The organism is Jannaschia sp. R86511, from assembly GCF_042466345.1.
Classification (GTDB): Bacteria; Actinomycetota; Actinomycetes; order Actinomycetales; family JBBAYJ01; genus Aquipuribacter.
Window position 1 is genome coordinate 3720436 of record NZ_JAXHCD010000001.1, and the last position, 115343, is coordinate 3835778.

Genomic DNA, 115343 nt, shown 5'->3' on the forward strand with positions numbered 1-115343 from the left:
GCTCAGCGACTGCTTGAAGTAGCCGGTCTTGTAGAACAGGCCCACGCCGACGATCGGCACGCCCAGGTCGGAGGCCGACTTGAGGTGGTCGCCGGCCAGGATGCCGAGGCCGCCGGAGTACTGCGGCAGCGCGGCCGCGATGCCGAACTCCGGCGAGAAGTACGCCACGGCGGCGGGGACGTCCTGCTGGTGCTGGTACCAGCGGTCGCTCGTCAGGTACTCCTGCAGCTCGTCGGCCGCAGCCCGGACGCGGGCCACGACGGCCGGGTCGGCGGCCAGGGCCTCCAGCTCCTCGGGGCTCAGCATGCCCAGCAGACGGGCCGGCTCCGCCTGCGCCTCGGCCCACTTGGCGGCGTCGAGCGAGGCGAACAGCTCTCGCGTCGGCGCGTGCCAGGACCAGCGCAGGTTGAGGGCCAGGTCGCCCAGGGGGGCCAGGGACTCGGGCAGCACGGTGCGGACGGTGAACCGCCGGATTGCTCTCACGTGACGGGAGCGTAAGCGCTTACGTACCCCGGACGGAACCGCTGTCCCCCAGATGGGACCGGACGGGGGCTGCGGGCCCCCACGTCAGGCGGTGGCGTGGGTGAGGCAGACGGCGTGGCCGGCGCTGTAGTCGACCTCGATCTCGGCCGCGGTGCACTCCAGGCGGACGTTGTGCACGCAGCCGGACTCCTTGCAGGCGCCCACCGCCGCGGCGCCGGACTCCGTGCCGCCGCGCACGTCGGCGCCGAGGTACGTCTCGCAGGAGGCGGAGCCGCTGTTGCCGATGGTGATGGCGGCCGCGTGGCAGGTGTGCTCGCCGTTGTAGGCGCACGACGACGCCTCGCAGGAGTGGACGATGGGCAGTGCGGCACCGACGGGCATGGCTGGCTCCTTGGCTCGGGCTGGACGGTCGCCCGGGACGGCGAGCGCCGGTCTGTGGTCACGACCATAACCTCGGGCCGCCATTTACGGAACCCGACACGCATCACATCGTCGCAGGTCAGGACCGGGTTTAGCCGCTGTCGTGTTGCGTAATCAGGTGAGGTCAGGCAGCACTGACCGGCCCGGCACGACGGGCAGGGCGCCGTGGAAGTGCCGCAGGCTGCCGCCTCTCGGTACGGTCGTCGCGTGGTAGCCGACCGGACGTCCGCCCGCCCCTCCCCGTCGACCCCCGCGCCCGCGGCCCCCCCGACCGCCGCCGCACCCGGTGCCCCGTCGGCCGGACGGGCGACGCCGGCTCCGGTCGACCTCTCGGGCCGCCGCGCCGGACGCATCCCCGTGCTCGACGTCACGCCGCGGGTCGACGACGGCACCTGGCCCGCCCGCGCCGTGGTCGGCGAGGCCGTGCCCGTCCGCGCGACCGTGTTCCGCGAGGGGCACGACGCGCTGGCCGCCACCGCGGTCCTCACCGCCCCCGACGGCACCGAGAAGGCGCGGGTGGCGATGACCGAGATCGCCCCCGGCTCGGACCGCTACGGCGCCCACCTGGTGCCGGACGCCACAGGCGACTGGACCTTCCACGTCGAGGGCGCCTCCGACGTGTACGCCACGTGGGAGCACAACGCGACGGTCAAGATCGCCGCCGACGTCGACGTCGACGTCATGCTCGCCGAGGGCGTGCCGGTCCTGCGCCGCGCCGTCGAGCTCGCCCGCGCCGCGGGCGACACCGGAGCCGTCGACCTGCTCGAGGACGCCGTCACCGCGCTGCTGGACACGGCCCGCCCCGTCGGGGCGCGGCTGGCCCCCGCGGTGGGACCGGAGGTCGAGGCCGTGGTCCGGCGCCACCCGGTGCTGGACCTCGTCACGGCCTCCGCGCCGCTGCGGCTGCGGGTCGAGCGCGAGCGGGCCCTGTTCAGCGCCTGGTACGAGTTCTTCCCCCGCAGCGAGGGTGCCCGCTACGACGAGCAGGAGCGCCGCTGGGTGTCCGGCACGTTCCGCACGGCGGCCGAGCGGCTTCCGGCCGTCGCGGCGATGGGCTTCGACATCGTCTACATGCCGCCCATCCACCCCGTCGGCGAGGTCAACCGCAAGGGCCGCAACAACACCCTCGAGCCCGGTCCCGGCGACCCCGGCTCGCCCTGGGCCATCGGGTCCCGCCACGGCGGGCACGACGCCATCCACCCCGACCTGGGCGACGAGGACGACTTCGCGCACTTCGTGGCCCGGGCCAAGGACCTGGGGCTGGAGGTGGCGCTGGACTTCGCGCTGCAGGCGGCGCCGGACCACCCGTGGGCCACGACCCACCCGGAGTGGTTCACCACCCGCATCGACGGCACCATCGCCTACGCCGAGAACCCGCCCAAGAAGTACCAGGACATCTACCCGGTCAACTTCGACAACGACCCCGAGGGCATCTACGCGGAGTCGCTGCGCCTGCTCGAGCTGTGGATCAGCCGGGGCGTCACGGTGTTCCGGGTCGACAACCCCCACACCAAGCCGGTCGAGTTCTGGGAGTGGGTGATCGGCCGCGTCAACGAGGCCCACCCGGAGGTCATCTTCCTGGCCGAGGCGTTCACCCGGCCGCAGATGATGCGCACCCTGGGCAAGGTCGGCTTCCAGCAGTCGTACACGTACTTCACGTGGCGGACCTCGAAGGAGGAGCTGACGGAGTACGTCACGGAGCTGGCGACCGAGTCCGCGCACTACATGCGGCCGAGCTTCTGGCCCAGCACGCCCGACATCCTGCACGCGTTCCTGCAGTACGGCGGGCCCGCGGCGCACCGGCTGCGCGCCGTGCTCGCGGCCACGCTGGTGCCGAGCTGGGGGATCTACGCCGCCTACGAGCTGGGCGAGCACGTCGCCCGGCCCGGGGCCGAGGAGTACATCGACAACGAGAAGTTCGAGTACCGCCCGCGCGACTGGGCCGCCGCCGAGGCCGAGGGCCGCTCGCTGGCCCCGCTGCTGACGCGGCTGAACGAGATCCGCCGCTCCCACCCCTCGCTGCAGCGGCTGCGCGGCATCACGTTCCACCGCACGGACGACGACGCGGTCATCGCCTACTCGCGCCACGTCCCCGCCGAGCACTCCCCCACCGGTCGGGCCGACACCGTCCTGGTCGTGGTCAACCTGGACCCGCACTCCACGCACGAGACGATGGTCCACGTCGACAGCCGGGACCTGGGCCTGCCTGCGGACGCCGGCTACTCCGTGCACGACCTGCTCAGCGGGCAGACCTACGCCTGGGCCGGGTACAACTACGTGCGGCTCGACCCGTACGACGCCACGGCCCACGTGTTCGCCGTCCGCGCCCACTGACGCCTGCCCGGCACGACCCGCCCCGCGACACCCGCGCCACAGCTAGGAGAGCGACAACGTGCAGGGACTTCAGCTGTCCAGCCCCGGGCTGGACAACGACCCCAACTGGTACAAGAAGGCCGTCTTCTACGAGGTCCTGGTCCGGGCGTTCTCGGACTCCACCGGGTCCGGCTCGGGCGACTTCAGCGGCCTGATCGACAAGCTGGACTACATCCAGTGGCTCGGCGTGGACTGCCTGTGGCTGCCGCCGTTCTACGCCTCGCCGCTGCGCGACGGCGGGTACGACATCAGCGACTACTACGCCGTGCTGCCGGAGTTCGGCACGCTGCCGCAGTTCACCGAGCTGGTCTCCGCCGCGCACGCCCGGGGCATCCGCGTCGTGACCGACCTGGTGATGAACCACACCTCCGACGCGCACCCGTGGTTCCAGGCCTCGCGCAGCGACCCCGACGGGCCCTACGGCGACTTCTACGTCTGGAGCGACACCGACGACAAGTACGCCGACGCCCGCATCATCTTCGTCGACACCGAGACGTCCAACTGGACCTTCGACCCGGTGCGGCGGCAGTACTTCTGGCACCGGTTCTTCGGCCACCAGCCGGACCTGAACTTCGAGAACCCGGCCGTGCAGGACGCGATCATCGACGTCGTCCGGTTCTGGATGGACGCGGGCATCGACGGCTTCCGCCTGGACGCCGTGCCCTACCTGTTCGAGGAGGAGGGCACCAACTGCGAGAACCTCCCCCGGACGCACGACTTCCTGGCCAAGGTCCGCAAGGTCGTCGACACCGAGTACCCGGGCCGGATCCTGCTGGCCGAGGCCAACCAGTGGCCCGCCGAGGTCACGCCGTACTTCGGCGACGACGAGGCCCCCGAGTGCCACATGTGCTTCCACTTCCCCGTGATGCCGCGGCTGTACTACGCGCTGCGCGACGAGCGGGCGGGCTCGGTGCTGGACATCCTCGCCGACACCCCGCAGATCCCCGCGACCGGGCAGTGGGGCACGTTCCTGCGCAACCACGACGAGCTCACCCTGGAGATGGTGACCACGTCGGAGCGCGCCGCGATGTACGGCTGGTACGCCCCCGACCCGCGGATGCGCGCCAACGTCGGCATCCGGCGCCGGCTGGCCACGCTGCTGGACAACAGCCGCGCGGAGATCGAGCTGATCCACGCGCTGCTGCTGTCGATGCCGGGCAGCCCGTGCCTGTACTACGGCGACGAGATCGGGATGGGCGACAACATCTGGCTGGACGACCGCGACGGCGTCCGCACCCCGATGCAGTGGAACCCGGACCGCAACGCCGGCTTCTCCACCGTGGCCGACCCCGGCAAGCTCTACCTGCCGGTCGTGCAGTCGCTGACCAACCACTTCGGCGGGGTGAACGTCGAGGCCCAGCTGGCCCAGGGCTCGTCCCTGCTGCACTGGGTGCGCGGCATGCTCGCGCTGCGCAAGCGCCACCCGGTGTTCGGCCTCGGCTCGTTCGTCGCGCTGCCGCTGGTGGACCCGGGCACCGTCGTCACCGACAGCCCGGCCTGCGACAACGAGACCGTGCTGTCGTTCCTGCGGGTGCTCGACCACGACACCCCGGGCGGTGAGCACGAGGACCCCGAGACCGTGCTGGCGGTGCACAACCTGGCGTCCTCGCCGCAGGCGGTCACCCTCACGGTGCCCGGCCACGCCGGCGCCCGGGTGGTCGACCTGTTCGGCGGCAACGGCTTCCCCGACGTGGGGGCCGACGGGCGCATCACCCTGACGCTGGGCAGCCGCGACTTCTTCTGGCTGCGCCTCGTCGACCCGGTCGCCTCGTGAGCGGCGACGGCCTGACGGGCCTGCTGCACACCTGGATGCCCGCCCAGCGCTGGTACCCGGCCAAGGGCCGCGGTGTCGGCCTGCGCGACCTCGGCACCTACCCCTGGCCGGTGCCGGTGGGCCGCGCCGGACGCAGCGGCGGGCCGGCCGGTCCGGCGGGCGACGGGGACGTCCAGGTCGTGGTCCACGTCGTCGGGCTGGACTCCGGCGACCGTCTGGACGTCGTGCAGGTGCCGCTGACCTCTCGCTCGCAGCCGCTGGCGGGCGCCGAGCACGCGCTGCTGGGGACCCTGGAGGACGACGGCCGCACCCGGTGGGTCTACGACGGCCCGCACGACCCGGCCTACGTCGACGCGCTGCTGGCGTCGATGCGCGGTGCCGACGGCGCGGGCGCCCTCCGGCCGGGCTCGCCGTCGCGCGTGCTGCGGGGCGAGCAGTCCAACACCAGCATCATCGTGGAGCCCGACGACGGCGGGCCCGTCATCGTCAAGGTGTTCCGCACCCTGCACCCGGGCGCCAACCCCGACGTCGAGGTGCTGGCCGCCCTGACCCGGGTCGGCTGCCCGCACGTGCCGGGGCTGCGCGGCTGGCTCGAGGGGTCCTGGGCCGCGGCCGAGGGCGGGTCGGCATCCGTCCGGGGCCACCTGGCCGTGGCCGTGTACTTCCTGGCCGGCAGCGAGGACGCCTGGCGGGTGGCCCTGGCCGCCGTGGCCGCCGAGGCCCCGTTCGACGAGCAGGCCCGCGGGCTGGGGGCCGCCACGGCCCGGGTGCACCAGGACCTGGCTGCGGCCTTCGGCACCACGGTCGTCGACGAGGCGGGTCGCGCCCGGATGGTGCAGGCGCTGCGCGCCCGCGTCACCTGGGCCCGGGACGCCGTGCGCGAGCTGGACCCGCTGGCCGAGCGGCTCGACGCCCACGCCGCCGCCCTGGACGACCTGGCGGACCTGCCCGCCCTGCAGCGGGTCCACGGCGACCTGCACCTGGGCCAGGTGCTGCACGCCCCCGACCGGGGCTGGGTGCTGCTGGACTTCGAGGGTGAGCCGCTGCGACCGCTGGCCGAGCGCACCGTGCCAGACCTGGCCCTGCGCGACGTGGCGGGCATGCTGCGCTCGCTGGACTACGCCGCAGGCCACGACACCGTGAGCCGCGGCGACGGGGCTGACCGGACCCGGGCGACCGACGCGGGCCGTGACGGGACCGACGAGGGCCGTGAGGGGACCGACGAGGGCCGTGACGGCGCGGGCGGGGCCCAGGCGTGGGCCGCGGCGGCCCGGGCCGCGTTCTGCGAGGGCTACGGCGGCGTCAGCGGCCGCGACCCCCGCGACGACGCCGCCCTGCTGCGGGCGCTGGAGCTGGACAAGGCGCTGTACGAGGCCGTCTACGAGGCCCGCAACCGGCCGGAGTGGCTGCCGATCCCGTTGGGCGCCGTCACCCGCCTGCTGGGCTGACCCCGCCCCGAACCGGGCCCCTGACGCGGACCGGACCCGGACCCGGCCCGGGTCGCCCGGCCGGGCGCTCAGCGCACCCGACGGGCCGCAGCCGCCTCGGGCGCACCCAGGGCCTGCGGGTGCAGGATGCGGGCGAACGCCTCGACCCCGTCGACCAGCCGCGGGCCCGGCCGGACCACGAGGCCGTCGGCGTCCACCGCCCACACGGCCACGTCCGGCGCCCCGGCCGCGGCCAGCGCCCGCACCACCTCCTGCGCCTGCTCGACGGCGGCGTCCAGGTGGTAGCCGCAGGGGGCCACCAGCACCACGTCCGGCCGGGCCGCCACCACCTCGGCCCAGCCGGTCGTCACCGACCGGCCGCCGGGCGTGCCCAGCACCTCCAGGCCGCCGGCGGCGCCGACCAGGTCCGGCACCCAGTGACCGGCCGCGAACGGCGGGTCCACCCACTCCACGACGACCACCCGCGGCCGGTCCCGGCCGGCCACCGCGTCGGCGACCGCCCGCAGCCGGTCGCGCAGACCGGCCACCACCGCCTCGGCCCGCGCGGCCTCCCCCAGCGCCGCCCCGACGGTGAGGACCGTGTCCAGGACGTCGTCCAGCGAGGCCGGGTCCAGCGCCAGCACGTCCGCCGAGCAGCCCAGGTGGGCCAGGGCGTCGTCGACGACGTCGGAGGGCAGGGCGCAGACCCGGCACAGGTCCTGGGTCAGGACCAGGTCCGGGTCCAGGCCGCGCAGCGCCCCCTCGTGCAGCGTGTACAGGTCCTCGCCGGCCGCCGCCCGCGCCCGTACCTGGGCGTCGATCTCGCGCGGGGTGAGCCCCGTGGTGTCGCTGCCGCCGACCACCACCGCGTGGTCGCTGCGGGCCGCCGCCGGGTGGTCGCACTCGAACGTCACACCCACCAGCCGGTCCGCGGCCCCCAGGGCGTAGACGATCTCGGTGGCCGAGGGCAGCAGCGAGACCACTCGCTGCGGGCTGGGGGTGCTCACCCGGCCAGGGTAGGACGCCTCCGCGGATCATGAGAGGCGGCTCATCCGGACGCTGTACGGTCCGGCGCATGAGCCGCCTGCGCCCCCTGGCCACCGTCGCGGGGACCGTCCTGGTGGCCGCGACCGTCCTGGGCGCCTGCACCGCGTCGGACCCGGCCCCCGACCCCCCGTCGGACCCGGTGACCGGCCCGGAGCTGGTGGAGGGGATGCGGGACGGGGTGTGGCCGGTGGCCGACGTCGGCGACATCGAGTTCCGCCTGGCCCCGCGCGGCCTGGAGCTGGTGGCCATGCGACCGGCCCCGGGCTGGCAGGTCGTCGACGAGGAGGTGGGACCAGACGAGATCGAGATCGACCTGCGCTCCGGCGACGTCCGCACCACGGTCGAGGTCGGCTACCAGAGCGGGATCCTCGAGATCGAGGTGGACCAGCTCTTCGACCCCCCGCCGGCCGGGCCGCTCCGGCTCGGCGGGGCCGGTTCGGTCGACCTGGTCCAGGACGGCGAGGCGGTGCTCGTGGGTGACGTCGAGCTGGCCGACGGCTGGCGGGAGACCCAGCGCTCCGAGAACGCCGGGGACGCCGAGCTGGGCCTGCGCCGCAACCGCAGCGGGCTGGTGGAGACCTGGGAGGTCGACGCCCGGGTGGACGACGGCGGCCTGGAGGTGGCCACCGACTACGAGATCCAGGGCCTGGCCTCGCCGTAGCCCCGCCCGACCCGCCCGAGGGTTTGCGCCTGGTGATCTCCTCGGCAGGATGGGGGTCATGACAACCGACGAGACGGCCCTGCGCCCGAACGACGTGCCGCGGGACGTGCTCGCCGCCGTCGCCGCGGGCGCCCACCACGATCCCCACGGGGTCCTCGGTGCGCACGCAGGTCCCGACGGGGTGACCGTCCGCACGCTCAAGCCGTTCGCCCGCAGCGTCACGGTGCTGACCGAGGCCGGCCGCACCGACGCCCACCACGAGCACGACGGCATCTGGACGGCGCTGCTGCCGGGCGCCCAGGTCTCCGACTACCGCCTCGAGGTCGCCTACGACAGCAACGAGGGCCAGGCGGTCCACACCGTCGACGACCCCTACCGCTACCTGCCCAGCCTGGGCGAGATCGACCTGCACCTGATCGGCGAGGGCCGCCACGAGCAGCTGTGGACCGTCCTGGGCGCCCACGTGCGCAGCTACGAGGGCCCGCTCGGCCCCAGCGAGGGGACGAGCTTCTCCGTCTGGGCCCCCAACGCCCGTGCCGTCCGCCTGGTCAGCGACTTCAACTCCTGGAACGGGCGCACCCACTCGCTGCGCTCCCTGGGGGGCACCGGGGTCTGGGAGCTGTTCGTCCCCGGCCTGGGCGCCGGCACCCGCTACAAGTTCGAGCTGCTGGGCCGGGACGGGCACTGGCACCAGAAGGCCGACCCGATGGCCCGCCACACCGAGGTGCCCCCGTCCACCGCCTCCGTGGTCACGCAGTCCTCCTACTCCTGGGGCGACGAGCAGTGGCTGACCGAGCGTGCCTCCCGCGACGTGCACAACGGCCCGATGAGCGTCTACGAGGTGCACCTGGGCTCGTGGCGCCAGGGGCTCTCCTACCGACAGCTGGCCGAGGAGCTCGTGGCCTACGTGAAGGAGCTCAACTTCACCCACGTCGAGCTGCTGCCGGTCGCGGAGCACCCCTTCGGCGGGTCGTGGGGCTACCAGGTGACGGGCTACTACGCCCCGACCAGCCGGTTCGGCCACCCCGACGACTTCCGGCACCTGGTGGACCGGCTCCACCAGGCCGGGATCGGCGTGATCATGGACTGGGTGCCGGCCCACTTCCCCAAGGACTCCTTCGCGCTGGCCCGCTTCGACGGCGAGCCGCTGTACGAGCACTCCGACCCCCGCCGGGGCGAGCACCCGGAGTGGGGCACGCTCGTCTTCGACTACGGCCGCAGCGAGGTGCGCAACTTCCTCGTCGCCAACGCCCTGTACTGGCTGGAGGAGTTCCACGTCGACGGCCTGCGGGTCGACGCGGTGGCCTCGATGCTCTACCTGGACTACTCGCGCAAGGACGGCGAGTGGGAGCCCAACGTCCACGGCGGGCGCGAGAACCTCGAGGTCGTCGAGTTCCTCAAGGAGCTCAACGCGACCGCGTACAAGCGCGTCCCCGGCATCGTCACGATCGCCGAGGAGTCGACCGCCTACCCGGGCGTCACGCAGCCGACGCACCTGGGCGGGCTCGGCTTCGGCCTGAAGTGGAACATGGGCTGGATGCACGACTCGCTCGGCTACGTCGCCGAGGACCCGGTCAACCGGCAGTACCACCACCAGCAGATGACGTTCTCGCTGGTGTACGCGTTCAGCGAGAACTACGTGCTGCCCATCAGCCACGACGAGGTCGTGCACGGCAAGGGCTCGCTGCTGCGCAAGATGCCGGGCGACCGCTGGCAGCAGCTGGCCACCGTGCGGGCCTACCTGGGCTACATGTGGGCCCACCCGGGCAAGCAGCTGCTGTTCATGGGCAGCGAGCTCGGCCAGGAGGCCGAGTGGAGCGAGTCCCGGTCGCTGGACTGGTGGCTGCTGGACACCCCGTGGCACCGCGGGCTGCACGACATGGTGGGCCAGCTCAACCGGACCTACGTCGACAACCGGGCGCTGTGGGCGGACGACTTCGCCTCCTCGGGCTTCCAGTGGCTGGACGCCGACGACCACGGGCGGAACGTCTTCGCCTGGCTGCGCACGGCCGCGGGCAGCAAGCCCGTCGCGTGCATCACGAACTTCGCGGGCAACCCGCACGAGGAGTACCGGATCGGGCTGCCGCAGGCCGGCGCCTGGCGGGAGGTCCTCAACACCGACGCCGAGGAGTACGGCGGCTCCGGGGTCGGCAACCTGGGCCTGGTCACCGCGGACGACACGCCGTCGCACGGCCGCCCCGCCTCCGCCGTGCTCCGGGTGCCGCCGCTGGCCACGGTCTGGCTCACCCCGGCGGACTGACCCGCGCGACGGGACGACGAAGGGCCCGGGGGACTTCCCCCGGGCCCTTCGTCGTGCTTCGCCGTCCTGCGCTCAGAACAGCGCGTTGGCCAGCTTCACCCGGGCCTGGGCGACGCGCGGGTCGTCGCCGCCGACGACCTCGAACAGGTCGACCAACCGGGTCCGGACCCGGGCGCGGTCGTCGCCGCCGGTGACGCGCACCAGGTCGACGAGCCGGGCGAACGCGTCCTCCACGTGCCCGCCGAACAGGTCCCGGTCGGCCACGGCGAGGCCGGCGTCGACGTTGGTCGGGTCGTCGGCGGCCGCGGTGGCCAGCCCGGTCATGACGTCGGCCGGCAGGGCGTCGACCCGGCCGAACAGCTGGGCCTGGGCCAGGCCGGCCTTGGCGTCGGCGTCGGCGGGGTTCTCGTTGAGCGCCTGCGTGAAGGCCGTGACCGCGGCGTCGTAGTCACCGACCTCGAACGCCTGGGCCGCCGCGGCGTGCAGCGGGGGCAGCGGCGGCTCCTCGGGGGCGGCGGCGGCCTCGGGGTCGGCCTCACCCACGTCGACGGTGCCGCTGACCCCGTTCTGCGCGGCGACCTTGAGCAGCTCGTCGATGACCTGACGGGCCTGCGCCTCGGGGACGGCACCGGTGAACATGGGCACTGGCTGGCCCTTGATCAGGGCGACGACCATGGGGATGGACTGGGCCTGGAACGCCTGCGCGATGCGCGGGTTGGCGTCCACGTCGACCTTGGCCAGCACGAACCGGCCGGCGTACTCCACGGCCAGCTTCTCCAGCACCGGCGAGAGCTGCTTGCACGGCCCGCACCACTCCGCCCACAGGTCGACGACCACCGGGACGGTGAGCGACTGCTGCAGGACGGCGTCGAAGTCGGCCTCGGAGACGTCGACGACGACCCCGGTCGGGGCGGGCCCCCCGGTGGGGGCGGCGCCCGGCGGTGCGGCGGGGGCGGCGGGCCGCGCGAGGGCGGAAAGGTCGACGGCCCCACGCAGGCTGGGTCCGGGCATCGGCTGGGTCATGGTGCTGATCCTCTCGTCATGAAGCGTCGGCCGCCACGAGGCCCTCGCCGACCGCGACGAGCCGGATGGCACCCTGCTCCGCGGGCACCACGAAGGCGAGGGCCGCGAGCGACCGTGTGGACAACGTGCCGTCGGTCTCGTCGATTCCCGCGACGGCGGCCACCTCGGCGTCCGGGCGGAGCACCCCGGCCCCCGGCCGGGCCGTCATGGTCGTGGTGGACTCCACCGCCGTGACCGCCAGGACGTCGCCGTCCGCGCCCCGCACCGCGTACAGCAGGTCGCCGCCGGCGTACGCCTCGTGCGTGACCACGGTGGTCGCGACCGCGTCGACCGCCGCCCGCTCGGCCTCGGTGCGGGCCCGGACGGCGGACACGAACGGGTCGGGCTCGAACTCCGCCGCGGCCGGGCTGGCGTCGCCGTCGCTCAGCACGGACGCGTACCGCTCAGCCAGGTCCGCGAGCGCCAGGCGGAGCTCGTCCTCCTCCGACGGCTCGGCCGTGCCGTCGTCACCGGTCCCCTCGGGACCGGTCCCGTCGGCCAGCGCGTCCGCCCCCACCTCGACGGCCGGGAAGGTCGGCAGCCGCGCCCCGGGCAGCATCGTCATGCGGGCCCAGAGCCGGTAGGGCGAGCGCACGTCCTGGGCGTCGTACAGCTCCAGGACGGGCAGCGCGGCCGGGGACGTCGTCGACCCGGACGTCGTCGACCCGGACGTCGTCGACCCGGACGTCGCCCCCGACGTCGTCGTCCCGGCCGTCGTGGCTGCGGCCGTCGTCGGCCCGGTCAGCGCCCCGGCGTCCGGACTCGTCCCGGCGCCGGGCACGGTCACGGTGGCGAACCAGCGCGGCCAGCCCGCCACCTGGGGCGCGACCAGCACGGTGGCCGGCTCCGGGTCCGGGGCGAGCCCGCCGGGCTGCGCACCGTCCTGCGCCACCCGCAGCCGGGCGAACGCCTCGGCCGGGCCCAGGGCCCCGGCCGGGACCAGGTCGGGGTCGGCGGCCTCCCGGGCCGCCTGCAGCCGGGCAGCCACCTCGCTGCGCACCCGCTGCGCCTGCTCGGCCGTGACCACCGGCGCGGCGGCACCGGTCGCGGGCCGCCCCGCCGCCGGGTCGGCCGTCGGCAGCCCCGCGCAGCCGCTCAGCGCGAGCGCGAGCAGCACGGCGACCGCCGTTGACCGGCCCGGGGCCGCCCGGCCGGGCACGGCGACGGCCCGCGTCACGCTCGACCGGCCGGGTCGCGGGGCCGGGGTCGCGGCCGGGACCGCCGGGCCAGGCGGGCCCGGCGGGCGTTCAGCGCCACCAGCCAGGCCAGCCCCAGCGCCAGCAGCAGCACGCCGCCGAGCAGCAGCGGCCACGCCCCGGGGTGGGTCGCGGACCGCTCCCAGCGCAGGTCGACCGCGTCCGGCCCGGCCGTCACGACCACCAGGGCCTGGTCCGCGCGGGGCGCCTCCAGCCGCAGCCGGGGCGAGGCGCCGCTGACCTCCTGCTGCCACACGTCGGCGGCCTCGGGGTCGGCGGACGGGTCGAGGGTCCCGGGCTCGGCCCCGTCGACCGGCACGGCGCGCAGGGTGGTGGTCGACGCGACCCCGTCCACCCGGATGTGCGCCACCCCGGCGAGCCAGGCCGTCACGTCGGCCTGCCGGCCCACCCCGACGAACGCCTCGCCGCCCACCTGCACCTCCAGCGGCTCGCCGGTCAGGGCGGCCACACCGGGCCCCGTCGTCAGGACCGTGGCCGCCTGGGTGCGCCCGCCGACCTGCTGGTCGGGGGCCGCGAGGGTGAGCACGACGACGCCCACGACGGCGAGGACGAGCCCCAGCGCCGCCACCGCGGTGGGGACGACACGAGGCACCACGCCCGCGAGGATAGGGGCACAGCACCGGGGCGCCGGTCAGGCCGCACGGGGTGCCGCGGGTCGCCCCGCGCGGCGGGGCCCCGGCTCAGGGGGTCATGACCGGGCCGGCGCTCAGAACCGGGCCGGCTCGGTGTACTCGCCCCACTCCGCCCGCAGCGCGTCGCAGATCTCGCCCAGGGTGGCCTCGGCCCGGCAGGCCTCGAGCATGGCCGGCAGCATGTTCCGCCCCTCGCGCGCGGCCGCGAGCATGTCCGCCAGCGACGCCGTCACCCGGTCGTCGTGCCGCGCCGCCCGCCGGGCCTGCAGGGCGGCGACCTGGTCGGTCTCGACCTCGTGGCCGACCCGCAGGATCTCCAGCGGCGTGCTGACCGACTCGGTGTGGCAGTTGACGCCGACCACGCGCTTGTCGCCCTTCTCCAGGGCCACCTGGTAGGCGAAGGACGCGTCGGCGATCTCGGTCAGGAACCAGCCGTCCTCGATGCCCCGCAGCACGCCGGAGGTCATGGGGCCGATGTCGTGGCCCACCCGCCCCTCGGCGTCACGGTCGCGGCCGGTCTCGCCCATCGCCTCGATGGTGGCGAAGATGCGCTCCGCCTCCGCCTCCATCCGGTCGGTGAGCGCCTCGACGTACCAGGACCCGCCCAGGGGGTCGGCGACGTTGGCCACGCCCGTCTCCTCGGCCAGCACCTGCTGGGTGCGCAGCGCGATCTCGGCCGCCTGCTCGCTGGGCAGGGCGAGGGTCTCGTCCAGGGCGTTGGTGTGCAGGCTGTTGGTGCCGCCCAGCACGGCCGCCAGCGCCTCCACGGCCGTGCGGACCACGTTGTTGTACGGCTGCTGCGCGGTCAGCGACACCCCGGCGGTCTGGGTGTGGAAGCGCAGCCACTGGGCCTTGTCGGTCGTGGCGCCGTAGCGCTCCCGCAGCCAGCGGGCCCAGATCCGGCGGGCGGCCCGGAACTTGGCCACCTCCTCGAACAGGTCGATGTGCGCGTCGAAGAAGAACGACAGCCCCGGCGCGAACACGTCGACGTCCAGCCCGCGCGACAGCCCCAGCTCGACGTAGGCGAAGCCGTCGGCCAGCGTGAACGCGAGCTCCTGCGCGGCCGTGGAGCCGGCCTCGCGGATGTGGTAGCCGGACACCGAGACCGGCTTGAACCGCGGCACCTCGGCGGCGCAGTGCTCGAGCAGGTCGCCGATCAGGCGCAGGTGGGGGCCGGGGCCGAACAGCCACTCCTTCTGCGCGATGTACTCCTTGAAGATGTCCGTCTGCAGCGTGCCGTCCAGCACCCGGGTGTCCACCCCGGCCCGCTCGGCCGCGACCAGGTACATGCAGAAGACCGGCACGGCCGGCCCGGAGATCGTCATCGAGGTCGTGACCTGGTCCAGCGGGATGTCGCGGAACAGCACCTCCATGTCGGCCGCGGAGTCGACGGCCACGCCGCAGTGACCCACCTCACCCAGGCTGCGGGGGTCGTCGGAGTCGCGGCCCATCAGGGTCGGCATGTCGAAGGCCACGCTCAGCCCGCCGCCGCCCTGGGCCAGGATCTTCTTGTAGCGGTCGTTGGACTGCTCGGCGTTGCCGAAGCCGGCGAACTGCCGGATCGTCCAGGCCCGGCCGCGGTAGCCCGTCGGGTGCAGACCGCGGGTGAACGGGTACTCGCCGGGCCAGCCGATGCGCTCGTCGACCTCGCCCTCGGGCCCGTACACCGGCTCCACCGGCAGCCCCGACAGGGTGGTGAAGTCGGCGTCCCGGACCCGGCCCGCGGCCTCGGCCGCCTCGAACCGTGCCTGCCAGCGTGCGCGCGCGTCCATCGTGACCTCCCGTGCCGACGTCGGTGTCGGACTCGTCCCGGTGAAGCCTACGACGCGCCCGCGCCCGCCCGGGCCGGGGAACCGGCGCCCGTGCCGCTGCGTCCGATCGACGAGGCCGGGCGGTGCCCGGCCGGACGGACCAGCAGGAGGACGTCGTGGACCGAGGACAGGCGAACCCGCCGCAGCAGCAGCCCGACCCGGTCGCGTCCCGCGGCCCCCGCCGGTCCCGGCGACGTGCGGTCGCGCTCGGGGTGGGCGCGGCCCTGGTCGCGGGCGCCGGGGTGGTGGCGCTCGACCTGGGTCGGGCGCCGCAGGCCGCGGCGGAGGCGTCGCTGCAGCCGTTCGGCGGCTGCGACGAGCTCGTCGCCTGGTACCGGGAGGCCACCCTGCCGCACGTCACCGCCTACGGCCTCGGCGGCGGGGTCGTCACGTTCGCGGCGGCGGCGGAGGACGCGGGCGGGGCGGACGCGGGCGGGGCGGACGCGACCGTGGCCCGGGACGGTGCGGCCGCCACCGGCGGGGCGGTCGGGTCCTCGGGCACGGGGACCAACGTGCAGGAGGAGGGCGTCGACGAGCCCAGCCGGGTCAAGGTCGCCGACGGCGTGGCCTGGACCCTGTCCGGGACCCGCCTGGTGGCCGTCGACCTCCTCGACGGGACCGTGCTCGGCGAGGTGACCCTCGCCCCGGGGCCTGCGGCTGGCGGCGAGCCGGGTGCGACCGGTCTGCTCCCCCCGGAGAGGTACTTCAGCGAGCTGCTGCTGCTCCAGGACCGGGTCGTGGTGCTCGGCTCGGCCACGCTGCCGGCCGACGGGGCCGACGGGGCCGACGGGGACGCGGCCGGCTCCGCGCCGGGACCGGCCGACGCCGTGGACCTGCTGCCCTACCCGCAGCCGTGGGGTGCGGCCACGGCCACGGCCACCACCGTCGACGTCAGCGACCCGTCGGCGCCTGTGGTGGTGGACACCGTCGAGGTCGAGGGCGGCTACGTGTCCGCCCGGGCGGCCGGCGGTCACGTGCGGCTCGTCACCTCGGCCACGCCGGTGCTCCCGTTCGTGGACCCGTACCTCGTGCAGCAGGAGGCGTCGGACGACCGGACCGGCGACGACGCCGCGCAGTGGTCGGAGCCCGACGCCGGGACCGAGGCCGAGGCGCTGGCGCGCAACCAGCAGGTCGTCCGCGACGCCACGGCCTCGGACTGGCTGCCCGACCTGGTGACCCGCGACGAGTCGGGCCAGGTCCTGACCCGCGCGCCCGTCGGCTGCGCCGACGTCGCCCACCCCACGACCGAGGCGGGGTCCGGGACCCTGACGGTGCTGACCATCGACCCGGCGGCCGCCACCACCCTGACCGGCACGACGTCGGTGACCGCGGACGGGTCGTTCGTGTACGCCGCGCCCGACCGCCTGTACGTCGCGACGACGACGGGCGGCTGGCTGTGGGGCGCCGGACGGGACGGCGGGGCCGGGGAGGTGACCACGGAGCTGCACGGCTTCGACACCGGCCGGCCCGGACGGACCGACTACCTGGGATCGGGCCAGGTGGACGGCTGGCTGCTCGGCTCGTGGGCGCTGGACGCGCACAACGGCCACCTGCGAGTCGGGGTCACCTCGCGCCCGCCCCTGGACGGCACCGACGGCACCGAGGGCTCCGAGGGCTCCGGGTCCGTCGACGGGCTCACCCGACCGGCCCCGCCCACCGACACCAGCTCCAGCGTCGTGGTGCTGCGGGAGACCGCCGCCGGCCTCGAGCAGGTGGGCCGGGTCGACGGTCTGGGCCCCGGGGAGCAGATCCGCTCCCTGCGCTGGTTCGACGACCTCGCGGTGGTGGTGACGTTCGAGCAGACGGACCCGCTCTACACCGTCGACCTGGCCGACCCGACCTCGCCGCAGGTGCTGGGCGAGCTGAAGGTCCTCGGCTACTCGGGGTACCTGCACCCGGTCGGCGACGGGATGCTGCTCGGGCTGGGCCAGGACGGCACGGCGGTCGGCACCCTGACCGGCGCCAAGGTGGAGACCTACGACCTCACCGACCTCGCGGCCCCCACCGACGTCGACACCCTGACCTGGCCGGGGTCCTCCAGCGCGGCCGAGTGGGACAGCCGGCTGTTCGCCTACCTGCCCTCCAGCCGGACGGCCGTGCTCCCCCTGGACCGTGAGGTCTCGGGGACCTACCGCTCCGGCCTGGTCGCGGTCGCCGTCGGCGCCGACGGCTCGGTGTCGGAGTCGGGCAGCTGGTCCGGTCCCCAGGGCGGCTGGCTCGCCGGCCTGGCCACCACCGAGGACCGGGTGCTGCTCACCCACGAGAGCTGGCAGGTGGTGGACGGCACGGAGGCCGCCCGCACCGTGCTCACAGTGCTGGACGCCGACGGGCTGGCCACGCTGGCCGAGGTGGCTCTGGACTGACTGGCTCAGGCCAGGACGGTGCGCACCAGACGGCGGGTGCGCCAGACCTGGGCCAGGACGCCCACGCCGATGACCGCCAGGGCGAACCACGCGGCCAGCCGGACCGGGGTGGGCGGCTCGTTGAGCGCGACGGCCAGCACCCCCCAGCCGGCGGCGGCGGCGAACGGCCCGGCCGCCACCCTCAGCCGCAGGCTGACGTCCAGCACCACGGCCGCGGCCGCGACCAGGGCCACGATGCCGGCCCCCGAGGCCAGCGCCGTTCCCGTCGGTGCCCCCAGGTGCACCCCGGAGATGGCCACGTTGGCCACGGTCGCGATGGTGACCCAGCCCAGCAGCAACGACGCAGCCACCGTGGGCAGGACCCGGTCGACCCCGGTGGGCTCCGGGTCCTGCAGCCGCCCCAGGGCGAGCGCCGTCGCGGTGACCGTGACCAGGATCAGCCCGTTGGCCACGAGCAGCCAGACGCCCTCCTGCGGGAAGACCACCTCCCAGACCGCGTTGGCCCCGAACGCGACGGCCAGGGGCCAGCCGACCCGACGGTGCACCTGACGGCCGTGCTGGGCGGGCAGCGCCTGGTACACGGCGTAGGCCAGGCACAACGCGAAGATGACGCCCCAGATCGCGAACGCGTAGCCCGCCGGGGTCACGACCGTGGCGAAGGTGTCGGAGACCTCCGCGACGCTGCGGGCGCCGGGCAGCGCCGCACCCAGGGGGCTGCCGACGATCTGGGCGAGCGCCGCCACCGCGACCGCGACGACCCGGACCAGGTCGCTGCGGGCCGGAGGGCGGGTCGCGTCACCGGGGGGCGCGTCGTCGACGTCGGGAGCGGGCGCGGCGAGGGTGCCGTCATCGTGACCAGGCATGCCCGGCATCCTCCCCTGATCCGCCGCGTCCTGCCCGCGCGCCGCGGCGCGGGGCTCGGCCGAGGGGCTCAGCCGAGCTCGTCCAGGGCCGCCTCGAGCCGGTCCAGCTTGCCGGTCAGCTCACCGCTGCGCCCCGGCCGGACGTCGGCCTTGAGGACCAGCGACACGCGCGGCGCCTGCTCGGCCAGCACGTCGACGCAGGACTTGACCAGGGCCATGCACTCGTCCCACTCCCCCTCCACCGTGGTGAACATGGCGTCGGTCCGGTGGGGCAGCCCCGAGTCCCGGACCAGGCGCACCACCCGGGCCACCGCGGCCGAGACGGACCCGTCGGGGCCGGAGACGGACGGGGCGACGGAGAAGGCGACCAGCACGGACCCAGGCTAGCCAGCCGCGGGCAGGACCGAGGCCTCAGCCCTCGACCGCGGCCACCAGCCGGTCCGCGGCGCCGAACGGGTCCAGGGTGCCGCCGGCCACCTGCCCGGCCACGTCGTCGAGCAGGCCGCCGGAGCCCAGCTCGCCGAAGCGGCGACCCAGGTCCGCCAGGGCCAGCGCGCGGACCTCGACCGCCGCCCGGCGGCGGCGGACCACGTCGGCGCGGCCGTGGGCCGTGGACCACTCACGGTGCTGCTGCAGCGCCTCCAGCAGCTCGTCGACCTCGCCCCGGGCGGCCACGGTCCGCACCACCGACGGCCGCCAGTCGCCCGGCGCCCGGCCGTCGGCCCCGAGGGCGATCGACTGGCGCAGCTCGCGCACCGTGGCGTCGGCGCCGTCCCGGTCGGCCTTGTTGACGGCCAGGACGTCGGCCACCTCCAGGATGCCGGCCTTGGCCGCCTGCACCCCGTCGCCCATGCCCGGGGCCAGCAGCACGACGGTGGTGTCGGCCAGGCCGGCCACCTCGACCTCGCTCTGGCCGACGCCGACGGTCTCGACGACGACGACGTCCACCCCGGCCGCCTCCAGCACCCGCACCGCCTGCGGCGTGGTAGCAGCGAGCCCGCCCAGGTGGCCCCGCGAGGCCATCGAGCGGACGTACACGCCGTCGTCCAGGGCGTGGGCGCCCATCCGCACCCGGTCGCCCAGCAGCGCCCCGCCCGAGAACGGCGAGGACGGGTCCACCGCGAGCACGCCGACCCGGGAGCCCTGGGCCCGCAGCGCGGTGACCAGGGCGGACACGGTGGTGGACTTGCCCACCCCCGGGGGGCCGGTGAGCCCGAGCACCCAGGCCGTGGCCGGCGTCCCGTCGGCGAGCGCCCGGGCGACCTCGCGCAGCTGCGGCCCGCCGTCGGCCACCACCGACACCAGCCGGGCGACGGCCCGGTGCGAGCCCTGCCGGGCCGCGTCGAGCTCGGCCCCGACGTCCAGGCGACGACGCTGCCGGGCGCCGCCCGGCATCAGCCGCGGGGGACGCGCAGCAGCAGCGCGTCGCCCTGACCGCCGCCGCCGCACAGCGCCGCGGCACCCACCCCGCCCCCGCTGCGACGCAGCTCGAGGGCCAGGGTCAGGGCGAGCCGCGTGCCGGACATGCCGATCGGGTGGCCCAGCGCGATCGCCCCGCCGTTGACGTTGACCCGGGACTCGACCTGCTCCGGGCCCAGCCCCAGGTCGGCGACGCTGGCCAGCGCGACCACGGCGAACGCCTCGTTGATCTCGTAGCGGTCCAGGCCGGCCGGGTCGATCCCGGCCCGGGCGCAGGCGGCCCGGATCGCGGCCGAGGGCTGGGTCTGCAGCGTCGAGTCGGGTCCGGCGACCATGCCGGCCTCGCCCACCTCGGCCAGCCAGGGCAGCCCCCGGGACTCCACGAGGTCCTTGCGGGCCACCACCACCGCGGCCGCCCCGTCGGAGATCTGCGACGCGGAGCCGGCCGTCACGGTGCCGTCGGGCCGGAACGCCGGGCGCAGCCGGCCCAGCGACTCCACCGTCGTGCCGGCGCGGATGCCCTCGTCGGTCGCGACCGTGACCGGCTCGCCCTTGCGCTGCGGCACCTGGACCTCGACGACCTCGTCGGCGAAGCGGCCCTCCTCCCAGGCGAGCGCCGCGAGCCGGTGGGAGCGGGCGGCGAAGGCGTCCTGCTCCTCGCGACCGAACCGGTACCGGGCCGCCGTGGCCGCCTCGCCCGGCCCACCCGCCGTGCCCGTGGCCTCCGTCGGGTCGTTGGCGTCCTCGGTCAGCGCCCCCATCGCCTGGGCGGTGAACGTGTCCCGCAGGCCGTCGTAGGCCATGTGGTCCAGCAGGGCCACGTCGCCGAAGGTGTGCCCGGCCCGGCTGCCGGGCAGCAGGTGCGGGGCCTGGGACATCGACTCGGTGCCCCCGGCGACGACGACGTCGGCCAGCCCGGCCGTGATCATGGCGTCGGCCATCGTGACGGCGTTCAGCCCCGACAGGCAGACCTTGTTGACGGCCACGGCGGGCACCGACATCGGCAGCCCACCGGCCACGGCCGCCTGCCGGGCGGGGCTCTGCCCGACGCCGGCCTGCAGGACCTGCCCGATGACGGCCTGGTCGACCTCCTCGGGCGAGAAGCCGGAGCGTCGGAGCGCGGCCCGGATGGCGACCCCGGCCAGGACCGGGGCGGGCAGCGAGGACAACGAGCCCTGCAGGCGCCCCATGGGCGTGCGGGCACCGGCGACGATGACGGAGACCATGGCCACACGCTAACGCCCGCGGAAGGGCGCCGCCGTGGCGGGCGTCCTACGGTGGTGAGGTGCCCGAGGTCCCCGGTCCCGCCGACACCGCCGCCGCGGCCCTGGGCGGTGTCCCCGGCCTGGTCGGGGTGGACCACGTCGGGATCGCCGTGCCCGACCTGGACGCCGCGGTCGACTTCCACACCCGGGTGCTGGGCCTGCGGCTGACCCACCGCGAGACCAACCCCGACCAGCAGGTCGAGGAGGCGATGCTGGCCGGGCCGGACCAGCCCGCCGGGTCCGTGCAGGTCCAGCTGCTCGCCCCCACGGGGCCGACCTCGACCCTGGCCCGTTTCCTGGAGCGGTCAGGGCCGGGCCTGCAGCAGCTCGCGTACCGGGTGCTGGACGTCGAGGCCGCGGCGGCCCACCTGCGCGCGGCCGGGGTGAGGGTGCTGTACGAGCGGGCCCGGACGGGCACCGCGGGCAGCCTGGTCAACTTCGCCCACCCGAAGGACTGCGGCGGGGTGCTGGTCGAGCTCGTGCAGCCCGCCGCCGACCCACCGGCGGCGGTCGCGCCCCGCTAGGGTCGAACGCACGGCCCGTGCCGGACACGTGCACAGCAAGTGACGAGGAGCCTCACCGTGAGCGACATCAGCCCGAGCCAGTTCGCCGTGGTCATGCGCGGTTACGACCGGTCCCAGGTCGAGGCCCGGTTGGCCCAGCTGGAACGGTCCCTGAAGGAGGCTCGCTCGCGGGTCGAGGACCTCGACACCCGCTCCATGCAGCTGGCGGGCGAGCTGTCCGAGGCCCACCGGCAGCTGCGGGAGGCCGAGCGGCCGTCGTACTCCGGGCTGGGCTCGCGGATCGAGCAGCTGCTGCGCCTGGCGGAGGAGCAGTCCTCCGACATGGTCAACCAGGCCACCAACGACGCCGACGAGATGCGTGCCCAGGCCCGTCTGGAGATCACCGAGCTACGCGCGTCCGCCGAGAACGCCGTGGCCGAGACCCGGGCCACCGCCTCGCGCGAGTCCCAGGAGATGCTCGACCAGGCGCGCGACGAGGCCGGCGAGATCCTCGACGACGCCCGCCGCAAGGCCGACGACCTGGTCCAGGGCGCCGAGCGCCAGGCGGCCAAGCTCGTCTCCGCCGCCGAGCAGGAGGCCTCGGAGCGGCGGACGACCGCCGAGCGCGACGTGGCCCGGCTGCGGGCGACGGCCGACCGCGAGGCCACCGAGGTGCGCCTGGCCGGCAAGAAGGAGGCCGAGGACGCCCGCGTCGCCGCCAAGCAGGACGCCGACCGGATGCGGGCCGAGGCGGCCGCGCTGCTGGAGACCACGCGCGAGGACACCAACCAGGCCCGCTCGGACGCCGAGATGCAGATCGCCTCGGACCGCGAGGAGGCCGAGCGCGAGATCGCCGGCCGCCACGAGGCCGCCGTGCACCAGGCGCAGTCCATCGTCGGCGAGGCCGAGGGCCGGGCGAACGCGGCCGAGGCCCGGGCGGCCAAGGCGCTGGAGGCGGCGGAGACCACCCGGCGCAACGCCGACGAGCAGGCCAAGGCGCTGGTGGCCAACGCCCGGCGCAACGCCGACGAGGCGCTCGCCCAGGCCAGGATCCACGCCGAGCGGGTGCTGGGCGAGGCCAAGGCGGAGGCCGAGCGCTCCCGCGGCTCCGCCCAGCGCGAGGTCGACGACCTGACCCGGCAGCGCGAGTCCATCACGGAGCACCTCAACCAGCTGCGCAGCCTGCTCGGCGGCTCGGCGTCGCCCGCGCTCACCAAGGCCGTCGACCGGGGCGAGATCGAGGCCCCGGCGGACGCCTCCGCCGCCCCCCAGGCGGACCAGGCGGACCAGGCGGACCAGGCGGACAAGGCGGACGGGCCCGGGAACGGGGCCACGGCCGCCGGCGACGGGAGCAGCGACACCGCGGCCGACACCGACGACGTGGTGGACGGCGACGTGGTGGACGGCGACGTGGTCGAGGACGAGCCGGCGGGCACCGACGACGACGCGATCGACGTAACGGACCGCGCGACCGACGCCGCGAACGACGCCTCGGACGACGCCCCGAACGACGGGGACCGGGAGGCCGTGGCGGCGGAGCGGCGCCCCGACGCCTGAGGCGCAGCCGGGTCGTGACCGGTCGGAACGCCGCGTCCCGCCCCGTCCGGGTACCTACGGGCCTACCGTGGACGGCGTGAGCACCCGGACGTCGCGCGAGGCGGAGGACACCCAGCCCTCCCGCGCCCCCGACCCCGGTGACCACGGGTCGCGCGCGGACGACCCTGCCGCCCCGGACGCCCCGGACGCCCCGGACGGCAACGGCCCCCCGGACGGCGACGGCCCCCGGACCGCGGACCACGCGGACGACGGCCCGACGCGTGACCCGGGGACCACGGCCGAGCCGCTGCAGCCCGTGGTCGCCGTCGCGTCGGGGTCCCGGTCCTTCTCGCCCTTCGCCGTGGGGTTCGTCGGCGCCCTCGGGGTGCTGCTCGCCGTCGGCCTGGTGCAGGCGGTCGTGCAGGCCGGGCAGATCGTCACCCTCGTCTTCGCGGCCCTGTTCCTGGCCCTGAGCCTGGACCCGTTCGTCGTGTGGCTGGAGCGCAAGGGCCTCCCCCGCCCGGCCGCGGTGGGGCTGACCTTCGGGCTGCTGGTGGTGGCGGTGGGCGGGTTCGTCGCGGCCGTGGCCCCGCTGGTGGTGGCGGAGAGCTCCCAGCTGGTGCGGGTGTCACCGATCTACGTCGGCCGGATCGAGCAGAGCGACCTGGCGCAGACCCTCGACGCGCGCTTCGGCCTGTTCGAGCGGATCAACGCCGAGATCGAGAGCCGGCTCAACAGCAGCACCACCATCGACGCGCTGTTCGGCGGCGTGCTCGGCGCCGGCCGCGCCGTGGTGACGGGGGTGTTCAGCGTCCTGCTCGTGCTGATCCTCACCTTGTACTTCCTGGCCTCGCTCAAGACCATCACCGCCGGGGCCTACCGGCTGGTGCCGCGCAGCAGCCGCGAGCGGGTGCGCGAGATCGGCGAGGAGGCGCAGCGCCGGGTCGGCGGCTACGTGCTGGGCCAGCTGGCCGTCGCGACGTTGAACGGACTGCTGTCCTTCGTCGTCATGACGGTCCTGGACGTCCGCTACTCCGTCGCGCTCGCCTTCGCCGTCGGGGTGTTCGGGCTCATCCCGCTCGTCGGCGCCACCCTCGGCGCCATCCTCGCCTGCACCGTGGCCGCGCTGGGCGACCTGACCGACGGGGTCGTGCTGGCGGTGTGGTTCCTGGTCTACCAGCAGGTCGAGAACTACCTGATCCTGCCGCGGATCATGTCGCGCACGGTGGCCGTCCCGAGCACGCTGGCGGTGGTCGCGGCGCTGGTCGGGGGCTCCCTGCTGGGCCTGATCGGGGCGCTGGTGGCGATCCCGCTGGCCGCCACGGTCCTGCTGGTCGTGCAGCGCGTGGTGTACCCCCGCCAGGAGGCGGCCTAGCCACGCACCGGGGGACGAGTCACGACGAATAGTGCACACCGGACATCTGGGCTATACCTGCCTCGCGGGCTCCGACGGCGGGGCCTGCCGGACGTCGAGGAGCCCACCATGACCGTCGCCGCGACCACAGCGCCCCAGCCCGTCCGGAACCGACGGTGAGCCGCGTCGCCGAAGCGGTGGACCGCGGGCCCGGACCGCCGTCGACACGCCCCCGCGGCCCGCTGCAGGTCGCGGTCTGGGTGGCCGTCGCCGCAGTCGGCGGGCTGTCCTGGACCGTGCTGGCCGTGGCCCGCGGCGAGCAGGTGTCGGCGCTGTGGATCCTGTTCGCCGCGCTGGCGTCGTACGCGATCGCCTACCGGTTCTACTCGCGCTTCATCGCCTACCGGGTGCTCGTGCTGGACGACACGCGGGCGACCCCCGCGGAGCGGCTGGACAACGGCGTCGACTACGAGGTGACCGACCGGCGGGTGCTGTTCGGGCACCACTTCGCCGCCATCGCCGGCGCCGGCCCGCTGGTCGGTCCCGTGCTCGCGGCCCAGATGGGCTACCTGCCCGGCACGATCTGGATCGTCGTCGGCGTCATCTTCGCCGGTGCGGTCCAGGACATGGTGGTGCTGTTCTTCTCGATGCGGCGCAACGGCAAGAGCCTGGGCCAGATGGTGCGCGAGGAGATCGGCCCGGTCGGCGGGGTGGCCGCGCTGATCGCCGTGTTCGCCATCATGATCATCATCCTGGCCGTGCTGGCCCTCATCGTCGTCAACGCCCTGGCCGAGTCGCCGTGGGGCGTCTTCTCCATCGCGCTGACCATCCCGATCGCGCTGTTCATGGGCGTCTACCTGCGCATCATCCGCCCCGGCCGGGTGCTGGAGGCCACCGGCATCGGCGTCGTGCTGCTGCTGCTGGCCATCGTGGGCGGCGGCTACGTGGAGGCGTGGGGCCTGGGCGACGCGCTCACCCTGACGCCGGAGACCCTGGTCGTCGCGCTGGTGGTCTACGGCTTCGTGGCCTCGGTGCTGCCGGTGTGGATGCTGCTCACGCCGCGCGACTACCTGTCGACCTTCATGAAGATCGGCGTCATCGTGCTGCTGGCGGTGGCGTTGCTGCTGGCCCGCCCGGTGCTGGCCAACGAGGCCGTCACGTCCTTCGCCACCGAGGGCGACGGCCCGGTCTTCGCGGGATCGCTGTTCCCCTTCGTGTTCATCACGATCGCCTGCGGTGCGCTGTCGGGCTTCCACGCCCTGATCGCCTCGGGCACCACGCCCAAGCTGATCGCCAAGGAGCGCCAGGTCCGTCTGATCGGCTACGGCGGCATGCTGATGGAGTCCTTCGTCGCCATCAGCGCGCTGATCGCCGCCTCGGTCATCGACCAGGGGCTGTACTTCGCCATCAACTCCCCCGCCGGAGCCACGGGTGGCACCGCCGAGTCCGCGGCGGCGTTCGTGCAGGGCCTGGGCTTCTCCACCGACGCCGCGACCATCACGGCCGAGTCGGCCGCCGTCGAGGAGGACCTGGTCTCGCGCACCGGCGGCGCCCCGACGCTGGCGCTGGGCATCTCGCAGATCTTCGCCACCGCGTTCGGGGGCGGGCTGCAGGCGTTCTGGTACCACTTCGCGATCATGTTCGAGGCGCTGTTCATCCTCACCGCCGTGGACGCCGGCACCCGGGTGGGCCGGTTCATGCTGCAGGACACGATCGGCAACGTCTGGCCCCGCTTCGGCGACCTGTCCTGGCGGCCCGCCAACTACCTGGCCAGCGCCGCCGTGGTCGGGGCGTGGGGGTACTTCCTGTACGTGGGCGTCACCGACCCGCTCGGCGGGATCAACCAGCTGTTCCCGCTGTTCGGCATCGCCAACCAGCTGCTGGCCGCCATCGCGCTGACGCTGTGCGTGACGCTGATGATCAAGCACGGCAAGGCCCGCTGGGCCTGGGTGCCGGGCATCCCGCTGGTCTGGGACCTCGTGGTGACCATGACGGCCAGCTACCAGAAGGTGTTCTCCGACGTCCCGGCGATCGGCTACTTCGCCCAGCGCGCCCGCTACGCCGACGCGCTGGCCGAGGGCGAGCTGCTGGCCCCGGCGACCGACGTCGGGCAGATGGAGCAGGTGGTGTTCAACTCGACCGTCAACGGCGTGCTGCAGTCCGTGTTCGCGCTGCTGGTGCTCGTGGTCGTGGTCAACGCGGCTGTGGTCGTGGTCAGGGCGCTGCGGGCCGGGAGCCTGCCCACCACGGAGGTGCCCCACACACCCAGCGCCCTGGTCGAGCCGGCCGGGATGGTGCCCACGGCGCAGGAGCGGCGCGAGGCGGCCGAGCACCGGCAGGGCCTCACCGGGGCGCAGCAGTGACGGTCCTCGGGACGCGGCGGGCGACGCGGGCCCCGGTCGCGGGCCTGGCCCGGGCCTGGCGCGGTCTGGTCTGGTACCTGCGGACCGCCTCGGGCGAGACGCGCTGGGACGCCCACGTCGCGCGCTGCACGCGGGCGGGCCTGGACCCGGGGACGCGGCGGGCGTTCGAGCGCCGGCGTCAGGACGTGGCGGAGGCCACCCCCCAGGCGCGCTGCTGCTGAGCAGGCACGGACGGGCCGCTTCAGCGGTCCCGGCGCAGGACGACCAGGACGGCGCCGGACCCGTCGCGCAGCAGCAGCCGGTCCCCACCCGGGCCTGACGGGTCCGTGACCAGCTCGAAGCGGGCCACCCGGGCCAGCGCGTCGAGGTAGGCCGTCTCGAGGGCGTTGGCGGCCGGGGGCCCGGCCATGCGGGTGCTCAGCAGCGGCGACAGGCGCAGGTCGCCCTCCCCCGGCGCCTCGTACGTGCCCCGGAACCGGTTGACGCCGCCCGTGCCGGTCGCCAGCCCGCCGGCGAGCACCAGGGAGGGCACGGCCTCGGCACCCACGCCGCCCGGGGCGGCCCCGGTCTCGTCCCCCGCCCTCGCCCCGGCCCCGGCCCCGGGCTCCCCCAGCACGACCAGGGACCACTCCCCCTCGGGCGGGGTGGTCCCGGACTGGGTCACGGCACCCAGGCGGTCAGGTCGAGCTCCTGGAACTCGGCGACCTCCGGCAGCCAGCGCTCGCTGACGAACCGGACGTGGTCGGGGTGCTCGTCGTAGGCGCGGTAGGCCTGCTCGTCCGCGAACCGCATCGAGAACTGGAAGCGGTGGGGGCTCTTGGGGCTGACCTGCCGGTTGACGACGAAGCCCTGCACCCCGGGCACGGCCGAGAGCACGGCCCGGCCGTGGGCCAGGAACTCCTGCTCGGCCTCGGAGCCCTCGGGGTGCACGAGGCGGAAGCTGACGGTGTGCTCGATCACGGGGCGGTCCGTCCTGTCGTCGGTCCGGGGCGGACGGCCCCGGTCGGGTCGGGCCCGATCCTGCCAGCGACCGCCGCCGGGGACCTCAGCCGGCTCGCAGGGTGGTGGTGACCCGCTCGTAGGGCCCGTCCCACGTCGTCGGCAGCGGCCCGGCGCCCGGCACCACGGCCGCGACGACCTCGTCCAGCACGCGCTTGACGTGCTGCTCGCCCACCCACAGGTGCTTGGCCCCGTCGACGCCGACGACCCGGGCCTGCGGCACCGCGGCGAACCGCTCCCGGGCCTGCGGCGGCTGGAGGTAGTCGTCGTGCTCCGGCACCAGGGCCAGCACGTCACGGCCGTCGCGGGCCCAGAACGCGAGGTCGTCGTCGGTGGAGAAGCGCAGCGGCGGTGACAGCAGCACCAGGCGGCGCACGTGCGGGTCCCGCGCGTGCATCAGGGCCAGGTCGGTGCCGAAGGACCAGCCGAGCACGGTGACCTCGGGCAGCCCGGCGTCCTCGGCGAACGCGAGCGCGGCGGCGACGTCGTGCTGCTCGCCCCGGGCGGAGTCGAAGCTGCCCTCGCTGGTGCCGCGCGGGCTGCTGACCCCGCGCAGGTTGAACCGCAGCACCGCCGCACGAGCCAGCGCGGGCAGCCGGTAGGACGCCTTGAGCAGCACGTGGGAGTCCATGTAGCCGCCGTGGGTGGGTAGCGGGTGCAGGCACACCAGGGTCGCGACGGGGTCGGCCTCGGGGGGCAGGGCGAGCTCGCCGACCAGGCGCAGGCCGTCGGGGGTGTGCAGCTCGACGTCCTCGCGGCGCGCGGGCAGCCGCGTCGTGGGGCCGATCTCGACCGGACCGGTCCCCTCGCTGACGACGGTCCGGGTGCGGGGGGTGCTGGCGCTGCTCGACACGTCGGGCACGCTACCGGCGTCCGCACGGCCTCATGCCCCCGCGCCCCCCGTACGCCCATCGCCCGAGGCCCGAGGCCCGACACCCGAGGCCCGGGCGTGCTCAGCGGCCCGTGCGGGACCGGCGCTCCCAGCAGGCGGTGTGCCAGTGCCGGCGGGCGTCGGAGGCCTCGCCGCCCAGCAGGGGGCGCGAGTCGGGCCAGGCCACCACGTGCGGCGTCGCGGGCCGGATCCGGCCGAAGCACGACGGGCAGGTGTAGTCCTTGGTGCTGGTGGCCCCGCTGATGCGGCGGACCACCCAGGCCCCGTCGGCGTGGTTCTCGGTGACGTCGCCGCCCCCCAGGCCACCCAGGCCCAGGGGCCGGTCCTGGCCGGCGGCCCGCTGCCACTTGGACAGCCCGCGCGACGGTCGCCCACCGGGGCGTGAGGATCGGGCCATGCCCCCAGTGTCCCCGGTCCGGCGGGGCCCGCCGCACGCCCTAGGCTGCGGGCGTGCGGATGGTGGTCGCGAGGTGCGAGGTGACGTACTCGGGCCGGCTCGACGCCTACCTGCCCCCGGCGGCCCGGCTGCTGGTGCGCAAGGCGGACGGCTCGGTGCTGGTGCACTCCGACGGCGGGTCGTACAAGCCGCTGAACTGGATGTCGCCGCCCTGCACCACGACGGTCCAGGCGCCGGAGCCGACCGACCCCGCCGGTGCGGTCGAGGTGTGGCGGGTCCGGGCCAAGAAGGGCGACGACGAGCTGCGCGTGGTGATCCACGAGGTGCTGCACGAGCACGAGGTCGAGCTCGGCATCGACCCCGGCCTGGTCAAGGACGGCGTCGAGGCGCACCTGCAGACCCTGCTGGCCGCCCACACCGACACCTTCGGCGAGGGCTACCGCCTGGTCCGCCGCGAGCACATGACCCCGATCGGCCCGGTCGACCTGCTGCTGCGGGACGCCTCGGGGGCCCACGTGGCGGTCGAGGTCAAGCGGCGCGGCGAGATCGACGGGGTCGAGCAGCTGACCCGCTACCTGGACCTGATGAACCGCGACCCCATGCTGGCCCCGGTCCGCGGGGTCTTCGCGGCCCAGGAGATCAAGCCGCAGGCCCGGGTGCTGGCGACCGACCGCGGCATCGAGTGCCTGGTCGTGGACTACGTGTCGCTGTCGGGGCGGGACGACCCGACCGCGCGCCTGTTCTAGGGCCCGGTCGGCGCGGTCGGGGCCAGGTCGTCCAGCACCAGGCGCAAATCCCCGGCCAGGTCGTCCAGCAGGGTGCCGGGGCGCAGGTCGGCGGCACCGTCCTCACCGGCACCGTCCCCACCGGCACCGTCCTCAGCAGCACCGTCCTCACCGGCCCCCTCCCCCGCCGACACCCCGCACAGCCGGGCCAGGGCGAAGCCGTCCAGCGCGGCGAGCAGCACCCGCACCCGGCCGGTCTCCCGCCCCGCCCCCCGCAGCACCTGGGCGAGCAGGTCGCTGGCCCCCCGGTCGTAGCGCCGCAGCCGGGGGGCGAGCGCGGGCGCCTGGGCGGCCGAGGCCAGCGACGTCAGCAGGCTCCGCACCCGGTCAGGGTCCGGACCGGCCGGCGTCGGGTCCAGCCACACCCGCACCACGAGCCGGGCGAGCCCGTCGTCGTCCAGCCCGGCGGGGGCCCGGTCGACCAGGTCCCGGGCCGCCCGCAGGTAGCCGTCGTAGAGCCGCTCGGCCGCCGTGCGCACCAGGTCGTCGACCGTGTCGAAGTAGTAGGACACCGCGGCCAGCGGCACGCCCGCCTCGCCCGCCACCGAGCGGGCGCTCAGGGCCCCGGGCCCGTCCCGGCCCAGCAGCGCCGCGGCCGCGACCACCAGGGCCTCCCGGCGCTGCTCCCCCCGCGCGCTCACCGGCTGGTCAGCTGGAGTCCGACGACCCCGGCCACGACGAGGACGATGCTCAGCAGCCGGGCGACCCCGACCCCCTCACCCAGCCAGACCATGCCGACCACGGCGGTGCCGACCGCCCCGATCCCCACCCACACCGCGTAGGCGCTGCCCACGGGCAGGCTCCTCAGGGCCGTGCTCAGCAGGGTGAAGCTCAGGGCCGCGAACACCACGAACCCGATCGTCCAGCCCACCTGCCGGAACCCGTCGGACAGCTTCAACGAGATCGCGAACGCCGTCTCGAACAGCCCCGCCACGACCACCAGTGCCCAGGCCATCAGGCCCTCCTCATCTAGTACGTCCGTACCACTTGGTACGACCGTACCATCACGGGGCCGTGCGCAGCACCTCGTGGGCCAGGTCGACGTCACCGGGGAAGACCATCACCCGGGGCCCGGCCGTGGTGGGGGCAAGCGTCGCCCGGATGCCGTGGGTCAGCAGCCGCTGCCGCAGCAGCTCGGCCTCGACGAACGTGGCGGGGGCGGCCACGGCGGTGAGCAGGCCGTAGTCCTGCTCACCCCCGGGCCGGGCGGGACGCTCGACCAGCGAGCGCCCCCGTGTGAAGGTCCAGCGCAGCAGCAGGACCAGCACGAGCACCACGACCAGGGCCACGAGCGGGCCGAAGGCGAAGCTGTAGTTCTCCCACGAGGGCACGGCACCAGTGTGCGCCCCGGCCGCCCCGCGGGCACGGCACGGCGTCGCTCCCGGGCCGGGCGGGCGCCGGTCGCTGTGGCGGTCCCGCCGCAGCGACCTAGGCTGAGGCGGGTGGTCATCCTCTCGCGCATCTACACGAAGACCGGCGACGCCGGCACGACCGACCTGGGCGACATGTCGCGCACCTACAAGACGGATCCGCGCCTGGTCGCGTACGCCGACACCGACGAGGCCAACTGCGCCATCGGCGAGGCCCTGGCCGGCGCACCGCGGGCGGAGCTGGACGACGACGTCGCCGCCCTGCTGCTGCGGGTGCAGAACGACCTGTTCGACGTCGGCGCCGACCTGTGCACCCCGCTGCGCCCCAGCTACGAGTACCCCCCGCTGCGGGTCACCGCCGACTACGTGGCCGACCTCGAGGCGGCGATCGACACGTACAACGCCGACCTGCCCAAGCTGCGCTCGTTCGTGCTGCCGGGCGGCACCCTGGCCGCCGCCCGCCTGCACACGGCGCGCACCGTGGTCCGGCGCGCGGAGCGGTCCACCTGGGAGGCCGTCGAGCGCTACGGCGCCGAGGCCGTCGCGGCCGAGGACGGCCCCGGCGGCGTCAGCACCCTGACCGCGCAGTACCTCAACCGGCTGTCGGACCTGCTGTTCGTGCTGTCCCGCTACGCCAACCGCGAGGCCGGCGACGTGATGTGGGCCCCGGGCGGGGGCCGCCAGCAGCAACCGGGATGACCGGCCCGGGGTCCGGCGACGAGGTGGGGCTGGTCCACGGCCCCGCCGCCGACGCCGCGCTCCGGCTGGCCGCCGCCGAGCTGGGGGGCGACCTGGAGCGGTCCGCGCTGCGTTCGGTCGACCACCGTCCCGGTTCGGGTGCGACCGCCGTGCACGACGTGCTCGTCCGCCGCCCGGACGGCTCGGCCGTGCCGGCGGTGCTGGCCCTGACCACCGAGGTGGACTCGCTGGACGGGGCCACCGGCACGCTGGTGCTGGCCAGCGACGACGTCCGGCTGGGCGTGTGGGTGCTGCCGCACGACCCGGCCCTGCCGGGCCTGGTCCCCGCGATGGACACCGGGGCCGTCGCGGACCTGCTGAGCGACTGCGGCGTCCCCACCCGCCCGCAGGACGTGACGCTGGACCTGCGCGCCTACCGGCCCCGGCGAAGGGCGGTGGTGGAGGCGCGCGCCCACGGCGCCAGCGTCTTCCTCAAGGTGGTCCCGCCCCGGCACGCCCGGGGCCTGCACCGTCGCCACCGCGAGCTCACCGCGGCCGGGGTGGCCGCACCGCGCAGCCTCGGCACCGACCCGCGCGGCGTGGTCGTGCTGGAGCGGCTGGGCGGCGAGACCTGGCGCTCGACCATGCGGCAGGGCCTGCCGACCCCGGACGCGACCGAGCTGTGGGCGACGATGGACCGGCTGCCCGGCAGCCTGCTGCTGGCGCCGCGCCGGCCGTCGTGGTGCGAGCAGTCCTGGCACCACGTCGCGCTGCTCGGCGCGGCCCTGCCGTCGGCCGCGGACACCGTCCGGACCGTCGCGGCCGAGGCGGACGTGGCCGCCGAGGTCGCGCGGCTGCCGGTGGTACCGGTCCACGGCGACCTGTACGAGGCCCAGGTCATGGTGACCCGCGGCCGGCTGTCGGGCGTCCTGGACCTCGACACCGCCGGGCCCGGCCACCGGGTGGACGACGAGGCGTGCGTGCTGGCGCACCTGGCGCTGCTTCCGCTGGCGCACCCGGACGTGACCGACGCGTGCGCCGCCGAGCTGCACGAGCACCTGGCCGTGGCCACCAGCGAGCCCGAGCTGCTGTGGCGGCGGACCGCCCTGGTCCTGCTGACCCTGGCCACCGGCCCGGTCCGCAACCGGCGCCCGGGCTGGGAGCGCCGCACCCAGCAGTGGCTGGGACTGCCCCGGGTGATGCTGCAGCAGGCCCACCGCCGGCCGTGGACCCACGGACCCGACCTGCTGCCCCGGCTGCTGGCGGCCGTGGACGACTGACGGCTCCCGGCTGCCGGCTCCCGGCTGATCGCTGCGACTGGCGGCGGATGAGAGGCCGCTCATCGCCGTCTCCTCGTCCTCTCGTGGTCGGCGCCCACGATCGGGTCCTGACGAGAGGAGTGGACGATGGGCATCAGCAAGCCCTGGGTGGTGGCAGCGGCCGTCGGCTTCGGCGTGAGCGCCGCGGTCGGCACCACGGCGTTCGCGCTGGAGGACCAGGACGCACGGCTGGGCAGCGGCACGGTGGTGATCGGCACCGGCTCCGGCACCGGGCTCACCGCCGCCGGCCCGTCGCGCAGCCCTGTGTCGGTGGAGGGAGCGGGCGCCACGACGTCGGCCGCGCCGACCCGCACGGCGCTGGACCTGGGTGGGGACCGCGCCACGCCCGCCCCGGCGACCGACGCGGCCGCAGCCACGGTCGTCCCCGCCGCCGCGGACGCGGTCGAGGCGGCGCCCGCCCCGGGCCCGGCCCGCAGCAGCGGCGCGTCGTCGTCGAGCTCGCCGAGCTCGCCGGACTCGCCGGACCGGGCCGCGCCCGCGCCGGACAGCCCCGCCTCGCCGCCGAGCCCGGACACCCCCGACAGCCCGCCCAGCCCCGACACCCCCGCCTCGCCCCCCAGCCCGGACACCCCGGCCTCGCCGCCGAGCCCCGACACGCCCGACAGCCCGCCGAGCCCGCCGAGCCCGGACACCCCGGACTCGCCCCCCAGCCCGGACACCCCGGACAGCCCGGAGACCCCGGACAGCCCCGACTCCTCCGACGACTGACCCGACCGGCAGCGATCGGCCCCGACACCGAGGAGACCTCGTGAGCACCAGTAGACCGTGGGTGGTCGCCGCCGCCGTCGGCTTCGGCACCAGCGCCGTGGTCGGGGTGAGCGGCTTCGCCCTGGAGGACGCGGAACCGAGCCTCACTGACGCCTCGGTCGTGGTGGTCGGGTCCGACCCCGAGGCGACCGACGACGACCTCGCCAGCGCGGCCCGGGCCCCGGGGGTGACGGTGAGCCCGCGCGTCGGCCCGACGCCGGCTGCGACCAGCAGCCCCTCACCCAGCGCGTCGCCCACACCCAGCGCGTCGCCCTCGCCCCGGGCGACACCGCGGCCCGCACCGGCGGCCGTGCCCGCACCGGACAGCCCGGCCTCACCGGACACACCCGCCCCGGCGCCCGCCCGCGCCCCGGCCCCGGCCCCGGACAGCCCCGACACCCCGGCGGCCGCCCCGCGGCCCGCACCGGCCCCGGCTCCCGCGCCGGCGCCGGTGGACTCGCCCGACTCACCGCCGGACGCCCCCGACTCCCCCGAGGAGCCCGACTCGCCGGAGGAGGCCGAGTCGCCGGACTCACCGGACGACTGAGCCCGGGCCGGTCCCGGATCCTCAGGCGACGTTGACGCCGCGCCCGGGCGGGCCGGACTCCACCCACAGCACCAGGGCCGCGGCGGACGTGGCCGGCACGGCCAGCTCGACGGTGCGGCCGCGGGCCGAGCCGCGCAGCACCGTCAGCCCGAGGGGGACGCCGTCGTCGTCGTCGACCGGACGGCGCTCGAACAGCTCCAGCTCACCGCGGTCGAGGACCAGGGAGCGGGAGGCGAGCAGGGTGTAGGACGGGAACCACCGCAGCGCGTCGGTGTCGAACCGCGCCGCGCCGCGGCGCCAGCGGCAGAACGCACCGGTGGTGCCGGGCAGCCGCACGAAGCAGCGGAAGGCGCCGAGGCCGCTGGAGAACCGCCGCCAGGCCAGGACCACCGCCAGGGCGACCGCGGCCGCGAACGCGAACAGGACCACGGCGACGAGCACCGACGGCACGTCGGTGCCCGGCACGTCCGGCCCCACCCCCGGGGGCCCCGCGCCGACGAACCACCCCAGGTCAGCCCCCAGCAGCGTGTCCGTCGGCGTGTCCTCTCAGTCCCGGGCCGACCCGGTGCCGACCGTGACCTGCTGGGCCACGATGGTCACGAGGTCGTGGTCCACGGACAGGAAGCCGTTGGAGACCTCGGCGACCACCGAGTCCCCGTCCTGGCCCTGGACCGACACCGGACCGTCCGCCAGCAGCGACAGGAACGGCTCGTGGCCCGGCAGCACGCCCAGGGAGCCCTCGGGCGTGCTGGCCGAGACCATGCGCGCCTCGCCGGACCACACCTCGCGGTCGGCGGCGACGAGCTGGACCTTCAGCGGCATCAGGAACCGGTCTCCTTCTGGATCTTGTCCCACTGCTTCATGACGTCGTCGATGCCACCGACGTTGTAGAAGGCCTGCTCGGCGACGTGGTCGAGCTCGCCGTCCGCGATCTTCGAGAAGCCCTCGATGGTCTCGGCCAGCGGCACGGTGGAGCCGGGGACCGAGGTGAACTTCTCGGCCATGTAGGTGTTCTGGCTGAGGAACTGCTCGATGCGGCGCGCGCGGTTGACGACCAGCTTGTCCTCCTCGGACAGCTCGTCGACACCGAGGATGGCGATGATGTCCTGCAGCTCCTTGTTGCGCTGGAGGATCTGCTTGACGCGGGTCGCCGTGCGGTAGTGCTCCTCGGAGATGAACCGCGGGTCGAGGATCCGCGACGTCGAGGTCAGCGGGTCCACGGCCGGGTACAGACCACGCGAGGCGATGTCGCGGCTCAGCGCCGTGGTGGCGTCGAGGTGGGCGAACGTCGTGGCCGGCGCCGGGTCGGTGTAGTCGTCGGCCGGGACGTAGACGGCCTGCAGCGAGGTGATCGAGTGGCCACGGGTCGACGTGATCCGCTCCTGCAGCTGGCCCATCTCGTCGGCCAGGTTGGGCTGGTAGCCCACGGCCGAGGGCATGCGGCCCAGCAGGGTCGACACCTCGGAGCCGGCCTGGGTGAACCGGAAGATGTTGTCGATGAACAGCAGCACGTCCTGGCCCTGCACGTCGCGGAAGTACTCCGCCATCGTCAGCGCGGACAGCGCCACGCGCAGACGCGTGCCCGGCGGCTCGTCCATCTGGCCGAAGACCAGGGCGGTCTTGTCGATGACGCCGGACTCCGTCATCTCACCGATCAGGTCGTTGCCCTCACGGGTGCGCTCGCCGACCCCGGCGAACACCGACACACCACCGAAGTTCTCGGCGACGCGGTAGATCATCTCCTGGATCAGGACCGTCTTGCCGACGCCGGCGCCGCCGAACAGGCCGATCTTGCCGCCCTGGACGTACGGGGTGAGCAGGTCGATGACCTTGATGCCCGTCTCGAACATCTGGGTCTTGGACTCCAGCTGGTCGAACGCGGGGGCGGTGCGGTGGATGGGCCAGCGGTCCTTGACCTCGAAGGTCTCGCCCTCCTTGAGGTTCAGGACGTCGCCGATGGTGTTGAAGACCTTGCCCTTGGTCTGGTCGCCGACCGGGACCGTGATGGGCGAGCCGGTGTCCACGACGGTCGCGCCGCGGACCATGCCGTCGGTGGGCTGCATCGAGATGGCGCGGACCAGGTTGTCGCCGATGTGCTGGGCGACCTCGAGGGTCAGCGTGCGGGTGTCCTCGCCGATGACGACGTCGGACTTCAGCGCCGCGTAGATGTCGGGCATGGCGTCGACGGGGAACTCGATGTCGACGACCGGGCCGATCACCCGGGAGACGCGGCCGGTGCCGGCAGAACCGGAGGTGGTCTGCTCAGAGGCGGTGGCGGTCATGGGAGTTCCTTCCGTCGTGCTGTGGTGTTCATGCTGGTGGTCATGACTCGGATCCGGACGAGGCCAACGCGTCGGCGCCGCCGACGATCTCGCTGATCTCCTGGGTGATGGCGGCCTGGCGGGCGGCGTTGGCCTGCTGCTGCAGCCGGCGGATGAGGTCCGTGGCGTTGTCGGTCGCGGACTTCATCGCCTGCTGCCGGGCGGCGAGCTCGCTCGCCGAGGCCGACAGCATCGCGGAGTAGATGCGGCTCTGGATGTACTGCGGCAGCAGCGCGTCCAGCACCGTGGCCGGGTCCGGCTCGAAGTCGTACAGCGGCATCAGGTCCGAGCCGGAGCTGTCGGCCTGCTGCGCCTCGGCGACCTCGTCGACGACCTCGACGGGCAGCAGCCGGATGACGGTGGGCTCCTGCTTGACCATGTTGACGAAGCGCGTGAAGACGATGTTGATCTCGTCCACGCCGCCGTCGTCGCTGCCGGCCAGGAACGCGTCGACCAGGGTCTGGCCGACCTCCTTGGCCACCTCGAAGCGGGGCGCGTCGGAGTCGCCGGTCCAGCTCTGCTCGATGTGCCGGCTGCGGAAGGAGTAGAAGGCGACGCCCTTGCGACCGAGCAGGTAGGGGACGACCTCCTTGCCGCCGTCGCGCAGCCGCTCGGCCAGCCGGTCGCCCTCCTTGATGACGGCCGAGGAGTACGAGCCGGCCAGACCGCGGTCGGAGGTGATGAGCAGCATGGCGGCCCGCTTGACCTCGGGCCGCTCCGTCGTCAGGGGGTGGTCGACGTCGGAGAAGCTCGCCAGGGCCGACACCGCCCGGGTGATCGCCCGGGCGTACGGCGCGGCCTCACGGCTGCGCTGCTGGGCCTTGACGATGCGGGAGGCCGCGATCAGCTCCATGGCGCGGGTGATCTTCTTGGTGGAGGTCACCGCGCGGATGCGCTCTCGGTAGACCCGCAGCGAAGCTGCCATCTGGTGTTCGCCGTCCCTTCTGTCGAGGTCAGATCATCGGTGCAGTGCGGCCGCCGGGGCGCCTCAGCGCTTCTGGCGGACGATCTGCTCCTGGTTGACGTCGTCCTCGTCGAGGGCGCCGACCTCTTCCTCGTGCCCGGGGGCACCGATGGCGTGGCCGCTGCCGGCCCGGAAGCCCTGCTTGACCTCGCCGACGGCCTGCTCGAGCACGCCGATGGCGTCGTCGTCGAGCTTGCCGGTCTCGCGGATCCCGCCGAGCACCTGGTCGTTGCGCTTGAGGTGGTCGATGAACTCGCGCTCGAAGCGGGCGATGTCCTCGACGGGCACGTCGTCCAGCTGGCCCGTGGTGCCGGCCCAGATCGACACGACCTGCTCCTCCACCGGGTACGGCGTGTACTGCGGCTGCTTGAGCAGCTCGACCAGGCGCTCACCGCGCGACAGCTGGGCGCGGCTGGCCGCGTCCAGGTCGGAGGCGAACATGGCGAACGCCTCGAGCGCGCGGTACTGCGCCAGGTAGGTACGCAGCGAGCCGGAGACCGACTTCATGGCCTTGACCTGGGCGGCACCACCGACGCGGGACACGGAGATACCCACGTTGATGGCGGGACGCACGTTGGCGTTGAACAGGTCGGACTCGAAGAAGCACTGGCCGTCGGTGATCGAGATGACGTTGGTCGGGATGAAGGCCGAGACGTCGTTGGCCTTGGTCTCGATCATCGGCAGACCGGTCATCGAGCCACCGCCCAGCTCGTCGCTCAGCTTGGCGCAGCGCTCGAGCAGACGGGAGTGCAGGTAGAAGACGTCGCCGGGGTAGGCCTCGCGGCCCGGCGGACGACGCAGCAGCAGCGAAACCGAGCGGTAGGCCTCGGCCTGCTTGGACAGGTCGTCGAAGATGATGAGGACGTGCTTGCCGGCGTACATCCAGTGCTGGCCGATGGCCGAGCCGGTGTAGGGGGCCAGGTACTTGAAGCCGGCGGGGTCGGAGGCGGGGGCCGCGACGATGGTCGTGTACTCCAGGGCGCCCGCGTCCTGCAGGGCGCCGCGCACGCCGGAGATCGTCGAGCCCTTCTGGCCGATGGCGACGTAGATGCAGCGGACCTGCTTCTTGGGATCGCCGGACTCCCAGTTCTGCTTCTGGTTGATGATCGTGTCGATCGCCACCGCGGTCTTGCCGGTCTGGCGGTCGCCGATGATCAGCTGGCGCTGGCCCCGGCCGATCGGGGTCATGGCGTCGATGGCCTTGATCCCGGTCTGCATGGGCTCGCGGACCTCCTGGCGGTCCATCACGCCGGCCGCCTGCAGCTCCAGGGCGCGACGGGCCTCGGGCGCGATCTCGCCCAGACCGTCGATCGGGTTGCCCAGCGGGTCGACGACGCGGCCGAGGTAGTTGTCACCCACCGGGACGGACAGCACCTCGCCGGTGCGGCGGACCTCGAGGCCCTCCTCGATGCCGGTGAACTCACCGAGCACGACGACACCGATCTCGCGGACGTCGAGGTTGAGCGCCAGGCCCAGCGTGCCGGCCTCGTCGCCGAAGCGGACCAGCTCGTTGGCCATGACGCCCGGCAGGCCCTCGACGCGGGCGATGCCGTCACCGGCCTCGGTCACGCGGCCGACCTCTTCGGTGGAGGCGCCGGTCGGCTCGTAGGACCGGACGAACTCGTCCAGCGCGTCGCGGATCTCCTCCGGACGGATGGTCAGCTCGGACATCTCGGTGCTCCTCGTGTCTTCGTCGTGGTGCTGGGCTGTGCTGAGACCAGGTGCTGCGGTGCGGGCGGGGCTGAGGTGCTGCGGCGCTTGAGGTGCTGAGGTGCGGGTGGTGCGTACCGCGTCAGCGGCCGAGCTGCTCGGTCGCGGCGGCCAGGCGCCGGGACACGGTGCCGTCGACGACCTCGTCGCCGACCTGCACACGCATGCCGCCCAGGACGTCGGGGTCGAGGTCGACGGCCAGACGGACCTGACGGCCGTACCGGCGGGTCAGCGAGGCGGCGAGACGCTGCTGCTGCTCCTCGGTCGGCCAGGTGGCGACGACGACGTGCGCGACGACGCGCTCGCGCCGGCGGGCCGCGGCCTGCGTGACGAACTCGAAGGCGTGCTCGGGGCGGCGACCGCGGGGGTTGGACGCCATCCGGCGCACCAGGACCGAGGTCTCGGGTGCGGCGGCGGTGTCCACGAGGCGGCCGACCATGGCGGCCTTGGCCTGGTCGGAACCACGGCGGTCCAGCAGGGCCGCGCGCAGGTCGCGGTCACCGGTCAGGACCTGGCCCACGCGGTGGACCTCCTGCTCGGCCCGGTCCAGCCGACCCGACGCCTCGGCCGCGGCCAGGACCGCGTCCACCGCCAGGATCTCGACGGAGTCCGCGAGGTCGTGCGCGGCGCTCCAGCGCGAGCGGGCCGCGCCACCGAGCAGGTCGGCCGCGTCGGCGGAGACCTTGCCGGCGAGCAGCCGGTCGAGCAGCTGCGCCTTGGCCTGCCCGTCCCGCGAGGGGTCGGTCAGCGCCCGGCGCAGGGGCACCGAGCCGTCGAGCAGGTCGACCACCGCGAACAGCTGCTGGCCCAGCCCGGCGCGGGCGTCCGCGTCGGGGGTGCGGTCCAGCAGCGCCTCGAGCCGCTCGGCGGCCTCGGCGTGCGAGGTTCGGCTGACTCCGCGCATCAGGCGAGGCCACCACCCGAGGAGCGCGGCGCGGCGGTGCCCACGGCCTGGGCGTCGCCGGACTCGAGGTCGGCCAGGAAGCGGTCCACGACGCGCTGCTGACGCTGCTCGTCGGTCAGGGACTCCCCGACCACGCGACCGGCCAGGTCGACGGCCAGGCGACCCACCTCGCCGCGCAGCTGCGCGACGGCCTGGGTGCGCTCGGCCTCGAGCTGGCGCTGGGCCTGCTCGGTGACCCGGTTCGCCTCGGTCTGCGCACGCTCACGCATCTCGGCGATGATCGCGGCGCCCTCGCTGCGAGCCTGCTCGCGGATGCGACCGGCCTCCTCGCGAGCCTCGGCGAGCTGGTCGCCGTACTCCTTGAGCCGCGCGTCGGCCTCGGCCTGGGCCTTCTCGGCCTTCTCGAGCCCGCCCTGGATCTTCGCCCCGCGCTCGTCGAGCACCCGCAGGTACGTCGGCAGCACGTACTTCGTGAAGAGCACGGCGAGCACGACGAAGACGACGAGCGACCAGACGATGTCGTAGGTCGCGGGCAGGAGGACGCTGGGGCTGCTCTCCTCCTCCGTCGCCGCAGCCAGTGCTGCGGAGTGCACGCTGAGCATCAGGAGAAGACGAAGCCGGCCGCGAAGCCGATGAGGGCCAGCGCCTCGGTGAAGGCGATGCCGAGGAACATCGTGGTCTGGAGGCGGCCGGCCATCTCGGGCTGGCGGGCCTGGCCCTCGACGGTCTTGCCGACGAGAACGCCGATGCCGATGCCGGGGCCGATCGCCGCGAGGCCGTAGCCGACGGTGGCGATGTTGCCGGTGAGGCCGGCGAGAACGGTGGTGTCCACGAGGGTTCCTTTCGGGTGGGTGGTCAGTGCTCCGGGTGGAGCGCGCCGCTGATGTACACGGCGGTGAGCAGGGTGAAGATGTAGGCCTGGAGGACCGAGACCAGGATCTCGAACAGCGTGAAGGCGAACCCGCCCACCAGCGTGGCCAGGAAGAAGCCGCCGACCGCGTTGCCGCTCAACGCCTCCCGGAAGAAGAAGTCCGTCGCCGAGAAGCACAGCACCAGCAGCAGGTGGCCGGCGATCAGGTTGGCCAGCAGACGGATGGTGAGCGAGAACGGCCGGATGATGAACGTCGAGGCGAACTCGATCGGCGTCACCAGCAGGTACAGCGGCTTCGGCACGCCCGGGGGGAACAGGTTGGACTTGAAGTAGCCGCCCACGCCCTGGGCGCGGATGCCGACGAAGATGAACGTGACGTAGGCGATCGCCGCCAGCAGCATCGGCACGCCGACGACGCTCGTCCCGCCGATGTTCAGGAACGGGATGACGCCCGTGATGTTCAGGGCGAAGATCATGAAGAAGAACGTGGCCAGCAGCGGGAGGAACTTGCGGCCGTCCTTGACCCCGAGGATCTGGTCGGCGATCTGGGTCCGCACCAGGTCGAGCATGAACTCGATCGTGCTGGTGAACCGGGACGGGAGCAGCCGCGCCCGGTTGACGTAGATCGCGAAGACGAGCACGACCACGGCCATGGCGATGAGCCGGACCATCATGATCCGGTTCATCTCGAACGGCGTACCGACGAAGAGGAAGCTCTCGGGGAAGAACTCGTAGATCCCCGGAGGGTGGAAGCCTTCGGAGTCCTCTGCGGACATCGGTAGCGCGGCGAACGCAGTCAGCGTCGTCAGCGTCGACTCCCGGGGTCTGGCCGGCGTGGGGACCGGCGAGCGAGCAATGAGGTCGGGGCGGCAGCCACAACCTGGTGGCCCGCTGCCCTCGGACGCCCGAACCCTACCAACACGATCAGGGTGCGCCGAACCTGCCTGGGCGCCTCAGCGGGCCGACGTGTCGACGTACGGGATGCGGGCCGAGGTCAGGGCCCGGAACTCCGCGTAGAGGGTGCAGAGCATGCCCACGACGATGCCGACGAACAGCGACACCGGGTCGTAGAACGTCATGTCGTGCAGCACGAACAGGGCCACGCCGACGACGACCACCTTGACCAGCCACGAGCCGAGCACCCAGCCCGCGACGACCACTGGGTCGCCGCCGGCGGTGCGGGCGCCGACCAGGGCCGTGGTGGCCAGGAACGCCAGCGCGATGGCGAAGCCGAGCAGCGCGCCCCACACCCCCGGCAGGCCGACGAGCAGCCCGGCGACCACGGCGGTGACGACGCCGGCGACCAGGCAGACCAGCGCGGCCAGCCGCACGGCCCGACGCAGCGCGGCGCGCAGCGCGAGACCGCCCTCGCCGACCTCGTGCGGGGCCGCGGTCGAGGCCTCCGGGGCGCCGTACGGGACGGCGGGGCCGGCTCCGGTCGGTCCCGTCGGCGGCGTGGGCTCGGTGGGCTGGTCGCTCATCGGGTCTCCTCCTGGCGGGTGGCGGGCGACGCGGGCGCCTCGACGACGTGGGCCTCGCCGACGTCGCCCTCCGGCTCGAGCTGCTCCTCCGGCTCGACGTCACCCTCCGGCTCGGGCTCCGGGTCGTCGCCCTCCCACGGCCCCGGGACGACCTCGCGCAGCAGCTCCTCCGCCACGGCACCCGCACGCAGCAGGCGCGGCCGCTCGCCCGTGCAGTCGACGATGCTGGAGGCCAGCTCGTCGAGGCACGCGCCGCCGTCCAGGTAGATCGCGACCGACTCGCCGAGCATGCCCTTGGCCTCGGCCATCGTCAGGGCGGCGGGCTCCCCGGTGGTGTTGGCGCTGGAGGTCGCGAGCGGCCCGGTGACGGCGAGCAGCTCCAGGGCCACGGGGTGCAGCGGCATCCGCAGGGCGACGGTGCCGCCGGTGTCGCCCAGGTCCCAGCTCAGCGTGGGCTGGGCGGTGACGACCACGGTCAGCCCGCCCGGCCAGAACGCCTCGACCAGGTCGCGGGCGTAGGTGGGCACCTGCATGGCCAGGCCGTCGAGGGTGGCGACGTCGCCGACCAGCACCGGCGGCGGGCTGTCGCGCCCCCGGCCCTTGGCCTCCAGCAGCGACGTCACCGCCCCGGGGGTGAACGCGTCGCAGCTGATGCCGTAGACGGTGTCGGTGGGGACCACCACGAGGGCCCCCCGAGAGATGGCGGCCGCAGCGGCGGACACCCCCCGCTCGCGGTCACGGGGCACGGCGCAGTCGTAGGTACGGCTCACGCGCGTCAGTCTCCCACCGTCGCGGCCGGTGCCCGGCGGGCGCTGGTGGCCCGCGGCCGTCCCGTCAGGTCGTCGTGGTGCTCGACGTCGGTCCAGCCGCCCGACCGGGCGAGCACGTCGGCCACCCCGGCGCACTGCGGCTCGGCGTGCTCCAGCACGAGCAGCCCGCCGGGCGCGAGCAGGCCCGCGGCCACGGCCACGCAGACCCGCAGCACGCGCAGGCCGTCGGGGCCGCCGTACAGCGCCAGCGCCGGGTCGTGCTCGGCGACCTCGGGGTCCACCGGGACCGCGTCGTCCGGGATGTACGGCGGGTTGGCCGTGACCACCGCGCAGCCACCGAGCAGGTGCGGCAGCAGCTCGCCGGCCCGGGCGACGTCGGCCAGCAGCAGCTCGACCCGGCCGTCGCCCAGCCGCTCGACGTTGCGGGCGGCCCACGCGTGCGCGTGCGGGTCGAGCTCGACCGCGGCCAGCCGGGCACCCGGCACCTCGTCGACCAGGGCCAGCGGCACCGCCGCGGAGCCGGTGCACAGGTCCACAGCCACCGGCGACCCCCCGGCCGCGGCCACCGCCCGCAGCTCGTCGACCGCCAGCCCGGCGAGCAGCTCGGTCTCCGGCCGGGGCAGGAACACCCCGGGCCCGACGGCCAGGTCGAGGCCCCGGAACGGCGCCCGGCCCGTCAGGTGCTGCAGCGGGACCCGGTCGGCGCGTTCGGCGACCAGCGCGGCGAACCGCTCCCCCGCCCCGGCGGGCCAGTCCCCGCGCATCAGCACCAGCCGCTGCAGCCCGCCGCGGTCGGTGCCTGCGGCGTGGGCCGCCAGCAGCTCGGCGTCGGTGCGGGCGGAGACGATCCCGGCCGCCTCGAGCCGGGCCGTGGCCGCGCCCAGCTGCTCGGCGACCGTGGCGCCGGGCGCGGTCCCGGCCCCCGGCCTCACGCCTGGTCCTGCTGGGCGCTCAGCTGCTCCTCGGTCCGCAGCCGGACCAGGCTGTCCAGCACCGGGTCCAGGTCGCCGTCCAGCACGGCGTCGAGGTTGTACGCCTTGTAGCCGCTGCGGTGGTCGACGATCCGGTTCTCGCCGAAGTTGTAGGTCCGAACCCGCTCGGAGCGGTCCACGGTCCGCACCTGCGCCGCCCGCACGCGGGCCGCGTCGGCGTCGGCCTCGGCGCGCGCCGCGGCCAGCAGCCGGGCGCGCAGGATCCGCATCGCCTGCTCCCGGTTCTGCAGCTGCGACTTCTCGTTCTGGCAGGTGGCCACCGTGCCGGTGGGCAGGTGGGTGATGCGGACGGCCGAGTCGGTGGTGTTGACGCTCTGCCCGCCCGGGCCCGAGGACCGGAACACGTCCACGCGCAGGTCGCCGGGGTCCACCTCGACGTCGACGTCGTCGGCCTCGGGGTGCACCAGCACGCCGACGGCGGAGGTGTGGACCCGCCCGGCGGACTCGGTGACCGGCACCCGCTGGACCCGGTGGACCCCGCCCTCCAGGCGCAGCAGGCCGTAGGCGCCCTCGGGCGCCTGCACGGCCAGCGTGGCGCTCTTGACGCCGCCCAGGTCGCCGAGCGCGGCGTCGATCACCTCGGCCCGCCAACCTCGCCGTTCGGCCCAGCGGGTGTACATGCGCACCAGCTCGCCCGCGAACAGGGCCGACTCGGTGCCACCCTCCCCGGCCCGGACCTCGACGATGGCGTCGCGCGCGTCGTCGGGGTCGCGCGGCACCAGCAGCAGCTGCAGCCGGTCCGCGGCCTGCTGCTCCGCCTGCTCGAGGCCGGGCAGCTCCTCGCGGAGGCCGACGTCGTGCGGGGCCAGCTCACGGGCGGTGGCGTGGTCCTCGTGGGCCTGCCGCCAGGCGTCGTGGGCCGTGACCACGGCCCCCAGCTGTGCGTAGCGGCGGGCGAGCCGCCGGGCGGCAACGGGGTCGCCGTGCACCGCGGGGTCGGCCAGGGCGGCCTCGACCTCGGAGTGCTCGTCGAGCAGGGGCTTCACCGCGTCGTACACGACACCTCATGACCGGGCTGGGACGGGCAGGACGACGACGGCGCCCGCCCGCGACCGGTGAGGGTGCGGGCGGGCGCCGGTACGACGGTCCTACTTGGCGTCGGACTCGGCCGGGGCCTTGCCGTAGCGCTTCTGGAACCGGGCCACGCGGCCACCGGTGTCCAGCAGCTTCTGCTTGCCCGTGTAGAACGGGTGGCAGTTGCTGCAGACGTCCGCGGCGATCTTGCCGCTGGTCTCGGTGCTGCGGGTCTCGAACGTGTTGCCGCAGGTGCAGGACACGGTCGTGACCACGTACTCGGGGTGGATCTCGGGCTTCATGGCTCTCCTCCTGGGGCGGTCGCCGGGTCGCCAGCCGCGGGGGCGGGTGGACGTGAACCGGAACCTTGTCGTCAGCAAGTGTGACGCATGGACCGAGTGGTCCGTGCCAGTCAATGCGTCAGGCGTCGTCCCTGTTCCCTCCGGGCGCGGTCTTGTTGACCTGCATGAGGAACTCCGCGTTGCTGCGGGACTTCTTGAGCCGGTCCAGCAGCAGCTCGATGGCCTGGTTGGCGTCCAGCGCGCTCAGCACCCGGCGCAGCTGCCACATGATGCGCAGCTCGTCGGAGCCGAGCAGGACCTCCTCGCGGCGGGTGCCGGAGGGGTTGACGTCCACGGCCGGGTAGACGCGCTTGTCGGCCAGGTGGCGGGACAGCCGCAGCTCCATGTTCCCGGTGCCCTTGAACTCCTCGAAGATGACCTCGTCCATCTTCGAGCCGGTCTCCACCAGGGCCGTGGCCAGGATGGTGAGCGAGCCGCCGTTCTCGATGTTGCGGGCGGCACCGAAGAACCGCTTGGGCGGGTACAGCGCGCTCGAGTCCACGCCGCCGGACAGGATCCGCCCGCTGGCCGGGGCGGCCAGGTTGTAGGCGCGACCCAGCCGGGTGATGGAGTCCAGCAGCACCACGACGTCGTGGCCCAGCTCGACCAGGCGCTTGGCCCGCTCGATGGCCAGCTCGGCCACCGTGGTGTGGTCCTCGGCCGGCCGGTCGAAGGTCGAGGCGATGACCTCGCCCTTGACCGTGCGCTGCATGTCGGTGACCTCCTCGGGACGCTCGTCCACGAGGACGACCATGAGGTGGCACTCCGGGTTGTTGGTGGTGATCGCGTTGGCGATCGCCTGCAGCACGAGGGTCTTGCCGGCCTTGGGCGGGGACACGATGAGACCGCGCTGGCCCTTGCCGATGGGGGCGACCAGGTCGATGATCCGGGTGCTCAGCACGCCCGGGTCGGTCTCCAGGCGCAGTCGCTCCTGCGGGTACAGCGGGGTCAGCTTGCCGAACTCGTCGCGCCCGCGGGCCTCCTCGACCGACTGCCCGTTGATGGCGTCGACGCGGACGATGGCGTTGAACTTCTGGCGGCGCTCCTCGTTGGGGCGCTCCTGCTTGACCTGGCCGACGACCGCGTCGCCCTTGCGCAGGCCGTACTTCTTGACCTGGTTGAGGCTCACGTAGACGTCGTGCGGGCCGGGCAGGTAGCCGGAGGTCCGGACGAAGGCGTAGCTGTCGAGGATGTCGACGATGCCGGCCACGGGCACCAGGACGTCGTCCTCGCGGACCTCGGGCTCGGCGTCCATGCCGCCGGGGCCCCGCTCACGACCGCCACCGGGGCGGTTGCCCTGCTTGTCGCGCTGGCGGTTGCGGCCCCGCCGCCGACGGCCACCGCGCTCGTCGTCGAAGTCGTCCCGGGGGCCGGAGGTGTCGCGGTCGTCCCGGTCCCGCTGGTCACGGGCGACCTGGTCACGGCCCGCCTGGTCACGGTCCTGGTTGCGGTCCTGGCCGTTGCGGTCCTGGCCGTTGCGGTCCTGGCCGTTGCGGTCCTGGTTCCGGTCCTGGCCGTTCCGGTCCTGGTTCCGGTCCTGGTTCCGGTCCTGGTTCCGGTCCTGGTTCCGGTCCTGGCCGTTCCGGTCCTGGCCGCGGTCCTGGCCGCGGTCCTGGTTGTTCCGGTCCTGGACGGTCCGGTCCTGGGTGCGGGCCCGGTCCTGCCCCGCGCCGCGGCCGCGCTCGGTCCGCGTCCGGTCGTCCTGGGCCCCGTTGCGGGCCGGCAGGTCGGGCAGGATCGGCTCGGCCTTGAGGACGGCCTCCTCGATCGCCGCCTCGGCGTCACGCTCCGCCCGACGGCGGGCCCGGCTGGGCGTACGGGAGCCTGCGTCACGGGAGCCCGCGTCACGCGACCCGGCGTCACGCGGACCGGCGTCGCGGGACCCGGCGGTCCGCTCGGCGCGGGAGTCGGCCGTGCCACGCTCCGAGGAGCCGGCCTCCGCCGGGGTGGGCTCGACGGTCTGGTCACGGCCGCCGCGGCCGGGCTCGTCGCCGGACCCGCTCGTCCCGCGGTCGGCCTCGGCCCCCGACGGGGACGGGTCGACGACCACGTCGAGCGTCGGGGCGCCGGCGGGCGCCGTGGCCCGGCGACGCCGCGGCGCGCGGGCGGGCGGGGCCTGCTCGGCGGGCGCCGCGTCGCCCTCGGCGGGCGCCGCGTCGCCCTGGGCGTCGGCAGGCGTCTCGGCGGGCGTCTCGGCGGGGGTCTTGGCGGGGGTCTCGGTCGAGCTGCGCCGGGCGGCCGCACCGTTGCGGGCCGCCGGGGCGGACGTGGTGCTGCCGGACCGCTCGCGCACCGCGCTGAGCAGGTCGGCCTTGCGCATCCGGCCGGCACCGGGGATGCCGAGCCGGGCGGCGACTGCCTGGAGCTCGGCGACCTTGAGGCCGCTGAGGTCAGCAGGAGTCTGGGCGCCGGGCGCGGTCGCGGCCACGGCGTCGTGGGTTTCGGTCACGAAGATCATTCCTTCGGATTGTCCGCCTGCCACGGTACGGGCCGGGCGGTGTGGGGCAGCCTGGCGGGGACTCGGGTCCTGGGGGTGTCGACGACAGCTCCGGGAGCTCGGCCACGACGGCTGCGGGACGGCGTCAACGAGGTCCGACAGACCCCCGCCGTGCTGGCAACGTTAGCACCGCGCCTGCTCAGGCGAGGACGGTTGCGCACACCGGCGTGCCCACCTGGTGGGCGCGTACCGACCAGCCCTCACCGGCCGCCGCGGCCACGGTGTCGCGCTCCGCGCCCAGGCACAGCAGCGACGGGCCGGCGCCCGACACGGCGGCCGCGACCCCCGCAGCCCGCAGCCGCACCAGCAGGTCGTGGCTGCGCGGCATGGCCCCGGCCCGCTGCTGCTGGTGGATCCGGTCCTCGGTGGCCGGCAGCAGCAGGTCCGGCACCCCCCGAAGCGCCTGGACCAGCAACCCCGTGCGCGCCCCGGTGAACGCGGCGTCGGAGTGCGGCACCGTGGCCGGCAGCAGCGAGCGCGCCACCTCGGTCATCAGGACCTCCTCCGGCACGCAGGTGACGACCGCCAGGTCCGGGGTCACGTCCAGCGGTGCCGCGCGGTAGGTGGACCCGTCCGACCAGGCCAGCACGGCCCCGCCGAGCACGCTGGCCGCGGCGTTGTCACCGTGGCCCTCGGCCGCCGAGGAGGTCGCGACCAGCCACTGGCTGCGCGACAGCCCGTCCACCTCGTCGAGCTCCCCGTGCACCAGCGCCCACGCGGCGGCCAGACCGGCGACGATCGCGGCGGCGGACGAGCCCAGCCCGCGGCCGTGCGGCACGACGTTGCGGCAGTCCAGCTCCAGGTCGACCAGGTCGGCGCCCGCCCCCAGCCCGGCGAGCCCGCCCCGGACCCAGCGGGCCACCAGGTGGCGCTCGTCGAGCGCGACGTCCCCGGCGCCCTGACCCTGGACCCGGACGGTGGTCCGGGGCGCACCCGGGTCGGAGGCGGGGCGGCAGGACACCGTGACCTCGTCGCGCAGGTCCAGCGCGAGGCCGACCGCGTCGAAGCCCGGGCCCAGGTTGGCCGAGGACGCCGCGACCGAGACCTCGACCGTGCGGGGGGCGAGCGGCTGGTGCGCCTGGTTCATCCCAGGCCCAGGGCGTCGGCCACCTCGACGACGTCGGCCGACACCCGGGTGGGGCGCACGTCGTCGCCGTCGGCGCCCTTGAGCGCCCACTGCGGGTCCTTGAGCCCGTGCCCGGTGACGGTGCAGACGATGCGCTGGCCGGGCTCGACCTCACCGGCGGCGTGCGCGGCCAGCAGGCCGGCCACCCCGGCAGCCGAGGCGGGCTCGACGAACACGCCCTCGCCGGCGGACAGCCACCGGTGCGCGGCGAGGATCTGCTCGTCGGTCACCGACCGGATGGCCCCGCCGGACTCGTCGCGGGCGGCGAGCGCCTGCTCCCAGGACGCCGGGTTGCCGATCCGGATGGCCGTGGCGATGGTCTCCGGCTCGTCCACCGGGTGGCCGAGCACGATCGGCGCGGCACCCGCGGCCTGGAAGCCCCACATCCGGGGCCGGTGCGTGGCCGGGCCGTCGGCCGCGTACTCCGCGTAGCCGCGCCAGTAGGCGGTGATGTTGCCGGCGTTGCCGACCGGCAGGCAGTGGATGTCCGGGGCGTCGCCGAGGACGTCGACGACCTCGAACGCGGCGGTCTTCTGGCCCTCGATCCGGGCGGGGTTGACGCTGTTGACCAGCTCGACCGGGAACGCCTCGGACAGCTTGCGGGCCACCCGCAGGCAGTCGTCGAAGTTGCCGTCGACCTGCAGCAGGGTCGCCCCGTGGGCGATGGCCTGGGCCAGCTTGCCCATCGCGATCTTGCCGTCCGGCACGAGCACGGCGCAGGTGATGCCGGCCGCCGTCGCGTAGGCGGCGGCCGAGGCGGACGTGTTGCCGGTGCTTGCGCAGACCACGGCCTTGGCCCCGTTGGCCACCGCGACGGTCATCGCCGTGGTCATCCCCCGGTCCTTGAACGACCCGGTGGGGTTGCAGCCCTCGACCTTCAGCCAGACCTCGCACCCAGTCGTCTCCGACAGCCGGCGGGCGTGCACCAGGGGGGTGCCCCCCTCGGCCAGGGTGATGTCGCGCGAGCCGGCCGCCAGGGCCCCGACGATCGGCAGACGGTCCCGGTACTCGGGGATGACTCCCCGCCACGGTGCGGCCATCAGCTGCTCACTCTCCCTCGACGCGCATGACGGACGTGACGTCCAGGACGGAGTCCAGGCCGGCCAGGTCGGCGACCGTGTCCGACAGCGCGGTGTCCGCGGCCACGTGCGTGACCACGACCAGCTCGGCGGTGCGGTCCTCGCCCTCGCCCTGGGCCTGCTGGCGCACCTGCTCGATCGAGACCCCGTGGGCGGCGAAGGCGTCGGCGACCCGGGCCAGCACACCCGGCCGGTCGGCCACCTCCAGGCGCACGTGGTACCGCGTCGTCACCCGGGACATGGGCAGCGCCGGCAGCTCGGCGTAGGCGGACTCCCCCGGGCCCCGGCCCCCGTGGACCCGGTGGCGGGCCACGGCCACGACGTCGCCGAGCACGGCGCCCGCGGTGGGCGTGCCCCCGGCGCCCGGGCCGTAGAACATCAGCTCGCTGGCGGCCTCGGCCTCGACGAACACGGCGTTGAACGGCCCGCGCACCCCCGCCAGCGGGTGGCTGCGCGGGACGAAGGCGGGGTGCACCCGCACCGTGACGCCCTCGGGGCCGTCGGGACCGGCCGGGACCCGGGCCCCGATGGCCAGCAGCTTGACCACGCAGTCCATCCGCCGGGCCGCGGCGACGTCGGCGGCGCTGACGGCCGTGATGCCCTCGCGGTGCACGGCCTCGCCCGGGACGCGGGTGTGGAAGGCCAGGCTGGCCAGGATCGCGGCCTTGCTGGCGGCGTCGTAGCCCTCGACGTCGGCGGTCGGGTCTGCCTCCGCGTACCCCAGCGCCTGCGCTCGCTCGACGGCGTCGCCGAAGCCGGCGCCGGTGGTGTCCATCTGGTCCAGCACGTAGTTGGTCGTGCCGTTGACGATCCCCAGGAAGCGTGTGACGCGGTCGCCGGCCAGCGACTCGCGCAGCGGCCGGATCAGCGGGATGGCGCCGGCGACGGCCGCCTCGTAGTACAAGTCGACGTCGGCGGCGGACGCGGCGTCGAACAGCTCGGGGCCGTGCTCGGCCAGCAGCATCTTGTTGGCGGTCACCACGCCCGCACCGTGGGCGAAGGCGGCGTGCATCAGGGCCCGGGCCGGCTCGATGCCCCCGATCACCTCGACCACGACGTCGGCCCGGGCGACCAGGCCCTCGGCGTCGTCGGTCAGCAGGGCGGGGTCGATGCCCGGCCTGACCCGGTCCGGACGTCGCACGGCGATCCCGACCAGCTGCAGGGGCGCACCGACCCGGGCCTCGAGGTCGTCGGCCTGCTCCGTCAGCAGCCGGGCCACCTCCGAGCCCACGACTCCACAGCCCAGCAGGGCGACACGCACCGGATCCACGGCTGCAGTCTGTCAGCCGCCGGTAGCGCTCGCGGCGCCCGGTCGCATCCCGGTCAGGGCGCGGTGCCATGCTGCTCGTCGGCACCGCCGGGCCCGACGGCGCCCCGCTGCGCCCCGCATCAGCAGGAGGTCCCGCGCATGGACGTCCCCACCTGGGTCTGGATCGCCACGCTCGCGCTGCTGAGCACGGTGCTGCTGGTGGACGTGGCCGTCATCGGTCGCCGCCCGCACATGCCCTCGCGCCGCGAGACCGGCACGGCCCTGGCGGTGTACGTGGGCCTCGCGGTGCTGTTCGGGCTCGGCGTCTGGTTCTTCGCCGGCCCGGGCTTCGCCGCCCAGTTCTACGCCGGCTGGCTGACCGAGTACTCGCTGAGCGTCGACAACCTGTTCGTGTTCATCGTCATCCTCGGCACGTTCCGGGTGCCGGGGCACCTGCAGCAGGCCGCCCTGATGATCGGCATCATCATCGCGCTCGTGCTGCGGGGGGCGTTCATCGCGGCCGGTGCGGTGGCCATCGAGCAGTTCTCCTGGGTGTTCTACCTCTTCGGCGCGTTCCTGGTCTGGACGGCGGTCCGGCTGGCCCGCTCCGGCGGCGAGGACGAGGAGTTCGAGCAGAACCGGCTCATGCTGTGGGTCGAGCGCCGGCTGCCGGCGACCAGCTCGTGGGACGGCGGCACCCGGCTGGTCGTGCGCCAGGCGGGCCGGCGGGTCGTGACGCCCATGCTGCTGGTCGTGCTGGCGCTGGGCACGACGGACCTGCTGTTCGCGCTGGACTCCATCCCGGCGATCTACGGCCTGACCGAGGAGCCGTACCTGGTCCTCACCGCCAACGTCTTCGCCCTGATGGGGCTGCGGCAGCTGTACTTCCTGATCGGCGGGCTGCTGGAGCGGCTGGTGTACCTGTCCCTGGGCCTGGCCGTGCTGCTCGGGTTCATCGGGGTCAAGCTCGTGCTGCAGGCGCTGGCCGAGAACGAGGTGCCGTTCGTCAACGGCGGCGAGCCGGTCCCCTGGGCGCCCGAGCTGCCGACGTGGGTGTCGTTGGTCGCGATCGTCGTGGTGCTGGGGGTCACCACGGTGGCGAGCCTGGTGGTGGACCGGCGGCGGGGTGGGCGGCCCGCGCCGCCGGCCGCACCGGGCCCTGCCGGTACGGGCTCGACCGCGCCGGAGGCGCGCGTAGACCCCCTGCCCTGAGGCGTCGCGCACCTCACGGGCCCCGGCGGGATTCTCCCTACCTCGTCGCCGAGGTTGTGTCCGGCCCCCTCCGTAGCGTCCACCTCGTGATCGACCTGGGGGACCTGCCACCGCTGCTGCACCGTCTGGGTGCCGCGGCCACGGTGGCCGTGTCCGACGACGCCCTGGTCGAGACCATGGCCGCCGCCGGGGCGCTGGCCTGCTGGGCCGAGGCCATGGTGCTGGAGACGACGGCCAGGCTCCGGGACCTGCGGCTGGCCACCCAGACCGAGCTCGCGCAGGAGCTGGGGGGCTGGGACGCCGTGGCCGACCGCGGCGGCCCGTGCGACGGGGACGAGGTCGACCGGTTCACCGCGGTCGAGGTCGCCGCCGCGCTGGGGCTGTCGACGCGCACGGCCAGGGACCGGGTGGGGCTCGCCGTCGACGTGGTCACCCGCCAGCCCGTGCTGCTGGCGGCCATGCGGGCCGGCACGGTCTCGGTGGCGCACGCCCGTGCCGTCCGGGACGCCCTCGACCCGGTGACCGACGACACCGTGGCCGCCGCCGTCGTCTCGGGTGTCGTGGCCGAACGGACCGAACAGGCCGAGCAGCACGGGGTGCCCGAGCGCCTCGGCGTCCTGGGCACCCCGGCCGAGCTGGCCGCACACGTGCGACGGGACGCCGCCCGGGCCGGGGTGGACGCCGCCACCCGCTGCCGGGCGGCGCGGGCCCGCCGTCGCCTGACCTCGTGGGGGCTCCCGGACGGGATGGCCGCCCTGCAGGTGACCGGTCCGGCCGTGACCATCGCCGCTGCGGTGGCCGCCGTCGACCACCGCGCCCGGGACGCCGTCGACGCCGCCCGGTCGGCCGTCGCCCGAGACGCCGCCGCACCCGGTGGTGAAGAGGACGATCGGCGTGAGGTCCCGACCCTGGACCAGGCGAGGGTCGACGTGGTCCTCCAGTCGCTCACCGGGTCGCCGGACCTCGAGCGCCAGCCCGGGATCGTCGGCCTCGACGTCACGGTGCTGGTACCGGTGGACGTCCTGACGTCGGTGGCCGCGACGGGCACCAGGTCCGACGACGCGACCTCCGATCCGAGCGGGACCGCCGGCACGGACAGGACCGCCGGCGCGGACCGATCCCGCCCCGGACGCACGAAGGTCACGGGGCCACCGGCCGAGCTGGCCGGACTCGGACCGCTCCCTGACGTCGTCGCCCGCGCCGTCGTCGCCTCGACCCGCAGGCTGCGGGTGGTCCCGCTCGACGAGCGTGGCCACGTGGTCACGCCGTGCAGCGCTCCCCCGGACGGCGCCTTCCCGGGCAGCAGGCCACCGGACAGCGGGCCCCCGGGCAGCGCAGCACCTGGCAGCGGGCCGCCAGACAGCTCGTCGCCGGCAGTCCGGCCCGACCCCGGTGGCGGCTCCGACTCTCGTTCCGGTTCCTCGGCTGGCGTTGCTCACGGCTCCGGCGAGCGCGTCGACCACGAGCCCGGTCACGCCGGTGACCACGCCTGCGACGGCGACCACGAGGGGGCCGGGACGTACCGGCCCGGCGCCGCGCTCGAGCGTGCCGTCAAGGCCAGGGACGTCACCTGCCGGTGGCCGGGCTGCCGGGCCCGCGCGGCCCGCTGCGACCTCGACCACACCTCCCCGTTCCCGGTCGGGCTCACCTCGGCCTGCAACCTGGCGTGCCTGTGCCGGCTGCACCACCGGGTCAAGCACCGGGCGGGGTGGATCGTGCTCCAGGGGCCGTTCGGTCGCCTCGACCTGGTCAGCCCCACCGGTCGCCTGCACGTCACGGAGCCCGGCACCTGGCACCGCCGTCGCGGCCCGGACCCCGAACCCCAGGGAACCGTCCCCGGGTGAGGGCCGGTGGGCCGAGGCCCGCTGGTCAGCCCAGGTCAGCCCAGGTCGAGCGCGAGCAGGTCCTCCTCGGTCTCGCGACGCACCAGCACCCGCGACACCCCGTCCCGAACCGACACGACGGGCGGACGGGGCACGTGGTTGTACTGGCTGGCCAGGCTTCGGCAGTAGGCCCCCGTACCCGGCACGGCGAGCAGGTCACCACGTCGGACGTCACCGGGCAGGAACTCGTCGCGCACGACGATGTCCCCGCTCTCGCAGTGCTTGCCGACCACCCGCGCCAGCACGGGCGGCGCGTCGGAGGCCCGCGAGGCCAGCGTGCAGGAGTAGTCCGCGTCGTACAGCGCGGTCCGGACGTTGTCGCTCATCCCGCCGTCCACGCTCACGTAGGTCCGCTCGCCGCCGCCGTCCAGCCGGATGGGCTTGACCGTGCCCACCTCGTACAGCGTGAACGTCGTCGGGCCCACCACCGCACGCCCCGGCTCCACGCTGATCCGGGGCACGTCCACCCCGGCCGACGCGCACTCGGCGGCGACGACCTCCGCCAGCCGCGCCGCGATGTCCGCGACCGGCATCGGCCGGTCGGTCGAGGCGTAGGCGATACCGAAGCCACCGCCCAGGTCCATCTCCGGCAGGGCGGTGCCGTGCCGGGCCAGGACGTCGGCGTGCAGCCGGACCAGCCGCCGGATGGCGACCTCGAAGCCCGCCGGGTCGAAGATCTGCGAGCCGATGTGGCTGTGCAGACCGCGCAGCTCGAGCTCGGGTCGCTGCAGCACGTCCGCGACCACGCCGGCCGCGACGCCGTCCGACAGCGCCAGGCCGAACTTCTGGTCCTCGTGGGCCGTGGCGATGAACTCGTGGGTGTGGGCCTCCACGCCGACGTTCACCCGCACCATGACAGGTGCCCGCACGCCCCGGGCCCGGGCCAGCGCCGCGATCCGGGCCGGCTCGTCGGCGGAGTCGACGACGATGCGCCCCAGGCCGTGGGCCAGCGCCCGGTCGATCTCGGCGTCGGACTTGTTGTTGCCGTGCAGCGTCATGTGGGCGGGGTCCACCCCGGCGCGCAGCCCGACCGCCATCTCTCCCCCGGTGGTCGTGTCCAGCCGCAGGCCCTCCTCCGCCACCCAGCGCGCGACGGCCACGGACAGGAAAGCCTTGCCCGCGTAGTACACGTCGGCGCCGCCGCACAGCCCGTCGAAGGCGTCGTCGAAGGCCTCGGCGTGGGCGCGGGCGCGGGTCCGCAGGTCGAGCTCGTCCAGCACGTAGGCCGCCGTGCCGTGCTCGGCCGCGATGTCGAGGACCGACACCCCGCCCGCGCGCAGCGCGCCGTCCGCGCCGCGCTCGACCGTGCGGGCCCAGAGCCCGGGCAGCAGCGCGTTGACGTCGTCGGGGGTGCGGAGCCAGTGCGGCGCCGGGGCCAGCGCCCCGGCGTGCATCACCCCGGCCTCGTGGGCCCTCACATCCGCTCCGGCGCGCTGACGCCGAGCAGCGCGAGCCCGTTGGCCAGCACGGTCCGCACGGCGTCGTTCAGCCACAGCCGGGTGCGGTGGACGTCGGTGACGGGCTCGACCGTGCCGTCCTGGGCGACCGAGGGCATGACCCGGCGCTGGTCGTACCACTTGTGGTACGTCCCGGCCAGCTCCTCCACGTAGCGGGCGACGCGGTGCGGCTCGCGCAGCTGGGCGGCCTGGGCGACCACCCCGGGGAACTGGGCCAGCGAGGCCAGCACGACCTCCTCGCTGTCGTGGTCGAGCAGGCTCGCGTCGAAACCGTCCTCGCGGCGCACCCCGGCCGTGGCCGCGTTGCGGGCCACGTTGGCGGTGCGGGCGTGCGCGTACTGCACGTAGAAGACCGGGTTGTCGTTGGTCTGCTTGACGAGCAGGTCCAGGTCGATGTCGATCGCCGAGTCCGCGCTGGAGCGCGCGAGCGCGTAGCGGGCGGCGTCCACGCCGACCCCGTCGACGAGGTCCTCCATCGTCACCACGGTCCCGGCGCGCTTGCTCATCCGCACCGGCGCCCCGTCCTTGACCAGGTTGACCATCTGCCCGATGAGCACCTCGACGCGGTCGGGGTCGTCCCCGAACGCGGCCGCGGCGGCCTTGAGCCGGGCGATGTACCCGTGGTGGTCCGCACCCAGCATGTAGATGGCGAGGTCAGCGCCGCGACGACGCTTGTCCCGGAAGTACGCCAGGTCCCCGGCGATGTAGGCAGGCTGCCCGTCGGACTTGATCACCACCCGGTCCTTGTCGTCGCCGAACTCGGTGGAGCGCAGCCACCAGGCCCCGTCCGCGAAGTACAGCCGGTCCGAGCCCTTGAGCTCCTCAAGCGCCGCCTCGACCGCACCCGAGGTGTGGAGGGAGTCCTCGTGGAAGTACACGTCGAAGTCGACCCCGAAGTCGTGGAGGCTCTTCTTGATGGCCGTGAACATCAGGTCGACGCCCTCGGACCGGAAGACCTCCTGCGCCTCGGCCTCGGGCAGGTCGAGGACGTCCCGGCCCGACCGGGCCAGGACGTCGGCGGCGATCTCCTCGATGTAGGCGCCGCCGTAGCCGTCCTCCGGTGCCTGCTCGCCGCGCGCCCTCGCCAGCAACGAGCGGGCGAAGCGGTCGATCTGCGCGCCGTGGTCGTTGAAGTAGTACTCCCGGACCACGTCGGCACCGCACGCCTGCAGCACCCGCGCCAGCGAGTCACCTACGGCCGCCCACCGGGTCCCGCCCAGGTGGATGGGCCCGGTCGGGTTGGCCGACACGAACTCGAGGTTCACGACCTCACCCGCCAACGAGTCGTTGCGGCCGTACTCCTGCCCCGCCTCGACCACGTCCCGGGCCAGGGCCCCGGCGCTCGCGGTGTCCAGGCGGACGTTGAGGAACCCGGGACCGGCCACGTCCACGCCCTCGATCCCCTCGACCCGCCGCAGCCGCTCGGCCAGCAGCTCGGCGACCTCGCGGGGCGGCCGTCCCGCCGACCTGGCCAGCTGCAGGGCGACGTTGGTGGCCCAGTCGCCGTGGTCACGGTTGCGCGGACGCTCGACGGTCACGCCCGCGGGCACGTCGACGGCGAGGTCACCGGCCTCCACGGCCTCGAGCAGGCAGGTGCGGACGGCGGCGGCGAGGGTCTCCGGGGTCACGGTCGTCAAGGGTACGGGCGCGACCACCGCGGACCGTCCGCCCGTCGTCAGGCTGCTAGCATCTGCGAGTCCTGAGCCCCCGTAGCTCAGGGGATAGAGCACTGCCCTCCGGAGGCAGGGGCGCAGGTTCGAATCCTGCCGGGGGCACCCAGACCGACCGCAGCGCCGCGGGCGCACCGCGCAGGACCGCACTGCAACCCGATCGCCTCTCGGCCAGACTGCGGGGCATGACGACGGGTACGGCGACGACGGGTCCCATCACCGCCGAGGCGTCCGGCACGCCGGGCCGCCTGGCCGCGGCTGGCCTGGTCTGCGGCTCCGCGGTCCCGCTGTTCGGCCTCGAGGAGCGGGTGGTCGGCTACCCGATGCTGCTGGCCGGGCTCGGCCTGGCCTGGGCGCTCGGACGGGGTCGCTCGGCCCGAGCCGACGACGACCGGCTGCTGCGCCACCTCGGCCTGATCGCGACGTCGATGTTCGTCATCAGCCTGATCCCGCTCAAGGCGGACCTGAGCAACGCCGCCATCCTGCGGTTCGCGGTCGTCCTGGGCCTGGCCGTCCTGATCCCGCTGCTGGTCTCCCGGCACCTGTGGAAGGAGGACATCATCCGCTTCCCGGTCCGGACGGGGCGGCGGTGGAGCCGGTTCGAGTGGGGCTACCTGCTGCTCGTCGTGGCCCTGGGCTACCTGGTGCTGCCGGTGTACTTCATCAGCTCCGGCGCGTACCTCAACTGGCCGGCCATCAGCACGGGCGACGAGATCGCGCGCCTGTTCGTCGGGGTCAACGCGGTCGGCCTGTGGGACGAGCTGTTCTTCATCTGCACCGTGTTCGCCCTGCTGCGCCAGCACTTCTCGTTCCACCAGGCCAACGTGCTCCAGGCCGTGGTGTTCGTGTCGTTCCTGTACGAGCTGGGGTACCAGTCGTGGGGGCCGCTGCTGACGATCCCGTTCGCCCTGCTGCAGGGCTACATCTTCAACCGGACGAAGTCGTTCCTGTACGTGCTGGTCGTCCACCTGAGCTTCGACGTGATCATCTTCGGCGTGCTGGTGCACGCCCACAACCCGCAGTGGCTCGACGTGTTCGTGACGGCTCCCGCCTGACGGACGGCCCGTCGCCCGGCGACCCGGCGGCGCCCGGCCGCAGCAGCGACGAGCCGGCGGCGGAGCTCACCACTGCCCGGCGGTGTACTCCCAGTGCCAGGGCTCGTACGGACCGCCGCCGCCGCGCTGCGCCCAGCGCGGGTTCTCGAAGCCGTGGTCCGCCGCGTTCTCGGTCAGCCAGTCGTAGGCCGGTCCGGCCGACTCGACCCCGCCGCACAGGTCCACCGCGAGACCGAAACCGTGCTCGCTGGTCCCGGCCCGGGCGGCCAGACCCGGCTTGCGGGCCCGCAGCGACTCCTGGGCGGCGTAGGAGCGGTAGCCGTCGGTGATGCAGATGTCCCGCCCGAACGCGGCCCGGTACTCCTCGTTGAGCAGCGCCAGCGACACCGCGGCGTCGGCCCGGATCTCGCTGCCGTCCCACAGGGTGCAGAGGTAGCTCTGGTCGATGTTGCCGTTGGACTGCGCGACCTCGGGCGGGGTGCCGTCGCAGCCGGGCAGCACGCTGCGGTCACCGTCGCGGGAGGCGCGGTCCTCGCCGACGCGCAGCAGGCCGTCCTCCCCGGGGACCAGCGACGACCCGGCTTCCAGGTCGGCGGCGGCCGCGGCCGGGGCGATCGCCGCCGGGGCGGCGGCGACCTCCTCGCGCACGAACTGCGGCACGGCACCGGCCGTGGCCGGGACGTCGGAGGTCGAGGCGTACCCGGCGGTGGCCGCCACGAGCGAGCCCACGACCAGCAGCTGCGGCACCCGACGCCACGCGGGGCGGGCCGCGGGACGCGCCGGGACGACGTCGTGCACCAGGTTCGAGGCCACCGGGGTGGGGCGGGGGACGACGTCGTCCACCCACACGTCGTCCCCGCCCTCGAGGACGTGGTCGGCGTCCGGCGTGGCCGTCGCCGCGGCGGGGGGCAGGACCCGAGCGGCACGTGCGGCCGGGACGACTGCGGACCGCGCGGCTGAGGACGGCGCGGCTGCGGGCGGGGCGGCTGCGGGCGGGGCGGCTGCGGGCGGCGCGGCTGCGGGCGGCGCGGCTGCGGACGGACTGGCCTCGGCAGGGACAGCAGTCGGGACGGTCGCCGACGGGACGGTCGCCGACGGGATGGTCGCCGACGGGACGGTCGCCCACGGGACAGCGGTCGGGACGGGCTGCAGCGGCACGGCTGCGGGCGGCACGGTGCGGACCGCGCCTCCCCCGACCGCCTGCCCCTCGCCCCGGGTCGCGGCCCTGGCAGCTCGCGCCGCAGCCCGCGTCGCCCCGGCCTGCGTCGCCCCGGCCTGCGTCGCCCCGGCCGGCGTCACCCCGGCCTGCGTCACCCCGGCGGCCTGGTCGCGGAGCCGCAGCTCACGGCGGGTGAGCGGCGGGCGGACGACCTGCGCCTGCTCGTCCGAGGAGTCGCCGGCGGGCCGTGCTCCGGACGCCGCAGCGGCCCGCTCGGCGGCCCGCAGGGCGCGTCGCGACGGCAACGTCTGCTCGTCGGGGCGCGGCAACGGCACGTGTACTCCAGTCGTGTCGCGCACCAGCGGTACGGCGGACGGATGCGGGCAGGGTTCGGGCAGATCGAACGAGGCAGGTTTGGCGGCCGGCGGGCGGGGGTACCTAGCGCGGCTGCGGTCACGACAACGTAACGACGACCATGCGCCCTTATCAAGTCCGAGACGTCCCGGATGTGGCGGGTTGCGGCCGCCAGGTCACTCCGAGGGCACCAACGACCCGCCTCACCAGCCGGTCGGCAGCGGGCGCCCCTCGTCGTACCCGGACCGGGACTGCACCCCGACCACCGCGCGCTCGGCGAGCTGGGCCAGGTCCTGAGCCCCGACGTACGTGCAGGCCGACCGCAGCCCGGCCGTGACCTGGTCCAGCAGGTCCTCCACCCCCGGGCGCACCGGGTCCAGCCGCATCCGCGAGGACGAGATCCCCTCCTCGAACAGCCCCTTGCGGGCCCGCTCGAAGGGCGAGTCCTCCACGGTGCGGGCGGTGACGGCCCGCTTGGAGGCCATGCCGAAGCTCTCCTTGTACTCCCGGCCGTCCGCATCGACCTGCAGGTCGCCCGGGCTCTCGTACGTGCCGGCGAACCAGGACCCGACCATGACCTGGCTGGCCCCCGCGGCCAGGGCCAGGGCGACGTCGCGGGGGTGCCGCACCCCGCCGTCGGCCCAGACGTGGGCCCCGAGCTCCCGGGTGGCGCCGACGCAGTCCAGCACCGCCGACAGCTGCGGCCGCCCGACGCCGGTCATCATCCGCGTCGTGCACATCGCCCCGGGCCCGACCCCGACCTTGACGACGTCCGCCCCGGCGCCGACCAGGTCCCGGGCGCCGTCGGCGGTCACGACGTTGCCGGCCACGAGGACGACGTCGTCCCCGGCGGCCTCACGGGCCTGCTGCACGGCCGACAGCGCCCGGTCCTGGTGGCCGTGGGCCGTGTCGACCACGAGCACGTCGACCCCGGCGGCGATCATGGCGCGGGTGCGGCCGGCCACGTCGCCGTTGATGCCGACGGCCGCGGCGACCCGCAGCCGGCCCGACGCGTCCAGGGCCGGGGCGTAGATGGTGGAACGGAGCGCGCCGAGGCGCGTCATCACCCCGACCGGACGACCCACGGCGTCCACCACGGGCGCGAACTGGCGCCGGGCGCCGTCGAGGGCGTCGAAGGCGACGCGCGGGCCCTGCGCGTCGACCAGCGCGGCGTCGAGGGTGACGGGGTCGGTGCTCATCACGTCGCGGACCGGGGTGTAGCGGTCGACGCCGCGGCAGTCGGTCGCCGTCACCACCCCGAGCAGGCTGCCGTCGGTCGGGTCCACCACCAGGGCCGCACCGTGGGCCCGCTTGGGCAGCAGGTGCAGCGCCGTGAGCACGACGTCGTCGGGGCCGACCTCGACGGGAGTCTCGAAGACCGGGTGCCGGGTCTTGACCGACGCCACCACGTCGGCGAGCACGTCCATGGGCGTGTCCTGCGGCAGCACCGCCAGCCCGCCGCGCCGCGCCATGGTCTCGGCCATGCGCCGCCCGGTCACGGCGGTCATGTTCGCCACGACGACGGGCAGGGTGGCGCCCGTCCCGTCCACGGGGGTCAGGTCGACGTCGAAGCGGGAGCCCACCGACGACCGGGAGGGGACGAGGAACGCGTCGTCGTAGGTCAGGTCGTGGGGGGGCTGGTGCCCGGGCAGGAATCGCACGGGGGAAGTGTGGCCCACCGACCTCGGTAGGGTCGCGGCCATGGTGGGAGCAGGGGCCGGCGGGAGGCACGCGACGGGGGTGGCGACGGCGTCAGCGGGTGGCGTGACGGCGTCGGGCTCCGCTCGTCGGGTCGTGGCGGAGGGCCTCACCAAGCGGTTCGGCGCCGTGCGCGCCGTGACCGACGTGTCCTTCGCCGTGGAGCCGGGCCAGGTGACCGGCTTCCTCGGCCCGAACGGCGCCGGCAAGACCACGACGTTGCGCATGGTGCTCGGTCTGGTGCGACCCGACGCCGGCACCGCGACCGTCGGCGGGGTCGCCTACGCCGACCTGCGGGCCCCCCTGACCGCGGTCGGCGCGGCGCTCGACGGTGCCGGGGCCAACGGCGGCCGGACGGGCCGGGACCACCTGCGCTGGGTGGCGGCTGCGGGCGGCCTGCCGGCCCGCCGCTGCGACGAGGTGCTGGCCCTCACCGGGCTCACGGACGCCGGGCGCCGCAAGGCCGGTGGCTACTCGATGGGCATGAAGCAGCGGCTGGCCCTGGCCACGGCGCTGCTGGGCGACCCGGGCGTGCTGGTCCTCGACGAGCCCGCCAACGGCCTGGACCCGGCCGGCATCGCCTGGCTGCGGAGCTTCCTGCGCACGCTGGCCGAGGAGGGGCGGACCGTGCTGGTGTCCAGCCACGTGCTGAGCGAGGTGGAGCAGACCGTCGACCACGCCGTCGTGCTGGCCGCCGGCCGGGTGGCCTACGTCGGCGCCCTGTCCGGGCTGGCCGGGCCGCCCGGGGTGCTCGTCGACTCCCCCGACCGGGCCGGGCTGGCCGCCGCGCTGCAGGCCGCGGGCCTGGAGGTCGGGCAGGACGGATCGGGAGCGCTGCTCGTGCACGGGGAGGTCGGCGCCGAGGCGGTCGGGGCCGCAGCGGCGTCCGCCGGGATCGCCCTGTCGCACCTGGCGCCCAACGCCCAGCGCCTCGAGGACGCCTTCCTGCGGACCGTGGCCCGCGCCGAGGCGGGGCAGGACCACGACCACGAAGGGCACGAAGGGCACGAGCGGCACGACGGCCACGTAGGGCACGCACGGCACGACGGCCACGACGCGCACACGCAGGACGCGCACGCGCACGACGCGCACGAGCAGGAGGGGCGGCCGTGAGCGCCACCGGAGGCACGCTGCGGGCCGCGGTCCGCGCCGAGACCGTCAAGGCGACCACCACCTGGACCTGGTGGGGGCTGCTGCTCATCGCCCTGGCCCTGGTGGCGACCAACGTCGGGTTCTTCGCCGCGCTCGCCCCGGCCGACGACAGCGCGGCCGAGCTGTTCCCGCTGCCGCTGGTCACCACCGTCGAGGGCCAGCTGGCCGTCGTCGGCGGCGGCTTCCAGGGCGGCTACCTGCTGGCCGCGGTGCTGGGCACCCTGCTGGCCACCTCCGACCACCGCAGCGGCACCATCGCCCCGACGTACCTGGCCGTGCCCCGCCGCGGCCGGGTCGCCCTGGCCAAGGCCGTGGTGGCCGCCGGGCTCGGGCTCCTCTACGGCGTGGCCGTGCAGGTCGCGTCCCTGCTCGTGACGGTCGGGATCCTCACCGTGCGCGGCGTCGACCTGGTCGACGTGGCCGAGCTGTCCCGCCCGCTGCTGCTGGGCGTGCTGGGCACGGCCGTCTGGGCCCTGATCGGCCTGGCCTTCGGCCTGCTGGTGCGCCAGCAGGTGGTGGCCCTCGTGGCCCTCGTGCTGGTCGTGTTCCTGCTCGACCCCCTGGCCGGCTTCGTGCTGTCCGGGGTGGGCGAGGCCGGCGGGGTCGACCTGGAGGTGGTCTCGTCCTACCTGCTGACCAACGCCTCGACCGCCGTCGTGGAGGGGTTCACGGGGGCCGAGCTGCTGCCCTGGTGGGGAGGCCTGCTGGTGCTGCTGGCGTGGGCCGGAGTCCTCGGGGTACTGGCGTGGACGACGACGCTGCGACGCGACGTCACGTGAACCGCGTCACCCGGGCGCGCCGGCCTCCCGGGCCGGGTGGTGCGCCCGGCCGACGGGTCTAGGCTGACCCGAGCGTTCGACCACGCCCAGCAGCATGAGGAAGAAGGCGAAGCACGCCGTGCCACAGCAGACCCCGGCAGACGACCCGATGACGGGCTTCGGGCCCAACGAGTGGCTCGTGCAGGAGCTGCAGGAGGCCTACCGCAAGGACCCGGGCAGCGTCTCGGCGGAGTGGCGCGAGTTCTTCTCCGACGGCCCGGCCGACCACCACGCCGGCAACGGGGGCCGCGACGGCGACGACGCCGACGAGCAGCCCACGCAGGAGAAGGAGACCATGCAGCAGCGCACGCAGGAGTCCGCCGAGCCCACGACGGCCCCCTCGGAGCCTGCCCGGCCGGAGCCCGCCGCCAAGGCCGAGCCCGCCGCCAAGGCCGAGCCCGCCGCCAAGGCCGAGCCCGCCGGCAAGCAGCCGGCCGCGGACCCGTCGCCGAAGCAGCAGGCGCCCAAGGACCAGCCGGCCAAGGGCCAGGCCCCCGCGGCCGCCACCCCCGCCAAGGCCGACGCCACGCCGTCCACCCGCCGGGCTGCTGCCGCCGACGCCGCCGAGAAGCCCACCCCCAAGGCCGCTGCCGACACCGGCGCCGACGTCGCCGCCGCCTCGGCCCCCACGCGCGGCCCGGGCACGACGCAGACCGAGGGCGTCCGGCTGAGGGGCCCCTCGGCCCGCGTGGTGACCAACATGGAGGCCAGCCTCACGGTCCCCACCGCGACCAGCGTGCGCGCCATCCCGGCCAAGCTGCTCATCGACAACCGCATCGTGCTCAACAACCACCTGGCCCGCGCCCGCGGCGGCAAGGTGTCGTTCACGCACCTGATCGGCTTCGCCCTGGTCGAGGCGCTGCGCGAGATGCCGGAGATGAACTGGGCCTACGCCGAGGTCGACGGCAAGCCCGGTGTGCTCCAGCACACCGCGATCAACGTCGGCATCGCGATCGACCTGCCCCGCCCCGACGGCACCCGCCAGCTCATGGTCCCCGCCATCAAGAACACCGAGGCCAAGGGCTTCGCCGAGTTCTGGGCCGGCTACGAGGACGTCGTCCGGCGCGCCCGCGGCGGCTCGCTCACCGTCGAGGACTTCGCCGGCGTGTCGGTCAGCCTGACCAACCCCGGCACCATCGGCACGGTGCACTCGGTGCCGCGGCTCATGCCTGGCCAGGGCGCCATCATCGGGGTCGGGGCGCTGGAGTACCCGGCCGAGTACTCCGGCACCAGCGAGGACACCCTCGCCCGGCTCGCGGTCAGCAAGACCATCACGCTGACCAGCACCTACGACCACCGGATCATCCAGGGCGCGCAGTCCGGCGACTTCCTGCGCCTGATGCACCGCAAGCTGCTGGGCGAGGACGGCTTCTACGACCGGGTCTTCGCCAGCCTGCGGGTGCCCTACGAGCCCATCCGCTGGGTCCGTGACGTGTCGGTCTCCGACGAGGACGAGATCAACAAGACCGCCCGCGTCGTCGAGCTGATCCACGCCTACCGGGTGCGCGGGCACCTGATGGCCGACACCGACCCGCTGGAGTACCGCCAGCGCAAGCACCCCGACCTCGACGTGCAGACCCACGGCCTGAGCCTGTGGGACCTGGACCGGGAGTTCCCGACCGGTGGCTTCGGCGGCAAGCCCGTGATGAAGCTGCGCGACATCCTGGGCGTGCTGCGCAACAGCTACTGCCGCACCGTCGGCATCGAGTACATGCACATCCAGAACCCGGACGAGCGGCGCTGGATCCAGGACCGGGTCGAGCACGGCTACACCAAGCCCGGCCGCGACGAGCAGCTGCGCATCCTGGGACGGCTGAACGCCGCCGAGGCGTTCGAGACGTTCCTGCAGACCAAGTTCGTCGGGCAGAAGCGGTTCTCGCTCGAGGGCTCCGAGTCCGTGATCCCCGTGCTGGACCAGGTGCTGTCCGACTCCGCCGACGCCGGTATGGACGAGGTCTGCATCGGCATGGCCCACCGCGGCCGGCTCAACGTGCTGGCCAACATCGCCGGCAAGACCTACGGCCAGATCTTCGCGGAGTTCGAGGGCCAGCAGGACCCCAAGACGGTCCAGGGCTCCGGCGACGTCAAGTACCACCTGGGCACCGAAGGCACCTTCACCGCCCCGTCGGGCGCCAGCACCAAGGTGTACCTGGCCGCGAACCCCTCGCACCTGGAGGCGGTCAACCCCGTCCTGGAGGGCATCGCCCGGGCCAAGCAGGACCGGCTCAACATGGGCGGGCGCGAGTTCCCCGTCCTGCCGGTGCTGATCCACGGCGACGCGGCCTTCGCCGGTCAGGGCGTGGTCGCCGAGACCCTCAACCTGTCCCAGCTGCGCGGCTACCGCACGGGCGGCACGGTCCACGTGATCGTCAACAACCAGGTCGGCTTCACGACCGCCCCGATGGCCAGCCGGTCCAGCTACTACGCCACCGACGTCGCCCGCATGATCCAGGCGCCGATCTTCCACGTGAACGGCGACGACCCCGAGGCCTGCGTCCGGGTCGCGCAGCTGGCCTTCGAGTTCCGGCAGACGTTCGCCAAGGACGTCGTCATCGACATGATCTGCTACCGCCGCCGTGGTCACAACGAGGGCGACGACCCCTCGATGACCAACCCGCTGATGTACAACCTGATCGAGGGCAAGCGCAGCGTCCGCAAGCTGTACACGGAGTCCCTGATCGGCCGCGGCGACATCACGGTCGAGGAGGCCGAGGCGGCGCTGCGCGACTACAGCGACCAGCTCGAGCGCGTCTTCACCGAGGTCCGCGAGGCCACCCGCGCCGGCTCCGACGGCAACAAGCGCTCCGGCCTGGAGGTCCCCAGCGCCCAGGCGCAGGACGAGGCCCGCCCGGAGTCCGGCTACACCACGGCCATCGACGTGGACCTGGTGCACCGGGTCGGCGACGCGTTCGCCACCCCGCCCGAGGGCTTCACGCCGCACCCCAAGCTGGCGCCGCTGCTGGCCAAGCGCCAGCAGATGGCCCACGAGGGCAGCATCGACTGGGCCTTCGGCGAGCTCATCGCCTTCGGCTCGCTGGTCGCGGAGGGCACCCCCGTGCGCCTGGCCGGCCAGGACTCCCGGCGTGGCACGTTCGTGCAGCGCCACGCCGTGGTCATCGACCGGCAGACCGGCGAGGAGTGGGCCCCGATCGGCCAGCTCGGCGCCGACGCCCGGTTCTGGGCCTACGACTCCCTGCTCAGCGAGTTCGCGGCGATGGGCTTCGAGTACGGCTACTCCGTCGAGCGCCCCGACGCCCTCGTGCTGTGGGAGGCCCAGTTCGCGGACTTCGTCAACGGCGCCCAGACGATCATCGACGAGTTCATCTCCGCCGGTGAGCAGAAGTGGGGCCAGCGCTCCAGCGTCGTCCTGCTGCTGCCCCACGGCTACGAGGGCCAGGGCCCGGACCACTCCTCGGGCCGCATCGAGCGGTTCCTGCAGATGTGCGCCGAGGACAACATGACCGTCGCGGTGCCCAGCACGCCCGCGTCGTACTTCCACCTGCTGCGCCGGCAGGCCTACGCCAAGCCGCGCCGCCCGCTGGTGGTGTTCACGCCCAAGTCGATGCTGCGGCTCAAGGCCGCCACGTCAGCGGTGGAGGACTTCACCACCGGCACGTTCCTGCCGGTGGTCGACGACCCGGCCGTGGCGGCGGGCCGGCTCGACGCCGGCCAGGTCGACCGGGTGCTGCTGTGCACCGGCAAGGTCTACTACGACCTGGTCGCGGCCCGGGCCAAGCGCGAGGACAGCCGGACCGCCATCGTGCGGGTCGAGCAGCTGGCCCCGCTGCCGACGGCCGAGCTGCTGGCCACCGTGGGCCGCTACCCGCAGGACGCGTCGCTGGTGTGGGTGCAGGAGGAGCCGGAGAACCACGGCGCCTGGACCTTCGTGGCCATGGGCACGCACGAGGCCCTGGGCGGGCGGGCGCTGCACCGGGTCACGCGGTCGGCCTCGGCGTCCCCGGCCACCGGTTCCGGCAAGCGCCACGCCGACGAGCAGGCGCGCCTGGTCGAGCAGGCGTTCGCCCGCTGAGCGGGGACCTGCCCGCGGGTGCGCCGGTGCCGGCCCGTCCGGACGCCGCGCTCGTCGTGGTCGGCGACGAGCTGGTCGCCGGCACCGGTGACCCCAGGGCGATGGGCTGGGTGGGCCGGGTGGCCGCCCGGACCCCGCAGGACGCCTACCGCCTGACCGCCCACGCCCTGGGCGTGCCGGGCGAGACGACGACCGGTCTGGCGGCCCGCTGGCAGGCCGAGGCCTGGCCGCGGCTGGGGGACGGCGGCCGGCTCGTCCTGGGTCTGGGCCGGGCCGACCTGCGGGCCGGGACCGTCACCGCCCGAAGCCGGCTCAACGTGGCCAACGTGCTCGACGCCGCCGCGGCGGCGGGCCTGCGCTGCCTGGTGGTGGGTCCCCCGCCCGTGCTGCCCGGTGGTCCCGACGACGACCTGGCCCCCGGCCTGCGGACCGTGTCGGAGGCCTTCGCCGAGGTGTGCGAGCGGCGCGGCGTCACCTACGTCGACCTGCTGGCGGGGCTCACCGGCAACCCCGACTGGGAGGCGGACCTGGCGGCCTCCGACGGTCGGCTGCCGGGCCAGGCCGGGTACGGGCTGATGGCCTACCTGGTGCTGCACGGCGGCTGGGACCGGTTCGTCGCGGCGTGACCGGCCGGAACCTGGTAGACCCGGGGCATGGTCGCCGTCGTCGTTGCCCGTCCATCCGCCGAGGACCCGCTGTCCGCGCTCGAGGTGCGTGAGCAGGCCCCCGAGCCCACCACCGCCCCGCCCGCGGACTGGGTGCCGGTCACGGTGCGGGCCGCCGCGCTCAACCACCACGACGTGTGGAGCCTGCGTGGCGTCGGCCTGCCCGCCGAGCGGATGCCCATGGTGCTGGGCTGCGACGCGGCCGGCGTCGATCCCGACGGCAACGAGGTCGTCGTGCACGCGGTGCTGTCCGACCCGGCCTGGACCGGGGACGAGACGCTGGACCCCCGCCGGTCGCTGCTGTCCGAGCGCTACCCGGGCACCTTCGCCGACACCGTCCTGGTCCCCCGGCGCAACCTCGTGCCCAAGCCCGCGGGGCTGTCCTTCGAGGACGCCGCCTGCCTGCCCACGGCCTGGCTGACGGCCTACCGGATGCTGTTCACCCAGTCCGGCGTCCAGCCGGGCGGCACGGTGCTGGTGCAGGGCGCCGGCGGTGGCGTGGCCACCGCCCTGGTCGGCCTCGCCGCGGCGGCCGGCATCCGGGTCTGGGTCACCAGCCGCGACGAGGGCAAGCGCGAGCGGGCCCTGGAGCTCGGTGCGGCCGCGGCCTTCGAGCCGGGCGCCCGGCTGCCCGAGCGCGTCGACGCCGTCATGGAGACCGTCGGCGAGGCCACCTGGGCGCACTCCCTGCGCGCCCTGCGCCCGGGCGGCACGGTCGTGGTGTCCGGCGCCACGTCGGGCCCGGCGCCGTCGGCGGACCTGCAGCGGGTGTTCTTCCTGCAGCTGCGGGTGCTGGGCTCGACCATGGGCACCCGCGACGAGCTGGACCGGCTGCTGCGGCTGTGCGAGACCACGGGGGTGCGACCGGTGGTCGACAGCGTCCTGCCCATGGCCGACGCCGCCGACGCGTTCGAGCGCATGGTCGAGGGCGACGTCGTGGGCAAGCTGGTCCTGGTCCCCTGACGGGCTCTTCGGCCCGTCGGCCCGGTGGCCGTCAGCGCGGCGGCCCCGGCAGCCGGCCCGGTCGGGGCCACAGCCGGGCCCGGACCACGCCCAGCACGGCCTCGTCGGCGACGGCACCGAAGGTCCACGAGTCCGTGCCCGCGCTCACGCTGTCCCGCTCGAGCCACCAGCCCTCCGGCTCGCGCCGCACCGCCCGCTTGACGCCCGGCCCCCGACCGTCCGGCAGCCGGGCCACGACGACGTCCCCGGGGGCCGGGTCGGCGCCCGACCGCACCAGCAGGACGTCGCCGGGGCGCAGGGTCGGGCGCATCGAGTCGCCCACCACCCGGACCAGTCGCCACCGGCCGTCCTGGAAGCGCGAGGCGGTGGTCACGGTTGTAGTGTCGCAAGCGTCCGGCGTGGGCGACCCGCCCCCGGACGACACGCTCTTCGAGAGGATGACGAACTCATGATCGGTTTCCGGATCACCGAGGTCGCGGCCCACTGCGACCTGCCCTGCGGCGTCTACGACCCGGCCCAGGCGCGCATCGAGGCCGAGTCGGTCAAGGGCTGCATCACCAAGTTCCACGGCTCGGACGACCCCGAGTTCAAGCAGCGCGCGGTCCAGATCAAGGAGGAGCGCGCCGACCTGGTGAAGCACCACCTGTGGGTGCTGTGGACCGACTACTTCAAGCCCCCGCACTTCGAGAAGTACCCGCAGCTGCACCAGCTGTTCAACGAGACCACCAAGCTCGCGGGCGCCAGCGGCGTCAAGGGCTCGACCGACGTCGCGGTGGCCGACCAGCTGCTGGGCAAGATCGACGAGATCGCCGAGATCTTCTGGGAGACCAAGAAGGCCGCCTGAGCCACCCTCGGTCCCACGGCAGGTCCGTCCGCGACCTGACCTAGGCTGTCCGGCGCCGCCCCCTGCTCGGGGGCGGCGTCGTCGCGTGAGAGGAGGGTGCGCCCGGTGAGCTACGACATCCTGTTCGTGCCGCGCCGCCCGGACCAGTCCTGGGAGGACGCCCTCGACGAGGCCGAGGGCACCGACGTGCTGAGCGTCGCCGTCCCGCCGCACCGCCGGGAGCAGTGGGACCGCATCGTCGCCGCCCTGCGCCGCCGCCTCGGCGAGGTCGAGGAGTCGGTCCAGGACGACGCCCTGGAGGCGACCCACGTCGCCTCGGGCCTGCAGGTCAGCCTGTTCCCGGACGAGGCCGCCGTGACGTTCCCCTACTGGCAGCGCAGCGACGTGGCCGCCTTCCACGACCAGGTGGTCGACGTGGTCGGCCTGGTGGAGCAGCAGACGGGCCTGTCGGCGTGGGACGCCCAGACCGACGCCCCGTTCGACGGCACGCTGCACGACGCGGCCGGGGTGGACGCCTCGCGCCGGCTCACCGAGTCCGGCGGCACGGTCCCCGGCCCGGTGCCCAGCGGGGTCGACGGCACGGTCCCCGACGCCGCCCCCACCGACCCCCGCCGCGACCGGGCGGACCACCGCGGGGACGACGCCACGGCGGGCGTCGACGGCCCCACGGACGGCGCGGTCGCCACGGACGGCCCCACGGACGGCCCGGTCGGCACGGGCCCGACGACGGACGGCACCGCCGGCCCCGCGACGGGCGGCTCGACGGGCGTGGTGGCCGGCCCGCCGGACCTGACCCTGGAGCGGCGGCGCGCGCTGCGCTACGTGGTCCTCGGCGTCATCATCATCCTGTTCGCCCTGCTGATCCAGGCGCAGGGCGAGAGCTCGACGCTGAGCGGCCTGGCGCTGGCGATCGGGGTGGCCGACCTGCTGATCGGGGCCCTGATGTGGCGCTCCTACCGGCGTCGCGCCGAGCAGACGCGGTGAGCGGCGCGACCGTCACCTCCAGCCCGGCCGGGGCGCACGGGGTCAGGGTGCAGGTCGTCGCCCCGGAGGCGGACGCCCTGGTCAGGGCCTGCGGCGACCTGGTGGCCGACGTGTACGGCGGCGAGGAGCTGCTGGAGGACGAGGACGGCTACCTGCCCGTGCTGCGTGACGCCGCCCGCCGGGCCCGGGAGGCCGTCCTGCTGGCCGCGCTGGCCACGTCCGGCACGTCCGGCACGTCCGGCACGTCCGGCACGTCCGGCACGGAGACCCCGTCCGGCACGGAGCCCTCTACCGGCACGGCGGCCGTGCTGCTGGGCAGCGCCACCTACGCCGACGCCGGCAACCCGTGGGCCGAGCTGGCCCGGCCCGGCGAGGCCGAGATGCGCATGCTCGCGGTGTCGCCGGCGGCGCGCGGTCGCGGCGTCGGCCGGCTGCTGACCACGGCCTGCCTGGACCGGGCCCGGCACGACGGCTGCACCCGGTTCGTGCTGTCCAGCGGGCCGCGGATGACGGCCGCGCACCGGATGTACGAGGCCATGGGCTTCCGCCGCACGCCGGAGCGGGACTGGTCGCCCGTGCCCACGGTCGACCTGGTGACCTACGCGCTGGAGCTCTAGGCCACCAGGCCCAGGCGCCGCAGCTCGACCTGCAGGTCGTGCGGGTTGCTCGAGGCGTGACGGGCGTCCTCCAGCGTGATGACGCCGTCGCGGATCAGCGTCACCAGGTGCTGGTCGAAGGTCTGCATGCCGTAGTAGCCGCCCTCCTTGATCAGGTCGCCGATGGTGTTGGTCTTGTCGGCGTCGGCGATCGCGTCGGCCATCCGGCCGGTGTTGACCGCGACCTCCATGACCACGCAGCGGCCCTGGCCGTCGGCGCGGGGCACGAGGCGCTGGCAGATGATGCCGCGCAGCGCGCCGGCCAGGGCCAGGCGGACCTGCTTCTGCTCGTGCGGCGGGAAGAAGTCGATGACGCGGTTGACGGTCTCCTGCGCGTCGGTGGTGTGCAGGGTGGACATGACGAAGTGACCGGTCTCCGAGGCCGCCAGGGCCGCCTTGACGGTCTCGTGGTCACGCATCTCGCCGACCAGGATCACGTCCGGGTCCTGGCGCATGGCGCCGCGCAGCGCGCTGGCGAAGTCGGCGGTGTCCAGCCGGACCTCGCGCTGGTTGATCATGGCGAGGTTGTCGGAGTGCATGACCTCGATCGGGTCCTCGATCGTCATCACGTGCACCTCGCGGTTGCCGTTGATGTGGTCGATCATCCCCGCCAGCGTGGTCGTCTTGCCCGAGCCCGTGGGGCCGGTGACCAGCACCAGGCCGCGCGGCTCCATGGCCAGCTGGGCGATCACCGCGGGCAGCCCGAGGTCGGTCAGCGGGATGGCCCCCACGGACACCCGGCGGAACACCAGGCCGGCCGAGCCGCGCTGGCGGAACGCGTTGACCCGGAACCGGCCGACACCGGGCACGGAGTACGCGAAGTCGGCCTCGTTGCGGGTGGCGAACTCCGCCAGCAGGTCCTCGCGCAGCACCTCGGACACCATGTGCTCGGTGTCCTCGGGGCGCAGCTCGGGGGCCTGCACCTTGCGCAGGCTGCCGTCGATCCGGATCCGGGGCGGCGAACCGACCTTGCAGTGCAGGTCGGAGCCTCGCAGCTCGACCAGGGCCCGCAGGTACGGCACCACGCTCTGACGCTCTTCGCTCACCCGGTCCGCATCGGCACGGGCCGGGCCGGACTTGACGGGCCCGGTCCGCCGATCAGTCTAGGACGACGAGCAGGTCACCCTCCTGGACGACGTCGCCGGCCTCGACCGCGACCCGGGACACCCGGCCGCCGTGCTCGGGCAGGACCGGGATCTCCATCTTCATCGACTCCAGCAGCACGAGCTCCGTGGCCGGCTCGACGGCGTCGCCGACGGTCACGTTGACTGCCAGGACGTTGGCCACCATCTCGGCGCGCACTTCTTCCATGGGACCATCGTGCCGGACCGGGACCCGTCGTGAGGACGAGGGACCGCACGGAGCAGGAGAGGAGTCCCGTATGAGCAAGCGTGCTCGCAAGCGTCGCGCCCGCAAGAAGAACGGCGCGAACCACGGCAAGAAGCCCAACGCCTGACAACCGGGTGGACGGCACGAGGGGGCGGCACCGGTCCGGTGCCGCCCCCTCGTCGCGTCCTCAGGCCTCGCCGACCTGCTGCCGGGCCTCGTCCAGCCGGCCCAGGATCCGCTCCCGCAGCCCGCCGGGGGCCCGGTCCTGGCAGGAGCGCGACACCAGCGCCTTGACGGCCCGCTCGATGTCGGCCTGGTCCAGGCAGGGGGCGCACTCCTGCAGGTGGACGGCGATCTTCTGCTTGACGTCGGGGGTCAGCTCGCCGTCGATGAACTCGTACAGCTTGTCGATCGCCTCGACGCAGTCGGTCTCGTGGGGGTTGCCGCAGCTCATCGCGTCACCTCCACGTTCTCGGTCGGGCCGGTGGCCGCGGTGCCCTCGGTCCCGTCGGCGACGTCGACGGCCGGGCGGATGAAGCCCCGCTCCAGCGCGTAGTCGGTCAGCAGCTCGCGCAGCTGACGGCGGCCACGGTGCAGCCGCGACATCACCGTGCCGATGGGCGTGCCCATGATCTCGGCGATCTCCTTGTACGCGAAGCCCTCGACGTCGGCGTAGTACACCGCCATCCGGAAGTCCTCCGGGATCGACTGCAGCGCCTCCTTGACGTCGGAGTCGGGCAGCGCGTCCAGCGCCTCGACCTCGGCCGAGCGCAGCCCGGAGGACGTGTGGGACTCGGCCCGGGCCAGCTGCCAGTCGGCGATCTCGTCCGCCTGCTGCTGCTGGGGCTGCCGCTGCTTCTTGCGGTAGGAGTTGATGTAGGCGTTGGTCAGGATCCGGTACAGCCACGCCTTGAGGTTCGTGCCCGGCCGGTACTGGTGGAAGGCCGCGAAGGCCTTGGCGAACGCCTCCTGGACCAGGTCCTCGGCGTCGGTGGGGTTGCGGGTCATCCGCAGCGCCGCGCTGTAGAGCTGGTCGACGTACTGCAGGGCGTCGGTCTCGAAACGGACGCGGCGCTCCTCTGCGGTCTCCTCGGGAGCCCGGTCGGTGTCCTCGTCCATGGTCGGCCAGGCTATCGGCCGCACGGGGATACCGGCGCGCGGGGGGCCGCCGTCGACCGGCACCGTCCTCGCTGTCGCCATCATCACGTACGGGCCAACAGCGGCCCCGGGGGTCGTGTTCCCGGAGGCCGGGCCAGGTCGCCGCGGGCGCCCGCCGCTCAGCCGAGGAGCTGGCCCGTCGCGGGGTCCACCACCCCGACCAGCGCGTCCGCGTCAGGTCGGGCCAGGAGCGCCGGCGAGTCGTTGCGGACGTTGCCGACGGCGGCCTGCACCGGCACGGCCCCGAACCGGCCCTGCGGCAGCTCCGCCACGACGGCCAGGGCGTCGGCGGCGGGCACGTCCCGGTCCACCCAGGCGGCCCAGTGCTCGGCGGGCAGCACGACCGGCATGCGGTCGTGCACGGCCCGAAGCCCCGGCTCGGCCGCGGTGGTCAGCACCGTGACCGTCCCCAGCCAGGCGGCGGGGTCGTCGTCGTCGGCGACCTCGCGGTCGCGCCACCAGGAGTAAAGCCCGGCCAGGCCGGTCAGGCCGCCGTCCAGCGGCGACATGAAGAACGGCTGCTTGCGGGCCTTGCCGGTGCCGCTGCGCTCGGCCGGCACGACCTGCCACTCGTACCAGCCGTCGGCCGGCAGCAGGCAGCGGCGTGAGCCCACCAGCCGCCGGAAGGCCGGCTTCTCGGTCACCGTCTCCACCCGGGCGTTGATCATGCGGTTGCCCACCGTGGGGTCCTTGGCCCAGGACGGGACCAGGCCCCAGCGCATGGCGCGCAGCCGGGCGGGCGGGGCGCCCGTCGCGGCCTGCCCGTCGCCGCCCGAGCCGCTGCCCGACCCGCTGCCGGAGCCGCCGCCCGACCCGCTGCCGTCGTCGGGGCGTGGCGCCATGACGGCGGCCACCGGCTGGGTCGGGGCCACGTTCCAGCGGGGGGCCAACGCCTCCCGGTCCGCCTCCGACGGGGCCGAGACCGGCAGGCCGGAGGCCTCCACCTCCTCGACGAGGTCCTCGGGTCTCCTGCTCGCCGCGTACCGCCCGCACATGGGCCCAGCGTGGCACCGAGCACCGACCGGCGCCCCGTCGCGAGCCGGTCCGTGGGCGAGACGTCGCGCCCCGGGTCGACGACGGGCAGGATGGACGCATGTTCCGACGGATCGCACGCCCTCTTCTCGCCGCCGTGTTCGTCAACTCGGGGATCGACGCCCTGCGCAACCCCCAGCCGCGTGCGGAGCTCGCCGCCGGCATGGTGCACGCCGCGGCCGAGCGCTTCGGCACCCCCGACGACCCGCTGCTGGCCGCCCGCGTCAACGCCGGCGTCATGGTGGGCGGCGGCCTGGGCCTGGCCACCGGCCTCGCCCCGCGCCTGTCAGCCCTGGCCCTGGCCGGCTCGCTGGTGCCCACCACGCTGGCCGGTCACGCCTTCTGGGAGTACCCCAAGGAGGAGCGCGGCGCGCAGCGCGTCCAGTTCACCAAGAACCTGGGCCTGCTCGCGGGCCTGCTGCTGACCGTGGACACGCCCTACGCCCAGGAGCGCGCGGCCCGCAAGGCCCGCAAGGCCGTCGAGGCCGAGCACGCGGCGGAGGAGCGGGAGCGTTCCAGCAAGAAGCTCCGCAAGCAGGCCCGCCGCGACGCCAAGGACGCCGCCAAGGCGGAGGCCCACGCGCTCAAGGAGCAGGCCCGGGCGGAGAAGGCGCAGGCGCGCCTGGAGCGCAAGCGCGGCGAGGACTGAACGACCGTCGCAGCCGCATGAGCACCCCCGTCGACGACCTCGCGGACGGCACCGCTGACGGCTGGGCCGCGCCCACCCCGGCCGCCCCGGTCCACGCCACCGTCCGCCTGCCCGGCTCCAAGTCCTTGACCAACCGCTACCTGGTGCTGGCCGCGCTGGCCGACGAGCCGTCGCGGCTGCGCGCGCCGCTGCGCTCGCGCGACACGCTGCTCATGGCCGAGGCCCTGCGCCGGCTCGGTGCCCGGGTCGAGGACGGCCCGGGGGCCGCGGGCGAGGTGCCGGACTGGCTCGTCACCCCTATCCCCCGACCGGACCCCGACACCGACCCCGACCCGCAGGAGCCCGTCGAGGTCGACTGCGGCCTGGCCGGGACCGTCATGCGGTTCCTGCCGGCGGTGGTGGCCGTCAGCGGGCGCTCGGCGCGGCTGTCGGGCGACCCGCGCCTGCACGAGCGTCCCGTGGCCCCGTTGCTGCAGGCGCTGCGTGACGCCGGCGCCCACGTCACCGACACCGCCGGCTCGTTCCCCGCCACCGTGCACGCCTCGCGGCTGCCCCGCGGCGGCGAGGTCACCCTCGACGCGGGCGAGTCCAGCCAGTTCCTGTCCGGGCTGCTGCTGGCCGGGGCCCGGATGCGGGACGGGCTGACCGTGCGCCACGTCGGCGCCACCGTGCCGTCGCGCCCGCACATCGCCATGACGGTGGAGAACCTGCGCGACGTCGGGGTCGTGGTCGACGACTCCACGGACCTGGTCTGGCGGATCGAGCCCGGTCCCGTCGGCGGTCTGGACGTCGACGTCGAGCCCGACCTGTCCAACGCCGGCCCGTTCCTGGCCGCGGCACTGGCCACCGGCGGGCAGGTCCGCGTGCCCGGCTGGCCGCAGCAGACCACGCAGGCCGGTGACACCCTGCGCGACATCCTGGACGCCATGGGCGCCGACGTCCGACTCGACCACGACGGGCTGACCGTCACCCACGAGGGCGACGTCTACGGCGTCGACCTGGACCTGTCCGACGCGGGCGAGATCGCGCCCACCGTCGTGGGGCTGGCCGTGCTGGCCACCTCGCCGAGCCGGCTGCGCGGCATCGGGCACCTGCGCGGGCACGAGACCGACCGGCTGGAGGCGCTGGCCGCCGAGGTGCGCGGCCTGGGCGGCGAGGTCGAGGTGCTGCCCGACGGCCTGCGCATCACGCCGCGACCGCTGCACGGCGGGCGCTGGCACAGCTACGCCGACCACCGGATGGCCACCACCGGTGCCGTCGTCGGCCTGCGGGTGCCCGGGGTCGTGGTCGAGGACATCGGCACGACGGCCAAGACGCTGCCGGACTTCCCGGGCATGTGGTCGGCGATGCTGGGCCCGGACGCCGGAGGCGCCGTCGCAGGCCCGGACCACGCCGCAGGCCCGGACCACGCCGCAGGCCCGGACCACGCCGCAGGCCCGGACCACGCCGCAGGCCCGGACCACGCGGCCGGCCCGGACCGCAGCGCCGACTGACCGTGGTCCGACGTCGCAGCACCGCCTCCTGGGACGAGTCCGACGCCCGCGCCCGGCCGCCGCGGCGCGGCACCCGGCCGCGGACCAAGGACCGGCCGAGCCACACCGACGCCGTCCTGGGCTGGGTGACCACCATCGACCGGGGCCGCTACACCTGCCTGGTGCCCGCCCCCGCCAACGGCGAGCCCGCCGCGGACGACGCCGTGGTGATCAGCGCGGTCCGGGCGCGCGAGATCCGGCCCAAGAGCATCGCCGTCGGGGACCGGGTCGGCCTGGTGGGCGACGTGTCCGGCACCACGGACTCCCTGGCCCGGCTGGTGCGGATCGACGAGCGCTCCTCGGTGCTGCGACGCAGCGCCGACGACACCGACCCGGTGGAGCGGGTCGTCGTGGCCAACGCCGACCAGGTGTGCCTGGTCGTGGCCGCGGCCGACCCCGAGCCCAACCCCCGGCTGGTCGACCGGGCCCTGGTCGCGGCCTGGGACGCCGGCATCGACCCGCTGCTGGTCGTCACCAAGACCGACCTGGCCGACCCGTCCGGCCTGCTCGCCGCGTACACGGACCTGGGTCTGACGTCGGTGTCGGTCACCTCCCGCGGCTGGCAGGGCCTGGCCGCGGTGCGCGACGCCCTGGCCGGCCGGGTCACCGCGATCATCGGCCCGTCCGGGGTGGGCAAGTCCACGCTGGTCAACGAGCTGTCCCCGGGCGCGCGGCGGGCCACGAGCCACGTGTCGGGCACCACCGGCAAGGGCCGGCACACGTCGACGGCCTCGGTGCTGCTGCCGCTGGCCGCCGGCGGCTGGGTGATCGACACCCCGGGCATCCGGTCCTTCGGTCTGGCCCACGTCGAGGCCGAGACGCTGCTCGGCGGCTTCTCCGACCTGGCCGGGGGCACCGAGGACTGCCCGCGCGGCTGCACCCACGACGAGGCCGAGTGCGGGTTGCAGGCGTGGGTCGAGGCCGGGCACGCCTCCCAGGAGCGCCTCGACAGCTTCCGTCGGCTGCTGCGGGCCGTGCGGGGCGAGCTCGAACCCGCCGAGCGCGAGCGGGAGCGCGGCGACTGAGCGACTGAACGACTGAACGACTCAACGGCGGGTGGTCGCCGGGACCCGGTCGGTCGCGCCCGCTCAGTCCTCCAGGGCCACGCTGCCGCCCGTGCGCCAGTACACGCCGGCCTCCCGGGCCAGGAACAGGTTCTCCACCAGGTAGCGCCGCAGCGCGGCCACGTCGTCGTGGAACGCCCTCAGCCGGTTGTTGACCTCGGTCTCGGCGTAGCGCTCCCCCGGCACGAACTCCTGGGCCAGCAGGTCGAGCACGACGAGGCGCTTGGTGTGCTTGGCCGGGATCCGCACCAGCCGGCCGTCGGCGTCCAGGAACACCCGCAGCACCTGCTCGCGCTCGGCGTCGCCGAGCCGGGAGGCCCACCGCGCGGGCTGCAGGTCCGGGCTGGTCCGGTCGGCCGAGCCGGCCGTGCGGGGGTCGCTCACCGTCCCAGGGTAGGCCGCGCCCCCGTCCCGGGCCGGGTCGAGCGCCCTACCCTCGCCCCATGACGGACACCTGGGACGACGACCTCCGCCTGGCCCTGTCCATCGCCGACCAGGTGGACGCGCTCACCATGCAGCGCTTCGGCGACGCCGACCTGCAGGTGCGGACCAAGCCGGACCTGACGCCGGTCACCGAGGCCGACACCGACGCCGAGCGGGCCGTCCGGTCGATGCTGCAGCGCACCCGGCCCCGCGACATGGTCGTCGGCGAGGAGATGGAGCCCACCGGCCACGGCCGGCGGCAGTGGGTGGTCGACCCGATCGACGGCACCAAGAACTTCGTCCGGGGGGTGCCGGTCTGGGCGACGCTGATCGCGCTCGTGGACGACCGCACCCCGGTCGTCGGCGTCGTGTCCGCCCCGGCGCTGGGCCGACGCTGGTGGGCCGCGGCCGGGACCGGCGCGTTCAGCGGGCGCAGCCTGTCCGCCGCCCGCCAGCTGCGGGTCTCGGCCGTGGACCACCTGTCGGACGCGTCGCTGTCCTACTCCTCGCTGTCCGGGTGGGAGGAGCGCGGCCTGCTGCCGGGCTTCCTGGACCTGACCCGGCGCTGCTGGCGCACCCGCGCCTACGGCGACTTCTGGTCGTACATGATGCTGGCCGAGGGCGCCGTGGACCTGGCCTGCGAGCCGGAGCTGGCGCTGCACGACATGGCCGCGCTGGTGCCGATCGTCACCGAGGCCGGAGGCCGGTTCACGGCCCTGGACGGCACGGCCGGCCCGTGGGGCGCCGACGCCGTGGCCACCAACGGCGCGCTGCACGAGGAGACGCTCGCCGTGCTGCACGGCCGGCACGGCTGAGCCGGCGTGGTGGAGCCGACGGCCGCGACGGTCCTGCAGCGGGTCGCCGCCGCACCGGACGTGGTGACCGTGGCCCCCTCCCGGGCCACCACCGACCATGCGCACCCTGAGCACCCCGGCGACCCCGCGCACCCCGGACACCCCGCGCACGTCTGGTACGTGTCGTACGGCTCGAACCTGCTGCGCGAGCGGTTCGAGGTGTACCTGCTGGGCGGGCGGGTCCCCGGGCTTGACCGCGAGTACCCGGGCGGGACCGGCACCTCCCGCGCGACGGGCGAACGGGCGGTCCTGCTGCCCGGGGTGCTGCGCCTGGCGCTGGACGCGCCGTCCTGGGGCGGCGGCGGGGTCGCCTTCTGGGACCCGACCGGCCCGGGTCCCGGCGTGCTGGCCCGGGCCTGGCGGGTCCGCCGGGAGCAGTTCCTCGAGGTCGTGCACCTGGAGAACGGCGGCACCGACCGCCGGGGCGCCCCGTGGCCGGTACAGGTCCTGCGCACCGGGACGGCGGACGTGGGCGACGGCTGGTACCGGAGGCTGCTGAGCCCGGGCTCGCTGGACGGGGAGCCGCTGCTCACCTTCACCCACCCGGACGCCGGGACGCTGGCCACGCGGGCACCGTCACCGGCCTACCGCTCCGTCGTGGCCCGGGGGCTGGTGGAGACCTTCGCCGCGCCCGGCCGGGGCGCCCTGGGCCCGACCGACGCGCAGGCCTACCTGGCGGACGCCCTGGCCAGCTGAGCGTCGTCCTCCCGCTGAGCGTCGTCCTCCCCCTGAGCGTCGTCCTCCCCCTGAGCGTCGCCCTCCCCCGCCGCGGAGCCTCCGGTGCCTGCGGGGTCGTCGGCGTCCTCGGGGTCGTCGGCCTTCTCGCTGGGGTAGGTCTGGGACCGGCGCAGCATGAGGATGGCCAGCGTCAGGGCGAGCACGACCCCGCCGAGCACCCCGATCAGCACCACCCGGTCGTCGAACAGGGCCCCGTCGCCGATGGCCCCGGCCGCCTCGACCGAGACCACGACGATCTCCTTGATCGAGGCGATGATGCCGATCAGCAGGAACGGCTCGGCCGCGATCTCGTGGCGCGCGAGCGTGACCCGGACCGCGTACAGCAGCTCGACGAAGATGAACACCAGCAGCAGGCCGTCCAGCACCTCGAGCATGGCGGTCTCGGTCTCGTCCAGGACCCGGACGAAGCTCTCGCCCGCGTAGACCAGGACGACCAGCGCGGCGGCCAGCAGCACCACGGCCATCGCGTAGTAGACGCCGTCCTCCGCGACCCGCAGCACGCGCATCGCCCGGTTGTCGTCACCCTCCGCCATGGCGTGATCATGGGGCCACGGGGTCGGGGGCGCTACCCGGTGTCTGCGACCATCGGGGGGTGGGGGTTGGACCGGCACCGGGGACGCTGGCCCGCCCGCCGTCGAGGACCCGGCCCGCCACCCGGCTCCGTGACCGGCTGGCCGTGCTGGTGGGCGTGCTGGTCGTGGGCCTCGTCCACGCCCGGGTGTCGCTGGACGCGGTCGCCCCCGTGCAGACCAAGGACGAGATCGGCTACCTGGCCGCCGCCCGGCTGTTCGCCACCGGTGACGGGGCCGGCCTGCTGACGCCGGACTACGCCGGCGGCTACGCCGTGGGCTGGGGCCTGCTGACCGCCCCGCTGTGGTGGCTCAGCGACCACCCGCCGACGGTCTACGGGCTGTCGGTGGCGCTGAACGTGCTGCTCGCGGCCCTGCTCGTGCTGCCGGCCACGGCCGTGGCCCGGCGCACCGGGCTCGGGACCCCGGCGGCCGTGCTGGCCGCCGTCGTGGTCGCCATGGGCGCCGGTCGGCTCGGCTACACCGGCTACGCCCTGCCCGAGACCCTGCTGACCCTGCAGCTGACCACGCTGCTGTGGCTGCTGCTGCGGCTGTGGGACGTCGGGCCCGGTGCAGCCGCGTCCCCCCGCCGGTCCGACCTGCCCGTGCTGGCGCTGCTGGCCCTGGTGCTGGCGTGGCTGCCGACCACCCACGCCCGGATGCTGCCGCTCACGCTGCTCGCCGCCGCGTCGCTGGCGTCGTGGTCCCTGGCCCGTCGCTCCCCCGCGGGCGCCCTCGCGCTGACGACGGGGCTGCTGGGCGCGGGCGCCGGCTGGTGGCTGAACGGCCGGGTCGAGGCGGCGCTGTACGGCGACGTGGCCCGGACGGCCGTCGCGGCCGAGCAGGTGGCCGGTCTCCAGGTGGGAGACGCGCTGGCCCTGGCCGTGGGGCACGCCTGGTACGCCGCGGTGGCCTGGCTGGGCCTGGCCCTGCTCGGCTGGTCGGTGGCCGCGGCCGGTGTGGTCGACGACTGGCGGGACCGCCGGCTCGGTCCGTGGACCTGGCTGGCCGTGGCCGTGGTGCTGCAGGTCGGCGTGGGCGCGGCGTACCTGTCCGGTCGGCTGGACGAGGGTGGGCGGGTCGACCAGCTGGTCTACGGCCGCTACGGCGACCCGCTGTGGTTCGTGGTCGCGCTGGTGGGCGCCGCGGCTGTGCTCGGGGCCGCCCGTCCGGCCCGGCTGCTGGGCCTGACCGCGCTCGGTCTGCTGACGCTGGCCGGCGCCGCGGCCGTCGCCCTGGCCCGCAACGCCGACCGCGTGGCCGGGTTCGTCCAGCTGAACGTGCCGGGCCTGGAGGCCTGGGCGTGGCGGGACGAGGCCGGGTTCTCGGTGCCGTGGTGGCAGGCGAGCCTCACCGCGGTCCTCGTCCTGGGCCTGCTGGCCGCAGCCGTGCTGAGCAGCCGACCGGGGGCGCGGCGGCGGGTCGTGGCCCTGGTCGTCACCGGCGCGCTGCTGCTGGGCCTGGCCCTGGTCGCCGAACGACGCAACATCGAGCCGCGCGACGCCTGGATCCGCAGCCTGTTCGGGGTGCGCGAGCTGGTCGAGCAGTCCCCGCAGTCCGACGTGCTGCTGGTCGTCGACCGGCCGCTGCTGCTGTCCGGCAACGCGCTGCAGTGGTGGCTGGCCGACCGTCGCACCACCGTCGTCGAGGCCGAGGACGTCGCCGCTGCCGCGGGTCCCGGCGACCTGGTCGTCGCGCCGACGGCCACGCCGCCCACCGGCCGGGACGGCACGGCACCGGAGCTGCTGGGCACCGACGACACCGGCACCTACGGGGTCTGGCGCCTGCCCTGACCCGCCGCGCCGCGGTTCAGGACCAGCGGCGCGGCGGGAGACCGGGGGCGGGAGGGCTCGGGGGTGCGCTCAGCCCTGGGAGTGCGTGGCCGCGCTGCGGTACTCGGTGTAGGTGTAGGGGTTGTCCAGCACCTTGGTCTCGGGCACGTCGGGGTTCATGCCCTTGAGCCAGGCCTCCTCGCCCATCTCGGCGCGCAGGTGCTCGATGGTGTCGGCCACGGCGGCGCGCGCCCCGGCCAGGTCGACGCCCACCAGCCGGTGCTCGTGCTTGACCACCCGACCGTCGACGAGGACGGTGTGCACGTCGCCGCGCTGCGCCTGCATCGCGACGTGGCCGTAGGGGTTGAGCACGGGGAACATCACGGGTGAGGCGTCGTTCTTGATCAGCACCACGTCGGCCTTCTTGCCGACCTCGAGGCTTCCGATCAGCGAGTCCATGCCCAGGCCCTGGGCGCCGCCGCGGGTGGCCCAACCGACCACCTCGTCCGCGCGCAGGTGGCAGTGGGTGACGGTGTCGCCGAGCTTGTGGGCCTCCATGTGCTCCCGGGAGCGGTCGGCGCCGACCGTGCTGCGCATGGCGCTGAACAGGTCACCGCTCATCCACACGCTGGTGTCCATGGAGATCGACACCGGGATGCCGTGGCTGCGCAGGGCCCAGGTGGGGGGGTAGCCCTGCCCGCAGCTCTGCTCGGACTCGGTCGCCACCGACACCGACCCGCCCGTGGCGGCGATCCGGTGGTAGCTGTCGTGGTCGAGCGTGGCGGCGTGGACGTAGGTGGTCCGCTCCTCCATGAAGCCGTTGTCGTGCATCAGCCGGATGCCGTCGTCGTTGGTGGCGCCCCACACCCCGGCGTGCGTGGTGACGGCCAGGTCGAGCTCGCGGGCCACCTCGAAGGCGCGGCGCTCGGGGAACGCCGGGTCGCCGGTGACGTCGAAGGCCATCTGCAGCCCGAGCATGTCGCTGCGCGGGAACCGCTCGACGAAGGCGCGGAAGTCCGCGGAGTCCGACCACTCCCACGGCCCGGCCTGGATGTTGCCGTAGGCCAGCACGAACCGGCCCGGCACCGAGCGCAGGGCGTCGACCGCGGCCTCGGCGTGCGCCACGCTCTGCAGGCCGTGCGACCAGTCCACGGTGGTGGTGACGCCGGCGTCCAGCGACTCCACGGCCGACAGCAGGTTGCCCGCCGCCACGTCCTGCGGCCGGAACGACCGGCCGTGCTCCAGGTAGTACCAGACGAAGTACTGGGTCAGGGTCCAGTCGGCGCCGTAGCCGCGCATGGCGGTCTGCCACATGTGGCGGTGCGTGTCGACCATGCCGGGCATGACGATGCCGCCGGTCGCGTCGACCTCGAACGTGCCCTCGGGCACGTCCAGGGCGGGTCCGACGGCGGCGATGCTGTCGTCGACGACCAGCACGTCGGCGTCGGTCAGCACCGTGCGGGCGTCGTCCATGGTCAGGACGGTGCCGCCGCGCAGGACGACGGGCCGTCCGGGGGCGAGGTCGAGGCCGGGGGTGGCGGGCTGGCTCATCGGGACTCCTTCGTCCGGTGCGGCCCTGCGGCCACCCGTCCCTGACGAGCAGGAACGGACGTCCGTCCGCAGAGCGGGCATTGGGTGATGCCACTGTCTCCGGGGGTGCGCTCCGTGTCAAGGTGTGCCCCATGCCCCGCCGCGACGACGACCCCAACTTCGTCGAGGCCGTCGCCCGCGGCCTCGACGTCATCGCCGCGTTCGAGCCCGGCCGGCCCCGGATGTCGCTCAGCGAGGTGGCCACCGCCACCGGTCTGGCCCGCCCGACCGCCCGCCGGATCCTGCTCACGCTGGAGGCGCTCGGGCACGCACGCAGCCAGGACGGCACCTGGTCGCTGACCCCCCGGGTGCTCGACCTGGGCCTGCGGTACGTGCAGAGCCTGGGGCTGTGGGACGTCGCGCGGCCCCACCTGGAGGACCTGGTCGCCCGCACCGGCGAGTCCAGCTCGGTGGCCCAGCTCGACGGCTCGGACATCGTCTACGTCGCCCGGGTGGCCGTCCCCAAGATCATCGCCCTGCAGGTGTCGATCGGGACCCGCTTCCCCGCCCCGCAGACCTCGATGGGCAAGGTGCTGCTGGCGGGCCTGGAGCCGGACGAGCTCGCCGCCGTGCTGGCCCAGCCCAGCCGCAGCGGCGTCACGGCGTACTGGCAGCCCGGCCCCGACGAGCTGACCGCGGTGCTGCGGGAGGTCCGCGCCCAGGGCTGGGCCCTGACCGACGAGCAGCTGGCCCCGGGCATCCGCTCGGTCGCCGCCCCGCTGCGCGACGGCGACGGCCGGGTGGTCGCGGCCGTCAACGTCACCGTGCACGCGGCCGAGACCACGCTGGACACGCTGACCGGGCACCACCTGCCCCTGCTGCTGCGCACCGCCGCCGACGTCAGCGCGGACTTCGCCCGCCTTGACGCGCTGCCCCGCGTCACGGCCTGACCGCGCCCCGCGCCCCGGACCGCGCCGCACCCCGCCGTGCTTGACACCCGCCACGGCGGCTCGCATGCTGGCCCCGCGGACAGGTGTCCGCTCAGCGGACGAAGGAGTCAGTGATGAGCACCGGACCTGACGGGTCGACGCCTGGGCCCGAGGCCGGCGAACCGGCTCGCGGACCGTTGGACGGCTTGCTGGTCGCCGACTTCTCGCGCATCCTGGCCGGGCCGTACTCCTCCATGCTGCTGTCGGACATGGGTGCTCAGGTGGTCAAGGTCGAGGGCCGCGGCGGCGACGACACCCGCACCTGGATGCCGCCCGTGCGCGACGAGGTGTCGACCTACTACCTGGCCGTCAACCGGGGCAAACGCTCGATCGGCCTGGACCTCAAGGACCCCGACGACCTGGCCCTGGCGCAGGAGCTCGCCGACCGCGCCGACGTGGTCATCGAGAACTTCAAGCCCGGCGGGCTGGCCAAGTACGGCCTGGACCACGCCTCGGTCAGTGCCCGCAACCCGAGGGTGGTCTACGCCTCGATCACCGGCTTCGGCGCCGGGGCCGGCGCGGCGCTGCCCGGCTACGACCTGATGGTGCAGGCGATGTCCGGCCTGATGAGCCTCACCGGTGACCCCGACGGCTCCCCCTACCGGGCCGGGATCAGCGTCTTCGACGTGATGTCGGGCATGCAGGCCACCATCGGCATCCTGGCCGCGCTCACCCACCGCGCCACCAGCGGAGTCGGCCAGCACGTCGAGGTCAACCTGCTGTCCACGGCGCTGTCCGGCCTGGTCAACCACACCAGCGCCTGGGTCGCCGGCGGCACGGTGCCGTTCCGGATGGGCAACGCCCACCCGAGCCTGTTCCCCTACGAGCCGCTGCCGGTCGCCGACGGCGAGCTCATCGTCATCGCCGGCAACGACGGCCAGTTCGCCAAGCTGGTGCAGGTGCTGGGCCTGCCCGAGCTGCTCGAGGACCCCCGCTTCGCCCACAACCAGGACCGCACGGCCAACCGCGAGGCGCTGCGCCCGCTGCTGGTGGACCGGCTGATGACGCGCACCCGCGACGAGTGGTTCCGCACCCTGCTGGACGCCGGGGTGCCGTGCGCGCCCATCAACACCGTCGACGAGGGCGTGGCCCTGGCCGACGAGCTCGGCCTGGAGCCCGTGGTCACCGTCGGCGAGGGCGAGCGCGCCGTGCCGACCGTCCGCAACCCGGTCCGGTTCTCGGCCACCCCGGCCGGCTACGACCTGCCCCCGCCCGCCCTGGACGAGCACGGCGCCGCGCTGCGCGCGTGGCTCGCCGGACCCGACGACGCACCCCTGCCCGGAGGACGAGGATGAGCGACGAGACCAGCCCGGACGCCCCCCGGTACCGGACCTCGCTCGGGACCTCCGACACCCGCAGCATCTCGCTGCTGGGCCACGACCTGGCCGGCGACCTGATGGGCCACGTCGGCTTCGGCGAGCTCGCGCTGTGGATGGTCGCCGGCGCCCGGCCGTCGCCCGGCGAGGTCGCGGTGTTCGAGTCGGTGCTGGTGGCGCTGGCCGACCACGGCTTCACCCCCACCGCCATCGCGGCCCGGCTCACCTACCTGTCGGCGCCGGACTCGCTGCAGGGCGCGATGGCCGCAGGCCTGCTGGGCGGCGGGTCGCGGTTCCTGGGCGTCACCGAGGACACCGGCGAGTACCTGGCCGCGGCGCTGCACACCGCCCGCGAGGGCGACGGCGTCCCCGCCGACGACGACGAGGCCGGCTGGGACGACCTGGCCCGCCGCTGCGTCACCGAGACCCGCGCGGCCAAGCGGTTCGTGCCCGGCCTGGGCCACCCGGTCCACAAGGAGGGCGACCCCCGCACCCCGCGCCTGATCGAGATCGCCACCGACCACGGCACCCTGGGGCCGCACCTGCGGCTGTTCCGCGCCATCGGCCGGGTGGCACCCGAGGTGCTCGGCCGCACCCTGCCGCTCAACGGCGCCGGCGTCTGCGGGGCGACGCTTGCGGACCTGGGCGTCCCGCTGCCCATGCTGCGCGGGGTGGCGCTGCTCGCCCGCGCCGCCGGTCTGCTCGGCCAGCTCGCCGAGGAGCACCGCGACCCGATCGGCATGGACGTCTACCTGTCCGTGGACCGCAACGCGGTCTACGTCCCGAGCCCGCAGCCCGGCACAGAAGGCCCCTGAGCCCCCGCCCGACCGATCCCCCGCACCGACCGCAGTCCGACGAAGGAGTCGCCGTGGCCGAGCTCGTGGCCGTCATCGCCTCGACCCACCACCCGTTCTACCACCGCGCCAGCACCGCCACCGGTGAGGACCGGCCGCCCTTCGCCGACGAGTGGGTGGCCAAGGTCGAGCGGTTCCGCGCGACCCTGACCGCGGCCCGCCCCGACGTGCTGGTGATGGTCGGCAGCGACCACTTCCACCAGCTGTGGCTGGACAACATGCCGCAGTTCCTGGTCGGCCACGCCGAGGCCTACGACGCCAACTGGTACAACGAGGAGCGCGAGTTCGGCCTGCCCCGGATGCACATGAAGGGCGACCGCGACCTGTCCGGGCACCTGCTGCGCAACGGCCTGGACGCGGGCTTCGACCTGGCGTTCAGCAACGAGCTGCGGATCGACCACTCGGTGACCTGCCCGATCATCACCCTGCGGCCGCAGAACGACCTGCCGATCGTGCCGGTCTACACCAACATCTTCGCCCCGCCCCTGCCGCAGCCCAAGCGGTTCGTCCAGCTCGGGCAGGCCATCCGGCAGATGGTCGAGTCGTGGCCCAGCGACAAGCGCGTCGCCGTCATCGGCACGGGCCACCTGAGCCTCGAGCTGGGCGGCCCGCGCCAGTTCGGCCCGCACGGCCCGGACCCGGAGTTCGACCTGCGCGCCATCGAGTGGATCGCCACCGGCGACATCGAGAAGACCTTGGCCGAGGTCACCCTGGACAGCCTGCACCTGCCCGGCAACGCCACCCACGGGTTCATGGACTTCATGCTCATGATGGGCGTCGCGGGCGAGGGCGAGCAGGCCGCGCACGTGGACTCCCTGGACCTGTTCCACACCCGGGAGGCCTACTTCACCTGGTACCCGAAGGGAGCCCCCGCGTGAGCGTGTACCTGATCGACAAGTTCCTGTTCACCGTCGACCGCGACCCCGAGCTGGTGGAGCGCTACCGCGAGGACCCGGTCGGGACGGTGGCGTGGTGGGAGGCCGAGGAGGCCAACCGGATCCTCGCCTGCCACGGTGACGAGCGCTCGACCTGGCTGGCGTTCACCGACGCCGAGCGGCAGGCGCTGGCCACGCACGACTACCCCGCGCTGTTCGGGCTCGGGGCCCACCCGTTCCTCACCCTGACGCTGTTCATCGCCATGTTCGAGCGGGACCACGCCGAGCCGCTGGGGTTCCAGCTGGAGTACGCGCAGCGGCTGGCGCACTACTCGATGCCGTACCCCGACATCAGCACCTGAGGCGGGGCCGGCCCGTCAGCCCTGCTGGTCGGTCTGAGGGCCGGCGGCCGCCGCGCGCTGCTCGGCGACCGAGGCGTGCACCGCGGCCATGTCCAGGTCGCGCACGGACTGGATGACCTGCTCCAGCGCGGTGCCCGGCAGCGCCCCCGGCTGGGCGAAGACCATGACGCCCTCGCGGAAGGCCATCAGCGTGGGGATGGACGTGATGCCGGCCTGCGCGGCCAGGTTCTGCTCGGCCTCGGTGTCGACCTTGCCGAACACGAGGTCCGGGTGCTTCTCGGCCGCGGCGTCGTAGACCGGCGCGAACTGCCGGCACGGGCCGCACCAGGCGGCCCAGAAGTCGACCAGGACGATGTCCTCGTCGCGGACGGTGGGCAGGAACGTCTCCTCGGTGAGGGCGACGGTGCTCATGGCGGGCCTCCTGGCGGTGGTGGGGTCTGGCTGCGTCTGCCCGTGCCAACGCCGGGCGGGGCAGGAGGTGTTCCTGGTCCCCCGGTGGGCTACCGGGAGATGCCGCGGCTGGGCCGGTCGGGTGGCCGCAGCGGCGATCGGGCACCCGAGAAGTCCTGGTTGCGTCACCGTCCTGCTGTGAGCGACCAGCAGTGGACCCCGCCCGGACGACCGGAGCACGTGCCGCCCCAGCAGGCGGTGGCGCCCGCGTCGAGCGGGTGGCCCCAGCCACCGGCCCCGGACCCGTACGCCACCCCGACCGGCAGCCCGACCGGGTACGCGGGCCCCACCGGGTACGCGGGCCCCACGGGGTACGCGCCCGCGGCCGGCACCGCGCCTGCCGGGTACGCACCCACGGCCTACGCACCGGGTTGGCCGGTGACGCCCCGGTTCCGGCCGGTGCACGCGCTCGGCTACGCCGTCGTCGGGGTCGGGGCGGTCTGGCTGCTGCTCGCCGTCCTGGGGGCGTTCCTCGCCCGGCCCGCCGCCGACGCCTTCTCGGCCGCGGCGGCCGCCGGCCTGCCCCAGCCCTACGTCGCCTACGACCTGGTCACCGCACTGGCGCTGCTCGCCCAGGTCACCGCGCTCGTGCTCACCGGGCTTCTGGCTGACCGCCGTGCGGCGCAACGTCGACCAGGTCGCGCGCACGGGCCAGCGGCGCGGGGTCGTGTGGGCGTGGCTCGGCTGGGTGGTGCCCGTGGTCAGCCTGTGGTTCCCCTACCAGGTGGTCTCCGACGCCGGCCGGGCGAGCACGCCCCGGCCCCTGGGCTACGGCGGCTGGTGGGCGGCGTTCCTGGTCTCGCTGCTGCTGCAGAACGCCGCGGGCCAGGTGCTGGGCGGCCCGGCCGGTCTCGTCGACCCGGAGCTGGTCCGGTCGCTGCCGACCATCGAGGCCGTCGGCGCCGTGGCCCTGGCCGTGGCGTTCGTCCTGTGGGTCCGAATCGTGCTGGACGTCAGCGCCGCCCACGACCGCTGGAGCGCGGCCCAGGCCCCCGTCGGCTGAGCCCCCGAGTCCGACGGCCGTCCGCCGGACTCAGACCACGAGCCGGTAGCCGACCCCCGGTTCGGTCAGCACGTACCGCGGCGCCGACGGGTCGGGCTCGAGCTTGCGGCGCAGCTGGGCGACGTAGACGCGCAGGTAGTGGCTCTGCGACGGCACCCCCGGCCCGCGCAGCTCGTCCAGCAGCGCCCGCTGGGACACCACCCGCCCGCCGGCGCGGGCCAGGATCTCCACCAGGTGCCACTCCGTCGGGGTCAGCCGGACCTGGTCCCCGTCACGGGTCAGCGTGCGCAGGGCCAGGTCGAGGGTGAACGCGTCGGTCCGGATCACGGCCTCGGTCTCGGGGCCGGACCGGGGGCGGCGGGTGGCCGCCCGGAGCCGGGCCAGCAGCTCCCCCATGTCGAACGGCTTGGTGACGTAGTCGTCGGCCCCGGCGTCCAGCGCCTCGATCATGTCGTCGCTGGTGGCGCGGGCCGACAGCACGACGACGGGCACTCAGCCGTCCTTTGCGTTCATGGCCGCCGCGATGCCCATGGCGTCGCTGAGTGCCCGCAAGCACGCGCGGGACACCTCATACGGCTCGTGGTGGGTGCTGCGCATCCCGGTGAGGTCGTTGGTCTCGTGGGCCAGGACCGCGCGCAGCGCCGCCCCTACGGCCCCTTGGCCGTGCAGCACGGCTTGGGCCACCGCCGAGCCGGCACCACTGTCACGGACCACTTGGGCCGGGTCGCCACCCAGCACGTCGGTGACCGCGGACAGCAGCCCGGCGGTGTAGGCGGTGTCTCGCTGTTTAGGGACCAGCAGCGCGCAGGCCTCCGCTCGCGCGAGCAGGATGATGACGTCGCCCGTGGCCGTGTGCGACCCTCCGCCCAGCAGGACCAGCACCACCCAGGCCCCGAGCTTGCGTGGCCCCAGCAGCGTCACTGCCTGCTGCACCGAGCGCACCGGGTGCCCGACCCCGGCGGGACTGGCCGCCATCCGCAGGACCCGAAGCGCCAGCCCCGGGTCGGCACTCACCAGCCGGACCAGCTCGTTGGTGTCGGCCTGGCTGGCCAGAGCACCCAGCAGGCGAAGACACGTCAGGTCGGAGGACGTCTAGGTACGGGTCGTCCGGGTCTGCGGCCGGTGCAGGGCATAGCCCTGCAGCAGATCCGCGCCAGCCGCCACCGCCAGGGCCACGTCCTCGGCGTCCTCAACCCGTTCCACGCAGATCGTGATCCCCGGCCGGAGGGCGTGGGCCCGGGCGACGAGCCGGGGCAGGGCGACACGCCCGACAGCAGCCATATCGATCTTGACGACATCGCACACCCGGATCAGCGGATCACGCGAGGAGCAGCCGTCCCAGTCGTCCGCCGCGACCCGGTAACCCGCACCGATGAGGGCGCTGAGGCCGTCGAGGACCTGCGCGTCCAACACCACGTGCTCCAGGACCTCGACCACCAACCGGTCCGGGCCGCCCGGCAGCGGAAGGTCACCGACCAGGAAGCCCCGGGTGGTGTTCACGAACAGGGGGAGCTCACCGGCAAGGTCGTCCACCCCGAAGTCACCGAACACCGACAGCAGGACCTGAGCCGTCGCGGCCTCATGCGCGGCCTCGTCGATGAGGGTGTCCGGCGACAGCTGCCGGAACAACAGCTCATACGCCGCGACACCGCCCGAGGCGTGGTGGATCGCCTGACGAGCAACCCGGACCGTACGAAGATCCGCAGGGGAGACCGCAGACCCCGGCCTCTTCACGTCTGTCCATCGACGAAGGGCCACCGTTTCGCGGGGTACGCGCCCTCGCCGCCCTCGCCGCCCTCGCCGCCCTCGCCGCCCTCGCCGCCCTCGCCGTCCTCGCCGCCGCGGTGGTGGTGCTTGGCGGCGTACATGCGCTGGTCGGCGTGGTGCAGCAGGGCCGCAAAGTCCCCGCCGTCGTGGGGGTGGACGCTGAGGCCGATGCTGGCTGCGACGATCTCCTCCTGTCCGGACAGGACCACTGGTCGGGTGAGGTCCTGGGCGAGCTTCTGGGCGACACGGTGGGCGTGGTCGTGTGCTGTGGCGGGGTCCAGGCCGGGCAGGGCGAGGAGGAACTCGTCGCCGCCGAGGCGGGCCAGCAGGTCGCTGCGACGCACACCTGTGCGCAGTCGTTGGGCCACGACGACCAGCAGGTCGTCGCCTGCGCTGTGCCCGAGGGTGTCGTTGATGGCCTTGAACCCGTCGAGGTCCACGAACAGCAGGGCGAGGGCGTTCCCGGCCGCACGGGCGTCCCACAGGGCCGTCTCGATGCGTTCTTCCAGCCGTCGGCGGTTGGCCAGTCCCGTCAGGGGGTCGGTGTAGGCGAGCTCCTCGATCCGGGCCAGGTAGCTGCGGGCCCGGTCACGTTCCTGCTCCAGGGCCCGCTGGGCCTGCACCCGCGCGGTGACGTCGTTCTGGACCCCGATGTACTGCAGCACACGGCCCGAGTCGTCAAGGACGGGTGCGAGGTAGATCTCGTTCCACCACGGGGTCCTTGCCTCACCGCGGTAGTTCAGCAGCGTGCCCCGCCAGTCGCGGCCTTCGCCGATGGCGGCACGGATCTCATCCACCGCACCCGGATCGGTATCGGTGCCCTGCAGGAACCGGCAGTTGCGCCCCAGGACCTCCTCCGCCCGGAAGCCTGACAGGTCTTCGAAGGCCTGGTTGGTGTAGACGATCGGCTGGTCGGGGCGACGGACGTCGGCGATACAGACCCCGCTAGTGGTCGCGGCCAAAGCCCGGTGCAGCAGCGCCTCACCCGCGGGCGTGGCCCGCGGGACTGCCGCGGGGGTCCTGACCGGGGCCGCGAGCCTGGCCGGCACCCGGGGTGCCACGCTCGGATCAGGCACGGCCGCGGCCGGCGCCGGGACAGCGGGCAGCGCCGGGACGGCGGGCAGTGGGACGCCGGGCAGCGCCGGGACAGCGGGCTGCGCCGGGACAGCGGGCTGCGCCGGGAGGGCGGGCAGCGCCGCCCGCGGCGCGACCCGGGACAGCAGCGCCCGCGCGGCGCCCACGACGGTGTCTCGTTCGTAGGTCAGGGCGAACTCGAACATCCGCTCAGCGTCGGGTCCGGTGTCGCCGAGGTCGCGGGCGAGCAGGGCCGCGCTGAAGTGCGGGGCCAGGACCACCAGGTCCCATTCACCGCGGATCGGGTCGTCAGCGGCCAGCGCCGCGCCCCGCAGCCCGGGCACGGGCTCATCGCTCAGGCCCTCGCCCAGGGCGCAGACGAACCCGGTCCGGGCAACCAGGTCGCGGTAGCGGGCAGCGGTGGCCGGGGTGAAGTGGCGGGCCTCCTGGAACGTCGCGGCCACCACGCACGTGTCGCCGAGGCGCATCGCCTCCCGCTCCAGCTGCTTGCTGAGCTCGATCAGCAACGACTTCGGCGAACGGCGCAGCTCGTCAGCGGCCCTTAGCAGCGCGAACGGCGACTGCCTCGCGTCCTGGACCGCTAGGACCGGTGGCAGCGCCAGCTCGCCGACCTCGTACGCATCGCTGGCTCCGGGCTGCGGGCGACCGAACATCCAGCCCTGACCGAGCCGAGCCCCCAGAGCCCGAGCCACCTTCAGGTGGCGTTCATCCTCGATGCCCTCAGCGAGCAGGCGGGCACCTGAGGTCTGCGCGTAGGCGTTGACCGCGTTCATGATCTGCGCGACCGCCGGGCCCGGCCGGTCCTGCACCAGGCGTAGGTCCAACTTGACCACGTCGGGACGCAGCAAAGGCATGAACGCCAACGACGCCGCGTCGGCACCCACGTCGTCCAGCGCCACACCCCAGCCCAGCTCCCGCACCCGGTCCACCGTGCGCAGCAGCTCGGCCGGGCGCTGCGCCAGGGCCCGCTCGGTGATCTCCACCACGACCCGCAGCTGACGAGGAGACCGCTCAGCCAGCGCAAGCAAGTCATCCAGCGGGGCGCTGTCCAAGACCTCGGGCTCCACATTGACGAACAACGTCAACGGCGCCAGCAACCCGACCTCGATCGCCCCCGCGAACGCGGCCCGCCGACACGCCTCATCCAAACCGGCCAGCACCCCCCGCGCCCGGGCCGCGGCGAACAGCTGGTCCGGACGTTCCCAGTCACTGCCTACCGGCCCGCGGGCCAACGCCTCGTAGGCCACCACCCGACCCGAATCCAGATCGACGATCGGCTGGAACACCGACCGGACACCACCATCGATCACCGACCGAACATCGGCGACCACCCCGGGCTTCGTCTGCACCTGCACGCAGACCGTTGTCGTCATCCCCGTCCGCAGGCTTGAGCCTCCGCCTCATCATCCCCATCACGATGAGGCTGACGACTCCACCACGATCGCCCCGCGCTGCTGTAGCCCGGCGCTGGCCCAGCGCTGGTCCCGGTTCCAGGTCAGCGGCACCGACGGCTGAGGTCACGGGCGGCTCAGGTGCCCGATAGTTGCGGGCGGGGCCGCATCCCCCAGTTGCCGTCATCTCATCCTTGCCCCCCGCTCCGTCTCGACCTCTGAGGTTCCCCAGGGATCTGTTGGTGACATCACCCTGGTGGGCCTGTCACGATGGGCTGGTGATCTCGAGTAGCGCCGAGTGATGGTCCCTGGGCCAGCTTCCAGGGCGGCCGGGCTCCCTGTCATGGGTTCAGTGGAGGTGTGGTTGGCGGACTTCGTCAGCGTGAGCGGGGCCACGGCAGCCGTGCTCCTCTCGGTGGATCAGGCGTCTCTGACAGTGCGCTGGTCGGTCGGGTACCACCCTGAAGTGGTTCAGTCATGGAGCAGGATCGACTTGTCGCTTGAGACGCCGCTCACGGTGGCGGTAAGGACGCGGACACCTGTGATGGTTCGTGGGATGGAGGACCTGGCGGCACGGTTCCCACTCATGTTGTCGCGACCGACGGCCGGCCCGTACAACTACCTCGCGGTTCCACTGCTAGCCCCGGCGGGCACCCCGTTCGGAGTGCTCGGGGTGTCCTTCGCGTCTTGCGCTGACTTGGATCTCATGCCAGAACCAGCCCGTAGGGCTGCCGAGGCCGTCGTTCCCCGCCTGCTTGCCGTGATGTCCAGGACACCGGAGGACGGGACCCCGGAACAGTCCTTCGACGACACGGCCGACGCCGGTCGTCATCCGGACCGTGACCTATCGGCGGAGGAGGACACAGACCTGCCTGCGGAGGAAGACACAGACCTGTCTGCGGAGAAGGGCACAGATGCGGGCCGCGCGAACGACGACGAGACGTCGGCGTTGCTGGACGTCTTGATCATGAACGCCCCGGTGGGTATCGCCCTGCTCGACCTCAACCTGCGCTACGTGAGGATCAACACGGTGCTGGCCGAGGCCAACGGTGTTCCGGTGGCCGACCATCTCGGGCGGACGGTCCGGGACGTGCTGCCCACGCTGGCCGACGACGTGGAGCCCCTGCTGCACACAGTCCTGCGGACGGGCGAGCCGTTCGTCGACGCCACCCTCGAGACGGGCCCGACGCAGACGCCCGCCGCCCGGCGGCGTCAGTGGCGGGTGAGCTTCTACCCGGTGCGGGGGCGGGACGGCGCCATCGTCGGGGTTGGGCTCATAGTCGAGGACGAGACGGACCGGTGGGAGGCGGAGCAGCAGCGGGCCGAGGCGATGGCCGCAGAACGGCGCACGCGCGAGCAGGTGGAAGTGACGCAGGCGCAACTGCGTCTGCTCGTCGAAGCCGGAGACGCGCTGAGCACTTCCCTCGACGAGACGGCCGTGATCGACGTTCTCTGTGGCCTACTGGTCCCGGAGCACGCCGACTGGCTCGTGCTTCTGCTGCCCGACGGCATGGGACACCTGGCGCCGGCACGGTCGATTCACGCGAACCCCGAGCTGTCCGCAGCAGCCGCGGCCCTGCTCGACGCCGACCCGATACCCATCCAGGGTGAAGCCCCTGCCGCCCAGGTGTTCCGCTCCCAGCAGTCCCTGGTGACACCTGAGGTCCGGCCGTACCTGCTCGGGCACGGCACACCGGCCTCCGTGGCCGGGCGCGCACTGCCGCTACGTCCGGGCCCCGGGGTCCTGCTGCCGCTGGTCGTGCGCGGCCGGAGCATCGGCGTGCTGTCGCTGGTCGACACCGAGGACCCGGACAGTGCCTCCATCCCGACCAGCACCAGACTTCGATCGGTGCTCGGAGGGCTCAAGACGCTTGAAGCGATATGCCAGCGGGCTGCCGTGGCGTTGGAGAATGCCCGCCTATACGGCCAGCGGAGCCGTGTCGCGAGGACCTTGCAGGAGTCGTTGCTACCGGCTGACCTGCCCCTCGTGCCGGGCCTGGACATCGCTGTGCACTACGCGACGGCCGAGGAGGCCGTCGAAGTCGGTGGCGACTTCTACGACCTCATCCACACCGGGACACACGCCGTCACCCTGCTCATCGGCGACGTGTCCGGTCGCGGGGTCGACGCCGCAGGAGTCACCGGACTCGCCCGGCACACCCTGAGCGCAGTAGCCCACGACCTGTCTCCCGCCCAGTCACTGCAGAGGCTGAACGACATCCTCCTTACCCAGCACTACGACGAACGTTTCCTCAGTGCGCTGTGCGCTCGGCTGGAGTACCCGCCTGGCGAACCGGCGCGGCTCACCATCGCCAGCGGCGGGCACTGCCGTCCACTGCTCGTGCGCGCAGACGGCAACCTGGAGTACCTCGACTGCGACGGCCTCATTCTCGGCCTGTTCTCCGAGATCGACGTCCATGAGACCACGGTGCCGCTCGACCCCGGCGACATCCTCGTCCTGTACACCGATGGCGTCACCGAAGCGCGGGGGGCAGCCAACGGCGGACTATTCGGCGAGAACGGTTTGATCGACGCCGTGCGGGCCTTCACAGCACCAATTGGAAAGGCCCCCTCCGGTACCCCAAGTGCGGCCGGCCTCATCGCCGCCGTCCAGACCGCCATCGACGCCTACCGCATCGGCCCCTCCGACGACGACATGGCACTGCTCGTCATGCGCCTAACACCACCGGAACGCCAGCGGCTTCCGCCCAGGACGTGACCGGCTCAGGTGCGGGCCCGGACTCCGGGATCACCGGCAGAAGAGAAGCGTCCGGCTACCGGCGGTCGTCGTGGCCGACCCCTGCCGTCTGGCTCTGGCTCGGCCAACCACCGCCTCGCCACAACAGTCCACAGTCAATAATCGGTCGCCGTCCCGTCGTCCGCGTAGGGTCGCCCGATCTCGCTGACCCTGTCTCACTTCCAAGGTTCTGAGACCCCCCGGGACGACCGTTTAGTGTGAGATCACCTCACAGACCACCTGAGCCCACCCATCAGCCCGGCCGCCCACATCGTGCGCCCGCGATCGGCGCCTGACCCGCGAGCCGAGGGGCGGCGACCTGACGGTCCCGGTTCACGGGTCCCTGTCAAGTCCAGCCGACCGGAACTCGTTCAGCCCCACCTGGACGATGTCATCCATCGCCACCAGGTCGTCTACCACGCTGCTGCCGTGGCGGCCGCTGGCCAGATAGTCGGCCCATGCCCGGACCAGCCCTGGCCACAACGACGCCGTCGTCTCGGCGCTGAGGCCGAGGTAGCCCCGCGACGTCACAACGGGCCTGCGACTCCGGCAGCGACCCTGGTGGCGGTGGCTGCGGTGCCTCCTGCGGTGCCGCCCGTGGCGCTGGGAGTCTCATGAGTCCGAGCCTGGCGGGCGAGGCCCCCTGCCCACAAGAACATGCAGGCTGTGGCGAAGGGTTCCTCTCGGCCGCGCCCCCGGCCGGCGCCACCTCGCACCTTGTCCTCAGACGTTTCTCTCGCATGGTGGCGTGTGCCGCGTGAGTGCCGGAGGTTGAGCGGGAGCGGTCCCTAGGGGTCTGGCTGCGCGCCACCGACCTGGCCGCGGCCCAGTTCGACGACGTCGGAGCTTCCGGTGCTCCAGGCGACCACGCGCTCCGGGTGAAACCAGACCGACGTGCCTGGACCTCGGGGATGGCGTCCGTGGTGTTGCTGAGGCACGCAGACGGCGGATGTCTCGGCAGCCGACCGTCTGCCCGCGTCGAACCGGGTCACAATGGCGGGGTCGGCCTTTGCGTGCCACGGGGCACCCTCAGCCGGATGTCGGACAGGCACGTAACGGCCCTCAGCCGGACCCCCTGTCGGGCGCTCCGGTCATTCCCTAAGTCACCCTCGGTGAGGGCGCCGACCCGTTCTCGTGCGACCAGCGGTCGTTCGTACGTGACCATCCGCGACTGGCCCCCCCCCCCCCCCTTGTCAGGGATCGACAGCATCCGTCGTTCCGCAGCACAGCGAGGTCCAGTTCATTCCTTAGGGCCCCCATCGCGTGTTCATCTCACTCCTGTGCTCTTGTTCAGGTGTGTCTCGGCGTGGTGTACTGAGATCTCGGAGGGGAGTATCCCGTTTCCGCTTTGTCGTCATTACGACTGGTTCGTGCCGGTCCGGCGGAGTGGGCCCTGTCAGGGGTAGGAGAGACCTCCGGTCACGCCGACCGGATTCCCTGACCGTGGGTGAGTTCCGGTGGCAGAACAGGAACTGGACGCTCATGCCTCTCAAGGACCGCCTGACAGGCGTTACTCGGCAGGCCCAGGACGCGCTGCGTTCTCGGCAGGCCGGGATCGAGCGTGGCATCGACAAGGCCGGTGACCTCGCCAGTCAGAAGGCCGGTGCACGTCACGATCAACGGATCCGGAAGGTCAGCCGGCAGCTGCGCACGGGCCTGGCCAAGGTCACGGGCAACCCGAGCAGATCCGACACAGCACCCCCTACAGCCGCTACGGCTCCGGAGGCTCCGGAGGCTCCGGAGGCTCCGGAGGCTCCGGAGGCTCCGGAGCAGCACTACCGACCTGCGGATCCCGACGGTGACCGCCCACCCGCTCCGGGAACGACGGAGGATGAAGCGCACCAGGTTCTGTGCCGCATCGTTCCGAGTCGGAAGGATGCTCCCCGTGCCGAAGAAGATCGATCCCAACCTGAAGGCCAGGGCCGTGCGCCTGGTCAACGAGCACCGCGGTGAGTACGCCTCGCTGACCGCCGCGGCCGAGGCGGTGGCTAAACAGCTGGGCGTGGGCAAGGAGTCCCTGCGCCGCTGGTGCCTGCAGGCCGACGTCGACGCCGGCCGCCGCGAGGGGGTGACGTCGCAGGAGTCCGCGGAGATCAAGGCGTTGAAGGCCGAGAACCGTCGCCTGCGCGAGGACGTCGCGGTGCTGAAGGCCGCGACGACTTTCTTCGCGGGGGAGCTCGACCCCCGACACCGATGATCATGGGCTTCATCGACACCCTCCGGGCCGACGGCCGCGCGGTCGAGTCGATCTGCCGGGTCCTGCGCGAGCAGGGCTGCCAGATCGCCGCGCGGACCTACCGAGCCTGGCGCTCCCGCCAACCGTCCGCACGGACGGTCAGCGACGCCCGCGTCGAGGACCAGGTCCGTGACCTGGCCTGGACCACCGGCGCGGACGGGCGCCGCCGGTTGACCCCAGAGGGCCTCTACGGGCGCCGGAAGATGACCGCGCTGCTGCGTCGCGACGGCCACGAGGTCAGCCGCGGTGCAGTGGACCGGCCGATGCGGAGCCTGGGCCTGGTCGGGGTCCGCCGCGACAAGGGCCACCGGACCACGATCCCGGCCAAGGACGGGATCCGAGCCGGTGACCTGCTGAACCGGGCGTTCACCGCGACCGCCCCGAACCAGGTCTGGGTCACCGACTTCACCTACTGCCGGACCTGGGCCGGGTTCGTCTACGTCGCGTTCATCGTCGACGTGTTCGCCCAAAGGATCGTGGCCTGGCACGCGTCGACGTCCAAGGCCACGGACCTGGTCATGACGCCGCTGCGAATGGCGTTGTGGCAGCGGGCCCGGGACGGACATCCCACCGTCGCGGGCGAGCTGATCCACCACTCCGATGCCGGGTCGCAGTACACGTCGCTGAAACTGACCGAGCACCTCGCGCTGGAGGACATCCGGCCCTCGATCGGCAGCGTCGGCGACGCCTACGACAACGCCCTGATGGAGACCATCAACGGCCTGTTCAAGGCCGAGTGCATCCACACCACCGTCTTCCACGACGGGCCCTACAAGAGCCTCGCCGACGTCGAGTACGCCACCGCCGGCTGGGTCGACTGGTACAACAACCGCCGCCTGCACTCGACCCTCGGGATGGTCCCTCCGGTCGAGCACGAGCAGGCCCACTACGCTGCCCTCACCCGAGAGCCGCAACCCACATGACAGCGGCACAGAACCTGGTGCGCCGCAGGACGACACCAGCGGCCCTCACCGCCCATCACCCCGGCCGTAGCACCCGGGCGTGGTGATTCTGGTGATGACCGGACCGCCCCGGCAGGTCCGTCGGGGCGGTCCGGCTGGTTCGGCCTCGTCGCGGTCCGTGGTCGGGCCTGCGGCCGGTGAGTGTCCAGGTCTGGTCTTCCCCTGACACCCGAACCGTGATTCACTCATTTACGTTCGGGAAGGGGAGTATCCCCGAGTATCCGCATCGTCAGTACGGCCGTCCACGGCCCGGTGCGGGTGGCCCGCCTCGGCGGGCTGGGAGAGACCTTCGGTTGACCACTCATCCGGAGGTATGCGATGTCGCTTCTCTGTTCCGCCACCACCCCCACCCCCTTCGCCTTCGCCTTCGCCTTCGCGAGGCTCCTGCGGCTCTTACGACCGCCACGATCCACCACCGGTGGACCACTGGACCCTTCCCCACCACCGTTCTCCCGGTCGGCCCCACCCACCTCAAGGCGGTCCCGGGGCGGGGTGGCAGCGGTCCTGGTGCCCGGCCTGCCCCTGGAGCCAGTGATGGCAGAAGCACTGGCCCATGCCGCGACCACGGCTTCGTCCCTGCAGCTGATCATCCTGCGCCGGACAGCGGGCCTGGGCACCGACATCGCCCTGGTCGCGGCCGTCGAGGACGCCGCCGACCGCGAGTACACCGCTCTTCGCGCCCAGCTGCCCGCCCTGCTGCCCGCCTGGGCGCTGCACGACGGCCAGCTCGACGTCATCCGCACCACCCGCGCCCAGACCCTCAACCCGCCCAGACCTTCCCGGGTTCTGACCACCCGCGTCCTGCGACTGGCCCACCACGCATGCTCCGAGCTCGTCATCACCCCCCACGGCCTCCTCCAACCCCTCGACCCCTCCCTGACCGGCATCCGCATCATCACCGTCCCCCACCCCGACCCGACCCGCCACCCCGACCACCCGCCGATCCCCGTCCAGACCTCACCGAACACTTCGACGCCACGCCGCATCCAGCCCGTCCCACCATGACCACGACCCCACCGGCAACGACCCGACCCGGCGCGCAACCATCCGGCAGACACCCGTCCGGCAGACACCCGTCCGGCAGACACCCGTCCGGGCCGACGGTCCTGCGTCGCCCCGGGACCCCGGGCACGCTTTACCGCGGTGGCGCCGGGATGTGGTCGTGGGTCGCGCACCGCATCAGCGGGACCATCCTGTTCTTCTTCCTGCTGGTGCACGTCCTGGACACCGCTCTGGTCCGGGTGTCACCCGAGGCCTACAACACCGTCATCCAGACCTACAAGAACCCCGTCGTCGGGGTGATGGAGCTGGGACTGGTCGGTGCTTTCCTTTTCCACGGCCTCAACGGACTACGCGTACTACTCGTCGACTTCTGGGCCCACGGCCCGCGCTTGCACCGCCCCATGCTCAACGCCGTCCTCGGCGTCTGGGCCATCCTCATGGTCCCCTTCACCGCACGCCACCTCGGCTTCGTCTTCACCTGACGATGCCCCAGATGCGTGACCGTCGTCGACGCAGGAGAACGTCATGGGTAGGGGGTAGCGACGAGCACCAGGGGACATGGCGGTGCCTCACTCCATGGTGTGGACCGACCGGAGGTCTTTCCCGACCCGTCGGGGGCGGTCCCGGAGGTCATCAGGGCCAGCACGCCCATCCACCACGCTCACGGCGCCGCGGGTGCCGTCCGACCCGATCCGTCGCCCAGAGAGGACCCGTCATGAGCACCACCACCTACCCCGACACCGTCGAGGTGCTGCGGCTGCAGGCGGTGCAGGGCTACCCGGCGGTGTCGCTGCTGCTGAACACCACCCCGGGCGCCGTGATGAGCGCCCAGGACGCCGCCACCCTGCACGCCCTGCACGCTGAGGCGGTCGCCCGGTTGGGTGGTGACGAGCGGGCCGGGGACACCGCCCGGCTCCTGGACCGCCTGGACCGGCTCGTCCGCGACGCCACGCACAGCCCTACCGCTCAGGCGCTGGCCGTGTTCGCCCACCGCAGCACCGGGTCCGCGTTGCGGCTGTCGGTCCCGGTGACCGACCGGGTGGTCATCGACCCGACCTTCGCCACCCGTGACCTCGTCCGGGCCCTGCACCGCACCCCTCAGCACCTCGTGCTCTGCCTGACCTCCACCCAAGCACGGCTGTTCCAAGGCGCCGACGAGCTACGCCCCGTCCACTCCCACCGCTTCCCCCTGAGCAACGACCGCGACCGACGCCGCTCCGCGTCACGCCCGGGTCTGGCCACCGCCGACACCACCGCGTTCCTGCGCATCGTGGACCGCGCGTTCGGGACCTACCTGCGCCTGCACCCCGCACCGGTGGTCCTGGTCGGGGAGGAACGCGTCGTCAACGAGTACGAGCGCCTCTCCAGCCACCTCGACCGCTGCGCAGGAACGCTGCGCGCGAACGTCACCACCGAGCCCCTCACCCGAATCGCGGAGCGGGTCCGACCGCTGCTGCACACCTACCTGCTCTCCCGCCAGGACGAGGCCCTAGCCCTGCTCGAGCGCCGGCTGTGGGCGGACCGGGCCGCGGTCGGCCTGCCCGCCGCGTGGCTCGCCGCGCGTCACGACCGCCCCGAGATGCTCGCCGTGGAGGAGAGCCTGTTCCAGGCCGCCCGGATCGGCGCCGACGGGGACACCCTCGACCTGGTCAACGACCCCCACCAGGTCCGCGACGACCCCGACGTCGTCGACGACATCGTCGATGAACTCATCGAGCTCGTTCTGCGCCGCGGCGGGTGGGTCGCCCTCGTCGAGGACGGCCGCCTCGCCGGAAACGGCGGTGTCGCCCTCACCCTGAAGCGCACCTGACGCATGAACCCAGCCGAGGCAGGAGCATTCCATCCGGCCGGCACGGCGGGCTCGACATGTCCCTGACGCGGGTCGAGGTGGACCCGACGGACCGGCTCGTGGCCGCCGAAGCACTGTGGTGGGCGTGGTTCGAGGACATGGACCTCGGGATCGTCGAGCCCCCCGAGGTGCACGAACTGGTGAACCTGTGCGGCAGCCCCCTGTGCTGGCAGATCCTCGCTCGACATGGCGCGTTCATCGACGCCGCGCAAGGCGTCACGGACCCAATCGAGGTCATACGCCGATTCGACGCCGTCGTGAGGCTCACGGCGGAGGAACTCCCTGAAGAGCTGCTGCGCCGCCTCCGGGCGGCGGGGCACCCGCCCTCGGGACTGCGCCGCGCCGCCCGCCGCACCCTCTTCCCGTACTGGGCCGGCCTCAGCAACCCCCAACTCATGGCCTGGCTCAACCACGGACCACCCGGACCAAGCCCATGAGGGCCAGCTCACGAAGACGGCAACCGCGGCAACCGACCACCCCCCGGCCCGCCAGCCGGATCGTCACGGTGAACGACCGCCTGCCGGCGTCCTCAACGCACCCGCCGCCGGCCTCAGCGTTGGCTGCGTGACCGTCCCGCGGGGAATCCTCGACAGGTCGTGAGTCGGGGCCGCGATGCGGCACCAACCGGCCGGCTGGCGTCTGCGACCCACAAGAAGGAACGGGTCAACGGCTACCTTCGACGGTCCCACAACACCCACCTCTGGATGACGTCGCGATGTCTTTCGAGGTGTCCACCGTCTGGGATCAGGGCCAGTCCATGCACGACTGCACGAAGGCGCGAAGGCGCGAAGGACCTCATCGGCATCCACGCGCCGGGCCCGGGGACGGCGCCGCCGTGCGTGTCGCCGATCACGACCCGGTCGGACTCGACAGGTGGCGGGCGCTGATGACCGCGCCTGTACCGCCACCGCGTCCCGGTCCTGCGGTTTACCCGCGCCTCGCGACACGCCGCGCTGTTGCTCGCCCCGGCCGTGATCAACCGGATGAACAACTCCCGCTTCTCGACCAGCGGCTCACACCCGGACGTCCTCTTCCTGCCATGACGCACCACCCAGATCCTGCTCAGGTGCTGCAACGACCACTGGAATCCGCCCCCCGCCACGGTGGGGCCAGATGAGACTGGGCAGCGCGGGACCGGCTGCAGGCCGTCGCCGGAGTCGACCCCGCCCTGGCGTCGCAGCAGGTGCCAGACCTTCCAGAAACCCCGGCCAGGCCGCGGCCCTTGGACCGGTCGGCATACAACCGGCGGATCTCGGCGAGCACGACCTCGTCGCGTCGAGCACGGGCCGAGGACGGGCGGGTCTTCGCGGCGTAGTAGCTCCTTGATCCGGGCCGCCTCGGTCGTGGTCGTCCCCGGCCTGCGGCCGGCGTCGATCTCGGCCTGCTTGCACCAGCCCCGCAACGTGTCGGGGTTGACAGGCCTTGCGGTGGGAGAACAGGTTCACGGCCAGCATCGCCACGATGCCACCGAGCACGGCGAACCACAGCCACAGGGGGACGTGCATCAGAGGGGAACCTTCTGGTCGATGCTGACCGAAGGTGTCCCCCGACCCCGCCACCCCGATGGTGGTCCCGGGGCCCAGCGCGCCGAGCCCCGGACGGGGCCGTACTGACAAAACGCTGTGCTGGGGTACTCCCCTTCACGAACGACGTGACAATGACGGCGGCGAGGGTCACACGTCAAGGGTCTTGCCCGCTGACTGCTTCGTGTGTTGTGCTTCAGGTGCTCGGATCCGTGCTCGGATCCGTGCTCGAGGAGGGGAGTATCCCCCCGCCCTGACCCCGTCAGTACGGCCCTTACCGGCCCGGGGCAGGGAGCCCGCTCACCCGGGCTGGGAGAGACCTCCGGTTGGCCGACATGACCGGAGGCACCGACATGGCCCTGCTCTGCTCCTCCCTACCCATCACCCCCTCCCTGTCCGGGGTGTCAATGGCGATGCTCCGTCTCCTGGGACCGTCGCGGAGGTCTCCTCGCTGCGACACCGCCGGTCGACCTTTCCCCACCACCCCTGCCACTCCTCGGGGTACCACCACCAACGCCGGCGGGCGGGCCGCGCGAGGGGTCGCCGCGGTGCTGGTCCCGGGCCTGCGACCTGAACCGGTACTGGTGGAGGCCCTCACGCAGGCCGAGATCGCCTCAGCGCCGCTGGAGCTCATCATCCTGCGCCGGACGGCAGGCTTCACCACCGACCCCACGCTCCTGAACGCCACCGAACGTGCTGTGGAACGCGCGGCCGACGAGGACTACCACGCACTCCGCGCCCGACTCCCAGGCCTGCTCCCCGCCTACGCACTCACCGGCGGCCAGCCCCATATCCTCCGCACCACACGCGGGTCCCCCGATCCGAGCGACCGGCCGTCACGGACGCTGACGGCACGCATCCTGCGCATCGCCCACGGATGTGGCGTGTCGGTGGTCGTGGCTCCCCACGGCGTCCTCCAGCCGCTGGACCCGAGCCTCACCGGCATCCGCGTCCTGACCGTCCGCACCGCTGAGCCGCCTCACGCGACCACGGCACCATCCCCCGACCCGCACTGGCCATGACCCCGATACCCGGCACGCCCCAACGGACGACCGCGGGCCCAGTTTCCTCGCCCCGAAGGGGTCCGGTGACGCAGGCTCCGGCCGGCGGATCCGGGCTCAAGGCGCACCTTGATCACGAGAACGAGGTTTCGGGCAACTTAGTTAGGCAGAGAGGTGGTGGAGGGGGTGGTCGGTGGCGATGCTGACCGTGACCTGTCCTCCGAGTTGCAACGGCCGGTCGCCCGGGCCGGTAGCGACATCCACGGCCACGACGGTGCCATCGGCTCGGCGGACGTCGTAGCGCCACACGGCGCCCAGGTAGCGGCGATCGACGATCACGTCGGAGCCGCCGTCGTCGACCGCGAGGTCGTGCGGCCGCACCATCGCCACTCGACCGTCATCGGCGGGGAGGAACGCCGCCTCGCCGAGGAACTCGGCGACGAAGCGGTCGACCGGCCGTTCGTAGATCTCCTCTGGACGGTCGATCTGCAGGATCGTGCCGGCGGACATCACGGCGACGCGGTCGCCGATCGCGAGTGCCTCGTCTCGTTCGTGGGTGACCATCACGGCGGCGGCACCGCGGTCGCGCAGCGCGGCCACCACGTCGGTGCGGACGTCGTCGCGCAGCGACGGGTCGAGGCTGGCGAACGGCTCGTCGAGCAGGACGACCGTAGGGTCCGGGGCCAGGGCCCGAGCCAACGCGACGCGCTGCTGCTCGCCGCCCGACAGCTCGTGGGGATACCGCTTCGCCATGCCCGGCAGGCGGACCAGGTCAAGCAGCTCCTCGACGCGGCGGGCCCGGTCGCGGCGGTGCATGCGGCCGAGACCGAATGCGATGTTCTGGTCGATGCGACGGTGGGGGAACAGGGCGTGGTCTTGGAAGACGAGCCCGATGCGACGCCTCTCGGGGGCGAGCATCGTGACGTCGCGTCCGGCGAGCACCACTCGTCCCCCAGCGGCCGGGTCGAGGCCGGCGATCAGGCGCAGCAGCGACGACTTGCCGCATCCGCTCGGGCCGACCAGGGCGAACAGCTCGCCCTCGGCCACGTCGAACGACACGTCGTCGACGATCGCCCGTCCGCCGATCACTCGCCGCGCGCCGTGCACGGCGAGGGCGAGCGTCGGCTCGGGGCCGCCGTGGTCGAGGTCGGTCATGACGACGTCGCCGCGCCGTGCTCGAGTGTCCACATCAGTGCTGCCACCAGCACCATGCCGACCGCCACGATTGCGAGCGACGGCACCGCCGCCTGCACCCACAGGCTCTCGGAGGTGGCCTGCCAGACCCAGATCGGCAGTGTCTCGGTGCCGAACGGACGCAGCAGCAACGTGATCGGCAGCTCCTTCAGCGTGTCGATGGCGACCAACACCGACGCCGCGATGATCCCGGCACCGGCGATCGGCAGCTCGATGCGGGTGGCGACACGGAACCGTCCGGCGCCGAGGGTCCGGGCACTGGCGATCACCGACGGCGAGACCTTGCCGACGCTCGACTCGATCCCCTGGTAGGCGACGGCGAGAAAGCGCACGACGAGGGCGTAGACCAACCCGGCGAACGACCCGACGAGGAGCCAGCCGTCGGGCAGTGCATCGGTGCGGTCGAGGGCGGCAAGGGTGATCAGCACCCCGATCGCTACGACCGGGCCCGGAACGGCGTAGCCGAGCGTGGCGAGACGGGCCAGCGCCCGGCCGCTGGCGCGGCGGCGGGTGAGACCGGCGACGAGCAGCAGGCCGAGCGCCAGGCAGGTCAGCGTCGCCACGCCAGCGACCCTGAACGACGACAGCAGGTGGAAGCCGAGGTCGCCGGCGACGGTGGCCGTCTGGTCGGTGCGGCGCGCCTCCTGGGTCCAGGTGAGCAGCCGGAGCACCGGGAGGGCGACGGTGACCGTGAACACACTCCAGCCCGCCATCGCTGCTGCGGTGGCGCCCGCGCCCCGGAGGCGGTGCACGGCGAGGCCCTGGCGGGCGCCGCCCTGGGTGTACCGGGCCCGGCCGCGGCCGAGGCGCTCGATGGCGATCAGCACGATCGCCAGCCCGATCAGCACCACCGACAGCTCCGCCGCGGCGTTGCGGTCGCCGGTTCCGAACCACACGCGCAACACCCCGTCGGCCACGGTCGACACGTTGAACAGCCGCACGGTGCCGACGTCGGTGAGCACCTCCATGCCGACGAGCGCAGCACCGCCGGCCAGCGACGGCCGCGCCATCGGCAGCACGACCTTCCAGAACGCCTGCAGCCGGCTGCAACCGAGGCTGCGGGCGACGTCGACAGCTCGCTGCGACTGCTCCCGGAACGCTGCCCGGGCGAAGAGGTACACGTACGGATACAGGGTGAGGGTGAGCACGAGCGCACACAGCCAGATCGAGCGCACGGCCCGGGCGCCGAGCGGCTCCTGCAGCGTGTCGAGCCAGACGAAGCCGAGCACGTAGCCCGGGATCGCCAGGGGTGTCACGAGCAGCCAGCCCAGCAGTCGTCGACCGGGGAACTGGTAGGCGGTGACGAGCCAGGCGAGCGAAGTGCCGAGGACGAGCGTGCCGACGAGCACGGCCACCAGCAACGTCGCTGTGTCGCGCAGCATGCGGGGTAGGCGCGTCGCCCAGAGCTCGCCCCAGACGTCCGGGCTCGGCTGGACGATCGACCACACGATCACCAGCACCGGGATCGAGACGGTGATCGCGACCGCTGCAACGGCGAGTGAGGCCGGGAGCGACCGGGCCCGAGTGGCGATCGTGCCGCCGTGGGGAGGCTGCGTGGGTCCCGGCCGGTCCGCGATGATCTCCTCGCTCGCCAGGGTCGGGGGGAGTGTGTTGGTGTCCGTCATGCGTTCGCCAGGCCGTCCAGCGCACTGGTACAGCGAAGGAAGGCGGGCCTAACGAGGCTCCGGCAGGTTCGCCAACCGACGTGGGGGCCGGTGGCCGACCGGGCCGGGAACCCGTCCCGGTCCGGTCGGTTCCGGATCATTCGTAACCAGTGGCGCTCAAGATCTCGGTCGCCGTCGGCTGGTTGGCGCCGAGCTGGCGCACTGCCGGCAGATCGGGCTCGAACGCGCCCCAGGCCGTCACGATCTCGTTCGGCTCCACCGACGGGTCGGCGGGGAACTCGAAGTTGGCGTCGGCGAACTGTTGCTGGCCGTCGGTGGCCAGCCACTCGATCAGGGCGAGGGCGTTCTCCGGGTTCGGGGCGTTGGCGGTGACCGCTGCGGTGCTCACGTTGACGTGGGCGCCGCGGCCGTCCTGCTCCGGCCACACGATCGCCACCGGGAACTCGGGATCCTCCGTGAGCAGCCGTCCGAGGTAGTAGGTGTTGGCGATGGCGACGTCGCACTCGCCGTCGGCCACGGCGTGGTAGATGTCGGTGTCGCTGTCGATGTACAGCGGGTCGTTGTCGACCCACGACTGCACGATCTCGGTCGCGCGCTCCTCGCCCTCGGCGATCACCAGGCTGGCGACCAGTGACTGGGTGTAGGGGTGCGTACTCGGACGCAGGCAGATGCGACCGGCCCACTCGGGATCGCCGACGCCGGCGTACGTGGTCGGCGGGTCGTCGACGCGCTCGGTGCTGTGGATGACCACCCGGGCCCGCTGGCTCAGGGTGAACCAGTCGTTGCGCTCGCTGCGCAGCTCCTCGGGGATCGTCTCGGTGAGGACGTCGCTCTCGACGGAGGCCAGTGCCCCGGCCTCCGCCGCCAGCTCGATGTTGGCGGCATCCGCGGTCATCACCACGTCGGCCGGGGTGTTCTCACCCTCGGCGAGCAGCCGCTCGCGAAGCTCGGGGTCGTTGCCGGTGGTAAAGCGGACCTCGATGCCGGTGTCGGCGGTGAAGTCGTCGAACACCGGCTCGATACCGTAGTGGCGCCCGGTGTAGACGGTGACGATGCCGTTGCCGTCAGCATCGGCGGTGCTCGTGTCGCCCGTCGTATCGGTGGTGGTGTCGGCCGTGGTGTCGGTGGCGGCCTCAGCGGTCGGCTGGTCGGGGGTCGCCTCGTCGTCGCTGCCGCAGGCCGCGAGGACCAAGGTGCCGGCGACTAGCCCGCCCATCAGTCGTGTTGCGTACTTTCGGTTCATTGCGATGGCTCCGTCGTGTGGTCGTGATCGAGGGGGCCGGTCGGCCGGGTCGACCATACATGAGGATAGCCTTACCTGATTCAGCCGGGCGTGGCGTATGTATTTGGGCCTCAGCTTAGATCCACGGCTGAGGGCCTGCTGGCTGTCCTCGATGTCCTGCAGTCGTCCGGTGACGGCGTCCGGGTCGGCGTTGCCCAGATCCACCAGCTGGCGGGCCTGGTCGAGGTAGCTTCGGGCCGGCGGCCTCAGCGCCTCGAGCTCACGGCGGGCATCGCCGTCCAGTTCACTGATGTCGGCGCTGAGCAGCTCCTCCATTGCCGTGGTCAAGGCCGCAGCGGCGGCCTCAAAGCGGGCGTTCGACGCCTGCTCGTCGGGATCGAGAACGGCCTGGTAGACCGACTCGTTGACGTCGCCACTGACGATGTCCAGTAACAGCAGCCCCTCGACGACGGCGGCGCTCTGCCGTTGCTCGGCGTGGGCGCGGGTCCGCTCCGCGCTGAGCATCGTGGTGGAGCCAAGGATGACGAAGACGGCCAGGACGGTCACCGCAATCTGCACGACCTTGGCCGGCAGCGGCCCGCTAACCGGGGACGGTTCACGTTCGGCACGATCGTCCCCGGGCCGCATCCCTGGTCAGGGGTTGCAGGTGGGGCAGGAGACGGGGTTGGCGGTGGTGGCGGGGCGGGGTTCGGTGTGGGTGTGGGGGCAGGCCGGGCAAGTGTGGGTGTCGGCTCGGGCGAGGTCGGTGGGCCGATGGCAGGTCCGGCAGGGCAGGCCGGGCACGGTGGCGGTGCGGCCGTAGCCGGGGCTGGCGCAGGCGGGACAGGAGGTGTTCAGGCGCAGGGCCAGGCGATCGCCGAGGGCGCGCAGGACGGTGCGGCGGGTGGGGTTGTGGTGAGCGCGCAGATCGGCTTCGACCATCGCGTGCCCGTCCGGGGAGGCCGACGCGGCCCGGCGCAGGGCGCGGTCGAGCTCGGTCCGCTCGGTGATGCCTTTGGACAGGTGAGCCGGGTCGGGTGGCCGGTTCCGGTCGGTGGGGTGGCCGGCGGGTCGGACCACGAGCGCTTGGGCGGGGAAGCCGAAGCGGTGCAGGTGCGGCTCGAGGTCAGCGAGGGTCTGGGCTCGTCGCGGCGCCGGGAGCGTGGTGATGCTGCGTTGTCCTTCGATGACTTCGATGTCGCGGTCGAGGTCGACAAACATCAGGAGTTCCTCGTGGACCGGGACGAGGAGGCCTGTGGGGTCGCCGTAGCTGGCTTCGCTGCCCAGGGCGGTGGGCACCCCGAGGGCGGTGGCGCCGAGCTCGGCCTTGGCGCGTGCGGTCTGTGCGGGGGTGCCGACGCGTCCGACGTCACCGGTGAAGGTGCCGAACTGGTCGGTGTCCAGGTCGGGGGGCGTGAGGACGGTGGCACCGAGGATCTCGGCGAAGGGGCCTGCGACCTGGTGTTCCTTGCCGTGCCTGGTGCCGAAGGCGATACGTCGACCGAGGTAAGGGTGGAGCGGGACGTGCCGACGGGCGCTCATGGGTGATCCGCCAGGGGCGGCTGCTCGGGCCAGTCACGCCAGCGCAGCTGCGGGGTGAGGCGGTGGATCGTGCCCCTGGTGGGGTCGATGCCGGCCAGGCTCATCCACTCGTTGCGCAGCAGCGCGTTCACGGCCGGGCTGGTTGAAAGGACGCGGTCGATGCGGTCCAAGGGGGCCCGGACGACGACGAGCTGCCGCAGGGGCTCGTGCTGGGCGCTGCCGAGGTGGTGGCGGGGGTCGTGGGTGAACAGGGCCTGCCAGGGCAGGCCCTGGCGAAGGTCACCGTGGGCGCCGCTGAGGACGCCAATGTCACCGACGACGTTGTGCGTGGCCTTGTCCCCGGCCCCGTGGACGTCGTGGTCGACGGTGGAGGCGTAGTACTGGGCGTTGATCCACTGCGTCACCACCGCCGGCGCGGTGAGGATCGTGGTCAGGATGCTGTCGTCATCGTCCAGGGCCGGCTCGTAGTCGTGCAGGAACACCCGGCCCTGCAGGTCCAGGCCCCGGGTGAGGGCCCGGGGCCCGATGACGAACGCGGCGTTGCCGGCCAGGCCCCACTCCGGGCAGGGCTGGGCCCAGTCCCCCGCCCGAGCCCGTGCGTGGCGCAGCAACCGGGCCGGTCGCTGCAGGGTGCGCGTGCGGGTCCTGCTGGGCGGCCCGGGCGTACCGGGCGCGCCCGGGAGGGTGGGAAGGCGTTCGGTGCGGGCGGCGTCGCCGGCGCGGCGTAGGTCGGCCTGCACCTGCACGAGCAGCTGGTGGGGGCTGCTGTACGTCGACCTGGGCATGCCGGCGCCGGCGTCGACGCGTTGGGGTGACCTGGCGGCGGCGGGAGAGGTGGCAAACGGGTCGAGGGTGATCTCGTCGGTGGTGGTGTCGTGCACGGCCGCGACCGCGGTGGTGGTGTCCGGGATCGTGATGCCGTGCTCGGCCAGGCCTTCACGGACGGCGGGGTCGTTGAGGATCGAGGCCAGGACCCGGGCGTTGACGTGGCCGCTGTTGCCGCCGCAGGCCCCGCAGTCGTAGGCCGAGGCGAAGGCGTTGTTCTCCACCGACGCCCCGTGCCCACAGAGGATCAGCAGCTCCGCGAACCCCGACACCAGACCGAGCCCGCGCAAGACGTCGCGGGCGAGGTCAGTGCGCTGGGCCAGAGTCAGCGGATCGGTCAGGCCAGCGGTGCCCCACCGGTCCTGCCCGCGGTGCCAACGCTGCACCAGCGCGCGCCAGCGTGCGGGGGCGAACGTCCGGGCCAGGGCCGCGGCGGCCGTGACCGCCCCTCCGGCCTCGGCCACCAGCAGCGCCGTCAACGGTGACGCCTGCACGGCCGACACCGCCGCGCTCAGCTCAGGCGCGCGGGGACGACCCAGCGCACCCGACCGCAGCTGCGGCGTCTCCGCCTGGTGCAGCGTCCCCGTTTGCGTGGGCGAGCCGGTGTGCGGGTGCGGCGCATGCAGAGCGCCCGGTCGGGCGGGGGTGACGTCGAAGGCGGGACGGATAAGGGCGGGACACTGGTCGAAGCTGGCGCCCTCGGCGCTGGTGTAGCGCAGGGCGACACCGAAGAACCCGGCGAAACCGAACGTCGCGTACGGGCCGACGCCCTCGACCGCGCGTCGGATCCGTTCGGAGCGCACGTCGATGCAGAACACCAGCTGCGCCCTGCCCTCAACGCGATCCGCTCCTGGGCTCGACGCCAGGGCCGTCGCGGCCGGGCGCAGCGAGGACAGGAGGTCGTCACGGAAACCGAGCTCGTAGGCCCGCTGCCACACCGCCTCCGGCGGTAGCCCCACACCACGACCGCTGCTCACCACGTCACGGCCATCACGGCCATCACGGCCGTCACGGCCGGCGAGGCCCGGGTCCGACTGCTCTGGACCCTCCTGCTCGCCGTCCGCTGTGGACGGCCCTTCTGCGGCATTTGGCGCCGGTGCCGTCGCCCGGTCGATGCCGTCGCCGTAGCCCCGGAGTGGGGTCTGCCCGCCCGGATGAGGATGGCTCGGGCGGTAGTCGGTGTGGGGGTGGTCGGTGTGGGGGTGATCGGTGTCGCGGTGGTCGGTGACGGTGTGGTCGAGCCCGGTCACGACGAGGACGTCCAGGGCCGCGCGCAGCGCCAGCAGCTGCACCAGTGGGGTGGGGTCGTCCCTCTCGCGGGCGCGCCAGGCGGCGTGCGCGGCCCACCCCGGGGCGGCGCCGAGCAGCTCGGACAGGTACCCGCCGTAGCAGGCCGGGTCATGGCCGGTGAGGGTCAGCAGCTCGGCCAACGCGTCGTGGGCGTCCTCGGGCAACGCCCGCACCAGCCGGTGCAGCCCCGTCATCGCCACGGCCCGGTCGTGGCCCGGGTGGCTAGCGGCGCTTCGCCACGCGGCCCACGGCCCCCCCGGCCGCTCCTGCTGGGCCCGCGACCACGCCCGTGAGCACCACAGGCCCGCGTGGTCATTGACGAACGCCCGCGCCGCGACCCGCACGCCAGCCCGTGGCACAGACGGCTGCCTCCCAGGCCCCCGTCTTCCAGGCCCCCGTCGTGCAGGCCCCCGTCGTGCAGGCCCCCGTCGTGCAGGCCCCCGTCGTGCAGGGTGCGCTGTCACGACGCTCGCCCCGACCGTGCTTGGTCCGCCGTCCGTCGTCCCGTGGCCGGAAGACTCGCCGGACGCTGGGTCACCGCCAGACGGCAGGTCAAACGGCAGGGCGAGGCGATCCACAAGGCGTAGACCTCGCGGTGATGCACTGCCATGCAGCGGCGAGGTCGCGGGCCCGGCGTCGACCTGCTCGGCGTCGACCTGCTCGGCGTCGACCTGCTCGGCGTCGACCTGCTCGGTGTCGACCTGCTCGGTGTAGACCTGCTCGGTGTAGACCTGCTCCAGTCCGGGGTCAAGGACCTTGCCTCGTTCGTCGCCGAGCTGGCTGAGGACCTGTCGCAGGTGCTCCTGGGTGATCCGACCGCTCTGGAACAGGTCGCGGTAGCGGGCGAGGGGGAGGTAGCCCTGAGTGCCGTGCAACACGGCCGAGATCCGCGCCGCGTCGTGGTGGGTGAACCCTTCCAGACCGGCCAGGGGGTTGGCCGCGACCATCGAACGCAACGGCCAGGCCGGTGATGTCCCCCGGGCGGCCACCCGCACCAGGGTCTCCAGGCGCGTCCGCCCCACCGTGGGGGGCCGGCCGCCCGACACCAGCGGCCCGGCGCTGTCTACGCCCACCGG

At 74.0% G+C, this 115343-nt stretch carries 107 protein-coding genes, 1 tRNA gene and 1 other annotated feature (2 of these 109 only partly in view); of the genes, 49 read left to right on the top strand and 59 right to left on the bottom strand.

Going from position 1 to position 115343, the window contains the following annotated elements; genetic code table 11:
• Positions 1-483 carry the 5' end (the start) of an alpha-glucan family phosphorylase gene (glgP, locus tag SJY06_RS17325; protein WP_380168777.1) on the bottom strand. Its footprint begins 2094 nt before the window's first position, so only the first 483 of its 2577 coding nucleotides appear in the window; the start codon lies at positions 481-483; its stop codon lies off the left edge, out of view.
• Between the two features lie 84 nt (positions 484-567).
• On the bottom strand, positions 568-864 hold the full coding sequence (locus SJY06_RS17330; protein WP_380168778.1) for a DUF1540 domain-containing protein: 297 nt from the start codon (positions 862-864) through the stop codon (positions 568-570).
• 246 nt (positions 865-1110) lie between these two features.
• On the opposite strand from SJY06_RS17330, the gene SJY06_RS17335 reads away from it, so the two are divergent.
• From SJY06_RS17335 to SJY06_RS17345, 3 genes are read left to right on the top strand one after another with little or no spacing between them, the layout of a single operon-like run.
• Complete coding sequence (locus tag SJY06_RS17335; RefSeq protein WP_380168779.1) at positions 1111-3237, top strand: maltotransferase domain-containing protein; 2127 nt, start codon at positions 1111-1113, stop codon at positions 3235-3237.
• A 58-nt stretch (positions 3238-3295) separates the two neighbouring features.
• Positions 3296-5050, top strand: a complete 1755-nt coding sequence (gene treS, locus SJY06_RS17340; RefSeq protein WP_380168780.1) for a maltose alpha-D-glucosyltransferase — start codon at positions 3296-3298, stop codon at positions 5048-5050.
• The gene (locus SJY06_RS17345; RefSeq protein WP_380168781.1) at positions 5047-6498 is read left to right on the top strand and encodes a hypothetical protein; all 1452 of its coding nucleotides are present in this window, start codon (positions 5047-5049) and stop codon (positions 6496-6498) included. The genes treS and SJY06_RS17345 overlap by 4 nt, the downstream gene beginning before the upstream one ends.
• A gap of 68 nt (positions 6499-6566) precedes the next feature.
• Here the strand turns inward: SJY06_RS17345 and SJY06_RS17350 are convergent, their stop codons facing one another.
• Positions 6567-7484, bottom strand: coding sequence for an ABC transporter substrate-binding protein (locus tag SJY06_RS17350; RefSeq protein WP_380168782.1), 918 nt, complete (start codon positions 7482-7484; stop codon positions 6567-6569).
• 68 nt (positions 7485-7552) lie between these two features.
• On the opposite strand from SJY06_RS17350, the gene SJY06_RS17355 reads away from it, so the two are divergent.
• Both SJY06_RS17355 and glgB read left to right on the top strand, forming a co-directional pair.
• The gene (locus tag SJY06_RS17355; protein WP_380168783.1) at positions 7553-8185 is read left to right on the top strand and encodes a hypothetical protein; all 633 of its coding nucleotides are present in this window, start codon (positions 7553-7555) and stop codon (positions 8183-8185) included.
• A gap of 58 nt (positions 8186-8243) precedes the next feature.
• Complete coding sequence (gene glgB / locus SJY06_RS17360; RefSeq protein WP_380168784.1) at positions 8244-10445, top strand: 1,4-alpha-glucan branching protein GlgB; 2202 nt, start codon at positions 8244-8246, stop codon at positions 10443-10445.
• Positions 10446-10517: 72 nt separating this feature from the next.
• Here the strand turns inward: glgB and SJY06_RS17365 are convergent, their stop codons facing one another.
• The 4 genes from SJY06_RS17365 to SJY06_RS17380 all read right to left on the bottom strand — a co-directional run bounded on the left by SJY06_RS17365 (position 10518) and on the right by SJY06_RS17380 (position 15128).
• Positions 10518-11468: a tetratricopeptide repeat protein gene (locus tag SJY06_RS17365; RefSeq protein WP_380168785.1), complete on the bottom strand. Its 951-nt coding sequence runs from the start codon at positions 11466-11468 to the stop codon at positions 10518-10520.
• Positions 11469-11484: 16 nt separating this feature from the next.
• The gene (locus tag SJY06_RS17370) at positions 11485-12684 is read right to left on the bottom strand and encodes a hypothetical protein (protein WP_380168786.1); all 1200 of its coding nucleotides are present in this window, start codon (positions 12682-12684) and stop codon (positions 11485-11487) included.
• Positions 12681-13319 carry a hypothetical protein gene (locus tag SJY06_RS17375; protein ID WP_380168787.1) on the bottom strand — a complete coding sequence of 213 codons (639 nt, stop codon included), beginning with the start codon at positions 13317-13319 and terminating at the stop codon, positions 12681-12683. The genes SJY06_RS17370 and SJY06_RS17375 overlap by 4 nt, the downstream gene beginning before the upstream one ends.
• Before the next feature lie 111 nt (positions 13320-13430).
• The gene (locus SJY06_RS17380; protein ID WP_380168788.1) at positions 13431-15128 is read right to left on the bottom strand and encodes a methylmalonyl-CoA mutase; all 1698 of its coding nucleotides are present in this window, start codon (positions 15126-15128) and stop codon (positions 13431-13433) included.
• 155 nt (positions 15129-15283) lie between these two features.
• Here SJY06_RS17380 and SJY06_RS17385 point away from each other — a divergent pair, with 155 nt between their 5' ends.
• Positions 15284-17530, top strand: coding sequence for a beta-propeller domain-containing protein (locus SJY06_RS17385; protein WP_380168789.1), 2247 nt, complete (start codon positions 15284-15286; stop codon positions 17528-17530).
• A 5-nt stretch (positions 17531-17535) separates the two neighbouring features.
• Here the strand turns inward: SJY06_RS17385 and SJY06_RS17390 are convergent, their stop codons facing one another.
• The 4 genes from SJY06_RS17390 to SJY06_RS17405 form a co-directional block, all read right to left on the bottom strand.
• Complete coding sequence (locus tag SJY06_RS17390; RefSeq protein ID WP_380168790.1) at positions 17536-18393, bottom strand: TspO/MBR family protein; 858 nt, start codon at positions 18391-18393, stop codon at positions 17536-17538.
• A 68-nt stretch (positions 18394-18461) separates the two neighbouring features.
• Positions 18462-18767: an MTH1187 family thiamine-binding protein gene (locus tag SJY06_RS17395; protein ID WP_380168791.1), complete on the bottom strand. Its 306-nt coding sequence runs from the start codon at positions 18765-18767 to the stop codon at positions 18462-18464.
• Between the two features lie 37 nt (positions 18768-18804).
• Entirely contained in the window at positions 18805-19788 is a 984-nt protein-coding gene (meaB, locus tag SJY06_RS17400; RefSeq protein ID WP_380168792.1) for a methylmalonyl Co-A mutase-associated GTPase MeaB, read from the bottom strand.
• A complete protein-coding gene (locus SJY06_RS17405; RefSeq protein ID WP_380168793.1) occupies positions 19788-21038 on the bottom strand; it encodes an acetyl-CoA C-acyltransferase in 1251 nt (416 codons plus the stop codon). The genes meaB and SJY06_RS17405 overlap by 1 nt, the downstream gene beginning before the upstream one ends.
• A gap of 59 nt (positions 21039-21097) precedes the next feature.
• Between SJY06_RS17405 and mce the strand changes: the two genes are divergently transcribed.
• From mce to SJY06_RS17430, 5 genes are all read left to right on the top strand, one after another.
• Positions 21098-21601: a methylmalonyl-CoA epimerase gene (gene mce, locus SJY06_RS17410; RefSeq protein WP_380168794.1), complete on the top strand. Its 504-nt coding sequence runs from the start codon at positions 21098-21100 to the stop codon at positions 21599-21601.
• 57 nt (positions 21602-21658) lie between these two features.
• Positions 21659-23137, top strand: coding sequence for a hypothetical protein (locus SJY06_RS17415; RefSeq protein ID WP_380168795.1), 1479 nt, complete (start codon positions 21659-21661; stop codon positions 23135-23137).
• A 76-nt stretch (positions 23138-23213) separates the two neighbouring features.
• A complete protein-coding gene (locus SJY06_RS17420) occupies positions 23214-24491 on the top strand; it encodes an AI-2E family transporter (RefSeq protein WP_380168796.1) in 1278 nt (425 codons plus the stop codon).
• Between the two features lie 155 nt (positions 24492-24646).
• Positions 24647-26833, top strand: a complete 2187-nt coding sequence (locus SJY06_RS17425) for a carbon starvation CstA family protein (RefSeq protein ID WP_380168797.1) — start codon at positions 24647-24649, stop codon at positions 26831-26833.
• Positions 26830-27054 carry a YbdD/YjiX family protein gene (locus SJY06_RS17430; RefSeq protein WP_380168798.1) on the top strand — a complete coding sequence of 75 codons (225 nt, stop codon included), beginning with the start codon at positions 26830-26832 and terminating at the stop codon, positions 27052-27054. The genes SJY06_RS17425 and SJY06_RS17430 overlap by 4 nt, the downstream gene beginning before the upstream one ends.
• Before the next feature lie 20 nt (positions 27055-27074).
• Here SJY06_RS17430 and SJY06_RS17435 read toward each other — a convergent pair whose 3' ends face one another.
• From SJY06_RS17435 to SJY06_RS17450, 4 genes are all read right to left on the bottom strand, one after another.
• The gene (locus SJY06_RS17435; protein ID WP_380168799.1) at positions 27075-27497 is read right to left on the bottom strand and encodes an META domain-containing protein; all 423 of its coding nucleotides are present in this window, start codon (positions 27495-27497) and stop codon (positions 27075-27077) included.
• Positions 27494-27793: a Dabb family protein gene (locus SJY06_RS17440; RefSeq protein WP_380168800.1), complete on the bottom strand. Its 300-nt coding sequence runs from the start codon at positions 27791-27793 to the stop codon at positions 27494-27496. Before SJY06_RS17440 ends, SJY06_RS17435 begins: the two co-directional genes overlap by 4 nt.
• Before the next feature lie 85 nt (positions 27794-27878).
• On the bottom strand, positions 27879-28685 hold the full coding sequence (locus SJY06_RS17445; RefSeq protein ID WP_380168801.1) for an alpha/beta hydrolase: 807 nt from the start codon (positions 28683-28685) through the stop codon (positions 27879-27881).
• A 100-nt stretch (positions 28686-28785) separates the two neighbouring features.
• The gene (locus SJY06_RS17450; protein ID WP_380168802.1) at positions 28786-29121 is read right to left on the bottom strand and encodes a hypothetical protein; all 336 of its coding nucleotides are present in this window, start codon (positions 29119-29121) and stop codon (positions 28786-28788) included.
• A gap of 53 nt (positions 29122-29174) precedes the next feature.
• On the opposite strand from SJY06_RS17450, the gene nucS reads away from it, so the two are divergent.
• On the top strand, positions 29175-29867 hold the full coding sequence (nucS, locus tag SJY06_RS17455) for an endonuclease NucS (RefSeq protein WP_380168803.1): 693 nt from the start codon (positions 29175-29177) through the stop codon (positions 29865-29867).
• Here nucS and SJY06_RS17460 read toward each other — a convergent pair.
• From SJY06_RS17460 to SJY06_RS17470, 3 genes are read right to left on the bottom strand one after another with little or no spacing between them, the layout of a single operon-like run.
• Positions 29864-30547, bottom strand: coding sequence for a TetR/AcrR family transcriptional regulator (locus SJY06_RS17460; RefSeq protein WP_380168804.1), 684 nt, complete (start codon positions 30545-30547; stop codon positions 29864-29866). The genes nucS and SJY06_RS17460 overlap by 4 nt on opposite strands.
• Positions 30544-30861: a DMT family transporter gene (locus SJY06_RS17465; RefSeq protein ID WP_380168805.1), complete on the bottom strand. Its 318-nt coding sequence runs from the start codon at positions 30859-30861 to the stop codon at positions 30544-30546. The genes SJY06_RS17460 and SJY06_RS17465 overlap by 4 nt, the downstream gene beginning before the upstream one ends.
• A gap of 49 nt (positions 30862-30910) precedes the next feature.
• Positions 30911-31237 (bottom strand): hypothetical protein, encoded by a 327-nt coding sequence (locus SJY06_RS17470; protein ID WP_380168806.1) that lies wholly within the window; start codon positions 31235-31237, stop codon positions 30911-30913.
• Between the two features lie 111 nt (positions 31238-31348).
• Here SJY06_RS17470 and SJY06_RS17475 point away from each other — a divergent pair, with 111 nt between their 5' ends.
• From SJY06_RS17475 to SJY06_RS17490, 4 genes are all read left to right on the top strand, one after another.
• Positions 31349-31975, top strand: a complete 627-nt coding sequence (locus SJY06_RS17475; RefSeq protein WP_380168807.1) for a cob(I)yrinic acid a,c-diamide adenosyltransferase — start codon at positions 31349-31351, stop codon at positions 31973-31975.
• Positions 31972-33234 carry a phosphotransferase gene (locus SJY06_RS17480; protein ID WP_380168808.1) on the top strand — a complete coding sequence of 421 codons (1263 nt, stop codon included), beginning with the start codon at positions 31972-31974 and terminating at the stop codon, positions 33232-33234. The genes SJY06_RS17475 and SJY06_RS17480 overlap by 4 nt, the downstream gene beginning before the upstream one ends.
• A gap of 126 nt (positions 33235-33360) precedes the next feature.
• On the top strand, positions 33361-34002 hold the full coding sequence (locus tag SJY06_RS17485; RefSeq protein ID WP_380168809.1) for a hypothetical protein: 642 nt from the start codon (positions 33361-33363) through the stop codon (positions 34000-34002).
• Between the two features lie 40 nt (positions 34003-34042).
• Positions 34043-34588 carry a hypothetical protein gene (locus SJY06_RS17490; RefSeq protein WP_380168810.1) on the top strand — a complete coding sequence of 182 codons (546 nt, stop codon included), beginning with the start codon at positions 34043-34045 and terminating at the stop codon, positions 34586-34588.
• A 21-nt stretch (positions 34589-34609) separates the two neighbouring features.
• On the opposite strand, the gene SJY06_RS17495 is transcribed toward SJY06_RS17490, so the two are convergent.
• The 18 genes from SJY06_RS17495 to SJY06_RS17580 all read right to left on the bottom strand — a co-directional run bounded on the left by SJY06_RS17495 (position 34610) and on the right by SJY06_RS17580 (position 51928).
• Positions 34610-35053 carry a DUF2550 family protein gene (locus SJY06_RS17495; RefSeq protein ID WP_380168811.1) on the bottom strand — a complete coding sequence of 148 codons (444 nt, stop codon included), beginning with the start codon at positions 35051-35053 and terminating at the stop codon, positions 34610-34612.
• A gap of 81 nt (positions 35054-35134) precedes the next feature.
• Positions 35135-35410: a F0F1 ATP synthase subunit epsilon gene (locus SJY06_RS17500; RefSeq protein WP_380168812.1), complete on the bottom strand. Its 276-nt coding sequence runs from the start codon at positions 35408-35410 to the stop codon at positions 35135-35137.
• A complete protein-coding gene (gene atpD / locus SJY06_RS17505) occupies positions 35410-36870 on the bottom strand; it encodes a F0F1 ATP synthase subunit beta (RefSeq protein WP_380168813.1) in 1461 nt (486 codons plus the stop codon). Before atpD ends, SJY06_RS17500 begins: the two co-directional genes overlap by 1 nt.
• Before the next feature lie 40 nt (positions 36871-36910).
• On the bottom strand, positions 36911-37834 hold the full coding sequence (locus tag SJY06_RS17510; protein WP_380168814.1) for a F0F1 ATP synthase subunit gamma: 924 nt from the start codon (positions 37832-37834) through the stop codon (positions 36911-36913).
• Between the two features lie 63 nt (positions 37835-37897).
• Positions 37898-39544, bottom strand: coding sequence for a F0F1 ATP synthase subunit alpha (gene atpA, locus SJY06_RS17515; RefSeq protein WP_380168815.1), 1647 nt, complete (start codon positions 39542-39544; stop codon positions 37898-37900).
• Positions 39545-39665: 121 nt separating this feature from the next.
• On the bottom strand, positions 39666-40487 hold the full coding sequence (locus tag SJY06_RS17520) for a F0F1 ATP synthase subunit delta (RefSeq protein WP_380168816.1): 822 nt from the start codon (positions 40485-40487) through the stop codon (positions 39666-39668).
• On the bottom strand, positions 40487-41089 hold the full coding sequence (locus SJY06_RS17525; protein ID WP_380168817.1) for a F0F1 ATP synthase subunit B: 603 nt from the start codon (positions 41087-41089) through the stop codon (positions 40487-40489). Before SJY06_RS17525 ends, SJY06_RS17520 begins: the two co-directional genes overlap by 1 nt.
• Positions 41089-41319: an ATP synthase F0 subunit C gene (locus SJY06_RS17530; RefSeq protein WP_380168818.1), complete on the bottom strand. Its 231-nt coding sequence runs from the start codon at positions 41317-41319 to the stop codon at positions 41089-41091. Before SJY06_RS17530 ends, SJY06_RS17525 begins: the two co-directional genes overlap by 1 nt.
• A gap of 23 nt (positions 41320-41342) precedes the next feature.
• On the bottom strand, positions 41343-42134 hold the full coding sequence (gene atpB / locus SJY06_RS17535; protein ID WP_380168819.1) for a F0F1 ATP synthase subunit A: 792 nt from the start codon (positions 42132-42134) through the stop codon (positions 41343-41345).
• A 177-nt stretch (positions 42135-42311) separates the two neighbouring features.
• Positions 42312-42839, bottom strand: coding sequence for a hypothetical protein (locus tag SJY06_RS17540; protein ID WP_380168820.1), 528 nt, complete (start codon positions 42837-42839; stop codon positions 42312-42314).
• Complete coding sequence (locus SJY06_RS17545) at positions 42836-43609, bottom strand: L-threonylcarbamoyladenylate synthase (protein ID WP_380168821.1); 774 nt, start codon at positions 43607-43609, stop codon at positions 42836-42838. Before SJY06_RS17545 ends, SJY06_RS17540 begins: the two co-directional genes overlap by 4 nt.
• 5 nt (positions 43610-43614) lie before the next feature.
• Positions 43615-44541 (bottom strand): N5-glutamine methyltransferase family protein, encoded by a 927-nt coding sequence (locus tag SJY06_RS17550; RefSeq protein ID WP_380168822.1) that lies wholly within the window; start codon positions 44539-44541, stop codon positions 43615-43617.
• On the bottom strand, positions 44538-45599 hold the full coding sequence (gene prfA / locus SJY06_RS17555; protein WP_380168823.1) for a peptide chain release factor 1: 1062 nt from the start codon (positions 45597-45599) through the stop codon (positions 44538-44540). Before prfA ends, SJY06_RS17550 begins: the two co-directional genes overlap by 4 nt.
• 90 nt (positions 45600-45689) lie before the next feature.
• Entirely contained in the window at positions 45690-45917 is a 228-nt protein-coding gene (gene rpmE, locus SJY06_RS17560; protein WP_380168824.1) for a 50S ribosomal protein L31, read from the bottom strand.
• A gap of 118 nt (positions 45918-46035) precedes the next feature.
• Positions 46036-48405 carry a transcription termination factor Rho gene (rho, locus tag SJY06_RS17565; protein WP_380168825.1) on the bottom strand — a complete coding sequence of 790 codons (2370 nt, stop codon included), beginning with the start codon at positions 48403-48405 and terminating at the stop codon, positions 46036-46038.
• Positions 48406-48592: 187 nt separating this feature from the next.
• Positions 48593-49540 carry a homoserine kinase gene (locus SJY06_RS17570; protein WP_380168826.1) on the bottom strand — a complete coding sequence of 316 codons (948 nt, stop codon included), beginning with the start codon at positions 49538-49540 and terminating at the stop codon, positions 48593-48595.
• Positions 49537-50619: a threonine synthase gene (gene thrC, locus SJY06_RS17575; RefSeq protein WP_380168827.1), complete on the bottom strand. Its 1083-nt coding sequence runs from the start codon at positions 50617-50619 to the stop codon at positions 49537-49539. Before thrC ends, SJY06_RS17570 begins: the two co-directional genes overlap by 4 nt.
• A gap of 7 nt (positions 50620-50626) precedes the next feature.
• On the bottom strand, positions 50627-51928 hold the full coding sequence (locus SJY06_RS17580) for a homoserine dehydrogenase (RefSeq protein ID WP_380168828.1): 1302 nt from the start codon (positions 51926-51928) through the stop codon (positions 50627-50629).
• Positions 51929-52066: 138 nt separating this feature from the next.
• Between SJY06_RS17580 and SJY06_RS17585 the strand changes: the two genes are divergently transcribed.
• Complete coding sequence (locus SJY06_RS17585) at positions 52067-53119, top strand: TerC family protein (protein ID WP_380168829.1); 1053 nt, start codon at positions 52067-52069, stop codon at positions 53117-53119.
• A gap of 86 nt (positions 53120-53205) precedes the next feature.
• The gene (locus tag SJY06_RS17590) at positions 53206-54963 is read left to right on the top strand and encodes a DUF222 domain-containing protein (RefSeq protein WP_380168830.1); all 1758 of its coding nucleotides are present in this window, start codon (positions 53206-53208) and stop codon (positions 54961-54963) included.
• Positions 54964-54998: 35 nt separating this feature from the next.
• On the opposite strand, the gene lysA is transcribed toward SJY06_RS17590, so the two are convergent.
• Both lysA and argS read right to left on the bottom strand, forming a co-directional pair.
• Positions 54999-56420, bottom strand: a complete 1422-nt coding sequence (lysA, locus tag SJY06_RS17595) for a diaminopimelate decarboxylase (RefSeq protein ID WP_380168831.1) — start codon at positions 56418-56420, stop codon at positions 54999-55001.
• The gene (gene argS / locus SJY06_RS17600; protein WP_380168832.1) at positions 56417-58087 is read right to left on the bottom strand and encodes an arginine--tRNA ligase; all 1671 of its coding nucleotides are present in this window, start codon (positions 58085-58087) and stop codon (positions 56417-56419) included. The genes lysA and argS overlap by 4 nt, the downstream gene beginning before the upstream one ends.
• 75 nt (positions 58088-58162) lie before the next feature.
• Between argS and SJY06_RS17605 the strand changes: the two genes are divergently transcribed.
• Positions 58163-58234: transfer RNA gene (locus tag SJY06_RS17605), tRNA-Arg, on the top strand.
• Positions 58235-58314: 80 nt separating this feature from the next.
• A complete protein-coding gene (locus SJY06_RS17610) occupies positions 58315-59184 on the top strand; it encodes a CPBP family intramembrane glutamic endopeptidase (RefSeq protein WP_380168833.1) in 870 nt (289 codons plus the stop codon).
• A gap of 66 nt (positions 59185-59250) precedes the next feature.
• Here SJY06_RS17610 and SJY06_RS17615 read toward each other — a convergent pair whose 3' ends face one another.
• Together SJY06_RS17615 and SJY06_RS17620 are read right to left on the bottom strand one after the other, a co-directional pair.
• Entirely contained in the window at positions 59251-60678 is a 1428-nt protein-coding gene (locus tag SJY06_RS17615; protein WP_380168834.1) for a D-alanyl-D-alanine carboxypeptidase family protein, read from the bottom strand.
• Between the two features lie 222 nt (positions 60679-60900).
• A complete protein-coding gene (locus SJY06_RS17620) occupies positions 60901-62358 on the bottom strand; it encodes a GuaB1 family IMP dehydrogenase-related protein (RefSeq protein WP_380168835.1) in 1458 nt (485 codons plus the stop codon).
• A 103-nt stretch (positions 62359-62461) separates the two neighbouring features.
• Between SJY06_RS17620 and SJY06_RS17625 the strand changes: the two genes are divergently transcribed.
• The 5 genes from SJY06_RS17625 to SJY06_RS17645 all read left to right on the top strand — a co-directional run bounded on the left by SJY06_RS17625 (position 62462) and on the right by SJY06_RS17645 (position 70023).
• Positions 62462-63508 carry an ABC transporter ATP-binding protein gene (locus SJY06_RS17625; RefSeq protein WP_380168836.1) on the top strand — a complete coding sequence of 349 codons (1047 nt, stop codon included), beginning with the start codon at positions 62462-62464 and terminating at the stop codon, positions 63506-63508.
• Positions 63505-64326 (top strand): hypothetical protein, encoded by an 822-nt coding sequence (locus SJY06_RS17630; protein ID WP_380168837.1) that lies wholly within the window; start codon positions 63505-63507, stop codon positions 64324-64326. Before SJY06_RS17625 ends, SJY06_RS17630 begins: the two co-directional genes overlap by 4 nt.
• A gap of 94 nt (positions 64327-64420) precedes the next feature.
• Positions 64421-68395 carry a multifunctional oxoglutarate decarboxylase/oxoglutarate dehydrogenase thiamine pyrophosphate-binding subunit/dihydrolipoyllysine-residue succinyltransferase subunit gene (locus tag SJY06_RS17635; protein WP_380168838.1) on the top strand — a complete coding sequence of 1325 codons (3975 nt, stop codon included), beginning with the start codon at positions 64421-64423 and terminating at the stop codon, positions 68393-68395.
• A gap of 26 nt (positions 68396-68421) precedes the next feature.
• Positions 68422-69021: a GDSL-type esterase/lipase family protein gene (locus tag SJY06_RS17640; RefSeq protein ID WP_380168839.1), complete on the top strand. Its 600-nt coding sequence runs from the start codon at positions 68422-68424 to the stop codon at positions 69019-69021.
• Positions 69022-69048: 27 nt separating this feature from the next.
• Positions 69049-70023, top strand: coding sequence for a zinc-binding dehydrogenase (locus SJY06_RS17645; protein WP_380168840.1), 975 nt, complete (start codon positions 69049-69051; stop codon positions 70021-70023).
• Positions 70024-70054: 31 nt separating this feature from the next.
• On the opposite strand, the gene SJY06_RS17650 is transcribed toward SJY06_RS17645, so the two are convergent.
• The gene (locus SJY06_RS17650) at positions 70055-70396 is read right to left on the bottom strand and encodes a S24/S26 family peptidase (protein WP_380168841.1); all 342 of its coding nucleotides are present in this window, start codon (positions 70394-70396) and stop codon (positions 70055-70057) included.
• A 75-nt stretch (positions 70397-70471) separates the two neighbouring features.
• On the opposite strand from SJY06_RS17650, the gene sodN reads away from it, so the two are divergent.
• From sodN to SJY06_RS17665, 3 genes are all read left to right on the top strand, one after another.
• Positions 70472-70867: a superoxide dismutase, Ni gene (sodN, locus tag SJY06_RS17655; protein ID WP_380168842.1), complete on the top strand. Its 396-nt coding sequence runs from the start codon at positions 70472-70474 to the stop codon at positions 70865-70867.
• Positions 70868-70972: 105 nt separating this feature from the next.
• Positions 70973-71851: a hypothetical protein gene (locus SJY06_RS17660; RefSeq protein ID WP_380168843.1), complete on the top strand. Its 879-nt coding sequence runs from the start codon at positions 70973-70975 to the stop codon at positions 71849-71851.
• Complete coding sequence (locus tag SJY06_RS17665; RefSeq protein ID WP_380168844.1) at positions 71848-72468, top strand: GNAT family N-acetyltransferase; 621 nt, start codon at positions 71848-71850, stop codon at positions 72466-72468. The genes SJY06_RS17660 and SJY06_RS17665 overlap by 4 nt, the downstream gene beginning before the upstream one ends.
• On the opposite strand, the gene SJY06_RS17670 is transcribed toward SJY06_RS17665, so the two are convergent.
• Positions 72465-73553, bottom strand: coding sequence for a type IV pilus twitching motility protein PilT (locus tag SJY06_RS17670; RefSeq protein ID WP_380168845.1), 1089 nt, complete (start codon positions 73551-73553; stop codon positions 72465-72467). The genes SJY06_RS17665 and SJY06_RS17670 overlap by 4 nt on opposite strands.
• Positions 73554-73605: 52 nt before the next feature.
• Complete coding sequence (locus SJY06_RS17675; RefSeq protein WP_380168846.1) at positions 73606-73818, bottom strand: biotin/lipoyl-binding carrier protein; 213 nt, start codon at positions 73816-73818, stop codon at positions 73606-73608.
• Between the two features lie 70 nt (positions 73819-73888).
• Here SJY06_RS17675 and SJY06_RS17680 point away from each other — a divergent pair, with 70 nt between their 5' ends.
• Complete coding sequence (locus SJY06_RS17680; protein ID WP_377002503.1) at positions 73889-73963, top strand: 50S ribosomal protein bL37; 75 nt, start codon at positions 73889-73891, stop codon at positions 73961-73963.
• Positions 73964-74023: 60 nt separating this feature from the next.
• On the opposite strand, the gene rsrA is transcribed toward SJY06_RS17680, so the two are convergent.
• From rsrA to SJY06_RS17695, 3 genes are all read right to left on the bottom strand, one after another.
• Positions 74024-74290, bottom strand: coding sequence for a mycothiol system anti-sigma-R factor (gene rsrA, locus SJY06_RS17685; protein WP_380168847.1), 267 nt, complete (start codon positions 74288-74290; stop codon positions 74024-74026).
• Entirely contained in the window at positions 74287-74955 is a 669-nt protein-coding gene (locus SJY06_RS17690) for a sigma-70 family RNA polymerase sigma factor (RefSeq protein WP_380168848.1), read from the bottom strand. Before SJY06_RS17690 ends, rsrA begins: the two co-directional genes overlap by 4 nt.
• Before the next feature lie 158 nt (positions 74956-75113).
• Entirely contained in the window at positions 75114-75989 is an 876-nt protein-coding gene (locus SJY06_RS17695) for an SOS response-associated peptidase (protein WP_380168849.1), read from the bottom strand.
• 98 nt (positions 75990-76087) lie between these two features.
• On the opposite strand from SJY06_RS17695, the gene SJY06_RS17700 reads away from it, so the two are divergent.
• From SJY06_RS17700 to rsgA, 3 genes are read left to right on the top strand one after another with little or no spacing between them, the layout of a single operon-like run.
• The gene (locus SJY06_RS17700; protein WP_380168850.1) at positions 76088-76675 is read left to right on the top strand and encodes a DoxX family membrane protein; all 588 of its coding nucleotides are present in this window, start codon (positions 76088-76090) and stop codon (positions 76673-76675) included.
• A 17-nt stretch (positions 76676-76692) separates the two neighbouring features.
• Positions 76693-78168: a 3-phosphoshikimate 1-carboxyvinyltransferase gene (gene aroA / locus SJY06_RS17705; RefSeq protein ID WP_380168851.1), complete on the top strand. Its 1476-nt coding sequence runs from the start codon at positions 76693-76695 to the stop codon at positions 78166-78168.
• Positions 78169-78170: 2 nt separating this feature from the next.
• Entirely contained in the window at positions 78171-79232 is a 1062-nt protein-coding gene (gene rsgA, locus SJY06_RS17710; protein WP_380168852.1) for a ribosome small subunit-dependent GTPase A, read from the top strand.
• 63 nt (positions 79233-79295) lie between these two features.
• On the opposite strand, the gene SJY06_RS17715 is transcribed toward rsgA, so the two are convergent.
• Positions 79296-79655, bottom strand: coding sequence for a DUF2087 domain-containing protein (locus tag SJY06_RS17715; protein ID WP_380168853.1), 360 nt, complete (start codon positions 79653-79655; stop codon positions 79296-79298).
• A gap of 59 nt (positions 79656-79714) precedes the next feature.
• Between SJY06_RS17715 and hisN the strand changes: the two genes are divergently transcribed.
• Together hisN and SJY06_RS17725 are read left to right on the top strand one after the other, a co-directional pair.
• A complete protein-coding gene (gene hisN / locus SJY06_RS17720; RefSeq protein WP_380168854.1) occupies positions 79715-80509 on the top strand; it encodes a histidinol-phosphatase in 795 nt (264 codons plus the stop codon).
• Positions 80510-80515: 6 nt separating this feature from the next.
• Positions 80516-81244 carry a hypothetical protein gene (locus tag SJY06_RS17725; protein ID WP_380168855.1) on the top strand — a complete coding sequence of 243 codons (729 nt, stop codon included), beginning with the start codon at positions 80516-80518 and terminating at the stop codon, positions 81242-81244.
• Here SJY06_RS17725 and SJY06_RS17730 read toward each other — a convergent pair.
• Positions 81217-81819: a phosphate-starvation-inducible PsiE family protein gene (locus SJY06_RS17730; RefSeq protein ID WP_380168856.1), complete on the bottom strand. Its 603-nt coding sequence runs from the start codon at positions 81817-81819 to the stop codon at positions 81217-81219. The two genes, SJY06_RS17725 and SJY06_RS17730, sit on opposite strands and share 28 nt — an antisense overlap.
• Positions 81820-81878: 59 nt before the next feature.
• On the opposite strand from SJY06_RS17730, the gene SJY06_RS17735 reads away from it, so the two are divergent.
• Positions 81879-83648, top strand: a complete 1770-nt coding sequence (locus SJY06_RS17735) for a hypothetical protein (RefSeq protein ID WP_380168857.1) — start codon at positions 81879-81881, stop codon at positions 83646-83648.
• 69 nt (positions 83649-83717) lie between these two features.
• Here the strand turns inward: SJY06_RS17735 and SJY06_RS17740 are convergent, their stop codons facing one another.
• Complete coding sequence (locus SJY06_RS17740) at positions 83718-85178, bottom strand: amidohydrolase family protein (protein ID WP_380168858.1); 1461 nt, start codon at positions 85176-85178, stop codon at positions 83718-83720.
• 131 nt (positions 85179-85309) lie between these two features.
• On the opposite strand from SJY06_RS17740, the gene SJY06_RS17745 reads away from it, so the two are divergent.
• The 5 genes from SJY06_RS17745 to SJY06_RS17765 all read left to right on the top strand — a co-directional run bounded on the left by SJY06_RS17745 (position 85310) and on the right by SJY06_RS17765 (position 89553).
• Positions 85310-86107, top strand: a complete 798-nt coding sequence (locus SJY06_RS17745) for an IclR family transcriptional regulator C-terminal domain-containing protein (protein ID WP_380168859.1) — start codon at positions 85310-85312, stop codon at positions 86105-86107.
• A gap of 113 nt (positions 86108-86220) precedes the next feature.
• Complete coding sequence (locus tag SJY06_RS17750) at positions 86221-87441, top strand: CaiB/BaiF CoA transferase family protein (RefSeq protein WP_380168860.1); 1221 nt, start codon at positions 86221-86223, stop codon at positions 87439-87441.
• Positions 87438-88277, top strand: a complete 840-nt coding sequence (locus SJY06_RS17755; protein ID WP_380168861.1) for a citryl-CoA lyase — start codon at positions 87438-87440, stop codon at positions 88275-88277. Before SJY06_RS17750 ends, SJY06_RS17755 begins: the two co-directional genes overlap by 4 nt.
• Positions 88278-88330: 53 nt before the next feature.
• Positions 88331-89194 (top strand): hypothetical protein, encoded by an 864-nt coding sequence (locus SJY06_RS17760; RefSeq protein ID WP_380168862.1) that lies wholly within the window; start codon positions 88331-88333, stop codon positions 89192-89194.
• Positions 89191-89553, top strand: a complete 363-nt coding sequence (locus SJY06_RS17765; RefSeq protein ID WP_380168863.1) for a hypothetical protein — start codon at positions 89191-89193, stop codon at positions 89551-89553. The genes SJY06_RS17760 and SJY06_RS17765 overlap by 4 nt, the downstream gene beginning before the upstream one ends.
• 15 nt (positions 89554-89568) lie before the next feature.
• Here SJY06_RS17765 and trxA read toward each other — a convergent pair whose 3' ends face one another.
• A complete protein-coding gene (gene trxA, locus SJY06_RS17770) occupies positions 89569-89964 on the bottom strand; it encodes a thioredoxin (protein ID WP_380168864.1) in 396 nt (131 codons plus the stop codon).
• A 655-nt stretch (positions 89965-90619) separates the two neighbouring features.
• Between trxA and SJY06_RS17775 the strand changes: the two genes are divergently transcribed.
• A complete protein-coding gene (locus SJY06_RS17775) occupies positions 90620-91006 on the top strand; it encodes a DUF4328 domain-containing protein (RefSeq protein WP_380168865.1) in 387 nt (128 codons plus the stop codon).
• A 30-nt stretch (positions 91007-91036) separates the two neighbouring features.
• Here SJY06_RS17775 and SJY06_RS17780 read toward each other — a convergent pair whose 3' ends face one another.
• Genes SJY06_RS17780 through SJY06_RS17795 form a run of 4 tightly spaced genes read right to left on the bottom strand, consistent with a single transcriptional unit; the run spans position 91037 to position 95241 of the window.
• The gene (locus SJY06_RS17780; RefSeq protein ID WP_380168866.1) at positions 91037-91498 is read right to left on the bottom strand and encodes a winged helix-turn-helix domain-containing protein; all 462 of its coding nucleotides are present in this window, start codon (positions 91496-91498) and stop codon (positions 91037-91039) included.
• Positions 91499-92086, bottom strand: coding sequence for an HDOD domain-containing protein (locus SJY06_RS17785; protein ID WP_380169729.1), 588 nt, complete (start codon positions 92084-92086; stop codon positions 91499-91501). It lies immediately after the preceding gene.
• A gap of 12 nt (positions 92087-92098) precedes the next feature.
• Complete coding sequence (locus SJY06_RS17790) at positions 92099-92740, bottom strand: EAL domain-containing protein (RefSeq protein ID WP_380168867.1); 642 nt, start codon at positions 92738-92740, stop codon at positions 92099-92101.
• Positions 92737-95241 (bottom strand): diguanylate cyclase domain-containing protein, encoded by a 2505-nt coding sequence (locus tag SJY06_RS17795; RefSeq protein ID WP_380168868.1) that lies wholly within the window; start codon positions 95239-95241, stop codon positions 92737-92739. Before SJY06_RS17795 ends, SJY06_RS17790 begins: the two co-directional genes overlap by 4 nt.
• 781 nt (positions 95242-96022) lie before the next feature.
• Between SJY06_RS17795 and SJY06_RS17800 the strand changes: the two genes are divergently transcribed.
• The 8 genes from SJY06_RS17800 (at position 96023) to SJY06_RS17835 (ending at position 106590) form a co-directional block, all read left to right on the top strand.
• Positions 96023-97978 carry a SpoIIE family protein phosphatase gene (locus SJY06_RS17800; protein WP_380168869.1) on the top strand — a complete coding sequence of 652 codons (1956 nt, stop codon included), beginning with the start codon at positions 96023-96025 and terminating at the stop codon, positions 97976-97978.
• A gap of 1500 nt (positions 97979-99478) precedes the next feature.
• Positions 99479-99949: an antitoxin gene (locus tag SJY06_RS17805; RefSeq protein ID WP_380168870.1), complete on the top strand. Its 471-nt coding sequence runs from the start codon at positions 99479-99481 to the stop codon at positions 99947-99949.
• Positions 99882-101155, top strand: a protein-coding gene (locus SJY06_RS17810; protein ID WP_380168871.1) for an IS3 family transposase whose coding sequence is annotated in 2 segments (ribosomal slippage) — positions 99882-100155 and positions 100155-101155 — 1275 coding nt in all. Because the reading frame shifts where the segments join, the coding sequence is not laid out codon by codon here. The genes SJY06_RS17805 and SJY06_RS17810 overlap by 68 nt, the downstream gene beginning before the upstream one ends.
• Positions 100154-100285: a sequence feature (AL1L pseudoknot), on the top strand. (Overlaps the previous gene by 132 nt.)
• Positions 101156-101728: 573 nt before the next feature.
• Positions 101729-102199, top strand: a complete 471-nt coding sequence (locus tag SJY06_RS17815) for a hypothetical protein (protein WP_380168872.1) — start codon at positions 101729-101731, stop codon at positions 102197-102199.
• Complete coding sequence (gene sdhC, locus SJY06_RS17820; protein ID WP_380168873.1) at positions 102196-102678, top strand: succinate dehydrogenase, cytochrome b556 subunit; 483 nt, start codon at positions 102196-102198, stop codon at positions 102676-102678. Before SJY06_RS17815 ends, sdhC begins: the two co-directional genes overlap by 4 nt.
• A 233-nt stretch (positions 102679-102911) precedes the next feature.
• Positions 102912-104006: a hypothetical protein gene (locus tag SJY06_RS17825; protein ID WP_380168874.1), complete on the top strand. Its 1095-nt coding sequence runs from the start codon at positions 102912-102914 to the stop codon at positions 104004-104006.
• Between the two features lie 77 nt (positions 104007-104083).
• Positions 104084-104482 carry a hypothetical protein gene (locus SJY06_RS17830; protein ID WP_380168875.1) on the top strand — a complete coding sequence of 133 codons (399 nt, stop codon included), beginning with the start codon at positions 104084-104086 and terminating at the stop codon, positions 104480-104482.
• Between the two features lie 1634 nt (positions 104483-106116).
• Complete coding sequence (locus tag SJY06_RS17835) at positions 106117-106590, top strand: hypothetical protein (protein WP_380168876.1); 474 nt, start codon at positions 106117-106119, stop codon at positions 106588-106590.
• Positions 106591-106731: 141 nt separating this feature from the next.
• On the opposite strand, the gene SJY06_RS17840 is transcribed toward SJY06_RS17835, so the two are convergent.
• From SJY06_RS17840 to SJY06_RS17860, 5 genes are all read right to left on the bottom strand, one after another.
• Positions 106732-107724: an ABC transporter ATP-binding protein gene (locus tag SJY06_RS17840; protein ID WP_380168877.1), complete on the bottom strand. Its 993-nt coding sequence runs from the start codon at positions 107722-107724 to the stop codon at positions 106732-106734.
• Positions 107721-109388, bottom strand: a complete 1668-nt coding sequence (locus tag SJY06_RS17845) for an ABC transporter permease (protein WP_380168878.1) — start codon at positions 109386-109388, stop codon at positions 107721-107723. Before SJY06_RS17845 ends, SJY06_RS17840 begins: the two co-directional genes overlap by 4 nt.
• A gap of 136 nt (positions 109389-109524) precedes the next feature.
• On the bottom strand, positions 109525-111177 hold the full coding sequence (locus SJY06_RS17850; protein WP_380168879.1) for an extracellular solute-binding protein: 1653 nt from the start codon (positions 111175-111177) through the stop codon (positions 109525-109527).
• An 87-nt stretch (positions 111178-111264) separates the two neighbouring features.
• A complete protein-coding gene (locus tag SJY06_RS17855) occupies positions 111265-112152 on the bottom strand; it encodes a DUF6671 family protein (RefSeq protein WP_380168880.1) in 888 nt (295 codons plus the stop codon).
• Positions 112149-115343, bottom strand: partial view of a putative inorganic carbon transporter subunit DabA gene (locus tag SJY06_RS17860; protein ID WP_380168881.1) — the 3' portion only. The gene runs 1644 nt beyond the window's last position; only the last 3195 of its 4839 coding nucleotides appear in the window; its start codon lies beyond the right edge, outside the window; it ends in the stop codon at positions 112149-112151. The genes SJY06_RS17855 and SJY06_RS17860 overlap by 4 nt, the downstream gene beginning before the upstream one ends.

Bases quoted from the DNA above. Each gene is read 5' to 3' on its own strand.
- SJY06_RS17800 (WP_380168869.1), top strand. From the start codon at position 96,023: ATGTCCAGGACACCGGAGGACGGGACCCCGGAACAGTCCTTCGACGAC.
- SJY06_RS17675 (WP_380168846.1), bottom strand. From the start codon at position 73,818: ATGGAAGAAGTGCGCGCCGAGATGGTGGCCAACGTCCTGGCAGTCAAC.
- rpmE (WP_380168824.1), bottom strand. From the start codon at position 45,917: ATGAAGCCCGAGATCCACCCCGAGTACGTGGTCACGACCGTGTCCTGC.
- SJY06_RS17690 (WP_380168848.1), bottom strand. From the start codon at position 74,955: ATGGACGAGGACACCGACCGGGCTCCCGAGGAGACCGCAGAGGAGCGC.
- atpD (WP_380168813.1), bottom strand. From the start codon at position 36,870: ATGACCGCCACCGCCTCTGAGCAGACCACCTCCGGTTCTGCCGGCACC.
- SJY06_RS17815 (WP_380168872.1), top strand. From the start codon at position 101,729: ATGGCAGAAGCACTGGCCCATGCCGCGACCACGGCTTCGTCCCTGCAG.
- SJY06_RS17840 (WP_380168877.1), bottom strand. From the start codon at position 107,724: ATGACCGACCTCGACCACGGCGGCCCCGAGCCGACGCTCGCCCTCGCC.
- SJY06_RS17390 (WP_380168790.1), bottom strand. From the start codon at position 18,393: ATGCCTGGTCACGATGACGGCACCCTCGCCGCGCCCGCTCCCGACGTC.
- SJY06_RS17585 (WP_380168829.1), top strand. From the start codon at position 52,067: ATGGACGTCCCCACCTGGGTCTGGATCGCCACGCTCGCGCTGCTGAGC.
- SJY06_RS17795 (WP_380168868.1), bottom strand. From the start codon at position 95,241: ATGACGACAACGGTCTGCGTGCAGGTGCAGACGAAGCCCGGGGTGGTC.
- SJY06_RS17480 (WP_380168808.1), top strand. From the start codon at position 31,972: ATGACCGGCCCGGGGTCCGGCGACGAGGTGGGGCTGGTCCACGGCCCC.
- SJY06_RS17645 (WP_380168840.1), top strand. From the start codon at position 69,049: ATGGTCGCCGTCGTCGTTGCCCGTCCATCCGCCGAGGACCCGCTGTCC.
- trxA (WP_380168864.1), bottom strand. From the start codon at position 89,964: ATGAGCACCGTCGCCCTCACCGAGGAGACGTTCCTGCCCACCGTCCGC.
- SJY06_RS17570 (WP_380168826.1), bottom strand. From the start codon at position 49,540: ATGAACCAGGCGCACCAGCCGCTCGCCCCCCGCACGGTCGAGGTCTCG.
- SJY06_RS17845 (WP_380168878.1), bottom strand. From the start codon at position 109,388: ATGACGGACACCAACACACTCCCCCCGACCCTGGCGAGCGAGGAGATC.
- SJY06_RS17405 (WP_380168793.1), bottom strand. From the start codon at position 21,038: ATGGTCTCCGTCATCGTCGCCGGTGCCCGCACGCCCATGGGGCGCCTG.
- glgB (WP_380168784.1), top strand. From the start codon at position 8,244: ATGACAACCGACGAGACGGCCCTGCGCCCGAACGACGTGCCGCGGGAC.
- SJY06_RS17695 (WP_380168849.1), bottom strand. From the start codon at position 75,989: ATGTGCGGGCGGTACGCGGCGAGCAGGAGACCCGAGGACCTCGTCGAG.
- SJY06_RS17465 (WP_380168805.1), bottom strand. From the start codon at position 30,861: ATGGCCTGGGCACTGGTGGTCGTGGCGGGGCTGTTCGAGACGGCGTTC.
- SJY06_RS17750 (WP_380168860.1), top strand. From the start codon at position 86,221: ATGAGCACCGGACCTGACGGGTCGACGCCTGGGCCCGAGGCCGGCGAA.
- SJY06_RS17610 (WP_380168833.1), top strand. From the start codon at position 58,315: ATGACGACGGGTACGGCGACGACGGGTCCCATCACCGCCGAGGCGTCC.
- SJY06_RS17825 (WP_380168874.1), top strand. From the start codon at position 102,912: ATGAGCACCACCACCTACCCCGACACCGTCGAGGTGCTGCGGCTGCAG.
- SJY06_RS17510 (WP_380168814.1), bottom strand. From the start codon at position 37,834: ATGGCAGCTTCGCTGCGGGTCTACCGAGAGCGCATCCGCGCGGTGACC.
- hisN (WP_380168854.1), top strand. From the start codon at position 79,715: ATGACGGACACCTGGGACGACGACCTCCGCCTGGCCCTGTCCATCGCC.
- SJY06_RS17740 (WP_380168858.1), bottom strand. From the start codon at position 85,178: ATGAGCCAGCCCGCCACCCCCGGCCTCGACCTCGCCCCCGGACGGCCC.
- SJY06_RS17805 (WP_380168870.1), top strand. From the start codon at position 99,479: ATGCCTCTCAAGGACCGCCTGACAGGCGTTACTCGGCAGGCCCAGGAC.
- meaB (WP_380168792.1), bottom strand. From the start codon at position 19,788: ATGCCGGGCGGCGCCCGGCAGCGTCGTCGCCTGGACGTCGGGGCCGAG.
- SJY06_RS17755 (WP_380168861.1), top strand. From the start codon at position 87,438: ATGAGCGACGAGACCAGCCCGGACGCCCCCCGGTACCGGACCTCGCTC.
- SJY06_RS17700 (WP_380168850.1), top strand. From the start codon at position 76,088: ATGTTCCGACGGATCGCACGCCCTCTTCTCGCCGCCGTGTTCGTCAAC.
- rsrA (WP_380168847.1), bottom strand. From the start codon at position 74,290: ATGAGCTGCGGCAACCCCCACGAGACCGACTGCGTCGAGGCGATCGAC.
- atpB (WP_380168819.1), bottom strand. From the start codon at position 42,134: ATGTCCGCAGAGGACTCCGAAGGCTTCCACCCTCCGGGGATCTACGAG.
- SJY06_RS17525 (WP_380168817.1), bottom strand. From the start codon at position 41,089: ATGCTCAGCGTGCACTCCGCAGCACTGGCTGCGGCGACGGAGGAGGAG.
- SJY06_RS17485 (WP_380168809.1), top strand. From the start codon at position 33,361: ATGGGCATCAGCAAGCCCTGGGTGGTGGCAGCGGCCGTCGGCTTCGGC.
- SJY06_RS17635 (WP_380168838.1), top strand. From the start codon at position 64,421: ATGAGGAAGAAGGCGAAGCACGCCGTGCCACAGCAGACCCCGGCAGAC.
- SJY06_RS17745 (WP_380168859.1), top strand. From the start codon at position 85,310: ATGCCCCGCCGCGACGACGACCCCAACTTCGTCGAGGCCGTCGCCCGC.
- SJY06_RS17380 (WP_380168788.1), bottom strand. From the start codon at position 15,128: ATGGACGCGCGCGCACGCTGGCAGGCACGGTTCGAGGCGGCCGAGGCC.
- aroA (WP_380168851.1), top strand. From the start codon at position 76,693: ATGAGCACCCCCGTCGACGACCTCGCGGACGGCACCGCTGACGGCTGG.
- SJY06_RS17330 (WP_380168778.1), bottom strand. From the start codon at position 864: ATGCCCGTCGGTGCCGCACTGCCCATCGTCCACTCCTGCGAGGCGTCG.
- sdhC (WP_380168873.1), top strand. From the start codon at position 102,196: ATGACCACGACCCCACCGGCAACGACCCGACCCGGCGCGCAACCATCC.
- SJY06_RS17540 (WP_380168820.1), bottom strand. From the start codon at position 42,839: ATGAGCGACCAGCCCACCGAGCCCACGCCGCCGACGGGACCGACCGGA.
- SJY06_RS17355 (WP_380168783.1), top strand. From the start codon at position 7,553: ATGAGCCGCCTGCGCCCCCTGGCCACCGTCGCGGGGACCGTCCTGGTG.
- SJY06_RS17450 (WP_380168802.1), bottom strand. From the start codon at position 29,121: ATGGCCCGATCCTCACGCCCCGGTGGGCGACCGTCGCGCGGGCTGTCC.
- SJY06_RS17520 (WP_380168816.1), bottom strand. From the start codon at position 40,487: ATGCGCGGAGTCAGCCGAACCTCGCACGCCGAGGCCGCCGAGCGGCTC.
- SJY06_RS17365 (WP_380168785.1), bottom strand. From the start codon at position 11,468: ATGACCCAGCCGATGCCCGGACCCAGCCTGCGTGGGGCCGTCGACCTT.
- SJY06_RS17730 (WP_380168856.1), bottom strand. From the start codon at position 81,819: ATGGCGGAGGGTGACGACAACCGGGCGATGCGCGTGCTGCGGGTCGCG.
- atpA (WP_380168815.1), bottom strand. From the start codon at position 39,544: ATGTCCGAGCTGACCATCCGTCCGGAGGAGATCCGCGACGCGCTGGAC.
- SJY06_RS17855 (WP_380168880.1), bottom strand. From the start codon at position 112,152: ATGAGCGCCCGTCGGCACGTCCCGCTCCACCCTTACCTCGGTCGACGT.
- SJY06_RS17500 (WP_380168812.1), bottom strand. From the start codon at position 35,410: ATGCCGCTGAAGGTCCAGCTCGTCGCCGCCGACCGCGAGGTGTGGTCC.
- thrC (WP_380168827.1), bottom strand. From the start codon at position 50,619: ATGGCCGCACCGTGGCGGGGAGTCATCCCCGAGTACCGGGACCGTCTG.
- sodN (WP_380168842.1), top strand. From the start codon at position 70,472: ATGATCGGTTTCCGGATCACCGAGGTCGCGGCCCACTGCGACCTGCCC.